The organism is Lysobacter yananisis (assembly GCF_031199375.1).
GTDB classification, from domain to species: domain Bacteria; phylum Pseudomonadota; class Gammaproteobacteria; order Xanthomonadales; family Xanthomonadaceae; genus Lysobacter; species Lysobacter yananisis.
Genome location: NZ_CP133568.1, coordinates 1,356,091 through 1,467,472, shown reverse-complemented (window position 1 = coordinate 1,467,472; position 111,382 = coordinate 1,356,091). Strand labels below are relative to the sequence as shown.

Annotated in this window: 96 protein-coding genes, 6 tRNA genes, 5 pseudogenes and 1 riboswitch (2 of these 108 running past the window's edge); of the genes and pseudogenes, 64 read left to right on the top strand and 43 right to left on the bottom strand. The window is 71.0% G+C overall.

Translation table 11 applies throughout. From position 1 onward, the window contains the following. Positions 1-318, bottom strand: the beginning of a protein-coding gene (locus RDV84_RS06235; protein WP_309152797.1) for an RHS repeat protein. Its footprint begins 2,475 nt before the window's first position; 318 of the gene's 2,793 nt are visible here — the first part of the coding sequence; its start codon is at positions 316-318; its stop codon lies beyond the left edge, outside the window. A 384-nt stretch (positions 319-702) separates the two neighbouring features. On the opposite strand from RDV84_RS06235, the gene RDV84_RS06230 reads away from it, so the two are divergent. Then, positions 703-1,359 carry a response regulator gene (locus RDV84_RS06230; protein WP_057945725.1) on the top strand — a complete coding sequence of 219 codons (657 nt, stop codon included), beginning with the start codon at positions 703-705 and terminating at the stop codon, positions 1,357-1,359. Positions 1,360-1,606: 247 nt separating this feature from the next. Here RDV84_RS06230 and RDV84_RS06225 read toward each other — a convergent pair. After that, positions 1,607-1,683: transfer RNA gene (locus RDV84_RS06225), tRNA-Arg, on the bottom strand. A gap of 223 nt (positions 1,684-1,906) precedes the next feature. On the opposite strand from RDV84_RS06225, the gene ubiA reads away from it, so the two are divergent. The 4 genes from ubiA (at position 1,907) to RDV84_RS06205 (ending at position 7,393) form a co-directional block, all read left to right on the top strand. Next, complete coding sequence (gene ubiA, locus RDV84_RS06220; protein WP_309152796.1) at positions 1,907-2,818, top strand: 4-hydroxybenzoate octaprenyltransferase; 912 nt, start codon at positions 1,907-1,909, stop codon at positions 2,816-2,818. A 178-nt stretch (positions 2,819-2,996) separates the two neighbouring features. Continuing rightward, positions 2,997-5,039, top strand: a complete 2,043-nt coding sequence (locus RDV84_RS06215) for a CshA/CshB family fibrillar adhesin-related protein (protein WP_309152795.1) — start codon at positions 2,997-2,999, stop codon at positions 5,037-5,039. 156 nt (positions 5,040-5,195) lie between these two features. Next, a complete protein-coding gene (locus tag RDV84_RS06210) occupies positions 5,196-5,699 on the top strand; it encodes a Rid family hydrolase (protein ID WP_309152794.1) in 504 nt (167 codons plus the stop codon). Positions 5,700-5,953: 254 nt separating this feature from the next. Next, complete coding sequence (locus RDV84_RS06205; RefSeq protein ID WP_309152793.1) at positions 5,954-7,393, top strand: short-chain fatty acid transporter; 1,440 nt, start codon at positions 5,954-5,956, stop codon at positions 7,391-7,393. Positions 7,394-8,349: 956 nt separating this feature from the next. On the opposite strand, the gene RDV84_RS25920 is transcribed toward RDV84_RS06205, so the two are convergent. From RDV84_RS25920 to RDV84_RS06190, 3 genes and pseudogenes are all read right to left on the bottom strand, one after another. Further along, a complete protein-coding gene (locus RDV84_RS25920) occupies positions 8,350-8,625 on the bottom strand; it encodes a DUF6053 domain-containing protein (protein ID WP_425606298.1) in 276 nt (91 codons plus the stop codon). Continuing rightward, a pseudogene (locus tag RDV84_RS25915) lies at positions 8,597-9,241 on the bottom strand (ComF family protein); the annotation flags it as partial. The gene RDV84_RS25920 and the pseudogene RDV84_RS25915, both read right to left, overlap by 29 nt. 201 nt (positions 9,242-9,442) lie before the next feature. After that, positions 9,443-9,622: pseudogene (locus tag RDV84_RS06190) on the bottom strand (hypothetical protein); the annotation flags it as partial. A gap of 725 nt (positions 9,623-10,347) precedes the next feature. Between RDV84_RS06190 and bioB the strand changes: the two are divergent. The 9 genes from bioB to RDV84_RS25910 all read left to right on the top strand — a co-directional run bounded on the left by bioB (position 10,348) and on the right by RDV84_RS25910 (position 19,270). Further along, on the top strand, positions 10,348-11,382 hold the full coding sequence (gene bioB / locus RDV84_RS06185; RefSeq protein ID WP_425606299.1) for a biotin synthase BioB: 1,035 nt from the start codon (positions 10,348-10,350) through the stop codon (positions 11,380-11,382). A gap of 18 nt (positions 11,383-11,400) precedes the next feature. After that, positions 11,401-12,633 (top strand): 8-amino-7-oxononanoate synthase, encoded by a 1,233-nt coding sequence (gene bioF / locus RDV84_RS06180; protein WP_309152792.1) that lies wholly within the window; start codon positions 11,401-11,403, stop codon positions 12,631-12,633. A gap of 314 nt (positions 12,634-12,947) precedes the next feature. Then, positions 12,948-13,745: a pimeloyl-ACP methyl ester esterase BioH gene (gene bioH, locus RDV84_RS06175; RefSeq protein ID WP_309152791.1), complete on the top strand. Its 798-nt coding sequence runs from the start codon at positions 12,948-12,950 to the stop codon at positions 13,743-13,745. 232 nt (positions 13,746-13,977) lie between these two features. Further along, entirely contained in the window at positions 13,978-14,889 is a 912-nt protein-coding gene (gene bioC, locus RDV84_RS06170) for a malonyl-ACP O-methyltransferase BioC (RefSeq protein WP_309152790.1), read from the top strand. Next, positions 14,886-15,878: a multidrug resistance efflux transporter family protein gene (locus RDV84_RS06165; protein WP_057945769.1), complete on the top strand. Its 993-nt coding sequence runs from the start codon at positions 14,886-14,888 to the stop codon at positions 15,876-15,878. The genes bioC and RDV84_RS06165 overlap by 4 nt, the downstream gene beginning before the upstream one ends. Before the next feature lie 197 nt (positions 15,879-16,075). Further along, positions 16,076-17,776 (top strand): sensor domain-containing diguanylate cyclase, encoded by a 1,701-nt coding sequence (locus RDV84_RS06160; RefSeq protein ID WP_057945770.1) that lies wholly within the window; start codon positions 16,076-16,078, stop codon positions 17,774-17,776. Between the two features lie 189 nt (positions 17,777-17,965). Further along, positions 17,966-18,310 carry a hypothetical protein gene (locus RDV84_RS06155; RefSeq protein ID WP_123645902.1) on the top strand — a complete coding sequence of 115 codons (345 nt, stop codon included), beginning with the start codon at positions 17,966-17,968 and terminating at the stop codon, positions 18,308-18,310. Between the two features lie 303 nt (positions 18,311-18,613). After that, complete coding sequence (folE, locus tag RDV84_RS06150) at positions 18,614-19,207, top strand: GTP cyclohydrolase I FolE (protein ID WP_057945772.1); 594 nt, start codon at positions 18,614-18,616, stop codon at positions 19,205-19,207. Between the two features lie 12 nt (positions 19,208-19,219). Beyond that, entirely contained in the window at positions 19,220-19,270 is a 51-nt protein-coding gene (locus tag RDV84_RS25910; protein WP_425606447.1) for a DUF6053 domain-containing protein, read from the top strand. Positions 19,271-19,312: 42 nt separating this feature from the next. Here the strand turns inward: RDV84_RS25910 and RDV84_RS06145 are convergent, their stop codons facing one another. Together RDV84_RS06145 and gltB are read right to left on the bottom strand one after the other, a co-directional pair. After that, a complete protein-coding gene (locus RDV84_RS06145; protein ID WP_309152789.1) occupies positions 19,313-20,845 on the bottom strand; it encodes an FAD-dependent oxidoreductase in 1,533 nt (510 codons plus the stop codon). A 211-nt stretch (positions 20,846-21,056) separates the two neighbouring features. Further along, the gene (gene gltB / locus RDV84_RS06140; RefSeq protein ID WP_309152788.1) at positions 21,057-25,550 is read right to left on the bottom strand and encodes a glutamate synthase large subunit; all 4,494 of its coding nucleotides are present in this window, start codon (positions 25,548-25,550) and stop codon (positions 21,057-21,059) included. Positions 25,551-26,093: 543 nt separating this feature from the next. Between gltB and RDV84_RS06135 the strand changes: the two genes are divergently transcribed. From RDV84_RS06135 to RDV84_RS25905, 3 genes and pseudogenes are all read left to right on the top strand, one after another. Further along, positions 26,094-27,371: a TCR/Tet family MFS transporter gene (locus RDV84_RS06135; protein ID WP_309152787.1), complete on the top strand. Its 1,278-nt coding sequence runs from the start codon at positions 26,094-26,096 to the stop codon at positions 27,369-27,371. Positions 27,372-27,460: 89 nt separating this feature from the next. After that, positions 27,461-27,697, top strand: coding sequence for a hypothetical protein (locus tag RDV84_RS06130; RefSeq protein ID WP_309152786.1), 237 nt, complete (start codon positions 27,461-27,463; stop codon positions 27,695-27,697). 15 nt (positions 27,698-27,712) lie between these two features. Then, positions 27,713-27,877: pseudogene (locus RDV84_RS25905) on the top strand (DUF6053 domain-containing protein); the annotation flags it as partial. On the opposite strand, the gene RDV84_RS06125 reads toward RDV84_RS25905, so the two are convergent. From RDV84_RS06125 to RDV84_RS06110, 4 genes are all read right to left on the bottom strand, one after another. Then, positions 27,874-28,311, bottom strand: coding sequence for a barstar family protein (locus tag RDV84_RS06125; RefSeq protein WP_078996216.1), 438 nt, complete (start codon positions 28,309-28,311; stop codon positions 27,874-27,876). The pseudogene RDV84_RS25905 and the gene RDV84_RS06125 sit on opposite strands and share 4 nt — an antisense overlap. Further along, positions 28,308-28,757 (bottom strand): guanyl-specific ribonuclease, encoded by a 450-nt coding sequence (locus RDV84_RS06120; RefSeq protein ID WP_309152785.1) that lies wholly within the window; start codon positions 28,755-28,757, stop codon positions 28,308-28,310. Before RDV84_RS06120 ends, RDV84_RS06125 begins: the two co-directional genes overlap by 4 nt. A gap of 119 nt (positions 28,758-28,876) precedes the next feature. After that, a complete protein-coding gene (locus RDV84_RS06115; RefSeq protein ID WP_309152784.1) occupies positions 28,877-29,278 on the bottom strand; it encodes an I78 family peptidase inhibitor in 402 nt (133 codons plus the stop codon). 432 nt (positions 29,279-29,710) lie between these two features. After that, a complete protein-coding gene (locus tag RDV84_RS06110) occupies positions 29,711-30,013 on the bottom strand; it encodes an I78 family peptidase inhibitor (protein WP_057945781.1) in 303 nt (100 codons plus the stop codon). Positions 30,014-30,198: 185 nt separating this feature from the next. Here RDV84_RS06110 and RDV84_RS25900 point away from each other — a divergent pair, with 185 nt between their 5' ends. Next, positions 30,199-30,390, top strand: coding sequence for a DUF6053 domain-containing protein (locus RDV84_RS25900; RefSeq protein ID WP_425606300.1), 192 nt, complete (start codon positions 30,199-30,201; stop codon positions 30,388-30,390). Here the strand turns inward: RDV84_RS25900 and RDV84_RS06105 are convergent. Together RDV84_RS06105 and RDV84_RS06100 are read right to left on the bottom strand one after the other, a co-directional pair. Next, the gene (locus RDV84_RS06105) at positions 30,343-31,554 is read right to left on the bottom strand and encodes a ribonuclease H-like domain-containing protein (protein WP_309152783.1); all 1,212 of its coding nucleotides are present in this window, start codon (positions 31,552-31,554) and stop codon (positions 30,343-30,345) included. The genes RDV84_RS25900 and RDV84_RS06105 overlap by 48 nt on opposite strands. After that, positions 31,551-34,019, bottom strand: a complete 2,469-nt coding sequence (locus RDV84_RS06100) for a DEAD/DEAH box helicase (RefSeq protein ID WP_078996221.1) — start codon at positions 34,017-34,019, stop codon at positions 31,551-31,553. The genes RDV84_RS06105 and RDV84_RS06100 overlap by 4 nt, the downstream gene beginning before the upstream one ends. 278 nt (positions 34,020-34,297) lie before the next feature. Between RDV84_RS06100 and RDV84_RS06095 the strand changes: the two genes are divergently transcribed. From RDV84_RS06095 to RDV84_RS06085, 3 genes are all read left to right on the top strand, one after another. Beyond that, entirely contained in the window at positions 34,298-35,668 is a 1,371-nt protein-coding gene (locus RDV84_RS06095; protein ID WP_309152782.1) for an Hsp70 family protein, read from the top strand. 221 nt (positions 35,669-35,889) lie between these two features. Beyond that, positions 35,890-36,531, top strand: coding sequence for a DUF938 domain-containing protein (locus tag RDV84_RS06090; protein WP_309152781.1), 642 nt, complete (start codon positions 35,890-35,892; stop codon positions 36,529-36,531). A 105-nt stretch (positions 36,532-36,636) separates the two neighbouring features. Beyond that, positions 36,637-38,019 (top strand): sialidase family protein, encoded by a 1,383-nt coding sequence (locus RDV84_RS06085; protein WP_309152780.1) that lies wholly within the window; start codon positions 36,637-36,639, stop codon positions 38,017-38,019. On the opposite strand, the gene RDV84_RS06080 is transcribed toward RDV84_RS06085, so the two are convergent. After that, entirely contained in the window at positions 37,929-38,543 is a 615-nt protein-coding gene (locus RDV84_RS06080) for a YiiX family permuted papain-like enzyme (protein WP_250448261.1), read from the bottom strand. The two genes, RDV84_RS06085 and RDV84_RS06080, sit on opposite strands and share 91 nt — an antisense overlap. Beyond that, the gene (locus tag RDV84_RS06075; RefSeq protein WP_250448259.1) at positions 38,540-39,079 is read right to left on the bottom strand and encodes a GNAT family N-acetyltransferase; all 540 of its coding nucleotides are present in this window, start codon (positions 39,077-39,079) and stop codon (positions 38,540-38,542) included. Before RDV84_RS06075 ends, RDV84_RS06080 begins: the two co-directional genes overlap by 4 nt. A gap of 139 nt (positions 39,080-39,218) precedes the next feature. Here RDV84_RS06075 and RDV84_RS06070 point away from each other — a divergent pair, with 139 nt between their 5' ends. Then, the gene (locus tag RDV84_RS06070) at positions 39,219-40,034 is read left to right on the top strand and encodes a nucleotidyltransferase domain-containing protein (RefSeq protein WP_309153699.1); all 816 of its coding nucleotides are present in this window, start codon (positions 39,219-39,221) and stop codon (positions 40,032-40,034) included. 22 nt (positions 40,035-40,056) lie between these two features. On the opposite strand, the pseudogene RDV84_RS25895 reads toward RDV84_RS06070, so the two are convergent. Together RDV84_RS25895 and RDV84_RS06065 are read right to left on the bottom strand one after the other, a co-directional pair. Further along, positions 40,057-40,137, bottom strand: a pseudogene (locus RDV84_RS25895) (DUF6053 domain-containing protein); the annotation flags it as partial. 31 nt (positions 40,138-40,168) lie between these two features. Next, complete coding sequence (locus tag RDV84_RS06065; RefSeq protein WP_057945788.1) at positions 40,169-40,795, bottom strand: thymidine kinase; 627 nt, start codon at positions 40,793-40,795, stop codon at positions 40,169-40,171. A gap of 265 nt (positions 40,796-41,060) precedes the next feature. Here RDV84_RS06065 and RDV84_RS06060 point away from each other — a divergent pair, with 265 nt between their 5' ends. After that, on the top strand, positions 41,061-43,043 hold the full coding sequence (locus RDV84_RS06060) for a UvrD-helicase domain-containing protein (protein ID WP_250448257.1): 1,983 nt from the start codon (positions 41,061-41,063) through the stop codon (positions 43,041-43,043). A 1-nt stretch (position 43,044) separates the two neighbouring features. Here RDV84_RS06060 and RDV84_RS25890 read toward each other — a convergent pair whose 3' ends face one another. Beyond that, entirely contained in the window at positions 43,045-43,146 is a 102-nt protein-coding gene (locus RDV84_RS25890; protein WP_425606301.1) for a DUF6053 domain-containing protein, read from the bottom strand. A 65-nt stretch (positions 43,147-43,211) separates the two neighbouring features. Between RDV84_RS25890 and RDV84_RS06055 the strand changes: the two genes are divergently transcribed. The 11 genes from RDV84_RS06055 (at position 43,212) to RDV84_RS06005 (ending at position 48,766) form a co-directional block, all read left to right on the top strand. Continuing rightward, complete coding sequence (locus RDV84_RS06055) at positions 43,212-44,237, top strand: DUF4272 domain-containing protein (protein WP_309152779.1); 1,026 nt, start codon at positions 43,212-43,214, stop codon at positions 44,235-44,237. 53 nt (positions 44,238-44,290) lie between these two features. Next, positions 44,291-44,791 (top strand): GNAT family N-acetyltransferase, encoded by a 501-nt coding sequence (locus tag RDV84_RS06050; RefSeq protein WP_309152778.1) that lies wholly within the window; start codon positions 44,291-44,293, stop codon positions 44,789-44,791. A 357-nt stretch (positions 44,792-45,148) separates the two neighbouring features. Beyond that, positions 45,149-45,234 (top strand) — tRNA-Leu (locus tag RDV84_RS06045). An 18-nt stretch (positions 45,235-45,252) separates the two neighbouring features. Continuing rightward, positions 45,253-45,338: transfer RNA gene (locus tag RDV84_RS06040), tRNA-Leu, on the top strand. 23 nt (positions 45,339-45,361) lie between these two features. After that, a tRNA-Leu gene (locus RDV84_RS06035) sits at positions 45,362-45,448 on the top strand. 24 nt (positions 45,449-45,472) lie between these two features. Continuing rightward, a tRNA-Leu gene (locus RDV84_RS06030) sits at positions 45,473-45,557 on the top strand. Between the two features lie 23 nt (positions 45,558-45,580). Next, a tRNA-Leu gene (locus RDV84_RS06025) sits at positions 45,581-45,667 on the top strand. 124 nt (positions 45,668-45,791) lie between these two features. After that, the gene (locus RDV84_RS06020) at positions 45,792-46,307 is read left to right on the top strand and encodes a GNAT family N-acetyltransferase (protein WP_309152777.1); all 516 of its coding nucleotides are present in this window, start codon (positions 45,792-45,794) and stop codon (positions 46,305-46,307) included. Between the two features lie 116 nt (positions 46,308-46,423). Continuing rightward, positions 46,424-46,870, top strand: coding sequence for a RidA family protein (locus RDV84_RS06015; RefSeq protein WP_309152776.1), 447 nt, complete (start codon positions 46,424-46,426; stop codon positions 46,868-46,870). Continuing rightward, positions 46,867-47,460 (top strand): hypothetical protein, encoded by a 594-nt coding sequence (locus RDV84_RS06010; protein ID WP_309152775.1) that lies wholly within the window; start codon positions 46,867-46,869, stop codon positions 47,458-47,460. The genes RDV84_RS06015 and RDV84_RS06010 overlap by 4 nt, the downstream gene beginning before the upstream one ends. Positions 47,461-47,818: 358 nt before the next feature. Continuing rightward, a complete protein-coding gene (locus tag RDV84_RS06005) occupies positions 47,819-48,766 on the top strand; it encodes a 5'-nucleotidase, lipoprotein e(P4) family (RefSeq protein WP_309152774.1) in 948 nt (315 codons plus the stop codon). A gap of 429 nt (positions 48,767-49,195) precedes the next feature. Here RDV84_RS06005 and RDV84_RS06000 read toward each other — a convergent pair whose 3' ends face one another. The 4 genes from RDV84_RS06000 to RDV84_RS05985 are packed head-to-tail and all read right to left on the bottom strand — an operon-like array spanning position 49,196 to position 53,915. After that, positions 49,196-50,215, bottom strand: coding sequence for a Csu type fimbrial protein (locus RDV84_RS06000; protein WP_309152773.1), 1,020 nt, complete (start codon positions 50,213-50,215; stop codon positions 49,196-49,198). After that, on the bottom strand, positions 50,212-52,692 hold the full coding sequence (locus RDV84_RS05995) for a fimbria/pilus outer membrane usher protein (RefSeq protein WP_309152772.1): 2,481 nt from the start codon (positions 52,690-52,692) through the stop codon (positions 50,212-50,214). The genes RDV84_RS06000 and RDV84_RS05995 overlap by 4 nt, the downstream gene beginning before the upstream one ends. Further along, positions 52,643-53,401, bottom strand: a complete 759-nt coding sequence (locus tag RDV84_RS05990) for a fimbrial biogenesis chaperone (RefSeq protein ID WP_309152771.1) — start codon at positions 53,399-53,401, stop codon at positions 52,643-52,645. Before RDV84_RS05990 ends, RDV84_RS05995 begins: the two co-directional genes overlap by 50 nt. Before the next feature lie 10 nt (positions 53,402-53,411). Further along, a complete protein-coding gene (locus RDV84_RS05985; protein WP_078996236.1) occupies positions 53,412-53,915 on the bottom strand; it encodes a Csu type fimbrial protein in 504 nt (167 codons plus the stop codon). 379 nt (positions 53,916-54,294) lie between these two features. On the opposite strand from RDV84_RS05985, the gene RDV84_RS05980 reads away from it, so the two are divergent. Then, positions 54,295-55,584: a hypothetical protein gene (locus RDV84_RS05980; RefSeq protein ID WP_309152770.1), complete on the top strand. Its 1,290-nt coding sequence runs from the start codon at positions 54,295-54,297 to the stop codon at positions 55,582-55,584. 160 nt (positions 55,585-55,744) lie between these two features. Here RDV84_RS05980 and RDV84_RS25885 read toward each other — a convergent pair whose 3' ends face one another. Beyond that, positions 55,745-56,092, bottom strand: a complete 348-nt coding sequence (locus RDV84_RS25885; RefSeq protein ID WP_425608205.1) for a DUF6053 domain-containing protein — start codon at positions 56,090-56,092, stop codon at positions 55,745-55,747. Positions 56,093-56,255: 163 nt separating this feature from the next. Between RDV84_RS25885 and plsB the strand changes: the two genes are divergently transcribed. The 3 genes from plsB (at position 56,256) to RDV84_RS05965 (ending at position 61,779) form a co-directional block, all read left to right on the top strand. Then, on the top strand, positions 56,256-59,126 hold the full coding sequence (plsB, locus tag RDV84_RS05975) for a glycerol-3-phosphate 1-O-acyltransferase PlsB (protein ID WP_309152769.1): 2,871 nt from the start codon (positions 56,256-56,258) through the stop codon (positions 59,124-59,126). 116 nt (positions 59,127-59,242) lie between these two features. Beyond that, positions 59,243-60,361, top strand: a complete 1,119-nt coding sequence (locus RDV84_RS05970; RefSeq protein WP_309152768.1) for a hypothetical protein — start codon at positions 59,243-59,245, stop codon at positions 60,359-60,361. Positions 60,362-60,468: 107 nt separating this feature from the next. After that, positions 60,469-61,779: a hypothetical protein gene (locus tag RDV84_RS05965; protein ID WP_309152767.1), complete on the top strand. Its 1,311-nt coding sequence runs from the start codon at positions 60,469-60,471 to the stop codon at positions 61,777-61,779. Between the two features lie 208 nt (positions 61,780-61,987). Here RDV84_RS05965 and RDV84_RS05960 read toward each other — a convergent pair whose 3' ends face one another. The 4 genes from RDV84_RS05960 to RDV84_RS05945 form a co-directional block, all read right to left on the bottom strand. After that, positions 61,988-62,626: a hypothetical protein gene (locus tag RDV84_RS05960; RefSeq protein WP_078996240.1), complete on the bottom strand. Its 639-nt coding sequence runs from the start codon at positions 62,624-62,626 to the stop codon at positions 61,988-61,990. Between the two features lie 11 nt (positions 62,627-62,637). Beyond that, complete coding sequence (locus RDV84_RS05955; RefSeq protein WP_309152766.1) at positions 62,638-63,294, bottom strand: hypothetical protein; 657 nt, start codon at positions 63,292-63,294, stop codon at positions 62,638-62,640. After that, the gene (locus RDV84_RS05950; protein ID WP_309152765.1) at positions 63,291-63,905 is read right to left on the bottom strand and encodes a hypothetical protein; all 615 of its coding nucleotides are present in this window, start codon (positions 63,903-63,905) and stop codon (positions 63,291-63,293) included. Before RDV84_RS05950 ends, RDV84_RS05955 begins: the two co-directional genes overlap by 4 nt. 109 nt (positions 63,906-64,014) lie before the next feature. Next, complete coding sequence (locus tag RDV84_RS05945) at positions 64,015-64,224, bottom strand: YdcH family protein (RefSeq protein ID WP_057945805.1); 210 nt, start codon at positions 64,222-64,224, stop codon at positions 64,015-64,017. Between the two features lie 130 nt (positions 64,225-64,354). On the opposite strand from RDV84_RS05945, the gene ttcA reads away from it, so the two are divergent. The 3 genes from ttcA (at position 64,355) to RDV84_RS05930 (ending at position 67,364) form a co-directional block, all read left to right on the top strand. Continuing rightward, complete coding sequence (ttcA, locus tag RDV84_RS05940; protein ID WP_309152764.1) at positions 64,355-65,257, top strand: tRNA 2-thiocytidine(32) synthetase TtcA; 903 nt, start codon at positions 64,355-64,357, stop codon at positions 65,255-65,257. Positions 65,258-65,425: 168 nt separating this feature from the next. Next, complete coding sequence (locus RDV84_RS05935) at positions 65,426-66,337, top strand: recombination-associated protein RdgC (protein WP_309152763.1); 912 nt, start codon at positions 65,426-65,428, stop codon at positions 66,335-66,337. 232 nt (positions 66,338-66,569) lie between these two features. Further along, entirely contained in the window at positions 66,570-67,364 is a 795-nt protein-coding gene (locus RDV84_RS05930; protein WP_057945808.1) for a M48 family metallopeptidase, read from the top strand. A gap of 276 nt (positions 67,365-67,640) precedes the next feature. Here the strand turns inward: RDV84_RS05930 and RDV84_RS05925 are convergent, their stop codons facing one another. Beyond that, positions 67,641-68,507 carry an alpha/beta hydrolase gene (locus RDV84_RS05925; protein ID WP_057945809.1) on the bottom strand — a complete coding sequence of 289 codons (867 nt, stop codon included), beginning with the start codon at positions 68,505-68,507 and terminating at the stop codon, positions 67,641-67,643. A 496-nt stretch (positions 68,508-69,003) separates the two neighbouring features. After that, positions 69,004-69,996 (bottom strand): ferrochelatase, encoded by a 993-nt coding sequence (gene hemH / locus RDV84_RS05920; RefSeq protein ID WP_309152762.1) that lies wholly within the window; start codon positions 69,994-69,996, stop codon positions 69,004-69,006. Positions 69,997-70,396: 400 nt separating this feature from the next. Here hemH and RDV84_RS05915 point away from each other — a divergent pair, with 400 nt between their 5' ends. From RDV84_RS05915 to RDV84_RS05895, 5 genes are all read left to right on the top strand, one after another. Then, positions 70,397-71,326, top strand: a complete 930-nt coding sequence (locus RDV84_RS05915) for a lipid-binding SYLF domain-containing protein (protein WP_309152761.1) — start codon at positions 70,397-70,399, stop codon at positions 71,324-71,326. A gap of 229 nt (positions 71,327-71,555) precedes the next feature. Then, entirely contained in the window at positions 71,556-71,786 is a 231-nt protein-coding gene (gene tatA / locus RDV84_RS05910; protein ID WP_057945811.1) for a Sec-independent protein translocase subunit TatA, read from the top strand. Positions 71,787-71,825: 39 nt separating this feature from the next. After that, positions 71,826-72,368 carry a Sec-independent protein translocase protein TatB gene (gene tatB / locus RDV84_RS05905; protein WP_309152760.1) on the top strand — a complete coding sequence of 181 codons (543 nt, stop codon included), beginning with the start codon at positions 71,826-71,828 and terminating at the stop codon, positions 72,366-72,368. Next, on the top strand, positions 72,355-73,140 hold the full coding sequence (tatC, locus tag RDV84_RS05900) for a twin-arginine translocase subunit TatC (protein ID WP_309152759.1): 786 nt from the start codon (positions 72,355-72,357) through the stop codon (positions 73,138-73,140). Before tatB ends, tatC begins: the two co-directional genes overlap by 14 nt. Then, entirely contained in the window at positions 73,137-73,832 is a 696-nt protein-coding gene (locus RDV84_RS05895) for an RDD family protein (RefSeq protein ID WP_250448223.1), read from the top strand. Before tatC ends, RDV84_RS05895 begins: the two co-directional genes overlap by 4 nt. Positions 73,833-73,866: 34 nt before the next feature. Here RDV84_RS05895 and RDV84_RS05890 read toward each other — a convergent pair whose 3' ends face one another. Further along, complete coding sequence (locus RDV84_RS05890) at positions 73,867-74,799, bottom strand: hypothetical protein (RefSeq protein WP_250448221.1); 933 nt, start codon at positions 74,797-74,799, stop codon at positions 73,867-73,869. Positions 74,800-74,869: 70 nt separating this feature from the next. Then, a complete protein-coding gene (locus RDV84_RS05885) occupies positions 74,870-75,595 on the bottom strand; it encodes a glutamine amidotransferase (protein WP_309152758.1) in 726 nt (241 codons plus the stop codon). Between the two features lie 127 nt (positions 75,596-75,722). On the opposite strand from RDV84_RS05885, the gene glyQ reads away from it, so the two are divergent. After that, positions 75,723-76,658: a glycine--tRNA ligase subunit alpha gene (gene glyQ / locus RDV84_RS05880; protein ID WP_057945815.1), complete on the top strand. Its 936-nt coding sequence runs from the start codon at positions 75,723-75,725 to the stop codon at positions 76,656-76,658. A gap of 117 nt (positions 76,659-76,775) precedes the next feature. Continuing rightward, positions 76,776-78,959, top strand: coding sequence for a glycine--tRNA ligase subunit beta (gene glyS / locus RDV84_RS05875; protein ID WP_309152757.1), 2,184 nt, complete (start codon positions 76,776-76,778; stop codon positions 78,957-78,959). A 253-nt stretch (positions 78,960-79,212) separates the two neighbouring features. On the opposite strand, the gene RDV84_RS05870 is transcribed toward glyS, so the two are convergent. Continuing rightward, positions 79,213-81,945: a TonB-dependent receptor plug domain-containing protein gene (locus RDV84_RS05870; protein ID WP_309153698.1), complete on the bottom strand. Its 2,733-nt coding sequence runs from the start codon at positions 81,943-81,945 to the stop codon at positions 79,213-79,215. Between the two features lie 532 nt (positions 81,946-82,477). Between RDV84_RS05870 and RDV84_RS05865 the strand changes: the two genes are divergently transcribed. From RDV84_RS05865 to RDV84_RS05845, 5 genes are all read left to right on the top strand, one after another. After that, complete coding sequence (locus RDV84_RS05865) at positions 82,478-84,478, top strand: autotransporter assembly complex protein TamA (RefSeq protein WP_425606303.1); 2,001 nt, start codon at positions 82,478-82,480, stop codon at positions 84,476-84,478. A gap of 27 nt (positions 84,479-84,505) precedes the next feature. Next, entirely contained in the window at positions 84,506-88,402 is a 3,897-nt protein-coding gene (locus RDV84_RS05860; protein WP_309152756.1) for a translocation/assembly module TamB domain-containing protein, read from the top strand. A 135-nt stretch (positions 88,403-88,537) separates the two neighbouring features. Beyond that, positions 88,538-89,380, top strand: a complete 843-nt coding sequence (locus RDV84_RS05855) for an ADP-ribosylglycohydrolase family protein (protein ID WP_057945820.1) — start codon at positions 88,538-88,540, stop codon at positions 89,378-89,380. A 70-nt stretch (positions 89,381-89,450) separates the two neighbouring features. Beyond that, entirely contained in the window at positions 89,451-89,624 is a 174-nt protein-coding gene (locus RDV84_RS05850) for a hypothetical protein (protein ID WP_309152755.1), read from the top strand. 64 nt (positions 89,625-89,688) lie between these two features. Next, the gene (locus tag RDV84_RS05845; RefSeq protein ID WP_309152754.1) at positions 89,689-90,243 is read left to right on the top strand and encodes a DinB family protein; all 555 of its coding nucleotides are present in this window, start codon (positions 89,689-89,691) and stop codon (positions 90,241-90,243) included. Between the two features lie 3 nt (positions 90,244-90,246). Here RDV84_RS05845 and RDV84_RS05840 read toward each other — a convergent pair whose 3' ends face one another. The 4 genes from RDV84_RS05840 to RDV84_RS05825 form a co-directional block, all read right to left on the bottom strand. Then, positions 90,247-92,946, bottom strand: coding sequence for a serine/threonine-protein kinase (locus RDV84_RS05840; RefSeq protein ID WP_309152753.1), 2,700 nt, complete (start codon positions 92,944-92,946; stop codon positions 90,247-90,249). 249 nt (positions 92,947-93,195) lie between these two features. Then, a complete protein-coding gene (locus tag RDV84_RS05835) occupies positions 93,196-93,768 on the bottom strand; it encodes an ECF-type sigma factor (RefSeq protein ID WP_057945825.1) in 573 nt (190 codons plus the stop codon). 251 nt (positions 93,769-94,019) lie between these two features. Next, positions 94,020-94,832: a bifunctional DNA-formamidopyrimidine glycosylase/DNA-(apurinic or apyrimidinic site) lyase gene (gene mutM, locus RDV84_RS05830; protein WP_309152752.1), complete on the bottom strand. Its 813-nt coding sequence runs from the start codon at positions 94,830-94,832 to the stop codon at positions 94,020-94,022. A 55-nt stretch (positions 94,833-94,887) separates the two neighbouring features. Further along, positions 94,888-95,388 (bottom strand): hypothetical protein, encoded by a 501-nt coding sequence (locus tag RDV84_RS05825; protein ID WP_309152751.1) that lies wholly within the window; start codon positions 95,386-95,388, stop codon positions 94,888-94,890. On the opposite strand from RDV84_RS05825, the gene RDV84_RS05820 reads away from it, so the two are divergent. The 8 genes from RDV84_RS05820 (at position 95,381) to RDV84_RS05785 (ending at position 101,800) form a co-directional block, all read left to right on the top strand. Further along, the gene (locus RDV84_RS05820) at positions 95,381-95,959 is read left to right on the top strand and encodes a CHAD domain-containing protein (protein ID WP_309152750.1); all 579 of its coding nucleotides are present in this window, start codon (positions 95,381-95,383) and stop codon (positions 95,957-95,959) included. The genes RDV84_RS05825 and RDV84_RS05820 overlap by 8 nt on opposite strands. Positions 95,960-96,304: 345 nt before the next feature. Then, positions 96,305-97,501, top strand: coding sequence for a DesA family fatty acid desaturase (locus RDV84_RS05815; RefSeq protein WP_309152749.1), 1,197 nt, complete (start codon positions 96,305-96,307; stop codon positions 97,499-97,501). Between the two features lie 316 nt (positions 97,502-97,817). Then, a complete protein-coding gene (locus tag RDV84_RS05810) occupies positions 97,818-97,982 on the top strand; it encodes a hypothetical protein (RefSeq protein ID WP_157490315.1) in 165 nt (54 codons plus the stop codon). Positions 97,983-98,133: 151 nt separating this feature from the next. After that, on the top strand, positions 98,134-98,307 hold the full coding sequence (locus RDV84_RS05805) for a hypothetical protein (protein WP_158229958.1): 174 nt from the start codon (positions 98,134-98,136) through the stop codon (positions 98,305-98,307). A 100-nt stretch (positions 98,308-98,407) separates the two neighbouring features. Next, a complete protein-coding gene (locus RDV84_RS05800; protein WP_309152748.1) occupies positions 98,408-98,785 on the top strand; it encodes an EF-hand domain-containing protein in 378 nt (125 codons plus the stop codon). A 218-nt stretch (positions 98,786-99,003) separates the two neighbouring features. After that, positions 99,004-99,822 (top strand): kanamycin nucleotidyltransferase C-terminal domain-containing protein, encoded by an 819-nt coding sequence (locus RDV84_RS05795; RefSeq protein WP_309152747.1) that lies wholly within the window; start codon positions 99,004-99,006, stop codon positions 99,820-99,822. 263 nt (positions 99,823-100,085) lie between these two features. Beyond that, positions 100,086-101,072 carry a hypothetical protein gene (locus RDV84_RS05790; RefSeq protein ID WP_309152746.1) on the top strand — a complete coding sequence of 329 codons (987 nt, stop codon included), beginning with the start codon at positions 100,086-100,088 and terminating at the stop codon, positions 101,070-101,072. After that, positions 101,069-101,800, top strand: a complete 732-nt coding sequence (locus RDV84_RS05785; protein WP_309152745.1) for an ABC transporter ATP-binding protein — start codon at positions 101,069-101,071, stop codon at positions 101,798-101,800. Before RDV84_RS05790 ends, RDV84_RS05785 begins: the two co-directional genes overlap by 4 nt. 72 nt (positions 101,801-101,872) lie before the next feature. On the opposite strand, the gene RDV84_RS05780 is transcribed toward RDV84_RS05785, so the two are convergent. Then, on the bottom strand, positions 101,873-102,253 hold the full coding sequence (locus tag RDV84_RS05780; protein ID WP_057945832.1) for a hypothetical protein: 381 nt from the start codon (positions 102,251-102,253) through the stop codon (positions 101,873-101,875). A 285-nt stretch (positions 102,254-102,538) separates the two neighbouring features. Beyond that, positions 102,539-102,643: riboswitch (glycine riboswitch) on the top strand. A gap of 158 nt (positions 102,644-102,801) precedes the next feature. On the opposite strand from RDV84_RS05780, the gene RDV84_RS05775 reads away from it, so the two are divergent. After that, entirely contained in the window at positions 102,802-103,407 is a 606-nt protein-coding gene (locus tag RDV84_RS05775; protein ID WP_250448197.1) for a trimeric intracellular cation channel family protein, read from the top strand. 1 nt (position 103,408) lies between these two features. Here the strand turns inward: RDV84_RS05775 and RDV84_RS05770 are convergent, their stop codons facing one another. From RDV84_RS05770 to RDV84_RS05760, 3 genes are all read right to left on the bottom strand, one after another. Beyond that, on the bottom strand, positions 103,409-103,987 hold the full coding sequence (locus RDV84_RS05770; RefSeq protein ID WP_309152744.1) for a uracil-DNA glycosylase family protein: 579 nt from the start codon (positions 103,985-103,987) through the stop codon (positions 103,409-103,411). Between the two features lie 169 nt (positions 103,988-104,156). Continuing rightward, the gene (locus RDV84_RS05765) at positions 104,157-105,815 is read right to left on the bottom strand and encodes an MFS transporter (RefSeq protein WP_057945834.1); all 1,659 of its coding nucleotides are present in this window, start codon (positions 105,813-105,815) and stop codon (positions 104,157-104,159) included. Between the two features lie 231 nt (positions 105,816-106,046). After that, entirely contained in the window at positions 106,047-107,375 is a 1,329-nt protein-coding gene (locus tag RDV84_RS05760) for a DcaP family trimeric outer membrane transporter (RefSeq protein ID WP_309153696.1), read from the bottom strand. 382 nt (positions 107,376-107,757) lie between these two features. Here RDV84_RS05760 and acs point away from each other — a divergent pair, with 382 nt between their 5' ends. Together acs and RDV84_RS05750 are read left to right on the top strand one after the other, a co-directional pair. Next, positions 107,758-109,710 (top strand): acetate--CoA ligase, encoded by a 1,953-nt coding sequence (gene acs, locus RDV84_RS05755; protein ID WP_309152743.1) that lies wholly within the window; start codon positions 107,758-107,760, stop codon positions 109,708-109,710. A gap of 357 nt (positions 109,711-110,067) precedes the next feature. Next, entirely contained in the window at positions 110,068-110,736 is a 669-nt protein-coding gene (locus tag RDV84_RS05750; RefSeq protein WP_057945836.1) for a response regulator transcription factor, read from the top strand. Positions 110,737-110,775: 39 nt separating this feature from the next. On the opposite strand, the pseudogene RDV84_RS25880 reads toward RDV84_RS05750, so the two are convergent. The 3 genes and pseudogenes from RDV84_RS25880 to RDV84_RS05740 form a co-directional block, all read right to left on the bottom strand. Beyond that, positions 110,776-110,853, bottom strand: a pseudogene (locus RDV84_RS25880) (DUF6053 domain-containing protein); the annotation flags it as partial. 20 nt (positions 110,854-110,873) lie between these two features. Beyond that, positions 110,874-111,230, bottom strand: a complete 357-nt coding sequence (locus RDV84_RS05745; RefSeq protein ID WP_309152742.1) for a hypothetical protein — start codon at positions 111,228-111,230, stop codon at positions 110,874-110,876. A 9-nt stretch (positions 111,231-111,239) separates the two neighbouring features. Then, positions 111,240-111,382 carry the 3' portion of a hypothetical protein gene (locus RDV84_RS05740; RefSeq protein WP_309152741.1) on the bottom strand. The gene runs 349 nt beyond the window's last position, so 143 of the gene's 492 nt are visible here — the last part of the coding sequence; the start codon falls outside the window, past its right edge; the stop codon is at positions 111,240-111,242.

Below are 111,382 nucleotides of genomic sequence, written 5' to 3'. Positions count from 1 at the left end.
ATAGCCTTTGCGATTGCCGACCGAGAACGAACGCGACACGGCGACGCTGAGGCCGCCTTGATTGCCTGGAACGCTGGCGTCGGTTGCCGAGAAGCTCAGCGCGCCGCTGGCGAGATCGACCGAGTCGCCGAACAAGTCCGCGGTCAGGGCGACGACCTTGCCGCGTCCCTGGATGAGCTTGTCGTATTCCTCCCACGGCGCCTTGTTGCCCTGGCCCCACGCGAGCGTGGGCCACAACGCGACGCAAATCGCATAGCGCAGCCATTGAGAGGATGCGCGTCCAGCCCGGTGCTCCGGGTGGTTCAGGCTTTTAGTCATTGCTCGTCCTTGTTGGCCGTGTGGCCTGCCCGCTAGTAATCGGCAGCGCGTCCGTCGAGATCCAGTTTCATCAATTGCGATCTCACATTGCGATATGGCGCGCTCTTCGCCCGCCGCCTGCCTGAGTTTGCTGAACCGCCGCAGGGGCGATGCGTCATGGTGAAGTCGAGGGCTGCGCCAGCCTAGCCACGGGACGACCCAGTTTCTGTAGGAAAACTCTGATTTTCGTTGCGCGTTTGTCTACGCATTTACGGCGCTTGCTTGTCACATTTTGTTCGGTGCCGAGATTCGACTCAGCGAAAAGCAAATTTGAAATGATTGAGTTGATGGCGTCGCGGTCGTGTTGGTTAAGTCCGTCCCGGAAGTGTTATGCCGAGGACGAAAATGATTCGTGTGTTTGTGATCGACGATCATCCGCTGGTGCGTATCGGGATGACCTGGGTGCTGGAGACGCAGAAGGACTTTCGCGTCGTGGGCGAAGCCACGAACGGAAAGGACGCGCTGGCCGCCATCGCGCGTCGTCGGGTGGATGTGGTGCTGTGCGACTACCACCTGCCGGACATGGACGGCTTGGAGGTCACCCGCCGGTTGCTGGAGGCGCACCCGGACTTGAAGGTCCTGATCGTCTCGGTGCTGGAGGGCGGCCCTGTGCCGCGTCGGCTGCTGGCGGCCGGCGCGATGGGCTACGTGTCGAAGGCGCGCGACGGCAGCGCGGTCGTGCGCGCGGTACGCGAAGTCGCGGCCGGACACCGCTATCTGGACGACGCGTTGGGCGCGCGCGTGCTGTTCGAGACCACGCCGTTCGACCAACTCAGCCCGCGCCAGTTGGAGGTCGCGATGTTGATGGTGCAGGGCAAGCGCAACGCCGAGATTGCGCTGGAGCTGGACCTAACGGAGTCGACCATCCGCACGGTCAGGGCGAAGGTCATGGCCAAGCTGGGGGTACAGACGGACATCGCGCTGGCGCGGTTGGCCATGGACTGCGGGCTGATTCCGCCGGCTGGCGACGGCGGCGCGTTCCGATCGAATCGCTCCGGGTGATCAAAAGGCCGATCCAACCGCGAAAGTACCCCTTCTCAAATCCACCTTGTTTTTGGCGCTTTGCGCACACCAGCGTTTGGTCTCAGGACCAACCGACCGGAGAAAAGAGGGCGGGAGAGAGAGGAAAACGGTCAAATTCGGCCGCCAGCCGAAACCCCCAAAACCAAACGCCCCTCGCAAACACCCGCCAGTAACGGGGCTCGCAGAGGGGCGTGCGGACGGCTGAGAAAGTTTCCCGCCGGGAATATGGCGCGCCTGGAGGGATTCGAACCCCCGACCAACGGCTTCGGAAGCCGCTACTCTATCCGGCTGAGCTACAGGCGCTTTGAGATCGCGCACGGCCGGGTCGCGGCGTGCGGCCGTGCATCATAACGGAATCCGGCGATTTGGGTGAGGCCGCGGGTCAGCGACGTCCGGCCTGGGCCGGCGCGTTCGCGCCGCCGCGCCCGCCGCGCGACGGCCCGGTCGGGCCGGCCGCCTCATTGGGCAAGGGGCCCCGGCGGGCCGGGGTCGGGCCTGCGAGCCCGGCGCGTTACTCTATGGGCCTATGCAACGCGCCCATTCCCACCTGCCCGCGCCGGACTGGCGGCGGCGCCTGTCCCTGTATTGGAAGCTGACCCGCGGCGACCGGCCGATCGGCTGGCTGTTGTTGCTGTGGCCGACCTGGTGGGGGCTGTGGATCGCGGCCGGCGGGATGCCGTCGCTGTGGGTGCTGTTCGTGTTCTCGGCCGGGGTCTGGCTGACCCGGGCGGCGGGGTGCGTGATCAACGATTACGCCGACCGCTGGCTGGATCCGCACGTGGAGCGCACCAAGCACCGGCCGCTGGCCACCGGCGAGGTGCGCGGGCGCGAGGCGCTGGCGGTGTTCGCGACGCTGATGCTGGCGGCGTTCGCGCTGGTGCTGACCCTCAACCGGCTGACCGTGCTGATGAGCGCGGTCGGCGTGGTGTTGGCGGCCAGTTATCCCTATCTCAAGCGCTACACCCACTTGCCGCAGGTCTACCTGGGCATGGCCTTCGGCTGGGGCATCCCGATGGCGTTCGCGGCGGTGCGAGGCGAGGTGCCGGCGGTGGCGTGGCTGTTGTATGCGGCCAACATCCTGTGGTCGACCGCGTACGACACCTGGTACGCCATGGTCGATCGCGAGGACGATCTCAAGATGGGTTCGAAGTCGACCGCGATCCTGTTCGGCGAACTCGATCTGGTCGCCATCGGCGTGCTCTACGCGCTGATGTTCGCCGCCTTGTTCCTGGTCGGCCAGCGCGCCGGCCTGGGGCCGTGGTATTACGCCGGCCTCGCGGCGGCGGCGGCGTTGGTGGCGTACGAGTTCGTCATCGCGCGCGGGCGCGAGCGCGAGCGCTGTTTCCGCGCATTCCTGCACAACCACTGGGTCGGCCTGACGATCTTCGCCGGCCTGGCGCTGGACTATTTGCTGCGCAATACCAGCACGGTTGCCTGAACGTCGTTCAGGTTGGAAGGACGGTCGCGGGCTCAAGGACTGCGTATTTCAAGTGGTGTTGACAGCTCGATTGGCACACTCTCGGCACGCCTAAGCGGGGGACAGGGCGCCTGACCTGGTCTTGCGCGCGGCCCGTCCGCCCGGCGTCGTCCGTCCGCCGTTCGAACCGGAAGTCCGCATGACCCTCGTCCTCTCCGCGCGCCGCCCGCGCGCCCGCCTGGCCGCGCAGTTCGCGGCGATCGCCGCCATCGGCCTGGCCGCCCTGTTGTCGCCGCTGGTCGCGCAGGCGCAGTTCGCCACCGGCGGCGCCGGCCGGTTCAAGCAGAACATCTATTGGTTCGACTGGGGCACCACGCCGGACAACATCCCGCAGGCCGGCACCACCGTGACCAACACGATCCCGCTGTCGGGGCAGGAACTGCGCGTCACCTGTTCGTTGAGCAACATCAGCGGCGGCACCGGGCCGACCCTGCGCATCTACCGGCCGGGCAACTGGACCGGCGACGGCCTGGACGATTTGTACAACATCGGCGGCACCGGCAGCGCCAACACCATGGACATCGGCCTGCGCAACCGCGTGGACGGGGTCACCGCCAATTTCGATTTCGCCTGTTCGGCCACGCTCGGCGCGCCCGGCCAATCCAATCCGCCGGCCTACCAGCTCGACGGCCTGGTCGTGGCCGACGCCGAGCAGTCCTCCGGCGCCGAATACCTGCAGGCCACCATCAACAGCACCAACGGCGGACTGCCGACGGTGTGGCGCATCATCGACCGCTTCCGCTCCTCCAACTGCGCCGACGGCACCCCGACCACGCTGACCGAAAGCGGCGGCAGCAGTACGCTGCGGTTCGGCGCGGCGCCGTTCTGTTCTTCCGGCCCGATGGGCATCGCCTTCATGGAAAACGCCACCCGCGCCAGCGTGCAGTTCCGCGGCGGCGGCGGCTCGGCGGTGGCGCTGGGCGTGGTGGTGGTGGACTCCACCGACCACGGCGACGCGCCGGCCAGCTACGGCGATGCGATCCACCTGGCGCAGTTCACCTGGAGCGGCGGCACCCTGACCGCGGGCACCACCACCGACATCCACGCCAGTGGCTTCGCCCTGGCCAATCTGGTGCCGCCGAGCACCCGCCTGGGCACCGCGCTGGACTCCGAATCGCTCGCCCAGTTCTCGGCCAACGCCGACGGCGACGACCTGCTCGGCAGCGACGACGAGGACGCGTTCGCCGCGCCGCTGGGCACGATCGCGGCCCTGCCGGGCACGACCTACACCTCGCCGGCGATCGCCTGCACCGGGCCCGGCACGGTGCGCGGCTGGATCGACTTCAACCGCGACGGCGACTTCAACGACGCCGGCGAAACCTCCAACAACAGCCCGACCTGCACCGGCACGACCACGGTCAATCTCAACTGGACCGTGCCGGCCGGCGTGCAGACCGGACGCAGCTATATGCGCCTGCGCATCGCCAGCAACGCCGCGCAGATCGCCGCGCCGACCGGCAGCGCCAGCGACGGCGAAGTCGAGGACCACGTGCTGACCCTGGCCAACGCGCGAGTGACCTTGAACAAGCAGGTGGCCGCGCGCGCCAACGCCGCCGACCAGTTCACCGTGAGCCTGCTGCAGGGCGCCACCGTCGTCGCCAGCGCCGCCACCAGCGGTACCGGCACCAGCGCCGGCACCGGCGCGCAACTGCTGGCCTCGGCCACCGGCTACACCCTGCGCGATGCGCTCAGCGCCGGCAGCACGCCGTTCGCGCGTTATCAGAAGAGCATCGCCTGCGTCGCCAACGCCGGCAGCACCGGCGCGGTGCCGGTGCCCGGCGGGCCGACCGGCACCGGCCCGGTCGACTGGACGCTGACGCCGAACGCCGGCAACGACCTGACCTGCACCATCACCAACCGCGCGGTGGTGACGGCGTTGCGGATCAGCAAGAGCGACGACCAGGCCACCTACACGCCGGGCGACGCGCGCAACTACACGATCACCGTCAACAACGACGGCAGCGACGCGGCCACCGGCGCCCAGGTCAGCGACACCCTGCCGGCCGGCATGACCCTGACCGCGCAATGGCAATGCACCGCCAGCCCCGGCTCGACCTGCGGCGCCGCCAGCGGCGGCACGATCGGCGGCAACAGCGTGGCGTTGACGGTGAACCTGGCGCCGGGCGGCAGCGCGACGATCCAGGTGCCGGTGCGCTACAGCCCGAATCCGAGCGATTACTGATCGAACAGGATCGGGTCGGGCGCGCGGCGGCTGCGATTGCGACCGCGCCGCGCATTCACGCATGCGCGAGCGCCGCACAACGTAATCGCGATGCCGGGCAAAGACGGTGCCGCCGCGCTGGTGCGCAATGGCGGCACCCGTTGCCGGAGCGCCGTCATGCCGAAATCGCTGCTGCTGTTGCTGTTCGTCCCTTGCGCCGCGCTCGCCGCGCCGGCCGGGCCGCACGCCGCGACCCCGACCCGCGAACACTTCGCGCCGCCGGGCTGGGAAGGCTCGTATCGCGACCTGCACTACTCGCCGGTGGTGCGCATCGGCGACCGGGTCATCGTGTCCGGCATTCCCACCCCGGACGGCGTAGACGATGAAGCCAAGGCGCGCGCATTGTTCGTCGAACTGCGCAAGCACCTGCGCAGCGCCGGCGCCGACCTGGACGACGTGGTCGAACTGCAGAGCTTCCACGTCGCCCGCGACCAGGCCGAATTCCGCGAGCGGATCGCGCCGGTGCTGAAGGCGCATCGCGAGTTCTTCAAGGACCATTACCCCGCCTGGACGGCGGTGGCGGTAAGCGGGCTGTATTCGAAGGACGCGACGTTCGAACTGCGCGCCGAAGCGGTGATCGGCTCCGGCAAGGCGCCGCGGGCGACCATCGGCAAGCCCTGACGCGTCTCGCACGGCCGAGTTGTAGCAGCGGCGGGAGCCGCGATCCACCGTTGCGATGCACGCCAGCGCCGCGGCCGAAGCCCGGTCGGCCGGTGGTTCGCGCGAACCCGCGCCGCATCGTCGCGGCGGACGACAACCTCGTCGCCGCATCGCCCGGCGGCGCCGCGCCGGCGCGCGATTCCGACTAAAGTCCAAGTGGCCCGGGCCTTCCGCGCTCGGACAATGCCCCAGCCATCGCAGGACTCCGCACCGCCATGAACGCAGCCGCCCCCGTCGCCGACGGTCCGCTCGCCCGCTTCGCCCTGCGCAGCGCCGCCTGGGCCGAACGCTGGTTTCCCGATGCCTATGTGTTCGCCGCGCTCGGCGTGGTCGTGGTCGCGGTCGCCGCGTTGGCCTTCGGCGCCACGCCGACCGCCACCGCGGCCGCGTTCGGCGACGGCTACTGGAGCCTCATCCCGTTCACCATGCAGATGGCGTTCGTGGTGATCGGCGGCTATGTCGTCGCCACCGCGCCGGCGGTGGCGCGGCTGATCGACGCGCTGGCGCGTTTCCCGCGCAGCGGCCGTGGCGCGGTCTGCTACGTCGCCCTGGTCAGCATGCTGACCTCGCTGCTGAGCTGGGGCTTCTCGCTGGTGTTCGGCGGCCTGCTGGTGCGCGCGCTGGCGCGGCGCGAGGATCTGGACATGGATTACCGCGCCGCCGGCGCCGCGGCCTACCTCGGCCTGGGCGCGGTGTGGGCGATGGGCCTGAGCTCCTCAGCCGCGCAGCTCCAGGCCAATCCGGCGAGCATGCCGCCCGGCCTGCTCGCGATCACCGGCGTGCTGCCTTTCAGCGAAACCATCTTCCTGTGGCAGTCGATCGCGCTGACCGCGGCGTTGATCGCGGTCTCGCTGCTGGTGTGCTTCGTCACCGCGCCGCGCGGGGCCTCGGTCAAGCGCGCGAACGAGTTCGAAGGCGCCGACCGCCTCGCCGCCGACGAGCGCCACGCGGCGGCGCTGCCGCCGCGCACGCGTCCGGGCGAATGGCTCGAATACAGCCCGCTGATCACCGTGCTGCTGGCCGCGCTGAGCCTGGGCTGGCTGGCTTACGAATTCGGCCAGAAGCCGCTGGTCACCGCGATCGCCAGCCTCAACACCTACAACTTCCTGTTCCTCACCGTCGGCCTGCTGCTGCACTGGCGTCCGCGCAGTTTCCTCAACGCGGTCGCGCGCGCGGTGCCGAGCACCGGCGGCGTGCTGATCCAGTTCCCGCTCTACGGCGGCATCGCCAGCCTGCTGACCGCGGCCAAGGGCGCCGACGGCCAGACCCTGGCGCACCATCTGTCGAGCGTGTTCGTGCACATCGCCAGCACCGACACCTTCACCCTGGTGATGGGCGTGTACTCGGCCGTGCTCGGCTTCTTCGTGCCGTCCGGCGGCGGCAAGTGGATCATCGAGGCGCCGTACGTGATGCAGGCCGCCAACGACCTGCAGGTGCACCTGGGCTGGGCGGTGCAGGTGTACAACGCGGCCGAGGCGCTGCCGAACCTGATCAATCCGTTCTGGATGCTGCCGTTGCTGGGCGTGCTCGGCTTGAAGGCGCGCGACATCGTCGGCTTCACCTTCATCCAGCTGCTGGTGCACATCCCGCTGGTGCTGGGCTTGCTGTGGCTGCTCGGGCTGACCCTGACCTATCACCCGCCGGTCATGCCATAAGCGCAAAGCGCGCGTTCGCGCAAGCGGAAAAATCCTACCCGCGCGCGCGCCGACCGCCGACTGACGCGGTCGGCCGCGGCGCGCGATGCTGTGCGCCGTGGAGACGCCGCCGCGCTTGCGGCGGCGGGACCGGCAAGGAGGCCGCGTCCGCTTCCACGCGGCGTTCCGGTCGATGCAAGCCGTCGCTGCGCCTCCAGGTCTCAATGTAGGAGACCTGCATTGGCGACAATGGCGGCCTGCGGCAGGGAAGGGACATCCAGCCGGCAGCACACGCTCAAGGAGGGAGCGGACCGGGGGCCAGGGAATGCATCGCAAGCGACAAAGCATCCTCGTCGGTGGAGAACTTGCGATGCCGGGCTCCGGCCACGGCAGGGAACGTCGGCCAAGCGAACCCGCTCGATTCGATCAGGCGCGCCAGGAGGCGCGGCGCAGGGAGCACCGCCAGGGACGGCGGGCGATCGGAATCGGGGATGCGCCCGGGATGGCGCGCGTGACGGCAGGGACGCCGTCACCGGGGAGGCGCCACGGACGGCGAGGCTTGCGCCAGGCCACGGAAGGGCGTGAACGGCTATGGATGGCCATGGATGGCAAGGGGGCCGCGCGTCGCGCAGGAGGCGCGACGCGCGGAGCAGGGGGAGGCTCTTGAGTCCCGACGTTTTCGGCTCCGCGCGGGTCGAAGCCGCGCTGCGGTCGATTGAAGGCGTCGGGCCTGAAGGGCTTCGCTCAAGGATGAAGGCGGAGCCGGTTTGCCGATACGGATCGGCAAACGGGGCGCGATAGCGCGAGCGTGTCGCGGCGGATCGGCAAGCGTCGGGCCTGAAGGCACTCCCACACAAGCGATGGGAGGATCTTCGGGCCCTACTGTTTTCCAGGCAGGCGATTGCTTTCAGTCCCGATGCTTTCGGCGCAATGGGAGCGCCTTTCAGCCTCGGTGCTCTCAATGCGGCAGGGAGGCTTCATGCCTCGACGCTTTCCATATGCCGGGATGGCCTGGGCCTCCGATGCTTTCGACGCCCCGGAATGGCCTGAGACTCCGGTGCTTTCGATGCACCAGAATGGCCTGAGCTTCCAATGCTTTCGATGCATGGGAGGGCTTCATGCCTCGATGCTTTCGATGCAGTGGGAGGGCCTTCAGGCCCGACGCTTTTGTTCCAGGTCGCTGCGCGATACGCCCAAGCCCCGGACCTTTCCCGCCGGCCTTCTCTAGAGTGTGCGCGCGCAGACCCAGGCATCGACCCGTTGCGCTCCGGCGCGTCGCAGCGCCAGCGCGGCGGCGTGCAGCGTGGCGCCGGTGGTCATCACGTCGTCGATGAGGATCGCGTGCATCGGTGGCGCGGCGGCGCCGGTCCAGGCGAAGGCATCGCGCAGGTTGCGCCGGCGTTGGGCGGCGTCCAGGCGCGATTGCGCCGGGGTGGCGCGGAGGCGATGCAGGCCGGTGGCGCACAAGGCCAGGCCCAGGCGCCGCGACAGCGGGCGGGCCAGTTCCAACGCCTGGTCGTAGCCGCGTTCGCGCAGGCGGCCGCGGTGCAGTGGGATCGGCACCAAGGTCGGTGTGTCGCGCGCAGCGGTTGTCGCGGTCCGGCGGCCCGGTTCGCCAGTGGCGCGGCGCGCGTTCGGGCGTTCGCTGGCCTGCGCGGCGGACTGCCGTGGGGTTGCGGCCGCGCCGTTCGCGAGCAAGCTGGCCGCGCGCGGCGCGAATGCCGCCGCCATGGTCGATGCCAGCAAGCGGCCGGCGGCGAGGTCGCGATGGAATTTGAAGCGCGGCAGCAGGCGGTCGAGCGGTGCGCGATAGAACGCCGCGGCGCGCACTTCGTGCAAGGGCGATGCGCGATTGCGGCAGGCGCCGCAGCGGTCGCGGGGCATATCGGCGGCGCGCGGTGCGGAATCGGCTGGATGCCAGCGATCGGCTTCGAGGTCGGTATCGAGGTTCGCATCGAGCGCTATATTAGGACCCGCATCAAGAGCCGCCCCGCGGTCTGCGTCGCTCCCGCCGTCGTGGACTCTGGCGACCGCGACCTCGGTTTCGCCGGCCACGTCCACCGGCAGCGGCATCGCGCATCCCAGGCAACTGCGTCCGGTGCGCGGCCAATGCGTCCAGCAAGTCGCGCACAGGTCGCAGCCGGGCAGGCCGGGTTCGGCGCAGGCCAGGCAGCGCGCGGGCCACAGCGACCAGCCCAGGCGCGACCAGAAGCCGGCGGGGCAGGCGAGGGCGAACGTGTCTGGATTCATGGGCGCAGTGTTCGCGATGGCGCGCGCGCGGGTTATCGGCGCGGCAGCGGTGGCTGGGTCGGGGAAAGCCGGAGAGGCGGGCCGGGAAATGCCCCTGGGCTCCGCCGGCGCGGCGCCGGCTCGCGGGTCGGCGCCGTGTCCGGGCTCAAGGCGTCGGCACTGAAGTCCTTCCCGCTCAGGCGCGATGGCTGCCAAGCCGGCTGGGATGATCCGTCCCCGCGGGTGTCGCCGGCTTTGTTCGGCTCTCGGCCGAGGCCACGCCGCTACGCGGATCGTCGCCCTGCGCGGCGGCTTCATGGCCGCATTCGATCGCCGAGGCCAGGCTCAGCGCATCGCTGTAGTCGAGCCCCGCCTGTTTAAGCGGCCTCGTCGTCCGGCCGCGCGTACCCGGACCGCCTTGCCCAATCGGTCCGTCGTCGCGAAAACGGCGCCGCGAACGTCGTTCCGGGATGCTGGCGCCGGGGCCCGCCCGTCGTCCGTGTCCTGACGGTGGCCCCAACACATGCTATCGCGCATCGAACAAGCGCCGAACGGCCACAACCTGCAGACAATTGCCGACAAGATGCGCTCATCTGTCGCTTCGCGCACCGTCAACCGCGTGCGCGCCATATTGGTTGACAGCCTCCCGGCCACTTCCCAGACTGCCCGTTCCGGCCGCGCTGACGCGTCCGGTTCCCTTTCGCCCGCCGTCAGTGCAGTCCGCTGGAGCCAGCCCGGTGCCCAACATGTCCCCCGAATCGACCCCGCTGCGTCACGACTGGTCCCGCGCCGAGGTCCGCGCGCTGTTCGACCTGTCCTTCCCCGAGCTGCTGCACCGCGCCGCGAGCGTGCACAAGGCCCACTTCGATCCGGCCGAGGTCCAGGTCAGCACCCTGCTGTCGGTCAAGACCGGCGGTTGCCCGGAAGACTGCGCCTACTGCCCGCAGGCCCAGCGCTACCACACCGGCGTCGACGCGACCAAGCTGATGAGCACCGAGGCGGTGCTGGAGAAGGCCAGGCAGGCCAAGGCCGCCGGCGCCTCGCGCTTCTGCATGGGCGCGGCCTGGCGCTCGCCGAAGGACCGCGACATCCCCAAGGTCGCAGCGATGATCCGCGAGGTGAAGTCGCTCGGCCTGGAGACCTGCGCCACCCTGGGCATGCTCTCGGGCGAGCAGGCGCAAAAGCTCAAGGCCGCCGGCCTGGACTACTACAACCACAATCTCGACACCGCGCCGGAGTTCTACAACGAGATCATCCGCACCCGCGAGTTCCAGGACCGCCTGGACACGTTGGAGCACGTGCGCGACGCCGGCATGAAGACCTGCTGCGGCGGCATCGTCGGCATGGGCGAGTCGCGCGAGCAGCGCGCCGGCCTGCTGCAGACCCTGGCCAACCTGCCCGCGCACCCCGATTCGGTGCCGATCAACCGCCTGGTCCAGGTCGAGGGCACGCCGCTGGCCGGAACCACCGAGCTGGATCCGTTCGAATTCGTGCGCACCATCGCGGTTGCGCGCCTGATGATGCCCAAGTCGATGGTCCGTCTCTCCGCCGGTCGAGAATCGATGAGCGACGAGCTGCAGGCGCTGTGCTTCCTGGCCGGCGCCAACTCGATCTTCTACGGCGAGAAGCTGCTGACCACCGGCAACCCGGACACCGAGCGCGACCTCGCCCTGTTCGCGCGCCTGGGCCTGCGGCCGATGCAGGTCGTGGAGACCGCGGGCACCGTCCATGCGAGTATTGAAGACCACGAGGCACTTCCCGCCGACACCTGCGCCGCCTGAGCGGCGGAGCCACCTGCCATGAGCAGCCAGCGAATCCTTTGGCGCGACCGCGTCCATGCCGCACAAGCCCAGCGCGTGGCGGCCGCGCGCAGCCGCACCCACCGCGCGGTGAGCCACCGCGACGGCGCGCGCTGCGAAGTCGAAGGGCGTTCGCTGGTCAATTTCTGCGGCAACGACTACCTCGGCCTGTCGCAGCACTTCGCGGTGATCAACGCGTTCCAGGACGCGGCCTCGCGCGAGGGCACCGGCGGCATCGCATCGCATCTGGTCTGCGGCCATCACGCCCAGCACGAGGCGCTGGAGCGCGAGCTGGCCGACTGGCTGGAATCGCCGCGGGCCTTGCTGATGGGCAGCGGCTTCATGGCCAACCTGGCGGCGGTGCAGGGCCTGCTCGGCGAGGAAGACGTGTGCGTGCAGGACCGGCTCAACCACGCCAGCCTGATCGACGCCGCGCGCCTGGCCGGCTGCCGTTTGCGCCGCTATCCGCACGCCGATCCCGAAGGCGCGATCCGCCAGCTGCGCAACGTCCCCGACGGCCTGGCGATGCTGGCCACCGACGGCGTCTTCAGCATGGATGGCGACATCGCCCCGCTGCGCGACCTGGCCCTGGTGGCGCGCGCGCAGAAGGCGGTGCTGTACGTCGACGACGCCCACGGCGTCGGCGTGACCGGCCCGGACGGGCGCGGCACGGTCGCCGCGGCGCGGTTGTCGGTGCAGGAAGTGCCGCTGCAGCTGGCGACGTTCGGCAAGGCGCTCGGCAGCTATGGCGCGGCGCTGCACGGCGACGCCGAACTGATCGGGCACCTGGCCGAAACCGCGCGCAGCCACCTGTACACCACCGCGTTGCCGCCGGCGCAGGCCGCGGCCACGCGCGCGGCGATCAAGCTGGCGCGCAACGACCATTGGCGGCGCGAGAAGCTGGCCGACCTGACCTCGCACTTCCGCGAACGCGCGATCCAGCTCGGCCTGGAACTGCTGCCCTCGGGCACGCCGATCCAGCCGGTGATGTGCGGCGACGACCGCCGCGCGCTGGCGATGGCGCAAGCGCTGGAGCAGCAGGGCTACTGGGTCGCGGCGATCCGTCCGCCGACCGTGCCGGAAGGGCGCGCGCGGCTGCGGGTGACGTTCTCGGCGCTGCACACGCGCGAACAGGTCGACGGCCTGATCGAAGCGCTGGCGCGCGCGGCCGAGCGGGTGGCGATCGAGCGCGCCGACGAAGCGGCGATGGCGGCGGTCGGGGCCGGGCGCTGAGGCGGCTCATGGCGGCGCCATCGCTAGCGATGTGGCGGTGAATCGCGAAGTTTTTTTCGGCGCTCCCGCGAAGGCGGGCTCCGCTTTACTTCGGCGGAGCCGAACATCCAGGGCTTCAACGAGGCATGACGCTGAAGTCTCTGGATCCCCGCGTTGGCGGGGATGACGAGCAATAGCAACTGCACTACAGGCAGTACCCACCCTCCGTCGTTCCCGCGGACGCGTGGACGACCAGCAGCACGACGGGCAACACCCGCTTTCGCGCCGCCCGGCCCAGCGCCGACGGCACCGCAACGCAGCAACACGGACTTTCCATGTACATCCAAACCGCCGGCGCCCCCGCCGGCAGCGGCCGCCCGGCGCTGGCGCTGATCCACGGCTGGGCCATGCACGCCGGCCTGTTCGCGCCGCTGGTCGAGCGCCTGGGCGAGGCCTTCACCCTGCACCTGGTCGATCTGCCGGGCCACGGCTACGCCCGCGAGGACGCCACGCCGCTGGATCCGAAGGCGCTCGCCGCCGACCTGGTGCAGCGCATTCCCGACGCCCACTGGCTGGGGTGGTCGCTCGGCGGCCAAGTCGCGCTGCGCGCCGGGCTCGACCATGCCGACCGCGTGCGCGGCTTGATCCTGATCGCGTCCTCGCCGCGCTTCGTGGTCGGCGACGACTGGCCGCACGGGGTGCAGCCGAGCCTGTTCCGCAATTTCGGCGAAGCGCTCGGGCGCGATTTCCGCGGCACCCTGGAAGGATTCCTCGCGCTGGAAGCGCTGGGCTCGGCCAAGGCCCAGGAGGAACTGCGCCACCTGCGCCAGCTCGCCTTCGAACGCGGCGATCCGGCACCGCGCGCGCTGCAGGAAGGGCTGGTGCTGCTGGACGAATTCGACGTGCGCGCCGAGCTGCCGCGACTGCGCGTGCCGAGCCTGTGGATCTCCGGACGCCGCGACCGGCTGGTGCCGGCCGGGGCGATGCCGGCCGCGGCCGCGCTCGCGCCGCAGGCGCGCAGCGAGGTCGTCGCCAACGCCGGCCACGCGCCGTTCCTCGGCGCCACCGACGAAGTCGCCGCGGCGATCGAGGCGTTCGTGGCGCAAGCGCCCGCGCCGGCCGTCGCCGTTTGAAACCGCCGCTCGAACCCACCCCTCGAACCCACCGCTTGAGCCCGTCACGTGAACCCGTCGTCGCGCCATCGCCCGTCCCAGCCTGTCGCCCCGGCCGCCGGCGCAGCGCGCCGTTCGCGCGAACGCGCCGGTTGCGCCGCCCGCGTTCGAACCCCGCGTCCGTGAACCACCCGCTCCGGGCCCGCCGCATTGCCGCGGCCCCCGTGAGCCCACTGCATTACCGAGTCCCGTCATGACCGATCTGTTCGACCACCGCCAAGTGCGCCGCTCGTTCTCGCGCGCCGCGCACGGCTACGACCAGGCCGCCGCGCTGCAGCGCGAAGTCGGCGCGCGCCTGAGCGAAACCCTGGATTACCTCGACGAGCGCGTGCCCGACGTGGTCGTCGACGTGGGCTGCGGCCCCGGCCACCTCAGCGCGGCGATGCAGCAGCGCTGGCCGCGCGCGCAGGTGATCGCGCTCGACCTCGCCCTGCCGATGCTGCGCGAGGCGCGCGGCCGCTTCGGCGAAGGCGGCTGGCGCCCGCGCCTGCTCGGCGGCGCGCGCCGGCCCGATCCGGTCTGCGCCGACGCGCGCGCGCTGCCGCTGCGCGACGCCAGCGTCGATGTGCTGTTTTCCAACCTGTGCCTGCAATGGGTCGAGGACCTGCCGGCGGTGTTCGCCGGTTTCCGTCGCGTGCTCAAGCCCGGCGGCCTGTTGCTGGTCTCGACTTTCGGCCCGGACACCCTGTTCGAACTGCGCGGCGCCTTCGCCGAAGCCGATGCGGCGCCGCACGTGAGCCCGTTCGCCTCGATCGCCCAGTTCGGCGACGCGCTGATCGCGGCCGGCTTCAAGAACCCGGTGCTGGACCGCGACGAATTCGTGCTCGGCCACGACGACCTCGGCCACCTGATGCGCGAGCTGCGCACGCTCGGCGCCACCAACGCCAGCGTCGACCGCCGCCGCAGCCTCACCGGCCGCGCCCGCTTCGCCCGCGCCGCCCAGGCCTACGAGCCGCTGCGCGGCGCCGACGGCAAGCTGCCGGCGACCTGGGAAGTGGTCTACGCCCACGCCTGGGGCCCGGAGCCGGGCACGCCGATCCGGGTCGGCGGGGTCGACGAAGTGCAGGTGCCGGCGTCGAGCATCCGCGTGCGCCAGCGGCCGTGAGCGCGCGCCGGCACGCGCTGTACGCGGTGCTGATCGCGCTGGCCTCGGCGCTGTTCTTCACCTGCACCTACGTACTCAACCGCGCCGCCGCCGACGGCGGCGGGCACTGGGCCTGGACCGCGTCGCTGCGTTACCTGTTCACCCTGCCGATGCTGTTGGCGGTGATGCCGCTGCAGGGCGGGATCGGGCCGGTGTGGCGCGCGATCCGCGCCCATCCGGGACCGTGGCTGGCCTGGAGCGCGGTCGGCTTCGGCCTGTTCTACCTGTGCCTGAGCTACGCCGCCGCCAGCGGCCCGTCGTGGCTGGTCGCCGCGACGTTCCAGCTGACCGTGATCGCCGGGATGCTGTGCGCGCCGCTGCTCTATCGCGACGAACGCGCGCGCGTGCCGTTGCCGGCGCTGCTGGTCGGCGCGGCCATCGTCGCCGGCGTGCTGTTGATGCAGCTCGGCCACGGCGGCGGCCGGCTCGACCGCGCCGGCTGGATCGCGCTGATCTGCGTGGCGGTGGCCGCGTTCGCTTATCCGCTCGGCAACCGCGGCCTGCTGCTGCACCTGGAGCGGGCCGGGATCGAACTCAACGCCACCCAGCGGGTGTTCGGCATGACCCTGGCGAGCCAGCCGCTGTGGTGGGCGAGCGCGCTCTACGCCGGCGTCGAGGCCGGCGCGCCGACGGCCGCGCAGGCGTGGCTGGCCGCGGGCGTGGCGCTGGGCGCGGGGGTGATCGCCACGATCCTGTTCTTCCAGGCCACCGGCATGGTCCGCAACGATCCCACCGCGCTGGCCGCGACCGAGGCGATGCAGGCGGCGGAAATCGTCTTCGCCACCGCGATCGGCGCGCTGTGGCTGGGCGAGGCGTGGCCGCGCGGCCAGGCGCTGGCCGGGGCCGGGATCGTGGTGCTGGGCATCGTCGGCTTCAGCGCGGTGGCCGCGCGCGCCGCCGCCGGCAACGAGCGGCGGCTGCGGCGGTTGCGCAGCGATCGCGGCGGCTGAGGCGCCGATCCGCCAACGTTGATCGCGCCAGGCGGCACGTTCGCGGACGTTCGCCGCCGCTGGTACCGCCGCGCCGGGCCGGTGAGCAGGGCGCCGCGCGCTCGCGCGGCACGCGCCGGGCACGCGAGCGCCGCCCCGCACGCGCGCGCAGCGGCTAGACTTCGACGTTCTCTTCGCAGGCGGGAGCGGGCCGGGACATGCGCAAGGCGGTGTGGGCGCTGACGATCGCGTTGCTGTGCGCGCTGCTGGCGGGCATGCCGGCGGCCGCGCAATCGCTCAAGGTCGACGTACTGCTCACCGAGACCGACCTGCAGACCCCGCCGGTCGGCGCGCCGGTGCTGCGCAGTCTGGTCGCCGAACGCCCGACCGACGCCATCCGCTTCAGCCTGCCGCGGCGCGAGGAAGGCTATTGGCTGCGCCTGACCAGCCAGCGCACGATCAAGCCCGGCGACGGCCAGATCCTGGTGGTGCGCGGGCTGCGCGCGTCCGGGCCGCTGCTGTACTACCCGCCCGGGGTCAGCAGCGCGCGCGAGATCGAGGACGCCGAACACGGCGGCGTGCCGCTGATGCGGCGCGGCTGGGTGCTGCCGCTGCCGAACGGCTGGCCGACCTCGTCGGTGGCCTACGTGCGCATCCAGGGCCGCGCGGCGATGAGCGAGATGCGCCTGAGCTTCGCCACCATTCCCGAACTGGCGCGGCAGGAGCGCGGCGACGCGCGCTTCATGGCCGCCGCGTTCACCGCGATGATGCTGATGGCGGTGGCCATGGTCGGGGTGTGGGTGGCGTTCCGCGACTTCGTCTACCTCGGCTACGGCGCCTACCTGGCGTGCATGGCCACCTACCTGTTGCTGCGCTCGGGCGACGCCTCGGAAATGTGGGGCCTGGCCGGCATGGCCAACGAACCGGCGGTGGGTTGGGCGCTGGCGACCCTGGCGACGATCTTCCAGCTCGGCTTCAGCGTGCGCTTCCTCGACCTGCCGCGGCTGATGCCGCGCACCACCTGGGTGCTGCGGATCGTGCAGTGGGCCAACATCGTCTGGCTGCTGGTGTTGCTGCTGCTGCGCGAACACGTCTACGGCTGGTGGTACATCGGCGGCAACGCGCTGTTGCTGCTGGGCGTGCCGCTGATGCTGGTGATCGCGGTCGCGGCCTGGCGCAAGGGCGCGCCGTACGCGGGCTATTACCTGCTGGGCTGGACGCCGATGCTGGTGCTGGCGGCGGCGCTGGCGGCCAACATCCTCGGCCTGCAGGACGCCGAGTGGGCCGAGCGCGGGCTGGCGCTGACCGCGGTGCTGGAATCGGCGGTGCTGGCGCTGGCGTTGAGCCAGCACGCCGCCAACCGCCACCGCATCGTGCTGCTGGCGCGGCAGTCGGTCGAGCGCGATCCGCTGACCGGCGCGCTCAACGCCCAGGTGCTGGAGCAGATGCTGCAGGCCTGGTCGTCGCCGGGCAGCCTCAACGTCAACAACTACGCGCTGCTGCTGGTCGACCTGGACGGCTTCGGCGAGGTCAACGCGCGTTACGGCCGCGCGGTCGGCGACGCGCTGCTGCAACAGGCGCTCTCGCGCATGCGCGGGGTGCTGCGTCCGGACGACACCATCGCGCGCATGGACGGCGACTGCTTCGGCATCGTCAGCGAATGCGAGCGCGCCGAGAGCGAGATGCTGGCGCGACGCATCGGCGAGACCTTCGCCCAGCGCCCGTTCCGCATCGACAGCCACGAGATCGTGATGAGCGTGAGCATCGGCCTGGCGATGTCGCAACGCGGCGAGAGCGTGCCGGCGTTGTTCGAACGCGCGCGGCTGGCCCTGCGCCACGCCGCGGCGGCCGGGCGCAACGCGGTCAGCACCGCCCAGGGCGGCGGCCGCGACGTGGCGGTGGTGCTGCAAGCCGAATGAGCGCGGCGGTCGCGGCGGCTGCGACGGCCGCGCGCTATGTTCCTCACGCAGAACTAACGCAACGGCCACGTCCGATCGACGTTGGCCGCGTCCAGGCTGAACGTCTTAAGCCGCCTCGCCGATCTTCACCTGCATTGCATCGGCCAGGGCCTAGCTTGGTCCACGGAGATGAGCAAGTCGATGCGAGCCATGAGCAATCACGACGAAACGGAGGTCGGCGCGGCGGCGTTCGTGCAGGCGATAGATCCGGGCGAGTACCGCGAGCACTTCCATCGCGAGTTCCGCTTCGCCCCGTACTACAGCGCCGGCCGGGAATGGCCCGATTACGAACCGGCGTATCGCTACGGATACGACCGTTACCTGCATTGCGGCGGGCGGCGCTTCGAAGAGGTCGAAGAAGCGCTGGCCCGCGAATGGAACCACTGCCGCGCCGCCTCGCGGCTGCACTGGACCGAAGCGCGCGAGGCGGTGCGCGACGGTTGGCACCACATCGAACGCAACCTGCCCCACGCGCTCGATCGGCCCCTGCGCTGACATCACGCGCACCGGCCCACCGCTCCCCCGGCGCTCTCTCCCCCGGGGAGCCGACTGGTCGCCCGTAGTGGGGCGACCTTTTTTTTGGAATAAGCGGCGCGGGACGTGCACGGGTCGCCGGGACGGTGCGGCCGCGCGCGCGCCGGCCCCGCCGCTGCCCGCATTCCCTTCGCCCTCTCGTTCCCGCCTGCCGCCCGGGCTTGCCGATCCTGCCGAAGCCCGGATCGTCCGCGCCGCGCATCCTCCCGCCGCTTTGCCCGGCTTGATAGCATTCGTGTCCCCCAAGCACACAAGGCCCATCCCATGGCCGACACCCCCGACAAGCCCAGCCGCGAGCAAGCCGAGGCCGCGGTCCGCACCCTGCTGGCCTGGGCCGGCGAGGACCCGAGCCGCGAAGGCCTGCTCGACACGCCCAAGCGCGTGGTCACCGCCTACGGCGACTGGTTCAGCGGCTACGACGACGACCCGCGCGAATACCTGGCGCGCACCTTCGAGGAAGTGGCCGGCTACGACGAGATGATCGTGCTGCGCGACATCGAGTTCGAAAGCCACTGCGAGCACCACATGGCGCCGATCATCGGCAAGGCGCACGTGGGTTACCTGCCCAGCGGCAAGGTCGTGGGCATCAGCAAGCTCGCGCGCGTGGTCGAGACCTACGCGCGCCGCTTCCAGGTGCAGGAGAAGATGACCGCGCAGATCGCCCAGTCGATCCAGGACGTGCTGCAGCCGCTCGGCGTCGGCGTGGTGGTCGAAGGCGCGCACGAGTGCATGACCACGCGCGGCGTGCACAAGCGCGGCGTCAGCATGATCACCTCGAAGATGCTCGGCATGTTCCGCGACGACGCGCGCACCCGCGCCGAGTTCCTGCGCTTCATCGACGTCGGCCCGGGGCGCTGAGTCCCGGCTGTAGTGGGAGGGCCTTCAGGCCCGATGCTCTTGTTCCAGATCGCTGCAGCCTGAAAGAACAGCATCGGGCCTGAAGGCCCTCCCACATCGCTTTGCTCAACCGGTCTTGGCCAATTTCTCGTTGCGCGCGGCCGCCAGCGGCGCGCGCTCGCGCAGCAGCGACACGATCCCCGCCGCCGCCTCGCGGCCTTCGAACGCCGCGGTGACCACCAGATCGGCGCCGCGCACCGCGTCGCCGCCGGCGAACACCTTCGGGTTGGCGGTCTGGTACGGCAGCCCGGCCGCGGTCTTGCGCCGGGTCGCGCAGCTTTCGCTGGTCGCCAGCACCTTGATCCGGCCGTTGTCGGCCAACTCGATGCCCTGCTGCGCCAGCCACGCCGGCGGGTCGGGCTGGAAGCCGAACGCGATCACCACCACGTCGGCGTCGAGCGTCTCCTCGCTGCCTTCGACGATCTCGGCGCGCTGCCGGCCGCGCGCGTCGGGCGCGCCGAGCCGGGTCTGGGCCACGCGCACGCCGCCGACCGCTTCGCCGTCGCCGATCAGCTCCAGCGGCTGGCGGTTGAACAGGAACTGCACGCCTTCCTCGCGCGCGTTGGCGACTTCGCGCGCCGAGCCGGGCATGTTGGCTTCGTCGCGGCGGTACACGCAGCTGACCTGGGCCGCGCCCAGCCGCACCGCGCTGCGCACGCAGTCCATGCCGGTGTCGCCGCCGCCGAGCACGATCACCCGCTTGCCGCGCAGGTCGGGCAGTTCGATATGGTCTTCCCAGCCGGCGATCGGCGCCGAACTCGCGTTCGCGCCCTCGCCGTGGACGATGCGCCCGTTCTGGACCAGGAACGGCAGCGCCGGCAGCACATTGCGCAGGTCCTGGCCCGGCAGGCCGCCGTCGGTGTAGCGATAGGTGCCCAGGCCGAGGAACACCGCGTCGAACTCGGCGACCAGCGCGTCGAAGGCGATGTCGCGGCCGATCTCGACGCCGAGGCGGAACTGCACGCCCATGCCTTCGAGCACCTCGCGACGGGTGGCCATCACCGACTTCTCCAGCTTGAAGCTGGGGATGCCGAAGTGCAGCAACCCGCCGATGTGTTCGTAGCGATCGAACACCACCGCCTGGATGCCGGCCCGGGCGAGGCGGTCGGCGCAGGACAGCCCGGCTGGGCCGGCGCCGACGATGGCGACGCGATGGCCGCTGGCGGTCACCGCGGACAGGTCGGGGCGCCAGCCGTCGGCGAGCGCGTTGTCGACGATGTACTTCTCGACCGCGCCGATGGTGACCGCGCCGAAGCCGTCGTTGAGCGTGCAGCTGCCTTCGCACAAGCGGTCTTGCGGGCACACCCGGCCGCAGACTTCGGGCAGCGGATTGGTCTCGTGGCACAGCGAGGCGGCTTCGTGCAGGCGGCCTTCGCGCGCCAGCTCCAGCCAGTTGGGAATGTAGTTGTGCAGCGGGCAGGCCCAGCCGCAGTACGGGTTGCCGCAATCCAGGCAACGGCCGGCCTGTTTCTTGGCTTCGACTTCGGCGAAGCGGCCGTAGAGTTCGCCCCAGTCGCCGTCCAGGCGCAGTTGCAGCGGAATGCGCGAGGGCATCTCGCGCGGGGCGTCGCGGAATTGGAAGACCGGCTTCTTGCTCATGCTTGCTGGACTCGATGGCGTTGTCGACACACGGCGATGGAGGCGTTGCGCAGCGGCGATGCCAGCGGTTTTACCGGGGAAAGGCCGCGTTCGCTGGTAATTCGGATCATCGTCGTCGCCTCGGCAGGTGTCGTCGTCCGCGTCGCCGACGCGGCGCGGACGCAAACGGAACGGGTGAAAGCGGAATGGGCGAAAGCGGACGCGCGCGCCATCACGCCGCGCTCCGCAGGGTTTCGGCCAGCGATTCCAGGCTCGCGGCCTTGGGCTTGACCAGCCAGAACTTGCCCAGGTAATCGCGCATCTCGTCGAGGATGCGCCGCGCCCAGGCGCTGCCGGTCAGCGCCACGTGCGTTTCCAGCAGGTCGTGCAGGTGCGAGCGGTGGTGCTCGAAACCATCCGCGGAGATGCGCAGGATGTCGATCAGCTCGTGGTTGTAGCGGTCGACGAAATCGCGCTCGACATCGAGCACGTAGGCCATGCCGCCGGTGAAGCCGGCGCCGAAGTTCAGGCCGGTGCGGCCGAGCACCGCGACCACGCCGCCGGTCATGTACTCGCAGCAGTGATCGCCGGCGCCTTCCACCACCGCGGTGGCGCCGGAGTTGCGCACGCCGAAACGCTCGCCGGCGCGGCCGGCGGCGTAGAGCTCGCCGCCGGTGGCGCCGTACAGGCAGGTGTTGCCGAGGATCGGGGTCTCGTGCGCGGCGTAGCGCGCGCCGGCGGGCGGGCGCAGCACGATGCGGCCGCCGGCCATGCCCTTGCCGACGTAGTCGTTGGCCTCGCCGGTGAGCTCGAACTGCAGGCCGCCGGCCTGGAACGCGCCGAAGCTCTGGCCGGCGGTGCCCTGGAAACGCAGGGTCAGCGGCGCGTCGTTCATGCCGCGGTCGCCGTGGGCGCGGGCGATGCGCCCGGACAGGCGCGCGCCGATGCTGCGGTCGGTGTTGCGGATCTTGTAGCTGTACTCGCCGCCGGCCTTGTGCGCGATCGCCGCGGCCAGGTCGGTGTCGAGCTGCAGCGCCAGGCCTTCGGGCTCGGCCGGCGGCGCCGGCATGCCGCAATGGCCGCCGTGGGCCAGGCCCGAGCCGGCCAGCAGCGGCGACAGGTCCAGGCGCTGCTGGCGCACGCTGTCGCCGTCGCGCTGGCGCAGCAGGTCGGTGCGGCCGACGATTTCGCCGAGCGTGCGCACGCCCAGCGACGCCAGCCAATGGCGCACTTCCTCGGCCAGCAGGCGGAAGAAGTTCTCCACGCGTTCGGGCAGGCCGGTGAAATGGTCGCGGCGCAGCGCGTTGTCCTGCGTGGCCACGCCGGTGGCGCAGTTGTTGAGGTGGCAGATGCGCAGGTACTTGCAGCCCAGCGCGATCATCGGCGCGGTGCCGAAGCCGAAGCTCTCCGCGCCCAGCAGCGCCGCCTTGACCACGTCCAGGCCGCTCTTGAGCCCGCCGTCGGTCTGCAGGATCACCCGCTCGCGCAGGTCGTTGCCGATCAGCGCCTGGCGCGCCTCGGCCAAGCCCAGTTCCCACGGCGTGCCGGCGTAGCGGATCGACGACAGCGGGCTGGCGCCGGTGCCGCCGTCGTGGCCGGACACGGTGATCAGGTCGGCGCCGGCCTTGGCCACGCCGGTGGCGATGGTGCCCACGCCGGCGTGCGAGACCAGCTTCACCGAGATCAGCGCCTGCGGATTGACCTGGCGCAGGTCGTGGATCAGCTGGGCCAAGTCTTCGATCGAATAGATGTCGTGATGCGGCGGCGGCGAGATCAGGCCGATGCCCGGCATCGCGTAGCGCAGCCGCGCGATCAGCTCGTTGACCTTGTGCCCCGGCAGCTGGCCGCCTTCGCCGGGCTTGGCGCCCTGGGCGACCTTGATCTGCAGCACTTCGGCGTTGACCAGGTACTCCGGGGTGACGCCGAAGCGGCCCGACGCGATCTGCTTGATCTTCGAGACCTTGTCGCTGCGGTAGCGCGCCGGGTCTTCGCCGCCTTCGCCGGAATTCGAGCGCCCGCCGAGCCGGTTCATGGCGATCGCCAGCGCCTCGTGCGCTTCCGGCGACAGCGCGCCCAGGCTCATCGCGGCCGAGTCGAAGCGGCGCACGATGGCTTCGATGGGTTCGACTTCTTCCAGAGGAATCGCCCGCGCCGGGTCGGCTTCGAGTTCCAGCAGGTCGCGCAGCGCCGCGGTCGGGCGTTCGTTGACCGCTTCGGCGTAATGCTGCCAATCGCTCCACTCGCCGCTGCCGACCGCGCGCTGCAGGCGGGTGACCACGTCGGGGTTGAACAGGTGGTACTCGCCGCCGGGCGTGTACTTGAGCAGGCCGCCGATCTCCGGCAGCCGGTTCGGATTCCAGGCGATGTCGGCGAGGGTTTCGTCGTCGCCCTGCAGCAGCGCGAAGCCGGCGCCGCTGATGCGCGAGGGCGTGCCGGCGAAGCACAGGTCCACGACTTCACGGTCCAGGCCGATGATCTCGAACAGCTGCGCGCCGCGGTAGCTGCCGATGGTGGCGATGCCCATCTTGGAGATGATCTTGAGCAGGCCCTTCTTGATCGCGCGGCGGTAGCTGCGGCCGATCTGCGCGACCTCGCCGTGCTTGGTGCGCAGGATGCCGCGCGCGCCCAGGTCGTGCAGGGTCTGGTAGGCCAGGTACGGATACACCGCGGTCGCGCCGAAGCCGATCAGGCAGGCGAAGTGGTGCGGGTCGCGCGCGGTGCCGGTCTCGATGATGAGGTTGGCTTCGCAGCGCAGGCCGATCCGCACCAGGTGCTGGTGGATCGCGCCGGTGGCCAGCAGCGCGTGCATCATCAGCGCGTCGCGGCGCGGGCGGCGGTCGCTGACGATCAGCAGCACGATGCCTTCGCGGGTGGCGTCCTCGGCCTCGCGGCACAGCCGCCGCAGCGCCGCCTGCAGCCCTTCCTCGGCGCTGTAGTTGAGGTCGATGTAGCGGTGCGACTGGTCGTAGGGCGCCATCGCCAGCAGCTGGCGCAGCTTGCGCTGGGCCAGCACCGGCGAGTTGAGGTGGATGTGGCCGACGTTGTTCGGCCCGTCGACGAAGATGTTGCCCTCGCGCCCGATCTGGGTCGCCAGCGACATCACGCAGTCCTCGCGCAGCGGGTCGATCGGCGGGTTGGTGACCTGGGCGAAGGCCTGGCGGAAGTGGTCGTACAGCGGCCGCACCTGTTGCGAGAGCACCGCCATCGGCACGTCGTCGCCCATCGAGCCGGTGGCTTCCTGTTCGATCTCGGCCAGCGGGCGCAGCACCTGCTCGCGCTCTTCGCGGGTCAGCTGGAACAGCTTCTGGAAGCCGGCGAGGGTTTCGTGGTCGAACGGTTCGGCGGCCAGGTTCGGATCGATCAGCTCGCTGTGCAGGTAGGTCATGCCCTGCTTGAGCCAGCGCTTGTACGGCGCGCGCGCGCGGTTGACCCGGTCGATGGCTTCCGAATCCAGCAGCTCGCCCTGGTACAGGTCGACGGCGATCATCTCGCCCGGGCCGAGCTTGCCCTTGGCTTCGATCTCCTCGGCCGGCAGTTCCCACACGCCGGCTTCGGAGGCGATCAGGAAGTGGCGGTCGCGCGAGCGCAGCCAGCGCGCCGGGCGCAGGCCGTTGCGGTCGAGCGTGCAGGCGGCGTAGCGGCCGTCGCAGGTGACGATGCCGGCCGGGCCGTCCCACGGCTCGGTGTTGAGCGCGTAGTACTCGTAGAACGCGGCGAGGTCGGCGTCCTTGTATTCGAGCGATTGGGTCGCCGGCGGAATCAGGATGCGCATCGCCTTGAGCAGGTCCATGCCGCCGGCCTGCAGCACTTCCAGCATGTTGTCGAGGCTTTGCGAGTCCGAGCCGTCGACGCTGACGATGTGCTCGAATTCGCGCAGGTCCAGGTTCGGCGTGCGCCAGGCGTGCGCGCGCGCCTGCGCCCAGGCGCGGTTGCCGGCGATGGTGTTGATCTCGCCGTTGTGGGCGAGCAGGCGGAACGGCTGCGCCAGCGGCCAGCGCGGCGTGGTGTTGGTGGAGAAGCGCTGGTGGAACACCACCGCGCTGGCGGCCAGTTCGGGTCGTTGCAGGTCCGGATACAGTTGCATCAGCCGGTCCGGCAGGACCATGCCCTTGTAGCCGATGCTGGCCGAGGACAGGCTCACCACATAGAAGTCGCGCTCGTCGCTCAGGCGCTGCTCGGCGCGGCGCCGGGCCAGGAACAGCGAGCGCTGGAACGCGGCCGGATCGAACGGCGCGGCGGCGTCGACGAACACCTGCTCGATCCGCGGCATGGTCTGGCGCGCGAGTTCGCCGCAGGCGTCCAGGTTGGTCGGCACCACGCGCCAGCCGGTCACCCGCATGCCTTCGCTGCGCAGGGTGTCGTTGAGGGTGTCGCGCGCGCGCGCGGCGGCGTCGGCGTCGTGCGGCAGGAACACCAGGCCGGCGGCGAAGTGCGCGCCCGGGCGGATGTTGGCTTCGCGCGCGATCAGGCGCAGGAACGCGTCGGGATGGCGGATCAGCAGGCCGCAGCCGTCGCCGCTGAGGCCGTCGGCGGCGACGCCGCCGCGATGGGTCATGCGCGACAGCGCTTCCAGGGCGCGGTCGACCAGGGCGCGGCTGGGACGATCGTCGAGCTGCGCGATCAGCCCGAAACCGCAGCTGTCCCGCTCGTCGCGGGGATCGTAGAGCCCCTGCGACTCCGCGCGCGCGCGGTTCGGGAGGCTCGGACATTCTTGCCTGGCTTGCATCGCATCTCCGGGACGAAAGGTGTTCCGTGGATCGCTAGCTCGCTACCGCAGCGCGTTGTGTCGGCTCGTCCTGCCTCGGTCGGGACGCTGCCGCGTGGCGCGCGGCATGGCGTCGGGTTCCGGCGTTCGGCTGTGTCCTGGAGTTCGCTTCCTGTGGGGTCCGCAACGCGCGTCGCGTTGGCGACGTCGCTAAGTCTGGTGGCTTTGGCGCGGAGACCGTCCACCGCTGGCGCGGACTTTCGTCCGCACCGCAGCGTTGGAAACCGAGCGTGTCCCGACTAAAGCACAAATTGTGCGATGCGGCAATTCGCCCGCGGGCGCGGAAATAGCAAGTTTTGAGCGGCGTCGCGCTTGTGAGCGCACGCGCTCACAAGCGATTTCGTAAGTGATTCATCGCGAAGGAAAAATCGTCGATTCGTCGCGGCATTAGTAACGTCAGAAACCATCCTGCCATGACATTCGTCCCTGCCCGCGCCGAGGCCGCGCGCTAAACTGCGCGGCGAGCACCCTCGCACTGTCTCCCAGGCCGGCCGCCGACTCCGCATGACTTCCGCTTCCGCTCCCGCATCGGGCGCGCGCCGCGCTGCGCTCGTCTTCATCTTCATCACGGTGTTGATCGACGTGCTGTCGTTCGGCCTGATCATTCCGGTGCTGCCGCACCTGATCGAGAAGTTCGTCGACGGCGACACCGCGATCGCCGCGTATTGGGTCGGCGTGTTCGGCACCGTGTTCGCGCTGGTGCAGTTCCTGTTCTCGCCGATCCAGGGCAGCCTGTCGGACCGTTACGGCCGGCGTCCGGTGATCCTGCTGTCGTGCCTGGGGCTGGGCCTGGATTTCCTGCTGATGGCGGTGGCCGACAGCCTGCCGCTGCTGTTGATCGGGCGGATCGTCTCGGGCATCACCGCGGCCAGCTTCACCACCGCCAACGCCTACATCGCCGACATCACCGCGCCGGAACAGCGCGCCAAGAGCTTCGGCATGATCGGCGCGGCGTTCGGCGTGGGCTTCGTGATCGGGCCGCTGATCGGCGCGTACCTGGGCGAGGTCGACCTGCGCCTGCCGTTCTGGTTCGCCGCCGGCCTGGCGCTGCTGAATTTCCTCTACGGCCTGTTCGTGCTGCCCGAATCGCTGCCGCCGCAGCGGCGCAGCGCGCGCTTCGACTGGGCGCACGCCAATCCGTTCGGCGCGCTGCTGCTGCTCAAGCGCTATCCGCAGGTGTTCGGGCTGGCCGCGGTGGTGTTCGTCGCCAACGTCGCCCATTACGTCTATCCGAGCATCTTCGTGCTGTTCGCCGATTACCAGTACCACTGGGGCCTGCGCGAGGTCGGCTGGGCGTTGCTGGTGGTGGGCGTGTTCAACGTCGTCGTCAACGTCGCCCTGATCGGACGCGCGGTGGCGCGCCTGGGCGAGCGCCGCACGCTGCTGCTGGGCCTGGCCTGCGGCGTGGCCGGTTTCGTGATCTACGGGCTGGCCGGCCACGGCTGGCTGTTCCTGCTCGGCCTGCCGATCAGCGCGTTGTGGGCGATGGCCACGCCGGCGACCCAGGCGCTGCTGACCCGCCAGGTCGACGCCGATGCGCAGGGCCGCATCCAGGGCGCGCTGATGAGCCTGATCGCGCTGGCCGGCGTGGTCGGGCCGGGGCTGTACGCAGGCAGCTTCGGCTATTTCATCGGCCCGCACGCGCCGGTGCATCTGCCGGGCGTGCCGTGGTTCATCGCCGCCGCGTTGCTGGCGCTGGGCTGGTTGATCGCCTGGCGCTATGCGCGGGTGCCGCCGGCCCCGGCGCCGCCCGCGGCCGGCGCCGCCGAAGCGCTCGCCTGAACCGCGCCGCTCCCTACCTGACCGATGGCACAGGTCGGGCGGCGGCGCGCGGCGGCATCGTCGCGTTCGGACCTCCAGGAGAAACCCCGATGCAGATCGCGCCCGCTCTGGCCGTTGCCGTCCTCGCCGCCGCGCTGAGCGCCTGCGGCGGGGTGTCGTATCGCGACACCAACGCCGCGGTCGACGCGCGGCCCGAATGCGCCAGCGGCCCGCAGCGTCCTGGCGAGACGCCGCCGACGTGGTGCGAGCGCAAGGTGCAGACGGAGTGGAAGTCCGATGGCGGCGGCGAGAAGGTCGACTTCAAGAAGAAGGACGACGAGCGCTGAGCGTTCGTTGGGGGCGCGGCGATCTGCGACGAGAGCGTCGGGCCTGAAGGCCCTCCCACAAGAGCGTGGTCCCTCAAGAGCGTGGCGTCGGTGCGTTCCGACGCCGAGGCGCTTTCGGCTGCCGTGGGAGGGGCTTCAGCCCCGATGCCCTCCGCTCCGCTCGCCGCGCCTTTCGCCTAAGGCGCCATCTGCGCCAGTTCCGCTTCCGGCAGCGGCAGCAGCGCCCAGAACGGCACCCGCGTCTTGGCCCAGTCCTGCGCGGCGTCGCCGAGGATCTCGACCAACGTCGCCGCATCGTCGGCATGGGCGGCCTGCCACGCGCCGGCGCGTTCGATCAGCAGCAGGTAGCCCGGCGCGGGCCACCACGACAGGTCGTTGACGCTGTCGTCGAGCGCGTCCCAGTTGCCGCCGAACCACTCGGGAAAGCGCAGTCCCGCGGCGATGCGGGCGAGGGCGTCGTCCTTGTCGCGGCAGCCGGCGAAGTCCACCCGCGCCAGCGCGAATCCGAGCTCGGTCGCGGCATCCGCCAGCGCCTGGCTGTCGCGCGCATCGATGAAGTAGGCGCCGGCCTGGGCCGGATCGGCGAGCAGTTCGCGCGGGTCGGTGGCGCTCATCGCGCGGCTCCTTGGGCGGGCGGATCGAAGCGGCGGAAGCTGCGATAGTGATCGTCGGTGTAGTAGTACTCCGACGGCGGATCGCCGCCGGTGACGATGCGGCGCGCGCCGCGGTCGCCGGAGCCCGGGGTCTCCACGGTGTACTCGCGGTAATAGCCGCGCGCTTGCGCGGGCAGGCGGCGCTCGCGGTTCTGGAAGGTGCTGCCGTCCTGGCGGTGCTCGAACGGGCCGCCGGCGGCGATGCGGCGCAGCACGTCGCGGGCCTCGGCCGGCAGGAAGGCGGGATAGGCGGTTTCGCCGCGCGCGGCCGGTGTCGGTGCCGCGCGCGCGCCGTCGGCTACGGCGACCGGGCCGGACACGCTCGCGGTGGGACGATGGCCGAATTGGCTCCAGGCCCACAGGCCGATCAGTACGACGGCGGCGATCGGCCAGAGATTGCGGCGCATGGCGAGGCTCCCGGGAAAGCCGCGAGTTTAGGCGAGCGACGCGCGATCCGACATGAGCGGGCGCGGCGCCGCGTCCGTCGTGGCGGCGCGGATGCGTCGCGCACCGATGGCGCGGCCGCTCAGCCGCAGCCTACATCGACGACGACGTTGTTTGCGTCCACGCGCACGTTGACGCGGCCGTCGAGGTATTCCTTGGTGATCGCCTGTCCGGGCTTGAGCACGCGCACGGTGCGGCCGCCGGCGGCGGCGCGGGCGCGTTCGACCGTGGCGGCGTCGGCGGTCTTGCCGATCGCGCCGGCCTTGGCGGCTTCGGCGTTGCAGCTCGGACGCGGCGGCGGGGGCGTGGGTTGAGCGGGCGTGGCGGGTTCGACGGGCGTCTGGCCGGCGGCGGATTGCTCGGCGGAGCTGGGCATCTCGGCGGCCGGACGCGGGCCGGCGCAGGCGCTCATCGCCAGCGGCAGCGCGGCGGCGAGGCACAGGGCGGGCAGGATGCGGCGGGCGGCGACGGTCGGTGCGGGCATGGCGGGCTCTCCTTCGCGATGCGCGCCGGGCGCGCGATCAGCCGAGCCTGCGCCGCCCTGGCTGTGTCGCGAGTTAATGCATCGGATCGCGATGACCGATCCGCGACCGCGCGCACAACGCGTGAATGGGCGAGGGAGGTCCTAGGGACCCGCGGCGTTTCGTCTCGCTCTAATCGAAACGCCGCGGGTCCCTAGGACCTCCCGTCCGCGGATCCGAGACACCGGACGCGACCGCGGCTTGCAGGGCGATGCCTTGGATTGCGAGAGCCGGTTTATGATCGGGTACACGGCTTGCAGCGCCGTCGCGGGAGGGCCTCAGGGCCCGCTGCGTTTCGATTAGAGCGACACGAAACGCAGCGGGCCCTGAGGCCCTCCCACCGTGGGTTCGAAGTCTTGGGCGACGAGCCGCAGTCTATGTGGCCGCGATGCGGCTCAGCCGCAGCGCAGGCCGGTGATCGCGCCGCGGTCGTTGACGTCGACGTTGATGCGGTCTTCGCGGTAATCCATGGTCGCGGCCGAACCCGGGGTCAGCACGCGCACGTCGCGGCTGCGGGTTTCGCTGCGGATGCGGTCGACCGTGGCGGCGTCGGGCGCGCGGCCGATGGCCCAGCGCGCGGCCTCGGCGTTGCAGGTCGGGCTGACGTTGGTCGGCGGGATCGGGGTGGCGCAGGCGGACAGGATCAGGCCCAGCGCGGCGACCGGCAGCGCGAGGCGGAGAGAGATCGGAGAGGACATGGCGAGGCTCCTGCGTGAAGCATGGACGGGAGTGCCGCGAGACTGGGCCCGGCGGCGTGTGCGGCGCATGAAGGCCGGCATCGCGGCAACGGCGCGGCGGCGAAGGCCATGTCTGGCGCGTTGCCGCGTTGCGTCGCGACCGTGCCGTCGCTGCGAGGCAGGGCGAGTCTATACAAGCGCGATGAATGTTCTTGTATCGATTGTTTACGGTGCCGCCAACGTCTCGTTCGGAGCGTGTGGGAGGGACTTCAGTCCCGACGCCTTTCGATCGGATCGGAAACGAAAACGTCGGGACTGACGTCCCTCCCACAACAGCGGAATGCGTGGGCTCAGGATTCCTGCAGCGCCGCTTCGGCCTGCGCCTGCGCATACGCTAGCACCAGCCGCTGCATCAGCTCGGCCAGGGTGACCACGTCCTGGTGGTTGTGCGCGGCGACCCGCCGCAGCAGCGCGGACGAACCGCCGCGCAGGAACTGCAGCCACGCCGCCGGCGCTTGCGAACCGGGCAGGTCGTCCTCGCGCAGGATCCGCAGCAGTTCGCGCTCCAGCGTCGCGAGCCTGCAGTTCTCCCACACTCCGCGGTACAGCCGTCGCGCCGGGAACAGCAGGTCGACGTGATCGAGCCCGCTCAGCGGATTGGCGATGCGCGCCAGCCGGTAACGGGTGTTCAGCAGCGGCGCGTCGTAGCAGCGGCCGTTGTAGCTCGACAGCACCGTGTCCGGCGCCAGCCAGCGCGCGAACTCGCGCAGCATCGCGGCTTCGGCCGAGAGCGTGGAGATCATCAGCTGGCGGATGCGCAGGCCGTCGCCGAGCGCGGGATCGTCGTGCCAGTCGGCCGCGCCGATCATGAAGGCTCGGGTGCCGGTGCCGCCGGCCAGGCCGGTGGTCTCGGTGTCGAAGAACAGCAGCCGGCGCGGGTCGAGGCATTCGTCGGGACGCTTGGCGAAGGCCAGCGACAGCGCTTCGCGCGGGCCGGGCAGCGGCAGGTGGGCCTGGATCAGGTGCAGGCCCGGGGCGATTTCCTCGCCGGGCAGGGAGCGGTCGATCGGTCGATCGCGCAGCGCGGGTGCGTGCACGGGCGTAGCGGTGTGGGCCAGCGCGCGCGCGGTCGGCGCTCGGTCGCGCGCGCCGGCGCTCGGCGCCCGCGGCGCGGGCGTCGCCGCGCCCGCGGGTTTGCGTTCGCGCAACGCGATCAGGCGGCGCAGCGCGTCGAGGTCGGTGCGTTGCGGGCGGCTCGGCGCAAGACCGTCGGGGCCGAAGATGGCGTCGGCGCCGCTGGCATCGGCGACTGCGGCTACACGGTGCGTAGCGCTCGCTGCCGCCGCGTTCGCGGTCGGCGCGGCGGTGTCCGGCACGGCCGCAAGCGATGCGGCGGCCGTGGCCGCGTCGAGCATGGGCGCCGCCGGCAGCGCGCGGCGCGGGCCCGCGAACGCCGTCGCACTAGCCGCGTCGCGTTCCCGCGCGGGTCGTTCCGTCGCCATCGCGTCGCTGCGACCCGCCTGCTTCTGCAGCGCGCGCAGCTTGGCCAGGTCCAGGCTCATGCGTCGGCGTCCTCGAGCAGGCGCAACACCTGCAAGGCCAGCGTGCGCGGCGTGGCGCCGGCGCCTTCCTCGTCGCTGGCCAGGATCGGGCCGACGCAGGCCGGGCAGCCGGCGCGGCAGTCGCAGCCTTGCACCAGCTCGCGCGCCCGCGTCACCAGCTCGGCCTGGCGCAGCCACAGCGGCTCGCTCAGGCCGACGCCGCCGGGGAAATTGTCGTACAGGTACACGGTCGGCACGAACTGCTGCACTTCGCCGACCAGCGCCAGCGCCGCGTCGCCTTCGCCGTCGCCGGGACGGATCTGCCCGCGCCCGTCCTTGTCCTGGGTCGCGAACCAGGCGCCGTCGCCGTTGCCGACCGACTTCTGCAGATCGCGCGCATCGGCCATCACCGCCACCGTGGCGACGATGTGCAGCGCGTGCGCGGCGCCGAGAAAACCGTCGAGCGCGTCCTGGCGCGAAGCGAAGCGCGACAGCAGCACGCCCTGCGGCAACTGCCACCACAGCGCGGTGGTGTGCAGCTCCTGGTCGGGCAGGTTGACCGGCCCGTAGCCGATGCTTTCGTGGGTGTAGTAGCGGATCTTCTTGTAGCCGGCCACGCGCCGCACCACGTGCACTTCGCCATGGTGGCTGTCGCCGCGGCCGGCATCGCCGCCGTCGAAGCGTTCCAGCACCTTGAGCTTGGTGTAGTCGATCGAGTCGGTGTAGTAATCGACGTGGGTGCGGGTGACATAGGCCTTGCGGCCTTCCCAGTCCAGCCGTTCGACCTGGTACGGCACCGACTGGATCATGTGGATCGCGCCTTCGTACAAGGTCAGCGCCGCGGCCGAGTAATCGACTTCGGCGATGATGGTCTGGCGGCCGTCGCTGCGGTCGACCACGACGAAGTTGCCGTCGGCGACCGAACGCAGGCTGACCGCATTGGCCGGATAGCTGTCGGCGATCCACTCCCAGCGCTCGCCCTCGCGATGGACCACGCCGGTTTCGGCCAGCGCTTCCAGGAACACCTCCGGATCGACCGGGCCGAACGGCTCGCCCTGCTGGAACGGCAGCTCGAACGCGGCGCAGCGGATGTGGTCGAACAGGATCAGCGGCTGATCGGGGGCGATGCGCGCGTGTTCGGGCGACGCGTCGGCGAAGAAGTCCGGGTGCCGCACGACGTATTGGTCGAGCGGCTGCGAGCTGGCGACCATCACCCCGAGCGAGGGCTGCTGGCGCCGGCCGGCGCGGCCGAAGCGCTGCCACGTGGCCGCGACCGAGCCCGGATAGCCGTTGAGCACGACCACGTCGAGGCTGCCGATGTCCACGCCGAGCTCCAGTGCCGAAGTCGCGACGATGCCGTCGATACGGCCGTCGCGCATCGCCCGTTCGGCCTCGCGCCGCTCGCTCGGCAGATAACCGCCGCGGTAGGCGCGGATGCGCGCGGGCTTGCGCGGGTCGGAATCGAACACGTCCTTGAGGTACTTGGTCAGCACCTCGACCATCAAGCGCGTCTGCGCGAACACCAGGGTCTTGAGCCCGGCCTTGATCGCGATGCGGGCGATGCGGTTGCTCTGCGAACGCGCCGAGGCGCGCAGGCCGAGGTCGGCGTTGATCACCGGCGGGTTCCACAGCAGCACATGCTTGTCGCCGGTCGGCGCGCCGGAGTCTAGGATCGCGCGCACCGGCTGCTCGATCAGCGCCTCGGCGTGCGCCTGCGGATTGCCGATGGTGGCCGAGCACAGGATGAACTGCGGACGCACGCCGTAGAACGCGCAGATGCGCTTGAGCCGGCGCAGCACCCCGGCGACGTGGCTGCCGAACACGCCGCGGTAGGTGTGGACCTCGTCGATCACCACGTAGCGCAGGTTCTCGAAGAACTGCGCCCACTTGGTGTGATGCGGCAGGATCGCCTGGTGCAGCATGTCCGGGTTTGAGACGACGATGTCGCCGTGCAGGCGGATCGCCTGGCGCGCGTCGCCGGGGGTGTCGCCATCGAAGGTGAAGGCCTTGACTCCGAGATCGCCGGCGCGGTTGAGTTCCAGCAACTCGGCGACCTGATCCTGGGCCAGCGCCTTGGTCGGGAACAGGTACAGCGCTTTCGCGCCCGAGGTCATCGCCGCGCTAACCACTGGCAGGGTGTAGCACAGCGATTTGCCGGAGGCGGTCGGCGTGACCACGGCGACGTGCTCGCCGGCCTGCGCCGCCTGCCAGGCTTCGGCCTGATGGCTGTAGAGCCGGTCGATGCCGCGCGCGCGCAGCGCGGCTTTCAGCGGCTCGGGCAGGTCCTCGGGCAACGGCGCGTAACGGCCCTCGCGGCCCGGCAGGGTGAAGTGCCCGGTGATGCGGGCGCCGTAGCGGCGTTGCAGGCGCTGGGCCAGGGCGGCGCCGTGGCGCGCCGGCAGCGGCGCATCCTCGCCCTCGGGCTTGCGCGCGTTGGGGTGGGCGGGGACGAGGTCGTGGTGCGCGGGATCGATGAGGGCGGACATGAAGGGGCTCGGGCGAAGGCTCGGGCGGAAGCGTGAGCGCGGACAGGTGCAGTCTCGTTGTACGCGACCGGGGTCTCAGCGTGTGAGACGGCGGCGTGGCGGACGGCGCCGACTTTGCCGCTTGTGGCGGCGGCTGTTCTTGTGGGAGGGCCTTCAGGCCCGAAGCTCTCGTTTCAGTTCGCCGCGACCTGAGCCGAAGGCATCGGGCCTGAAGGCCCTGCCACAACAGCCCGCGGCAAAGCCTGTATCCTTGCGCGCCGCGAATTCCAGGCCCGCCCATGAAGATCGGCATCGACTTCGGCACCAGCTACTCGGCCGCCGCCGCCGTCATCGACGGCGAAGTCCGTACCGTGCGCTTCGGCCAGGAGCGCCAGTTCCGCACCACGGTGTACTTCCCCGAAGCCGTGCCCGACCTCGACAAGTTCGAGCTCGACGACGCGATGGAGGCCGAGGTCGAGGCGCTGGTGCGCAGCGCCCGCGCCGAGCAGAACCGCAACCCCGCGCAGGCCCGGCGCAGCGACCTCGAACTGCGCCGCGACGCGGTGCGCGCGGTGCGCCGGCAATGGCTGGAGCGGCAGGTGCGCGAGGCGCGCGCTTCGGCCGCGTCGCTGCAGAACGCGGTGTACGGCGAGGAGGCGGTCGAGGCCTACCTGATCGAAGGCTTCGGCAATCTGGTGCAGTCGCCCAAGTCGATGCTCGGCTATCAGCTGGCGCCGCACGTGCGCCAGACCATCGTCGGCATCGCCGGCTACATCCTCGAACACATCCGCCTCAACGCCAGCCAGCAGTTCGGCGCCAACGTGCGCGCGGCGGTGCTCGGCCGGCCGGTGCAGTTCCGCAGCTCGATGGGCGCGGCCGGCGGCGACCAGGCGCTGGAGATCCTGCGCGAAGCCGCGGCCGGCGCCGGTTTCGACGAAGTCGACTTTCTCGAAGAACCGGTGGCCGCGGCGCTCGGCCACCACGCACAGAGCGCCCAGCGCCACCGCGCGCTGGTGGTCGACATCGGCGGCGGCACCAGCGACATCACCCTGGCCGAAGTCGGCGGCGCGCAGCCGCCGCGGGTGCTGGGCTCGTGGGGCATCGCCCGCGGCGGCGTCGACGTCGATCTCGCGCTGAGCCTGTCGCGGTTCATGCCGCTGTTCGGCAAGGGCGCCACGCGCGTGCCGGCGCACCATTTCGTCGAAGCCGCGACCGTGCACGACGTGATCCGCCAGCGCGACTTCCAGCGCCGCGACGCCTACCGCGACGTGCCCGCTCCGTTCGGCCCGCGCTTGATCGCGCTGCAGGACACCGGCAACACCACCCGCCTAAGCCGCGCGGTGGAGGCGGCCAAGGTCGAGTTGAGCTCGCGCGAACGCAACCGCGCCGCGTTGGACTACATCGAGACCGGGCTGTTCCAGGAGGTGTTGGCGCCGGATCTGACCGCGGCGGCCGAAGGCTTCCTCGGTTTCCTGACCGAACTGCTCGGCGAGGTCTCGGCGCAGATCGACGCGCCGCCGCAGGTGGTGTTCCTCACCGGCGGCATGTCGCGCGCGCCGTACGTGCGCGCCGCGGTGCAGCGGTGCTTTCCGGATGCGCAGCTGGTCGCGGGGGATCCGTCGCTGGGGGTGGTGTCGGGGTTGGCGTTCGCGGCGTTGGCTGGGCGCTGAGTGCGTGGCGGCCCTGCGGGTATCGAAAGGTGCGCAGCGGCGTGGGTCGCGGAGCGGGCGCGCCGCGATCTGACCGGAAGGCGTCGGGCCTGAAGGCCCTCCCACAAAAGCTTGCGCGACCCGCTCTTGTGGGAGGGCTTTCAGGCCCGACGCTCTGCGCTCAGATCGCCGCGATCCGCCCTCCTGCTAGCGTGTACGCATCCGCCGCCGCACGCACGCCGATGACCGACCGCCCCTACTCGCCCTCCTGCGACCGCAACCGCGACCCCATCCTCGCGGTCCTGCGCGACCAGTTCGCCGACCGCCGCGAGGCGCTGGAAATCGGCAGCGGCACCGGCCAGCACGCGGTGCATTTCGCCGCGGCGATGCCGTGGCTGCGCTGGCAGTGCTCCGACGCCGCCGCGTATCTGCCCGGCATCCGCGCCTGGCTCGACGAGGCGGCCTTGCCGAACACGCCGCCGCCGCTGGAATTGCAGGCGGTCGTCGAGCCCGCGCCGGGCTTCGCGCCCGCGCCGCCGCTGCCGCGCGGCCCGGCGGGCGACGCGCGCGGTTTCGACGCGGTATTCAGCGCCAACACCCTGCACATCATGGGCTGGCCGCAGGTCGAGGCGTTCTTCGCCGGGTTGGCGACGGTACTGGCCGCGCAGGCGAGCGTGGTCGTGTACGGGCCGTTCAACTACCGCGGCCGCTACACCAGCGACAGCAACCGCGATTTCGACGGTTGGCTGAAGGCGCGCGATCCGGTCTCGGGCATCCGCGATTTCGAAGCGGTCGATGCGCTCGCGGCCGCCATCGGCGTGCGCTTGCGCGAGGACATCGCGATGCCGGCCAACAACCGCTGCCTGGTCTGGCGTCGCGACTGAACTGCGACGCAACTAGCACGGCGCCGCGGCTGCGACGCTGCGGCGCTTGACCGCGGCGGTGGCGCGATCCGCACAATGGCAGCGGTTCCAAACCGGTCCTCGCTCATGCATTCCTCGCTTTGGTCCGCGCTGTCGTGCGCGCTCGTCCTGGCGGTCGCGGCTTGCCGGCCGGCCCCGCCGCCGCCCGCCGCGGTGGCGCAGAGCGAGACCGCGGCCGCCCAGGCTGCGCCGACGCCGCAATGGCGCGTATCCGACTGGCCGCTGCCGGCCACCGGCGCGGCGGCGCAGCCCGACCTGATCGCCGCGCCCGACGGCGGCTGGCTGCTGTCGTGGATCGAGCCCGGCGCGCGTGGCGGGCATGCGCTCAAGTTCGCCCGCGCCGGCCGCGACGGCGCCTGGGGCCCGATCCGCACCATCGCCCAGGGCCGCGACTGGTTCGTCAACTGGGCCGACACGCCGCATATCGCGCTGGCTGCCGACGGCGCGCTGTGGGCGCACTGGCTGCGCAAGTCGGCGCCGGCGACCTATGCCTACGACGTGGTGCTGAGCCGTTCCGGCGATGGCGGCACGACCTGGTCGGAACCGGCGAAGGTCAACGACGACGGCACCGCGACCGAGCACGGCTTCGTCTCGCTGTGGCCCGACGGCGCCGACGGCATCGGCGTGGCCTGGCTCGACGGCCGCCGCACGGGCGGCGGCGAAGGCCACGAAGGCGGCGCTCACGCCGGCCACCGCGGCGCGATGACCCTGCGCGCCGCGCGTTTCGACGCGCGCTCGCAACGTTCGCTCGACAGCGAGCTCGACCCGATGACCTGCGATTGCTGCCAGACCGATGCCGCGCCGACCGCGCGCGGCCCGCTGCTGGTCTATCGCGACCGCGACGCGCAGGAAATCCGCGACATCGCCGCGACCCGCCGCGAGCCCGGCGGCTGGACCGCGCCGCGGCACGTGCACGCCGACCGCTGGACCATGCCGGCCTGCCCGGTCAACGGCCCGTCGGCGGCGGCGCGCGGCGACGACGCGATCGTCGCCTGGTACACCGCCGCCGGCGGCGAATCCAAGGTGCAGGCCGCGCGCAGCGGCGACGCGGGCACGACCTTCGGCGCGCCGGTCGTGCTCGACCGCGGCGAGCCGGTGCAGGGCCGGGTCGAAGCCGCGCTCGGCGCGGACGCGGCCTGGGTGTTGTGGCTGCGCGAGGACCGGCAAGACGGCCAGACCCTGTGGCTGGCGCGGCTGGCGCCGGACCTGTCGCGCGAACTGCAGCGGGTGCAGGTGGCGCGGTTGCAGGGCCGCGGCCGCGGCACCGGGTTCCCGCAGCTGGCGGCCGGCGACGGCGCGGTCTACATCGCCTGGACCGAACTGGCCGACGGCGCCGCGCGCCTGCGCGGGGCCAGGCTTCAGCCCGAAGCGACCGTCTCCAGCAGCGGCGAATCGAACATCGAGGCCGGCGAGACCACCGGCTCGTCCAGCGGCACGCGCGCGCCGTAGCGTTCGCGCAGCTTGGCCTTCACCGCCGGGTCGTCGAGCTCGAACTCGCGCAGGCGTTGCAGGCGGCCGATGCGCACGCCCATGGCGCGGTCGTAGAGCTTGTAGACCAGTTCGCTGCAGTAGATGCGCTGGTCCGACCAACCGAAGGCGAGGTCGTAATGCTTGCCGCGCAGCCGCTCGGCCTGCGCGCGCAGGCGCCGCACCTGCGCGGCGTCCGGCGGCGCGCGCAGGCGCTTGGCGACGTAGCGCCCGCCCTGGCCGCGCGCGATCCAGTCGGCGAGCGGGGTGTAGCGCACCGGTTCCACCGCCTCGAACACATAGGGCCGGCCGCCGCGATGCAGGACCACGCCCATGTGGCTGTAACGCGAGCCGGTCGCGCGCTGGATCGCCAGGCTTTGGGCCGAGCGCGACGCGTGGAAGACCAGGTCGCCGTCGCGCAGCGCCGGCGGTGCGGCGCGCGCGCAGGCCGCGCATGCGGCCAGCGCGGCGGACAAGGCCAGGCCGCGGGCGAAGGCGCCGATCATGCCGGCGCGGCGTCGGCGCCCGCGTCGGCCTCGGCGGTCGCGTACAGGCGCACGTCCCGGTTCTCGGTGCCGTGCCGGATCGTGCCCTGCGCGCGCATGCCCAGGCGTTCGAGCACCTTGATCGAGGACGCGTTGTCGGGATTGACGATCGCCAGCACCCGCGGCAGCGCCAGCGTGGCGCCGGCGTAGCGCAGCACCGCTTCGCCGGCCTCGACCGCGTAGCCGCGCTGCCAATGGCGCTGCAGGAAGGCGTAGCCCAGGTCGGGGTCGGGCAGGGTATCGCGGCGCAGCAGCCCGCACAGGCCGATGGGCTCGCCGCCCTCGCGCAGTTCCACCCGCCACAGGCCGAAGCCGTGGCGCGCGTAACTGGCGGCGGGGCCGTCGTGGATGTAGCGCAGCGCGCCGTCGAGATCGCGCACGCCGCGGTCGCCGATGCCGCCGAGGAAGCCGGGTTCGTTGAGCAGTTCGAGGATGAAGCCGGCATCGCCGGCGGCGAGCTCGCGCAGGGTCAGGCGGTCGGTGTGGATCGTCGGCATGGGCGGCGGCGCGCGCGGGAGGGTGGGGCAACGATACGACAGTGGCGGCGCCGGGTGAGGCGAGGATGAAGCCGCGCCGCGGCTACACTGGCCGGCCGTTCCCGCTGCCGTTCGCGCCGCCATGACCGAACCCGACCGCCTGCACGAGATCCACCCCATCGCCGAGGACAAGCGCCGCGCCGTGCTCGACGCGCTGGCCGCGATCGAGCGCGAGCAAGACGTGCGGGTGATCTACGCCTGCGAATCGGGCAGCCGCGGCTGGGGCTTTTCCTCGCCCGACAGCGATTACGACGCGCGCTTCGTCTACGTGCACCGGCAGCCGTGGTACCTGACCGTCAACGAGCGCACCGGCCCGGGCGAGCCGCAGCGCGACGTGATCGAACTGCCGATCGAGGCCGATCTGGACGTCGCCGGCTGGGACTTGCGCAAGGCGCTGCGGCTGGTGTCCAAGTCCAACCCGACGCTGCTGGAGTGGCTGCGCTCGCCGATCGTGTATCGCCGCGACGACGCCCTGGCCGCGGGCCTGCACGGCCTGGCCGAGCGGTTCTACTCGCCGGTCGCGGCGTGGCACCACTATCTGAGCCTGGCCCGCGGCACCTTCAACGCGCACCTGGGCGGCGACAGCATCCGCACCAAGAAATATCTGTACGTGCTGCGTCCGGTGCTGGCCTGCCAATGGATCGAGCGCGAGGACGCCGCGCCGCCGATGGCGTTCGAGTCGTTGCTGGAGCGTTTGTTGCCCGACGGCCCGGTGCGCGCGGCGATCGAGGACCTGCTCGCGCGCAAGCGGCGCAGCGCCGAGGTCGAGGCCGGGCCGCGGGTGCCGGCGCTGAGCGATTTTCTCGCCGCCGAACTCGAGCGCATGCAGACGCAGCCGCCGCAACTGGCGCCGGGTCGCGGCCGCGGCGAGGAGCTCGACGAGTTCCTGCGCGCCGCGCTGGCGCAACCGTGGTGACGCTTCCGGGCGCGGCGGTCGTGGGAGGGCCTTCAGGCCCGATGCTCTTGCCGCAAATCGCGATGACCTGACCGAACGGCATCGGGCCTGAAGGCCCTCCCATAGAAGGCCTTGCCGCAACCGCGCGACCGGGATCAGTTCGACAGCGGCAACGGCTGCTGCAACGGCTCGATCGTGCCTTCCCCGCGCATCACCTTCTTGTATTCCTTGCGCGAGACCGAGATGTAGCGGTCGTTGCCGCCGATCTCCACCTGCGGGCCGTCGAGCACGGCGCGGCCGGCCGCGTCCACGCGCACGTTCATGGTCGCCTTCTTGCCGCTGTGGCAGATGGTCTTGATCTCGCTGAGTTCGTCCGCCCAGGCCAGCAGGTACTGGCTGCCCTCGAACAGTTCGCCGCGGAAATCGGTGCGCAGGCCGTAGCACAGCACCGGGATGCGCAGCGCGTCGACCACCTCGCTGAGCTGCCAGACCTGGGCCCGGCTGAGGAACTGCGACTCGTCGACCAGCACGCAGTGCAGCGCGCCGTGCGCGGCGATGTCGGCGCGGATCAGCGCCTCCAGGTCCTGGTCGCGCTCGAACGCCACGCCTTCGGCGCGCAGGCCGATGCGCGAGGCGACCACGCCGGCGCCGGCGCGATCGTCCAGGTGCGGGGTCAGGATCGCGGTGCGCATGCCGCGCTCGCGGTAGTTGTGCGCCGACTGCAGCAGCGTCGTGGTCTTGCCGGCGTTCATCGCCGAATAATAGAAATAGAGCTTGGCCATGCGCGCAGTGTAGGGCGCGCGGCGGCGCGGCTACAGACTTGACGCGGTGCGTTGCCGCGCCCCGGGCCGCCTGGGGCGCGGCCGCCGCGGCGCTCGCGCGCTTTTGTCGCGATGATGCGGCGGGCCGTGGCCGCGCGGCCCGGAGTGCGCCCCGTGGCGCCTGCGGCGTCTCAACAAGACGCGCGCCCGACGCGCCCCCGCGCCCCCAGGCGCCGCCGGGTAGACTATCCGGCCAGCCCGGCCCCCGCCGGCGATCCGGCGTCCCATGCACGGTCTCAATCCTCCCCAGCGCGCCGCCGTCCTGAACACCGACGGCCCCCTGCTCGTGCTCGCCGGCGCGGGCAGCGGCAAGACCCGCGTGATCGTGGAGAAGATCGCCCATCTGATCGCTTCCGGCCGGATGCCGGCCAAGCGCATCGCCGCGATCACCTTCACCAACAAGTCGGCCAAGGAAATGCGCGAGCGCGTGGCCAAGCGCATCCGCGGCGACGCGGCCGACGGACTGACCATCTGCACCTTCCACGCGCTGGGCCTGAAATTCCTGCAGATCGAGCACGCCAAGCTCGGCCTGCGCCGCGGCTTCAGCGTGTTCGACAGCGACGACAGCAACGCCCAGATCAAGGACCTGCTGCCGGCCGGGACCAAGCCGGACGTGCTCGACGACATGCGCAACTTGATCTCGCGGGCCAAGAACGCGGGCCTGTCGCCGGAGCAGGCGATGGCCGAATCGCGCAGCCCGCGCGAGATCGAGGCGGCGACCGTGTACGAGCTGTACCAAAAGCGCCTGACCACCTTCAACGCGGTCGATTTCGACGACCTGATCCGGCTGCCGGTGCAACTGCTGGAAGCCGACCGCGACGCGCAGCTGGCCTGGCGCGAGCGCATCGGCTACCTGCTGGTGGACGAGTGCCAGGACACCAACGATGCCCAGTACCGCCTGCTCAAGGCGCTGGCCGGGCCGGCCGGGCTGTTCACCTGCGTAGGCGACGACGATCAGTCGATCTACGCCTGGCGCGGCGCCAATCCGGACAACCTGCTGGAGCTGGGCAAGGACTATCCCACCCTGGAGATCGTCAAGCTCGAACAGAACTACCGCTGCAGCAACCGCGTGCTGCGCGCGGCCAACGCGCTGATCGCGCACAACCCGCACGAGCACCCCAAGACCTTGTGGAGCGACCAGGCCGACGGTGAGCGCATCCGGGTGTGGGAATGCCGCGACAGCGCGCACGAGGCCGAGAAGGTCGCCGCCGAGATCCACTTCCAGCAGCAGAAGCACAACGCGCCGTGGAGCGACTTCTGCATCCTGTTCCGCGGCAACCACCAGAGCCGCGCGCTGGAAAAGGCGCTGCAGTTGTTGCGGGTGCCGTACCACTTGAGCGGCGGCACCGCGTTCCTGGAGCGCGGCGAAGTCAAGGACGCGCTGGCGTGGCTGCGGCTGGTGGCCAATCCCGACGACGACGCGGCGTTCCTGCGCGCGGTCACCGCGCCCAAGCGCGAGGTCGGCGCGACCTCGCTGGCCAAGCTAGCGGAGATGGCGCGCCATGCGCAGCTGCCGATGTCGCGCATGGCCGAGTCGATCCACGCGATCAAGCAACTCACCCCGCGCGCCGGCAACGCGCTCGACGGCTTCGTCAACATCGTGCGCTTCCTGCGCGAGGAGGCCCAGCGCATCAGTCCCGGCGAACTGGTCGGGGTGCTGGCCGAGCGCAGCGGCCTGCTCGCCTCGATCCGCGCCCAGTGCAAGGACGAAGCCAGCTACCAGCGGCGCAAGGAAAACCTGGCCGAACTGTCGGGCTGGTTCGACGGCGGCCGCGGCTCCGGCCCCGGCGAACTGGCCGCGCAGCTGGCGCTGCTGTCGCACGCCGACAAGGGCGAGGCCGGCAACCAGGTGCGGCTGATGAGCCTGCACGCGGCCAAGGGCCTGGAGTTCCGCTTCGTCTTCATCGTCGGCGTCGAGGACGGCAACCTGCCGCACGACGCCAGTCTCGACGAAGGCCGTCTCGACGAAGAGCGGCGGCTGATGTACGTCGGCATCACCCGCGCCAAGGAGCAGCTGTACCTGTCGCACTCGCGCGAAACCCAGCGCTGGGGCGAACGCATCCGGCTCAAGCCGAGCCGCTTCATCGACGAACTGCCGCCCGGCGAGCTGCAGCGCGACGGCGCCGACCCGGTCGCCGACGCCGAGCGCAAGCGCGAGCGCTCGCTGGCCGGCTTCGCCGCGATCAAGGCGCTGCTGGAAGAAGGCTGAGTCATGCCGGACGCGGCCCGGCTGTTGTGGGAGGGCCTTCAGGCCCGATGCCTTCCGCTCCGATCACGGCGCATCCCGCCTTCCCCTTCCCCGGAAGGCGCAACCGCGCACGCGACCGCGCCGCACGAACACGCTAGGCTGGCGCCACTTCCCCCGAAGGCCGCGCCCATGCCCCTGCTGATCAACGCCTATTCCACGCTCGCCTCGCCGCCGGCGCCTGCGTTCCTGGCCCAGCCGCCCGCGCGCCGCGACCGCAGCGATCCGGAACTGGTGCCGCACCTGCAGGGCTTCGTCGGTTACGTGATGAGCACGGTCGAGGACGGCATGGACGCGCGCACCTTCGGCGTGCTGCGCCATCTGCAGCGGGTCCAGACCCAGTTCTCGTTCGAGGTGGACGAACGCGACTTCGACGCGCTCGCCGCGTGGGGCGAGGCCGCCAACGTGCTGTGCTTCCTGCCCGACGGCAGCGTGCGCGACGCCGCCGGCAACGTCCTGGCCAGCCGCGGCGAACCGCCGGTGGAGGCCGACGCCGCGCTGCCGTATCCGTCCGACGCGCGCGAACGCAAGCGCCGCAGCGAGGCCGAACTGCAGCAACTCGGCGCGGCGCCGCCCGCGCACCTGCCGCCGGTGCTCGGCGCCGGCGAAGTGCGCCTGCGCGAGGCCGACGAGACGATGCGCCGCATGCTGGCCTTGTGCGCGGTGGCGGTGCGCGCCGAATCGCTGAGCTCGCAGCCGCTGTCGGTCGAGGAAATCCGCGCCAAGCTCGGCCCCGGCGTGGCCGAGTTGAGCCCGGCCGAACGCGCGTTCATCGCCGCCGACAAGCCCGACGAGGAAACCTGGGCCAACCAGGGCTGGCGCTACGAAAGCGCCGCGCTGCTGCAATGGGCGCTGGGCCTGAGCGACACCCTGCCGGCGCCAACCGCGATCTGCGATGCGGGCCGGGTCGCGCGCGTCGCCATCGACCACGCCGACGAAGCCGCCATCGCCGGCGCGCGCCTGCGTCCGTTGCCGGAACTGCTGGACGCGCTCGACGCGATCTACCGCCGCCACTGGCTGGTGCGCCAGGCGCGGCTGGACGACAAGCCCGCGCCGATCGGCCTGCATCCCAGCGTCGTCTACGAGCGCCACTACGCGCTGAACTGGCTGCTGCGTTTCGACGAGCAGGATTGGGACGAAGTCGGTACGCCGACCTGAAGCCGGCCTCGCGGTCTTCCGCGTTTTTTTGCGTCACCCGGACATCCCGCCGCATGAACCTCGTCGTCCGTCCCGCCACGCCCGCCGATCGCGCCGACGTGCTCGCGCTGAACCTGGAAGCCGAAGCGCTGATGAGCCCGATGGACCACGCGCGCCTGCTCGCGCTGGAAGCGCAATCGGTCTACCACCGCATCGTCCACGACGGCCAGTCCGCGATCGCGTTCCTGCTCGCGTTCGACGAGCGCGCCGACTACGACAGCCCGAACTACCTGTGGTATCGCCAGCGCTATCCGCGCTTTGTCTACATCGACCGCATCGCGGTGGCCGCGAGCCACCGCAACCGCCGGATCGGCGGCCTGCTCTACGACGACGTGTTCGCGTTCGCGCGCGAACATGGCGTCGGCACGGTCGCGGCGGAGTTCTACATCGAGCCGTTCAACGAAGCGTCGAGCCGGTTCCACGCGCGCTACGGATTCGGCGAGGTCGGAACGCAATGGGTCGCGCAGGGACGCAAGCGCGTGTCGCTGCAGATCGCGGCGGTGCCGCGCGACTGATGCAGTCGCGATGTTGCGCGCGCATCGCGAAAAAAACGCGCCGGCACTTGCCTGCACGATTTGCGTTTTGCTATGTTGCGCGCATGGACATCATCTTCCACCGCCGACTACGCCTGAGCGCGCGACTGCATCGTCGCGACGCCGGCGTGCGTTCGAGCGGAATCCGACTAGGTTGACCCCATCGCTCCGATCCCTTGCGGATTGGAGCAGCCGGGGTCGCTAGCGGTACGACTCGAAGGCGCCGAAAGGCGCCTTCGTCGTTTTCGCCTTTCGGCATTGCACCCGCCACCGACTTCGCTGCGCCTTCGCCGGTGCGGCGCGGGACCCCGCGCGCCTGCATCCGCATCGCCCTTCCACGCCCGAATGACGTAATGGAAAACGTGCAGCCCTGAGATGGCTGTGGCCGCAAGGCCGTGCGGGTTCGAGTCCCGCTTCGGGCACCACCTCGCATAACTCCATCCGCCCGGATGGCGAAACGGAAAACGCGCCGGTCTCAGAAGCCGGTGGCCGCAAGGCCGTGTGGGTTCGAATCCCACTCCGGGCACCACCATCGACATCGATACACGCTGCGCCCAAGTGACGTAACTGGCAACCGTGCCGGCCTCAGATGCCGGTGGCCGCGAGGCCGTGCGGGTTCGACTCCCGCCTTGGGCACCAACCGAATCCAAACGCGATCCATCCGCCCGGATGGCGAAACGGCAAACGCAACGGTCTTAAACACCGTGGCCGAAAGGCGGTGCGGGTTCGAGTCCCGCTCCGGGCACCACCATCGATATCGATACACGCTGCGCCCAAGTGACGTAACTGGCAACCGTGCCGGCCTCAGACGCCGGTGGCCGCGAGGCCGTGCGGGTTCGACTCCCGCCTTGGGCACCACCGCATCGGCCGCCGTGCGCGGCAATGCCGCGCGTAGGCAAAACTGCGATGATCGCAGCCGGTCCCGGTGCATCGGTTCGCGCATGATCGTGCGGCATCCTTCTTCGTCCATCGTCCCGCCGCGATGATGCCGGCCCTGGCCCGCGTCGGCCTGCACCTGCGCCCGATGGCCATGGCCGACGCGCCGGCGTGGTTCGCCTATCTGTCGCTGCCCGATGCGGTCGAGCACACCAGTTGGCGCCTGGACGGGATCGAGACGCTGTATCCGCAGATCGCCGCGTCCAATCCGTTCCGCGCCGACGCGCCGGCCTTGTTCGCCATCGTCGACGACCTCGACGAGTTGGTCGGAACGGTCGGCTTCCACACCGTGCTCGACGCGCCGCGCGGCGGCGAGATCGCCTACAACCTGCATCCGGCGCATTGGGGCCGAGGCATCGCCAGCGAGGCGTGCGCGGCGCTGGCGCAGTGGGGGTTGGAACAGCGCGGCTACCGGCGGGTGGAGGCGTATGCGCTGGACAGCAACGCGGCCAGCCAGCGCGTGCTCGACAAATGCGGGTTCCGGCGCGTGCGCCTGGAGCCGGGCCTGCGCGCGGTGCGCGGGCAGCCGCGCGATTTCTGGCTGTACCGGCGCGAGGCCTGAGCCCGCCGTTGCCTTCGGCGCCGCGCGGCTTGCCAGCGGCGCGGCGGCGGACGATGATCCGGCCACTTCAACGGACGAGGTCGACGATCATGCGGTGGTGCGTTTCCGCGATTGGCTTGAGCCTGTGTTTCCTCGCCGCCGCCGCGTGCGCCGGCGAGCGCCCCGAGTTCCTCGCCTCGCCCGATCCGGCGGCGGCCGCGCTGCCGTTCTCCGAGGCGGTGCGCAGCGGCGATCTGCTGTTCCTGTCGGGCCAGATCGGCACCGTGCCGGGCGCCGACAACGCGTTGGCGAAGGGCGGGATCGGGCCGGAGGCCGAGCAGACGTTGGGCAACGTCCGCGCCGTGCTCGAACGCCACGGCGCGTCGATGCGCGATGTGGTCAAGTGCACGGTGTTCCTGGCCGACATCGGCGACTGGCCGGCGTTCAACGCGGTCTATCGCCGGCATTTCAGTGCGCCGTTCCCGGCGCGCAGCGCCTTGGCGGCCTCGGGCCTGGCGATGGGCGCCAAGGTCGAGGTCGAATGCATCGCGCAGGCGCCGCGCAAGGCGGGCAAGCGGCGATGACGGCCTGGTTCGGTGAAGGTGCGCGCCGCGGGACCCGCATCGCGCGGCCGCGCGGCGCGTGGCTGCGCGTGGCTGCGCTGGCGTTGTGTCTGGCGGCGGCGCCGGTCGCGTTGGCCGACGAGGCGGAGCGCTACGCGCTGCCCGGCGCCGTGCTGTCGGAGCCGCGCGCGCATCCGGATTGGCCGTGCCTGGCCTCGTTGCTGCAGCAGATCGTCGACGACCAGGGCGCGCGCGGTGTCAACGCCCTGCATATCGGCCGGGTGGTGCGCGAGGACGACGACGGCAACGACTTCGTGCGCGTGTACTGGCCGCGGCGGCGCGCGATCTTGCTGGTGTCGCTGAACCGCAACGGCTGCGCCGATCCGGACTATCGCTACGGTTCGCTCGGACTGGGCTGGTACCGGACCAAGGCGCGCATCGATCTGGATCATCACGTGCGCGCGACCGAAGCCGAGATCAGCGGAAGCAGCTTCCTGGTCACGCGCGCCTGGGCCGACGCGGTGATCGCCGAATGCACGACGCACGGCACCGAACTCGAGCTGCGGCGCGCGCGCCGGCGGCGCAAGGACGCGGACGCCGACGCGCTGTAGCCGGCGCGGGTCGCGGCCGAGGCGTCGTCGGTTGCGACCCGCGCGAAGGCGCCCGTTGGGGCGTCCGCTGATCGGCTAAGGCGGGCCGCGGCAGGCGCAGAGCCGCCCGCCGCCGGGACCTGCGCGTGCGCCGTTTGCCGAAGCCGGCCATTGGCTTGATCGACGCCGTTGCCAACGCTGCGGGGATCGGCCTTTCGCCGGGTCCCCGACCCGCCACGCGGCGCGCCGCCGGTGCCGGCAGCGCCGCCGCGCCCGGGGCGGCTGGCCCCGACCGGAGCCTCCGCGCCGGCGCCGGCGCATTCGACACCCTTTCGCGCCGCGGCCTACACTCCCCGCCTTTCCCAGGGGATTCCAGCGCATGCAGATCCGCGCCTCTCTCGCCCGCGTTCCCGTCGCCGCGCTCGCCTGCGCGCTGGCGCTGGCCGCGTGCAAGCCGCAGCCGGGCCAGCCGGCCGATGCCGCCGCGCCCGCGGCGCCCGCCGCCAAGCCCGACGCTGCCGCCGCGGCACCGGCCGCCGCGGCCAAGCCCACCGGCGCCGACGACAACCTCAACGCGGTGCTGTGGATGCAGCGTTCGGTCGAGTACCGCGCCAGCGCCGAGACGATCTACCGCGCCGCCGCCGACAAGCTCGACGTCGCGCTCAAGCAGCCCAACTGGGACGCGCTGGTGCCGGACGAGCGCGGCAACGCCGCCAAGGGCCTCAAGCCCGCGGTGGTGATGGACGTGGACGAGACCGTGCTCGACAACTCGCCGTACCAGGCGCGGTTGGTGCGCGACGGCAAGGAATACGACGAAGTCACCTGGGACGCATGGGTGGCGGAGAAAAAAGCCAAGCCGGTCCCCGGCGTGGTCGAGTTCGCCAAGGCCGCGCAGGCCAAGGGCGTGACCATCCTGTACCTGTCCAACCGCGCGGTGCATTTGAAGGAGGCCACGCTCGCCAACCTGCGCAGCGTCGGCCTGCCGGTCGCCGACGATTCGGTGTTCCTCGGCCTGGGCACGGTGGTGGACGGTTGCGAGCAGAACGGCAGCGAGAAGAACTGCCGCCGCCTGCTGGCCGGCAAGCAGTACCGCGTGCTGATGCAGTTCGGCGACCAGATCGGCGACTTCGTGCAGGTGGTGGCGAACACGCCCGAAGGCCGCGACGGCCTGCTGGAGCAGTACCACGACTGGTTCGGCGAACGCTGGTGGATGCTGCCGAACCCGAGCTACGGCTCGTGGGAGGCGATGACCTTCAACAACGACTACAGCCAGTCGCGCGAGGCGCGGCGCGAGGCCAAGCGCAAGGCGCTGGACGTGGCGCCGTAAGGCGTCTCAGCTCTCTATGTGATTATATATTCATATAAATCAGTAGCTTACATCGATATACTTCAGGTATTGCATTAACTTGGCCGCAGCGTTAGTCTGCCCGCATCCCGGCTGCGGCCGGGGCCATGCCACAACTCGTACTCTCCGGCGCAAGCCGGATTTGAAGGAGGCCTCGCGCCTCCTTTTTCTTTTCTGCGCAGCCGTCGTCGCCCCTTGTAGGAGCGGCGCGAGCCGCGTCCGCGATACCGCGCTTGCGGCGGACCTTGGATAAAAATTCGCCACGCGCACGCGCACGCGCACGCACGCGTGCGTGTTGTGTCGGCCGGTTCGCGCAGCGTTTTCCGGTGAGTTTCGCCGCGACGGATTTGGCGCGGTCGCGGCGTGCGCCGCTCCTACAGGCAGGCCATGCGGGTTTGCGATGCGGCGGCGTCAGTAGGTGACGGTGACGACGACGGTGTCGGTGTAGCTACCCGGCGTCGCGGTCTGCGGCGCCACGCGTCCGTACACCGTTTGCGATTGCGCCGCGCCGGTGCCGGTGCCGCTGACCGTATCGGTGCCCAGCGTCGTGCCCCAGCGCTGGCTGCGGCCGCTGTCGCGGTAGAGTTCGTAGGGCACGAACTGACCGCCGGCGCTGCGCATGCGGCGGATGTTGCCGCTGGCGTTGAGGCCGTTGCCGATGCCCAGTTGCCAGGCGGTGCGGCCGGTGCAGGTCAGGCCGATCGCGGTGGTGCGGTCGACGTTGGCGGTGACGTAACCGGGGACGCTGCCGAAGGCCAGGTCGGGTACCGGCTTGGGGCTCAGCGCGCAGGTGTTGGGCACCGAGCCGTTGACGGTGAAGGGAAAGCTCGACGGCGTGCCGGTGCTGCCGCCGCTGACGCAGGAGGCCGGCATCGGCGGGGTGCCGAGCAGCGCTTCGGCGTATTGGAATTCGATGCGGGTGTCGGCGGCGGCGGTGAAGCGGTTGCGGTAGGTGCCGGCGTTGAGCGCGGTCTGCGCGGGGATGCGGCCGTACAAGGTCGCGGTCAGGGTTTGGCTGCCGCCGATCGCGATCACTTCGTAGTCGAACTGCAGCGGCAGGAAGTTCGGCACGGTCGCGTTGCCGCGCGCGCCCCAGATCTGGCTGCGCGCGCTGTCGGTGTAGAGCTGCATCTGCATCGCGTCGCCCGGGGTGTTGGTCATGCGCCGCGGCGCCAGGGTGCCGCCGCCGTCGGTGCCGCTGAAGATGCTCACGCACATGTTGACCCGGGCCCGCGCCAGCAGCGACAGCGCGCCGGTCGAGCAGGTGACGGTGAGGGTGGCGGTGGCGTCGACGGCGGCGCCGGTGGTCGCGGCGAAGTTGAGGTTGGTCATGCTCCCCGTGCACGAGGTCGCCGCGTGCGCGGGCGCGGCCAAGGCCAGCGCGGCGAACAAGGCCAGCGCGCAGCGCAGGATCGCGGCGCGCGCGCTCATCGCCCGTCCTCGCGCAGGCACGGCAGCGGGCCGAGCCGGGCGATGCCGTGCGCGTCGGCCGGATAGTCGAAGCGCACCGTGCAGGCGCCGGCGGGCGTGTCCACGCGCAGTTCGTTGCGCGGCTGCAATTGTTCCAGGTAGGTCTCGCCGTCGTAGCCGACCACCGCCTGTTCGCCGTTGCCGGCGCGCACCGCGCTGCCCAGTGGCAGCGGCGCGCCGGCTTCGTCGCGCAGCGCCAGCACCGCGGCGCGGATCGCGTCGATCGAGAATCGCACTACGGTGCCGGAGCGGTCGCGCGGGGTGGCGTCGGCCTCGACCCGGTCCAGGCGGGTGTCGGCCGGCAGTTCCATCGGATCGATGCCGATGCGGTTGCGCTGCCAGGCGTTGAGCGGCGTCACCAGCAGCATGCCGTCGGCGTCGGTGCGGCCGAACGGGCGGTTCTCCAGCAGCACCGGCACCCCGGGCACGCCGGTGGAGACCACCGCGAACGCGTCGCTGACGCTGCGCGCGGCGAAGGCGTGGCCGCCCATCCACACGAGCGCGCCGCTGGCGCTGGCGTAACCGTAGTCGCGCGAACCCTGGCGCGCGTAGCCGAGGTTGAAGCGGCCGGTTTCGGTCAGCCATGCGGCTTCGGCCAGCGCGCCTTCCTCGCTGTCGCCGCCGCGCGCCTGCAGGCGCCAGCCGAAGCCGCCGTCGCCCGGCACCGGCCGGCTCAGATCTATCACGCCCTGGTCGAGCCCGCCCTGGTCGAGCCCGCCGACGCGCTGCGCCGAGACGCTGAGTTGGGTGCCGAGGCGTCCCGGGTCGGGTTGCAGGTTGAGGGTGAAGCCGAGGTAGACCGTGCGGTCCGCGCCGCGGTCCAGGTTCTGGTTGTAGGACAGGCTCAGCGAGGCGCGGCTGCGCAGGTTGCGGCTCCAGGTGGCGCCGGCGTAGCGCGCCGGCGGTTCGCCGCGGTAGAGCAGGCGCACGTAGCTCAGGCCCAGGCTGCCCAGGCGCGCGTCGCTCCAGCCGATCACCGCGCGTTCGCTGACCCGCGGCGCGCCCAGGCCGTAGCGCGAGGCGAGGTCGCGGTAATCGCCGTGGGTGCGCTGGGTGTCGGCGGCGAAGTTGAAGCGGCCGTTGCTCCAGTTGTAGGCGGCGGTGTATTGCCAGCCCGCGTCGCCGCCGTCGCGGCCGTGGCTCAGCGATGCGCCGAACACGCCGGCGCGGCCGAGCAGCCAGGCCGCGCCGAGGCCGGCGTTGGCGACGCCGTCGCCGCCTTCGCCGTGCGCCTGGAAGGTCAGCCGGTCGCTGAGGCCGTAGCGCAGGTCGGCGCTGAGCAACGGCGCGCTGCCGTATTCGAACGAACGCAGCGCGTAGTCCTCGCGCGCCACGCCCAGGCTCACCGACCAGTCCGACAGGCCCTTGGCCAGCAGTTGCTGCGCGGCGTAGAACGGGAAGTCGAGGGTGCGGACGCGGCCGAACGCGTCGGTGACCACCAGCTGCGCGCTGCCGGCGCCGGTGATGCCGGGAACGGTGGTGAGCTGGAACGGCCCGGGCTGCACCTCGCCGCTGTACTGGCGGATGCCGTTGACGTACAGGTCCACCGCCGACGGCACCGCGACTTCGCCGGCCAGGGTCGGCAGCGGCGTGGTGATGCGGTAGGGCTGCAGGCCGAAGTCGCGGCCGAAGCGCACGCCGCCCAGGCGCAGCGGGCGGGTCCAGTCGAGCTGGCCGCTGATCACGTCGCCGACGGTGACGGCGAACATCGATTCCGGCCGCGACCAGCGCCAGCTGGTGTCGAGCCGGATCGAATCGGTGCGCCGCGGCGCGCCGTCGTCGCGGTAGTGGCGGATCACCCCGGTCTGGCTCAGCACGCTGTCGGCGAACGCGCCGCGGCCCAGGCCGAACGCGCGCGCTTCGACGAACGCCGTGGCGTTGTCGCTGCGGTCGTCGCGGCTGGCGTAGAGGTCGTAGTTGAGCAGCAGGCCGGGCGAGGCGGTGGCGCGCGGCGCGTCGGCGCCGGGTGCGTTGAGGCGCTGGGTGCGCAGGTCCAGCAGCGACAGCGGCGCGTCGATGGCGACGCGCTGCTGGGCGGCGTCGAAGCGCACCGTGGTGCCGGCCAGTTCGTCCGGCGCCAGCGTTTCGCCGCCGTCGCGGCCGGGCAGGGCGAAGCCGATCGCGCGCAGGGTGGCGACGCGGGCGTAGAGCCGGCCCGCGCGCAGTTCGAACGGCTGCGGCGGGCCGAACGCGGTCTGGTTGAGGCTGACTTCCAGGTACAGGCTCAGGTTCGCCGCCTGTGCCGCGGCTTCGGCGATGCCGTCCCGGTGCGTGCCGGCATGGATCGCGCCGGCCTGCATCGCGCCGGCCTGGGCCGGCGGCGGCAACGCCGGCGGCTCGGCCGCATGGCCCGGCGGCGACGCCAGGAGCAGGCCGGCCGGCATGGCTTCAGCGAGCCGGCGGGTCCAGCGCCAGCGCCTGGGCGTCGGGTTCGCCATTGATCCTCGCTTCCAGGGTGCCCGGTCCGCGCAACAGCGCGGCCGGCGCCTGCAGCGCCCAGCGCATGCGCTGGCCGGCGTGGGCGTAGCCGAGCAGGCCGGCGGCGATGGCATGGCGCCGGCCTTGCGCGTCGACGAAGGTGAGGTCGGCCAGTTGGGCGTGCTGGTCGCCGCGGTTGTCCACCGCCAGGAACGGCCGCTCGTCCTCGAACTGCAGTTGCGCGCGCAGCCGCGGCGCGATCGGCCCGGCCGCGGCGGGGGCGAGGAACACCGGCACCGAATAGCGCAGCACGAACTGCAGGCCGGGGCCTTGGGCGGCTTCGGCCGGCGGCAGTTCGTCGACGATCAGACGGTAGGCGGCTTCCTGCGCCGGCGGCGCGCCCAGCCGGATCACCCGCACCAGCTGGCGCGCGCCGGGCGCCAGTTCCAGCATCGGCGGGCTCACCGCCAGGCCGGGATCGGGTTCCAGCCGCTCCTGGCTGTCTTGCTGCAGCCAGCGGAACACCCGCACCTGCGCGCGCAGCGTGGCCGGTCCGGTGTTGTTGAGCCACAGCGCGTCGGCCGGACGGTCGCGGGCGAGGGTGAGCTGGGTCGGGGTGACCTGCAGGCCGGCGGCGAGCGCCGGACAGGCCGGCGCGGCCAGCGCCGCGCCCAGCGCCAGCCGGATCGCGTGAGTGCGGACCGCCTGCCGGAACCGGCCGCCGCCCATGCCGCGGCGGTCAGTAGGTGATCGTGGCGATCACCACGTCATTGTAAGTACCAGCGGGAAAGTTGGCGCTGGGCGTGCGCCCGTACACCGGGACGTTGACCGCCGCGCCGGTGCCGCTGCCGGCCAGCACGTTGCCGCCGGCGCCGACCGTGCTGCCCCACACGTCGCCGGGGCCGCGCGCGGCGGCGCGGTAGAGCTGGTAGGGCACCAGGTTGGCGCCGTTGGCCATCTTGCGGCTGTTCACATCGGTGCCGTTCTGGCCGTTGTCCAGGCCGATGGTGTAGGCCGTGCCCGGCGTGCAGTTGACGGTCAGCTGGCCCTGCTGGTCGACGTTGGTGGCGCTGGAGGACACGCTGCCGAAGTTGACCGGCAACGGCGCGGTGGTGTGGATGTCGCAGACGCTGGTGATGGTGATGGTGACGTTGAGGTTGGCGGTGTCGGACGCCGCGAACGCGGGGCCGGCGGCGGCCAGGGCCAGGGCAGCGAAGACGCTACGGCTCGATACGGAACGCATGGTTCGTTCTCCTGCGCGCGGGGCGCGATGGTCGGGCGAGCTTGTTTGCCGGTTTTGCCCGTTTAGAACGCATAAAACATGCCAGCGCGGGCACCTTAGCCATGCGGCCCAGGGCTGCGGGTGACCCCCTTCACAAGACGCGGGGCCGCACCTGTTCAGCCGCATTTCTGCACCGAGGCGCACGAAAACGCAGTGACGCACTGGGTCTTAACGCTTCGACCCATGCCGTCGCCAACTGTGCGTTCGGGTCGCAAGCGTGAGCCAGCGTGAGCCCGCGGCTTGTGCCCCGCCGGGGCCGGGGCCAAGATGCCGGTCCGCGGATGCGCTCCGCGCCAGAGCCTCCGCCCGTATGTCTCTCGTTCGACGCGCCGGCGCCGCCGTGCTGACGACCGCCGTCCTGTTGGCGGCGGCCGGCTGCGGCCCGGATCCGGCCCCGGCCGAGACGGTGCCGACCCTGCCGGCGCAGGCGGTGACCCAACTGGTGTCCGACCTGCGCCGCAACGACTTGGCCGGCTACGCCCGCCACGCGGTGCCGCCGGAGCTGCACCAGCGCCTGGAGCAGGCCTGGAGCCAGGGCCGCACGGTCTGGCCGCTGACCGAGCTGCCGCTGGACGACCGCTTCGCGTCGTTCATCGCGGCCCTGGCCGAGCAGGACGCCGAGCGCAAGCTGGTGGCGACCTACCGCCGCCAGTTCGCCGGCGCCGATACCGAACTGCAGTCCGCGGCCAAGACCCTGGGCCTGTTCGCCAGCCAGTACGTGCGCAGCGAGCCGGGCTACAGCGAGACCGAGCGCGACCACCACGCCCAGTTGATCGAGGCGCTCAGCGGCTGGGCCCAGACCGCGCCGCTGGGCGATTCGCAGCGCGCGCGCGAGGCGATTCCGCAACTCGTCTCGGCCGCGCGCGCGACCGGGTTGGCCGGCCCGGACGGGTTCGCCAAGGCCGGCATGGACCGCAGCCTGCGCCGGCTCGGCCCGTTCGCGGAACGGCTCAAGCAGGTGCTCGGCCAGTACGGCCTGGGCCTGGACGCGGCGCTGGACAGCGTCGACGCCAGCCTGGCCGAACAGACCGGCGACACCGCGCGGGTGCGGGTGCGCTATCAACTGGCCGGGCAGCCGGTGGACGCCTATGTGCTGGTCGAGCGCATCGACGGCCGCTGGTACCTCAGCGACGTGCTGCGCCATGCCCGCGCCGAAGCCGAGGCGACGAGCAAGCCGGCGCCGTCGGCGACGATGGCGCAGCGGTTGGCGGCGCTGGCCAAGGTCCAGGCGCGGGCGCCTTCGGCGGTGCCGGCCAAGCCGGCGGCGGCGCCTGCGCCAGCCGCGCCGGCCGAGGCTCCGGCCAGAGCGGCGCCCGGGATCGCGCCGGGCGCGGCGACCGAAGAACTCAAGCCGGTGGGCGCTGCCTCGCCGGCGGCGGCCGAAGTGCGGCCCGAAGCCGCCAGCAAGGCCGCCGGCGCCCGCCCCGCCGAGCGCGCGCTACCCGAAGGCAAGCCCGCCGAAGCCCGCCCGAGCGCGGTGGATGGCCGGATCGGCGCCGGCGCGAAACCCGCCGCGGGCGAAGCAAAATCTGCCGCCGCGGGCAAATCCTTCCCGGCCGAAGCCAAGCCGGCGAGCCGACCCGCGGCCAAACCGACCGCGGCCACGGGCGAGCCGCCGAAGCCGCGCTGAGCGGCCGGCGCAGGCGGTGCCGCGGTGTGGGCGGCCCCAACTGTCGCGGGTGCTCAGCGGTTGTGAGAGCCATTCGATTGTTATGAGGGCTCAGCTGTCATGGGAGCTCTTCAGCTGTCGTGGGGCTCAAGCTGTTGTTGGGCTCAAGCTGTTGTAGGGCTTAGTTGCTGTTGTGGGGCTTAGCTGCTGTGGGGGGCTTGGCTGTTGTGGGAGGGCCTTCAGGCCCGACGCTTTTGTTCCAGCTCGCGGCGACCCGACCGAACAGCGTCGGGCCTGAAGGCCCTCCCACAACAGAAAGGCTCTCCCAGCACAGCGGCCCCCCAGCACAGCGGATCCCAAGCACAGCGGGCCCCCAGCCCGGCGGGCCCCTCCCGCCACAGCCGTCCCCGCGCCGCGGCCACACAGAGCGGTGACGCCGGCGTCGCCGGCCAGGGCACACGAGCGTCCCATCGCCGTATGCCCCGCCCAGGGCCGCAGTCCCGGGCCCGGTCTGGGGCCGAATAGGCATAATGCCGGCAATGCCGAAACAGACGCCCCTGCCTTTCCCCGACGCCGCGCCGGCCGACGCCGCGCCCGCCTCGGGCGATGCCGTGCCGGCCGCGACGGATCGACCCGATCGCGCCGCCGACCCGGAGCAGGACCGCGCCAGCGCCACTTCAGTCTCATCGAACATGCCCCAAGCGTCCGACCCGAATCCTTCCGAGCAGCCCGGCCAGGCGGCCGCCGAACGCGACGACAGCGTCCGTCCCGCGGCCGACGGCAGTGCAACTGTCCGCACCGCGGCCGACGGCGCCGGCCCTGCCGCGCCCGCGGAAAATGGCGCCGACAGCGCCGACAGCGCCGACAGCGCCGACAGCGCCGACAGCGCCGACAGCGCCGCTGTGTCCGTGCCCGCCGGCACCGGCCATGCGCCGTCCGCCGCCGGCTCGTCCGGCCCCAGCGACCCGCCCGACGAGCACGACCCAGAACAGCCCGAACTGCCGATCGCGCCGCCCGCCGCTGCGGCCGCGCCCACCGCCGACACGGCCGCGGCCGCGCCGCGCCCGTGGTGGGCGCGCCTGCTCGGCCAGCTGATGGCGCCGTGGGTCTCGCTGACGGTCGAGCCGAAGAACCCGCAGCAGCACATCGCCGAGCAATGGCACGGCCGCCCGGTCTGTTACGTGCTCGAAGACTACGGCCTGTCCAATGCGCTGATCCTGGAGCGCGCCTGCCGCGAGAGCGGCCTGCCCTCGCCGTTGCAACCGCTGCCGGGCGATCCGCTCGGCCGCAAGCGTGCCTACGTGGCGCTGTCGCGGCGCAACGCCGGCACCCTGGCGCCGGCCGGCCCGCCCTCGGCCAAGACCCACTCGGGCTCGCTGGCGCGGCTGCTCGACGCGCACCGCGGCGACCGCCAGCTCGACGTGCAGCTGGTGCCGGTGTCGATCTTCGTCGGCCGCGCGCCGGACCGCACCAGCGGCTGGTTCTCGGTGCTGTTCTCGGAAAACTGGACCCTGGTCGGCCGCTTCCGCCGGCTGCTGGCGATCGCGCTCAACGGCCGCCACACCACGGTGCGCTTCTCGCCGCCGGTGTCGCTGCGCGGCATCGTCGACGAAGGGCTGGAGCCCGAACGCACGGTGCGCAAGCTCTCGCGCGTGCTGCGCACCCACTTCCGCCGCATCCGCGCGGCGGTGATCGGGCCGGACCTGTCGACCCGGCGCATGCTGATCGACCGCGTGCTCGCCAGCGATCCGGTCAAGGAAGCCATCGCCGACCAGGCCCGCCGCGACAGCACCGACGTCGCCGAAGCGTGGAAGAAAGCGCATGCGATGGCCTACGAGATCGCCGCCGACTATTCGCATCCGGTGGTGCGCTCGGCCAGCTTCCTGCTCACCCCGGTGTGGAACCGCATCTACCGCGGCGTGCTGGTCCATCACCTGGACAAGCTCAAGCAGGAAGCGCCCGGCTTCGAAGTGGTGTACGTGCCCTGCCACCGCAGCCATCTGGATTACCTGCTGCTGAGCTACCTGCTGTACACCAAGGGCATCGTGCCGCCGCACATCGCCGCCGGCGTGAACCTCAACCTGCCGGTGGTCGGCACGATCCTGCGCAAGGGCGGCGCGTTCTTCCTGCGCCGTAGCATCCGCGGCAGCGCGCTGTATTCGGCGGTGTTCTCCGAATACGTGGCGCAGTTGGTCGCCGGCGGCTACTCGATCGAATACTTCATCGAAGGCGGGCGCTCGCGTACCGGCCGGCTGTTGCCGCCCAAGGGCGGCATGATCGTGATGACCGTGCGCGGCTTCCTGCGCCAGCCGACCCGGCCGGTGCTGTTCCAGCCGGTCTACATCGGCTACGAGAAGCTGATGGAGGGCAACAGCTACCTCGACGAGCTGTCGGGCAAGCCGAAGGAAAAGGAATCGATCTGGCAGCTGCTGTGGGGCATCCCCAAGGTGCTGCGCTCCAACTACGGCCAGGTGGTGGTGAACTTCGGCGAGCCGATCAAGCTCGGCGACATGCTCGCCGAACACGCGCCGCAGTGGGACGGCCGCCCGCTGGAGGAAGACGACAAGCCGCAGTGGCTGTCCGACACCGTCGACGCGCTGGCGCAGCGAATCCAGGTCAACGTCAACCGCGCCGCCGACGTCAACCCGATCAACCTGCTGGCGCTGGCGCTGCTGTCCACGCCCAAGCACGCGATGGGCGAGGCCGACCTGCTCGCGCAGATCGCGCTGAGCAAGACCCTGCTGGCGGAACTGCCGTACTCCGACCGCGTCACCGTGACTCCGCACACGCCGCAGGAAATCGTGGCGCACGGCGAAGAGATCAACGTGCTCGAACGCATCGCCCATCCGCTCGGCGACGTGCTCGGCGTGGACGAGGACAAGGCGGTGTTGCTGAGCTACTTCCGCAACAACGTGCTGCACCTGTTCACCGCGGCGTCGTGGATCGCCTGCTGCTTCCAGCACAACCGGCGCATGAGCCTGGCCGGCGTGCTGCGCCTGGGCCGCAGCGTGTATCCGTTCCTGCAGGCCGAGCTGTTCCTGCCGTGGAGCGAGGACGAATTCGCCGAGCGCCTGGCGCGCACGGTCGAGGTGTTCATCCGCGAAGGCCTGCTGGAGAAAGTCGCCGACGACGACGGCGGCATCCTCGCCCGCAACGCCGGCCAGACCGACGAGGTGTTCCGCCTGCGCGCGATCGGCCACTCGCTGCAGCAGGCGTTCGAGCGTTACTACATCGCCATTTCGGTGCTGGTGAAGAACGGCCCGGGCACCTTGTCGGCGGCGGAACTGGAAAGCCTGTGCCAGCTCGCCGCGCAGCGCCTGTCGCTGCTGTACGCGCCGGCCGCGCCGGAGTTCTTCGACAAGACCCTGTTCCGCGGCTTCATCCAGAAACTGCGCGAACTGCGCCTGGTGTGGCCCGACAGCGAGAACAAGCTGGCCTTCGACCAACGCCTGGACACCTGGGCCAAGGACGCCAAGGTCATCCTCGGCCGCGAACTGCGGCATACGATCGAGAAGATCAGTCCGGAGATGGCGGCGAAGCCGGCGGCGCCGACCGAGGGGTAAACGCTCGGCGAGCATGCCGGCGGCGCGTTGTCGCGGCGCATTGCCGGCTGTCGTCGGCCGATGGGATAATCGTTTCGCGCGATGGGGATCGCGCCAGGGGGGGGATATCCAATCGTATGACCAAGTTGACGCTGCTAGCCGGGTTGTTCGTGTGCGGGGTCTTGACGGCTCCCGATGCCGTCGCCGGTAAAGACGATATTGCGGGCTATAGCGCCGACCGAGCCGAACTGGCGGCTTCGTTGCCTGTACGCATCGTGGTTCGCAACAGCCGCGTGCGGCCGCAGATCGGCCTCGATCATCGGCCGATCGCTGGCGAGGTTCCCCGTCCATTTCAGGCGGGACTCTCCAACGCGGTGTTGATGGCAGGGGGCGGGTTGCTGCCTGTGTTGGCCGCGGTCGCCGCGGAGCGGAAATTGCTGCGGAATAGGGTCGAAGAGAATTTTGCCGTCATCCAGTCGGCGGGTTGCGACCTGCGTATCGACGAATCGCTGCCGGCAACGGTGTCCGCCGCGGTACGCAGGAGCCGCTGGGGCGCGACGACGCCGATCGACGCCGTCGTCGCCGAGGGTCGCTCTTTGGACAAAGTCGTCGCTGAGGACCGGTCCCGTCAGGTTCTAAGCATCAGCAGTTCGCTCGCGCCTGATATGGAGGCGTTGGTCACCACTCTCGAAATTCAGGCGTACGCGCCCACCGATGGCGCACCGCGCTGGCAGCGCGAGCCGGTCTGGCGCGACGAGTTGATTGTGGTGTCGGATGTGGTGGAGGTCGCGTCGAAGACCCAGGCCGATATCGATCGCCTGGTCGCGCAGGAGCAGGCGCGCTACAAAGCCACCGGCAATGCCGAGGCCATCGGCAAGCTCAACGCGCAGCGCGGCGGCGACCGCTTCGAGCGCAAGCGCGTGCTGGCTTTGCAACAGGAGCACGAACGCGCGATGACGGATGCGCAGTCGAGCAACTGGTCGGCGCAGGACGTCAAGCGCCAGCGTGCGACGAGTTGGAGCGAAAACAAGTGCGCGCGCATGCTGACTGCAGTCCAGCAGGCCGGGTCGGATCTGGAAAAGATGCTGGACGCCCTGTACGCGCAGCAGTTGCCGCAAAGGCTCGGCTCCAAGGACGCGCCGGTCTCCGACGACATCAACGGCCGTCACCCGCATCCTTTGCCCGGCGGCGCTTATGTGTACCGCGTCGATTACGATCCGGTGCCCTTGGGGTATCGCGAAGACTTGCTGGATTGAGCGGCTGCGGCAGGCGAGGCGAATCGATGGTAGAGACTGATACCCGTCACTTCTGACGTCGCCGGGGCTCGGCTACTATCCCCGTTGCCCCGTGTTGGTTCAGCTCAATGTCTGCAACCGCTCCGATATCCGCGCCGTCGCCTGACTCCGCCGCCGGCCCGCTGCAGCCGGCCGACAGCGATCGCCTCGGCCCCGGCGCCTGGCGCGAAATCCCCCTGCTGTCCGCACGCCTGCTGTGGCGGCACTGGCCGGCGCTGGCGTTCTGGTTCTTCGCCCAGCGGGTCTGCTACGACCTGTTGATGGACCTGGCGGTCAAGCTCGGCGAGCGCTCGCTGCTGCTGTCGTTCGCGGCGCTGTCGGTGCTGATCGTGACCCAGCTGGCCGGCACCATCTTCATGTTCCAGTCGTTGCGGCCGTCGCTGCCGATGCTGGCCGGCGGGGCGACCACGCCCGACACCCGGCCCGATCCGCGCGCGGTGCGCAAGCAGTGGATCACCGCGCTGGCGATCGCGCTGCTGCCGTTCTTCGCCTATTACGTCGGTTGGGGCTTGATGGAGAGCCTGCGCCGCTATTTCACCACCGCCTACATTTTCGGCGTGTGGGAGCGCGAGGACCTGCGCCACGTGCTCACCCTCAAGGGCCTGTGGATCGCGCTGGCGGTGGCCTGGGCGGTGCGCTGGTTCAGCAAGCGCCGCGCCGTTGCGTCCGGGCATGCGTCGTGGAGCGTGCTGGCGACGGTTTGCGAAGCCTATTGGGTGTTCGTCGGCGTCGCCGCGATCGGCCAGATGGTCAAGGCCGGGCAGGAGTGGTGGCACCAGCGCGCGGTGTACGTGGCGGTGAGCGATTGGTGGGAAAGCCCGACCGCGCTGTTCAAGCTGCTGGCGCCGGCCAAGCGCGCGCTGGCGCCGGCGTGGGAGTCCGTCGCCACCGCCGCCGGCGCGGTGGCGTTGCCGCTGATCTGGCTGGCGATCACCGCGATCGTCTACGGCATCGATCTGCGCAAGGCTCAGCGCATCGACGCCGCCGACGCGCCGCTGGAGCGCGCGGTGGCGCGGTTCAAGGCCATGCACTTCACCCTGCGCATGCTCGCCGACAAGGCCAGCGCCGGCTGGACCAGCAAGGGCGTGCCGGTGGTCAACAGCCTGCGCCTGGTGCTGCGCGCGGGTCTGCCGGCGCTGCTGACGCTGTGCGTGTGCTGGCAGCTGCTGGCTTATCTGGATTCGTGGTCGTGGCGCTGGATGCAGCAGTGGGTCGGGCCGACGGACCCGGGTTGGCAGCGGGTGCAGGGGCAGATCTACGCGGTGTTCCTCAACACGCCGTTGTCGTTCCGCACGTCGTTGCTGACCGATGTGCTGCGCGTGGTGCTGCTGGCGGCGACGTTCGACCGGGCGATCGCGCGGCTGCCGCGGGTGGGGTGAGAGGGCGGCGCTGGTGCTTCGCGGCTTTGACGCGACGCGACTTCGACGTTTCTGGAAGGCTTCCGAGCGAGGGCGGCTTCGACGGTGGGGGGGGCTTCAGGCCCGACGCTTTTGTCCCAGGCCGCTTCGACGCGGCCGAGCGAAAAGCGTCGGGCCTGAAGGCCCTCCCACGAAGGCCTTCGGCGAGAGTCGTCGCGCGCCATTGCGGCTACAGCGCGAATTCCAGATAACGCCCGCCGACTGTCTCCGAGCGCTTCATCTCGATGCGCGCGCGCAGGTCCTCGAGGCGCTGCCCGCGCGGCAGCACGAAGGCGTGCTGGAACGCGAACGGCCGGCCCGGCACCGCCAGCACCTGCTTGAAGGCGTCGTCGTAGCCGCTGCCGCAGGTTTCCGGCAGGCGCGGGCCGGACAGGCGCGGCAGCGCGGCGCCGCCGGTGTCCCAGCGCCGGCCCTGGGCGTCGACGATCGCGCCGCGGCAGCCGTCGAGGTCGACGGTCTTGGTGCCCGAATCGGGGATCACTTCGTAGCGCAGCAGCACCACTTCGGCGTCCTTGCGCAGCGGGCCGCGCAGGCGCGGGTCGCGCGCGGGCACCGACTCGGCCGCGACCAGCTTCCAGCGCGCGCCGGCGAAGGCGGTCCAGTCGTGTTTGTTGGCGGCCACCGCGATGCTGGGGTTGAGCAGGCGGTACTGCCGCAGCGCATCGCGGTACGGCAGCCACAAGGCCAGCGCGCCGAGCACGGCGGTGCCGGCCAGCCAGCCGGCGTTGCGCCGCCACCAGCCGGCCGGCGGCGCGGCGGGCGAGGCGGCGGGTGCGGCGGATGCAGTGGTGTCGTCGGTCGTCGTCATCGGTGCGGCGCTCACATGCGCAGGTCCAGGACCGGCTTGGCGTCGGCGCGCAGCTTGTCGGCCGCGGCCTTGTCCAGTTTCAGGTCGACATCGACCAGGCTGTCGCCGCCTTCGGGCAGCAGCAGGCCCCAGTAGAGCTGCAGGTGCGCGCCTTCGAGCTTGTCCGGCGGCAGTTCGAAGAACCAGGCGCCGGTCTCGGCCAGCCCCGGCGCCAGCTCGCGCTCGCTGAGGTTGATGCCCTTGAGCTTCGGCCGCTCCTTGTTGGAGGCGACATACACCAGCCCGTCGCGGGTGCGGATCTGCGCGGTCAGGTAGCCCGGGCGTTCGAGCGCCTCGACCTTGGCCAGCACCGACAGCCACACGCCGGGACTGCGCAGCACGCGGTCCTCGGGATGGCTGAAGTCGCCCTTGAGCAGATAGGCCTGGGCGACCTTGAGCTTGCCGACTTCGACCGCGAAATTGCGCCCGGCCGCGCGCGCGGCCGGCGCCGGCTGCAGCAGCGGCGCGTCGCGCTGTTCGTAGCTGGACTGGCCGTTGCGCAGCGCCACCACCGCCGCCAGCGCCAGCGCGATCCACAGCGCGTCGCGCCAGCGCCAGCGCGGCAGCCGCCAGCGCGCGTGTGCCGGCGCGGGCGCGGGCTGCGCCGGAGTGGGCGAGGGCGCGCTCATGGCGCCACCAGCCGGTCGCGCAGGTCCTGCACGGGCAGTTCGAACTTGGCCTTGGGCGAGTCCTGGATCCAGCCGCTTTCGCCGTTGAGGTAGGCCTTGGCCTTGTAGTCGCGGCCGAACAGGCCGAACGTCTGCGACGGCGCGTAGACGTAGCCCGGCGGCAGCTTCCACACCAGGTCCACGCGCTGCTTCAGCCGCGGGTGCAGGTCGCCCAGGATCGTGTGGTCGTCCGCGGCCAGCGGCAGGTCGGCCTTCACCGCCTCGCGCTTGGGCCCGACCAGGATCAGGTCCTTGATCAGATAGTCGTAGCTGCCGAAGCTGCGCCCGGTGCGGTTCTCGATGTCGGCCTGCAGCACCAGGTAGAGCTGGTTCGGTTCGATCCGGCCGCCGGGGCGGTAGCGCGCCACCCAGGCGCGCAGCGGCGTCACCGCCATCGCCCCGGACTGCGCGCGCTGGCCGGCCGCATGGCTCGGCAGCGGCTTGGTCTTGCTCTGGGCCGGCTTGAAGCCGCCCAGGGCGACGGTGGCGACCAGCGCGATCGCGGCCACGGCCGCGGCGGCCTGCCACCACGGATTGCGCGCTGCGCCGATCAGTTCGTCCTTGTTGGCCATGCCCGGACCCGTTGCGAGTGCGCGCACCGTAGCACAGGGGCCGCGGTCGGCTGCAGCCAGCGGCGTCACCCGGCGCGCATGACAGCTGCCATGCGCGCGGCGCCGGCGCTCAGGCCGGTTCGTCGGGAATCAGCGCGCTTTCGAGCCGGGCGATGCAGTCCTTGAGCCACAGCTTGCGCTTCTTGAGCCGCTTGACGGTGAGTTCGTCGGCCTGCGGGTCCAGGCCGAGCCGGTCGATGGCCGCGTCGAGGTCGCGATGCTCCAGCCGCAGGTCGGCGAGCTGGCGGGCGATTTCGGCGGCATCGGCGCTGACGGTCATGGCTTGAGCTTAAACCGCCGCCGTGTCCGCCGTCATCGTCCGTCGCGCGTCGCGCTGAAACCCGCGCGGCGGCGGGCTGCGGGCGGTGCGGGGCGTGTTCACCGACCCTTGGCGTAGAATCGGCGGCCTGATGAGCACCGTCCTGCCCCTAGCCGAACCCGTCCGCCGCGCCCGCGACGCCGCCGCTCCCGTCGATCCCGAGCGTCTCGGCGCGCGCCTGCGCCACCAGGTCGGCCGCGCCATCGCCGATTTCGGCATGATCGAGGACGGCGACAAGGTCATGGTCTGCCTGTCCGGCGGCAAGGACAGCTACACCTTGCTGGACATCCTGCTGCAGCTGCAGAAGAAGGCGCCGGTGAAGTTCGAGCTGGTCGCGGTCAACCTCGACCAGAAGCAGCCGGACTTTCCCGAGCACGTGCTGCCGCAGTACCTCGAATCGATCGGCGTGGCGTACAAGATCCTCGAGCAGGACACCTACTCGGTGGTCACCCGGGTCGTGCCCGAGGGCAAGACCATGTGCTCGCTGTGTTCGCGCCTGCGCCGCGGCGCGCTGTACACCTACGCCGCCGAGCAGGGCTTCACCAAGATCGCGCTCGGCCACCATCGCGACGATTTGGTCGCCACGTTCTTCCTGAACCTGTTCTTCCACGCCAAGCTCAGCGGCATGCCGCCCAAGCTGCTGTCCGACGACGGCCGCCACGTGGTGATCCGGCCGCTGGCCTACGTGCGCGAGGACGACATCGTCGAGTACGCGGCGGCGAAGCAGTTCCCGATCATCCCGTGCAACCTGTGCGGCTCGCAGGAGAACCTGCAGCGCAAGCAGGTCAAGCGGATGATGGACGCCTGGGAACGCGACACGCCCGGGCGCCTGGAGATCATCTCGCGCGCGCTCGGCGACATCCGGCCGTCGCAGCTCAGCGATCCCAAGCTGTTCGATTTCCTCGGCCTGGGACAGGCCGGCGGCGCGGCGTCGAAGCCGCCGGTGTGGCTGGACGAGGCCGGGTCCGACGATCCGGTCGCGCAGATCGGATGATCCGTCGCTGCATCCTCCCGTCGTTCCCGCGCAGGCGGGAACCCAGGGCTTTTCGTGCGGGAACGCATGAAGTCCGCGGACGCCCGCTTTCGCGGGAATGACGAAACCCGGCAGGCGCGATCCCGCGACGCCGACTCCCCCTCCTCGATTTACTTTCCTGGTTCCCGAATGTTCTTCCGCAATCTCACGTTCTTCCGCTTCCCCACCACCCACGACCTGAGCGAACTCGACAAGGGCCTGGAAGAGTGCCGGCTCAAGCCGGTCGGCCCGCTGGAGCTGTCCTCGCGCGGTTTCATTTCGCCGTTCGGCCGCGCCGACGAGGAAGCGGCCATCAGCAACCGCATCGGCAGCGCGATCTGGCTGACGGTCGGCGGCGAAGACCGCCTGCTGCCCGGCGCGGTCATCAACGACATGCTGGCCAAGAAGCTCGCCGAGATCGAGCAGAAGGAAGGGCGCAAGCCCGGCGGCCGCACCCGCAAGCGGCTCAAGGACGAACTCATCACCGACCTGATGCCGCGCGCCTTCATCAAGCCCAGCCGCACCGACGCGATCATCGATCTCGAACACGGGCTGGTGATCGTCGACAGCTCCAGCCGCAAGACCGCCGAGAACGTGATCAGCGAGATCCGCCGCGCGGTCGGCAGCTTCCCGGCGCTGCCGCTCAACGCCGAAGTCGCGCCGCGTTCGATCCTGACCGGCTGGGTCGCCGGCGAACCGCTGCCGGACGGGATCATGCTCGGCGACGAATGCGAACTGCGCGACCCGGTCGACCAGGGCGCGGTGGTCAAGTGCCAGCGCCAGGAGCTGGAAAGCGACGAGATCGCCAAGCACCTGGAAACCGGCAAGCAGGTCACCCGCCTGGCGCTGAGCCTGGACGACCACGTCTCGTTCGTGATCGGCGAAGACCTGATCGTGCGCAAGTTCAAGCTGCTCGACGGCGCGGTGGACCAGCTCGAACACAGCGACGGCGACGGATTGCGCGCCGAGCTGGACGCGCGTTTCGCGCTGATGAGCGCGGAGGTCAAGCGCCTGTTCGTGGTGATGGAGAAGGCGCTGAAGCTGTCGAAGGTCGAGGCCTGATTTCGCGCGCGGGTCGCGGAGGCGGCGCGACCTGCCGCAACGCGGTCGCGGCTCGCGCCGCTCCTGCAGGGAGCGGCCGTAGCCGGCGTCTCGCCCTGTAGGAGCGGCGCAAGCCGCGACCGCGACACCGCGATTACGGCGAACCTCGCCCTCGCCCGCGTTGTGCCTGCCGCCGCAACGAAAAATCGCCGCCGCCTCGCGCTATGCTTCGCCCCATGGCGGTCCCCCACCCATGACGAGCCTCCTGCGCCTGCTGACCGGCCGGCCGCCGGCCGCGCCGCGCACGATCTCGCGCGAGACCGTCGCCATCGTCCTGGCCAACGGCCAGCGCGTCGAGGTGCTGCGCGTGCGCGATCCGCGCGCGCGCCGGATCAAGCTCAGCGTCGACGAGCGCGGCCCGCGCCTGACCCTGCCGTTGCGCGCCAGCGAGATCGCCGGGCAGCGCTTCGTGATCGAGCACGGCGACTGGCTGCTGGCGCAACTCGCGCGCGCCGGCACCGACGCGCCGGGGCTGCAGCCGCACCGCACCGAAACCCTGCCGCTGCGCGGCACGGAGGTGCCGTTGCGCTGGCAGCACGCGCGTTACCTGCGCATCCAGACCGGCGAGGACGCGATCGAGATCGCCGCGCCCGAAACCGTCGCGCTGAAGTCGCTGCAGCGCGCGCTGCGCGATTTCTACGAAGGCCAGGCCCGCGCCGACGTCGGCCGCTGGCTGCCGCGCTACCTGCCCGGGTTGCCGCGCGCGCCGGCGCGGTTGCGTTACCGGGTGATGTCCTCGCAATGGGGATCGCTGGCGCCGGACGGCGCGCTGTCGCTGGACCTGTCGCTGGTGCTGGCGCCGCCGGCCGCGTTCGAATACGTGCTGGTGCACGAGCTGTGCCACCTGATCCATGCCGACCACTCGCGCGCGTTCTGGCGCGAGGTCGAGCAGCGCTGCCCGCAGTGGCGGCTGCAGCGCGAGTACTTCCGCGACTCGGGACGCGCGCTCAAGGCGCGGCTGCGCAAGCTGATCGCCGCGGACGAGTGACGCCGGCGCGGCGCCTGGGCCGATGCCGGCGCAAGATTTGGATAGGGTCGCTTTCGGTCCGCCGATTCGTCCGGGCGCTTTGAGCCGCCCGGAATGCGTCGACCGCCCCGTCCGAGCCGGTTTGCCCGAGTCGGTCGATCCCAGTCGAGCGATCCCGTTTGAGCGATTCTGATCGAGCGTTCCCGATCAATCGATTCCCTTCGAGCGATCCGGCCAACCGGCGGCGACCCGCGCCGCCGACTTGCCCCGGCCGGCATCGCGAACGCAGCGCGCCGCTCAGCCGGCGAGGAAGCCGCGGAACAATTCGCCGACCACCGCCGGTTGTTCCATGTGCAGGTGATGCGTGCCCGCGCGCGTGTGCAACACGCCGTCGCGCAGCAGGCCCGCGCGCTCGCGCCGCAGCGCATCGGGCATGTAGCTCTGCGCCGGATCGGCCCAGATCATGCAGGTCGGGCTGTCGATCGCGCGGATCAGCGAACGCATCTGCCCTTCGCTCATGCGCTGGGCGCTGGTGAGGGTCAGGCGCGGGTCGCTGCGCCAGACGAAGCCGGCCGCGCCGGCGTCGCCGCGCACCGGGGCGATGCCGCGCTCGACCAGCAGCCGCGCCACCGGTTCGCTGAGGTCGTTGGCCATCATCCGCACCTTGATCGCGATGGCGATGTCGTCGAACACGCGCAACTGCTTGGCGCCGACCGCGGCCATGCCGGCGAAGGCCTCGCGCAGGCGGGTGCCGACCCGCTCCTCGGGTTCGGACAGCGAGCCCAGCGCTTCGATCAGCAGCAGTTTGTCCACGCGCTGCGGCACCGCCGCGGCGAGCATGCTGGCGGTGGCGCCGCCGAGCGAATGGCCGAGCAGGTGGAAGCGCTCCCAGCCCAGCGCGTCGGCCACCGCCAGCGCGGCGCGCGCGCCGGAGACCAGGGTGTATTCGGCCGCCGCCGGCAGGTGCGCGCTGGCGCCGTGGCCGGGCAGGTCCGGCGCGACCAGGTCGTAGCCGTCGAGCCACGGCGCCAGCGGCACGTAGCTGGCGGCATTGTCGAGCCAGCCGTGCAGCGCCAGCAGCTTGGGCGCGTGGCTGCGACCGTTGCGCAGGCCGGCGAGGCGGCCGAACACGGTATCGACGACGAATTCCTGCATTGCGGCCATCGCGGCATCCTGTAGCGAAACGGCGCCCGCGCGCGGGCGTTCCAACGGGTGGTGGGGACGGGCGCCGGCCCGGTCGGGCTCGCCCGACGCGGCGCGGACGATCCGCAGCGGTCGGCCCGCAACGCTTGGATTAGAGCAGCCCGGGTTAGAGCAGGCTCACCAGCCGGCGTCGAACGGCGCCCATGAGAGCACGCGCCGGTGACAACGCGCATCGGCCGCGGCCATGGAACGTGCCGGCGCGCTCACTCGCGGGCGACGCGTTTCGCGCGGCGGGTGCGGCGGGTGCGGCGGCCGATGTCGAATCGACGCGTTCGCAGCCGGGCACGCTTCGCATCGATGGGTTTCGCATCGACAGCGTTCGCATCGACAGCCTTCGGATCGGTCGGACTTCGAATCGGCACGACTTCGGCAGGCCGTGGATCGCCGGGCTGACTCGCATCGGCCCGGCTCGCCCGGGACCGAGCGCTCGCGCAGCGTTCGAGCTGCAGCCGTCCGGTTACGGATCGGCCGGCAGCCACCCGGCCAGCTCGCGCCGCACGATCCCGGCCAGTGCCTGCGCATGCGCCGGCGATTCGTTGAGGCAGGGCACGTAGCGCAGCTTGCCGCCGCGCGCGGCGAAATCCTCGGCCAGCATCATCGCCACTTCTTCCAGCGTCTCCAAGCAGTCCACGGCGAAGCCCGGCGCGACCACGTCGACCTGGCGCACGCCGCGCGCGGCCAGCGCGGTCAGGGTGTCGGCGGTGGCCGGCTCCAGCCATGGCTCGCGGCCGAAGCGCGATTGGTAGCTCAGCGTCCAGGCGTCCTCGGCCAGGCCCAGCGCCTGCGCGATCGCGCGCGCGCTGGCCTCGCACTGGCGCGGATACGGGTCGCCGGCGGCGGCCAGCCGCTGCGGCAGGCCGTGGAAGGAGAACAGCAGATGTTCGCCGGGACCGTGGGCGGCGCGGTGGCGGCGGATCGATTCGGCCACCGCGGCGACCCAGTCCGGATCGGCGTGGTAGTCGTGGACCAGGCGCTTGTCCAGGCCCTGCGCCGCATCGAGCACATCGCCGACCGAAGCGGTGGTGGTGGTCGAATACTGCGGATACAGCGGCAGCGCCAGCACCCGCTTGATCCCCTGCTCGCGCAATCGCTGCAGGGTCGCGCGCCACGACGGTTGGCCGTAGCGCATCGCGTAGATCACCCGCAGTTGCGGCAGTTCGCGCTGCAGCGCTTCGGCCAGGCGGCGGGTGTGCACCGCCAGCGGCGAGCCTTCCGGCAGCCACACGCTGGCGTACTTGTGCGCGACCTTGCCGCTGCGCAGCGGCAGGATCGCGAAATGCAGCAGCGGGCACCACAGCCAGCGGCTCATGTCGACGACGCGACGGTCGTGCAGGAATTCGGCCAGATAGCGGCGCACGGCCGCGGTGTTGGCGGCGTCGGGCGTGCCGAGGTTGACCAGCACCACGGCGGTGTCGGCGGCGGGAGCGTCGTTGCTTGCGGTCGCGGGCATGCGCATAGGATGACATCCGCGCGCGGGCGAGGGGCATCGTTTGTTCGGATCGCCGGCATCGACGGCGCCGATGGATGGCCCGGCGGACGGCCCGGCGGACGGCCCGCCGGTCGGCCGCCGGCGCGGTTCGGCCCGCGCCGAAACCCCGGCGCCGCTCGCGCAGCGCGACGCCCGCGGATCGCGCTCGCGCGGCGGACGGATCGGCGCGGCCGCGCCGGCGCGGCCTACAATGCGGCCGTCTCGCGCTCGCGCGCGGCCGCCCGTACAGCGTCAGTTCGGTGGCGATTCATCGCTTTCGCACTAGCTTGAACCGATCGCCGCCGTCGCGGTCTGTACGTCCGGTCGCCCGCGCAGGCGTCCTTATCCGCGAATCGCTCGCACCACACCGCCGGAGCCGTCCATGTCCCGTCCGCAGTCCCGCCTCCTGAGTCTGAGCCTGGCCCTGAGCCTGGGCCTGTCCGCCACCGCCGCCGTGGCCGGTCCCGATGAGGACCAGCGCGCCCGCGATGCGATGCGCGTGCTCGGCGACATCCAGCAGATTCCCGAATCGGCGATTCCCGACAAGCTGTTCGACGAGGCCCGCGCGATCGTGGTCGTGCCCGACACGCTCAAGGTCGGCCTGGTGTTCGGCGGCCGCCGCGGCCACGGCCTGGTGTCGGTGAAGAATCCCGACGGCACCTGGTCCAATCCCAGTTTCATCAAGCTCACCGGCGGCAGTGTCGGTTTCCAGGCCGGCGTGCAGTCCTCCGACATCGTGCTGGTGTTCCGCGGCGCGCGCGGCCTGGACTCGATCGTCAACGGCAAGCTGACCCTCGGCGGCGACGCCAGCGTCGCCGCCGGCCCGGTCGGGCGCACCGCCGCGGCGGCGACCGACGGCCAGCTCAAGGCCGAGATCTGGTCGTGGTCGCGCGCGCGCGGCCTGTTCGCCGGCATCGCCCTCGACGGCGCGGTGCTGTCGATCGACGATGCCGCCAACCAGGCGGTGTACGGCAGCGGCAACACCCCGCGCATGATTTTCGAGGGCCGCGCCAGCGGCCAGCCGTCCAACGCCGTGGTCGATTTCCGCGACCGCCTGGAAGAGGCCAGCGCGGCCGCGCGCGCCAAGCGCGTGGCCGAGGACCAGCGCCCGGAACTGGGCACCACGGTGTATCCCGCGCCCGGCGTGACCGTGGCCCCGCCGGCCGGCGCCGCGCCGGCGCAGGCCGCGCCCGCCCACCAGCGCCTGGCGCCGGCCCAGCCGGCGCAACCGCAGCCGGTGCAGGGCCAGCCGGCGCCGTTCGAGAACGTTCCCGCCCAGCCCAACCCGGCCAAGGTCGAGCCGCTGCCCTGAGCGCGGCCCGCGGCGCGGCTGTTTCCCGATTCAGGCGGGACGCTGCCGCCGCACGGGCGTGCGGGCCGCGCCGCTGCGCCCGCCGCGTCGGTACACCGGCGTTCGCCGCGCCTGCGCGAGCGCCGCACCTTGCCGGTTCCGGCCGGTGGCGCAGCAGGACTTATGCCACATCGGCTTAAGGACGGTTGCGGTATCCTTGCCCCTTCATCATCGAGTAGCGAGCATCGTCATGGGCGCCTGGGGCATCGGTCATTGGATCATCGTCCTTGTGATTGTTCTGCTGGTGTTCGGGACCAAGCGCCTGGGCAGCGTGGGCAAGGATCTCGGCGATGCGGTGAAGGGTTTCAAGAAGGGCATGGCCGACGACGAGGACAAGCAGCCCGGCCAGCTCAAGGACGAGACGCGCAACAGCAGCGACAGCAATACGTCCGCGCGCAACGACGAGCGCAACCAGCGCTGATCCGGCGCCGCCCCGTCTCTTCCGCATAGCCACGCACGCATGTTCGACATCGGCTTCTCGGAAGTCTTCGTGATCGCGATCGTGGCCCTGATCGTGCTCGGGCCCGAGCGCCTGCCCAAGGCGGCGCGCTTCGCCGGGCTGTGGGTGCGGCGCGCGCGCGCGCAGTGGTATTCGGTCAAGTCCGAGCTCGAGCGCGAGCTGGCCGACGATGAGCTCAAGCGCAGCCTGCGCCAGGCCCAGGACGATTTGCGTTCGGCGCAGCAGCAATTGCGCGACGGCGACCGCGCCCTGCGCGAAGGCGTGGACGATCTCAACCGCCGCGTCGCCGGCACCGGCGCCGTCGCTGCGGCCGCCGACGATGCCGCCGCCGCGCCGCGCGATCCGGCGGCGCTGGAAGATGAAGCCTTGGGCGACGGCGCCTCGAACGGCGCGGCTTCGGACCGCGCGACCGCGTACGCCGCGCCCGCGCACGCCGCGGCCGACACCGCGCACGCCGAGCCGTCGCACCTGGACTACTCCGGCGCCAGCCAGCCCGACTACCGCCCCTCCACCGCACAGACGCCGAACGATGAGCGACGCTGATTCCCGCTCCGGCGATCCCAACGACTACACGCCCGAACCGCGCTTGCTCGATCACCTGATCGAACTGCGCGCGCGCCTGCTGCGCGGCGTGGCCGGCCTGATGGTCGTGTTCCTGGGCCTGCTGCCGTTCGCCAACAAGCTCTATCACTACCTGGCCACGCCGCTGCTGGCCAAGCTGCCGGCCGGCAGCCAGCTGATCGCGGTCGAAGTGGCCTCGCCGTTCGCCGCGCCGTTGAAGCTGGCGTTCTTCGCCGCGCTGATGATCTCGATGCCGTGGCTGCTGTACCAGGCCTGGGCCTTCGTCGCTCCGGGCCTGTACAAGCGCGAGAAACGCCTGGCCCTGCCGCTGCTGGTCTCGGCGCTGGCGCTGTTCTACATCGGCTGCGCGTTCGCGTTCTTCCTGGTGCTGCCGTCGGTGTTCGGCTTCCTGGTCAAGGTGACCCCGGCGGGGGTGTCGATGATGACCGACATCAACGCCTACCTCGACTTCGTGCTGATCCTGTTCCTGGCCTTCGGCCTCAGCTTCGAGGTGCCGGTGGCGCTGGTGATCCTGGCGCTGCTGGGCTGGGTTACGCCGGCCCAACTCAAGGAGGCGCGCGGCTACGCCATCGTCGGCATCTTCATCGTCGCGGCGGTGATCACCCCGCCCGACGTGATCTCGCAGCTGATGCTGGCGATCCCGATGTGCGTGCTGTACGAGCTGGGCATCATCGCCGCCAAGTGGGTCGCCTCCGAGCGCGCGCGGCCGGCCGACGACGCGTCCGAGCCGTGAACGCGCCCGGCGCGCCCGCCGGGTTCTGGCCGCGTTACCTGGCCTGGTCGCTGGACGCGGCCCTGGTCGCCCTCGCCACCTGCCTGCTCGGCGCAAACCACTGGCGGCTGCTGATCGCCGCCGCCGCGCGGGCCTGGGATGCGCTGAACCAGCGCGTGGCCGATGCGATGGCCGCCTCGGCGCTCGACGACCTGGCCTTCGGCGGCTTCCTCGGCCGCCTCGGCGCCGATCCGCAGGTGCATGCCGCGGCCGCCGCGGCGACCGCCGCGCTGCTGTCGCTGGTGCTGGGCTGGCTGATGGTCTACGCCGTGCTCGGCTTCGCGCTCGAAGTCGCCTGCATCGCCTTCACTTCCTGGCGCGCGACCCCGGGCAAGCGCGCGCTGGGCCTGTACGTGGCCGCGCGCGACGGCGGCGAACTCGGCGCCGGACGCGCGGCGCTGCGCTACCTGGGCGGGTCGCTGTCGTGGCTGAGCTTCAACATCGGCCACCTGGTGGCGATGGCCAAGCCCGAGCACCTGGCCCTGCACGATCGCCTCGCCGGCGCCAGCGTGCGCCGCCGCGGCGGCGCCGGACTGCCGCCGTGGGGCTGGGCATGGCTGCTGCTGCAGCTCGCCGCGGCGCTGGCCGCGTGCGTGTGGCTGGCATGGACGATGCAGGCGAGCCTGGACGAAGCGTTGTACGCCGCGCTGTGAGCCGCGCGGCAAAGCGCGCGACAAGCAGCCGCGCTCAGGCCTCGAAGCGGTCCTGCCGCGCCGGCGGTTGCGGCGTCGCGCCGCCGGCCGCCGCGCCGTCGCCGTCCTGGGCGAACACATCGCGCCAGGCGTAGTAGCAGGTGCCGCACATCACCACCAGGAACGCCATGCCGTAGGCGGTGAACAGCACCCAGGCGAGCAGGTGGCCGAGCATCGGCGTCACCGAGGCGCCGAGCACCATCACCACCAGCGCGGCGACGCTGACCAGCAGGCCGGCGAGCATCGCGCCGAGCATGAACAGCATGGTCGCGAACAGGTACGAGCCCAGGTTCCACAGCGAAGCGCCGAAGCTGCGCTTGACCGCGTCCGACAGGCCCAGCCCGGAGAACATGATCTGCGGCACCGATACCAGCACCACCGCGGTGCTGAAGTAATAGAACAGCAGCTGCGCCAGCGCGACCAGCGCCGGCTGCTCGGCGGTCGGCACGGTGCTGATGCGGCCGGTGATCGCGCCGCGCACCATCTCCTGGTACTGCGCCCAGAAGTCCTCGCCGGTGGCCCACAGCAGCAGCGAGCCGCAGATCAGCGCCAGCGCGATCTGGATCAGGCCCAGCAGCGCCAGCGGCAGGGTGCGGTGCAGGCGCAGCGGCGCGAACAGGTCGCGCGCGCGCACCGGGCGGCCGTTCTCGGCCTCGCGGATCACGTGCATCAGCCCGCCCAGCAGCACCGGCAGGACCAGCGCCGCGGCCAGCATCGCGATCGCCAGGATCCGGAACAGGCCTTCCAGGTCGGGCTCGCCGCCGAGCCGCAGCGGCATCGTGAACACGTACATCACCAGGTACAGCACCGCGATCAGCAGCAGCGCGGCGCCGAAGATCGCGCGCGGATTGCGCGTGCCCAGGTTGATCGCGCGCAGCAGCCATTGCGCGCCGTGGGTCAGCGGCACCTTGCGTATCGACGGGGTCATCGGATCGGTTCCGGGCATGGCGAAGCGGGCGGGCGTGGCGAAAGCGGCGGCGCCGGCGCGGCGGGCACGGTCAGCGGCCGTGCAGCGCGCGGGCGTGGCCGACGAAGCGGCGCAGCACCCGGCGCGCATGCGGCGCCGCGCTGATCTCGCGCGCGACCGTGCGCGGGCACAGGCCTTCGTTGCGCAGCGCGTCCTGGCGCGCGCGCACGTAGCCGCGCATGTGGCCGGCGCTGAATTCGGGATGGAACTGCACGCCCCAGGCGCGCTCGCCCCAGCGGAAGGCGTGGCAGGCGTCGTGGCTCGAGCGCGCCAGCACGGCCGCGCCTTCGGGCGCGCGCAGCACCGTCTGCAGGTGGGTGGCCTGGGCCGGGAACCGCGCCGGCAGGCCGGCGAACAACGGGTCGGCCGCGGCGGTGGGGTGCAGTTCCAGGTGCACCGTGCCCATCTCGCGCCCGTCCGGGTGGTTGCCGACTTCGCCGCCGAGCGCGTGCGCCAGCAACTGGTGGCCGTAGCAGATGCCGAACAGCGGCAGCCCGGCGTGGGCGGCCTCGCGCAGCCACTGCGCGCTGCGCTCGCTCCATGGCGCGCGGTCGGTGACCATCGCGCCCGAGCCGGTGACGATGGCGCCGGCGAACCCCTCGCGCCCGGGCGGGTCCTCGCCGGCCTCGACGTTGACCACCACCGCCTCGTCCCGGCCCAGGCCGGCGGCGACGCGGATCCAATGCGGGAAGCCGCGATGGCGGCGCATGGAGGGGACCGGCTGGCCGGTCTCGAGGATCAGGAAGGGCGGCTTCACGGGGCGCTGGCGGGTACGGCCGGGTCCGGCGGGGGAGGGCCAATGATGGCCCGACTCGGGGGAAAAGTCCTGAAATTTCAGGGCTCGCCGCTATACTAACCCGCTTTGCCGCAGCGCAGACGAGACCATGAGCGCGACCGACGCACCGACCACCGCGATCACCTTCCAAAGCATGATCCAGCGCTTGAACGCCTACTGGGCGGAGCGCGGCTGCGTGCTGATCCAGCCGCTGGACCTGGAAGTCGGCGCCGGCACCTTCCACCCGGCCACCTTCCTGCGCGCGCTCGGCCCGGAGCCGTGGAACGCCGCCTACGTCCAGCCCAGCCGCCGCCCCACCGACGGCCGCTACGGCGAGAACCCCAACCGCCTGCAGCGCTACTACCAGTACCAGGTGGCGATGAAGCCCAGCCCCGACAACATCGTCGAGCTGTACTTCGACTCGCTCAAGGCGCTCGGCGTGGACCCGCGCGTGCACGACTTGCGCCTGGTCGAGGACAACTGGGAATCGCCGACCCTCGGCGCCTGGGGCCTGGGCTGGGAAGTCTGGCTCAACGGCATGGAAGTGACCCAGTTCACCTACTTCCAGCAGGCCGGCGGCATCGAGTGCAAGCCGGTGCTCGGCGAGATCACCTACGGTCTCGAGCGCCTGTGCATGTACCTGCAGAACGTCGACAACGTCTACGACCTGGTCTGGACCTACGGCCCGGACGGCACGCCGGTGACCTACGGCGACGTCTACCACCAGAACGAAGTCGAGCAGAGCGCGTACAACTTCGAACACGCCGACGTCGACGAACTGTTCCACCGCTTCGACGCGTGCGAGAAAGAAGCGCAGAAGCTGATCGACCTCGGCCTGCCGCTGCCGGCCTACGACCAGGTGTGCAAGGCCAGCCACAGCTTCAACCTGCTCGACGCGCGCCGCGCGATCAGCGTGACCGAGCGCCAGCGCTACATCCTGCGCGTGCGCCGCATCGCCCAGGGCGTGGCCGAGGCCTACTTCGCCCAGCGCGAGAAGCTCGGTTTCCCGGGCCTCAAGCAGGCGCCGAAGGCCGAAGCCGCCTGACCCCGTGAAGCCCCTCTCCCGCTCGCGGGAGAGGGTTTGGGGTGAGGGCACTCCGCATCACCGAAACATTCCCGGCGCCGTCCGCAGGACGCGCGGCGACACCGCAAAGGCCACCGCATGAGCACGACCCAACCCCTCCTGATCGAACTGGGCACCGAAGAACTGCCGGTCAAGGCGCTGCCGGGCCTGGCCCAGGCCTTCTTCGACGGCGTGCTCGACGGCCTGCACAAGCGCGGCGTCGGCTTCGACCGCAACGGCGCCAAGCCGCTGTACACCCCGCGCCGCCTGGCCGTGCTGTTGAACGCGGTCGACACCCAACAGCCCGAACAGCGCAGCGAGGTGCTCGGCCCCTACCTCAACATCGCGTTGGACGCCGACGGCCAGCCGACCAAGGCGCTGCAGGGCTTCGCGGCCAAGGCCGGGGTCGAGTGGACCGCGCTGGAGAAGACCAGCGACAACAAGGGCGAGCGTTTCGTCCACCGCGCGGTCAAGCCCGGCGCCGACACCGCCAGCCTGCTCGGCGAGATCGTGCGCGAGGCGCTCGCGGCGATGCCGATTCCCAAGCCGATGCGCTGGGGCGACCACGACTACGGCTTCGCCCGTCCGGTGCACTGGCTGGTGGCGCTGCTGGGCAAGGACGTGGTGCCGGCGCAGGCGCTGGGCGTGAGCAGCGACCGCATGAGTCGCGGCCACCGCTTCATGCACGACAAGCCGGTGTGGTTCAGCGCGCCGCAGGACTACGTCGAATCGCTGCGTGCCGCGTTCGTGCTGGTCGATCCGGACGAGCGCCGCGAGCGCATCGTGCGCGAAGTCGAGGCCGCCGCGAGCGCCGACGGCGGCCGCGCGCGCATCGACGAGGGCATCCTGGAAGAGGTCAACGGCCTGACCGAATGGCCGGTGGCGGTGGCCTGCGGCTTCGAGCGCGAATTCCTCGCGGTGCCGCAGGAAGCGCTGATCGCGACGATGGAAGCGAACCAGAAGTTCTTCCCGGTGCTCGACGCCGATGGGCAGCTCACCGAGCGTTTTGTCGGCGTGGCGAATATCGAGAGCCGCGACGTCGCCGAGGTGCGCAAGGGTTACGAGCGCGTCATTCGCCCGCGATTCGCCGATGCGAAGTTCTTCTTCGATGAGGACCTGAAGCAAGGGCTGGCGTCGATGGGCGAGGGGCTGAAGACGGTCAAGTATCAGGACAAGCTGGGGAGCGTGGCCGATAAGGTGGCGCGGGTGGCTTGGTTGTCTGAACAAGTTGCGAAAGAATGCGGCGCCGATCCAGTGCAGGCGAAGCGTGCTGCAGTACTTTCCAAAAATGACCTCCAGTCTCGAATGGTTAATGAATTTCCCGAGCTGCAAGGTATCGCTGGGCGCTATTACGCCAGGGCAGAAAAAGAAGATGCGGCGGTCGCTGATGCTATTGATTACGCGTACATGCCGAGATTTTCCAGCGATTCGATCGCGCCATCTAAGCTTGGTCAGGTTGTTGCCATTGCAGAGCGACTTTACACCTTGGCTGGTGGATTTAAGGTGGGTTTAAAGCCAACTGGGAACAAGGATCCCTTTTCTCTGCGGCGCAATGCTCTCGGTTTGGCGAGAACGCTGATCGAAGGCGATGTGGATATCGACTTCGTTAGTTCGATTCGTAAGGCTCAACTTTGCATCATTGTTGCCGAGCTCGATTCCGAGCAGAAGCGCAAGCAAATGGCTGCCGAATTGGCGCGGCTTGCAGGTATTGACGTTAGTGCCGAGCAAAGCGCGCAGATCGTGTTGAATCGCGAAGATTTTTTGGCTGAAACCAGCGAAATTTATGATTTTGTTATTGATCGTCTGAAGAGCTATTACGCAGATCGTGGAGTTCCTGCGCAGCAATTTGAAACCGTAGCTGCGTTGCGTGTATCCAACTTGGCGGACTTCGACCGCCGCCTCACCGCCATCGCCGAATTCGCCAAGCTCCCCGAAGCCGAAGCCCTCGCCGCGGCCAACAAGCGCAGCCGCAACATCCTCAAGAAGGTCGAAGGCGAAGTGCCCGACGCCATCGACCCGGCGTTGTTCGCCGAGCCGGCCGAGCGCGAGCTGGCCGAGGCGGTGGACGCCGCGGTCGCCGACACCGATCCGCTGCTGGCCCGGCGCGATTACGTCGCCGTGCTCGGCCGCCTGGCGCGGCTGCGGCCGCAGGTGGACGCGTTCTTCGACAAGGTCATGGTCAACGTCGACGACGCGGCGGTGCGCAACAACCGGCTGGCCTTGCTCAAGCGGTTGTCCGACCGCCTGGGCAGCGTGGCGGCGATCGAGCATTTGTCGATCTGACCGCTCGCCGCGCGTGCGCGGCGGCCACCTGTAGGAGCGGCGCGAGCCGCGACCGCGGGAGTCGGTTTGCGGCGGAAGATCGAAGTGTGGCGTGGCGTGGTGACCTGAGCGAAAAGCATCGGGCCTGAAGGCCCTCCCACAGGTAAAGCAAGACCTCCCACAGGTGAGGCGGGACCCTCCGTAACAAGGACGGTTTCCGCGCAAACAAAAAGCCGGCTTTCGCCGGCTTTTCGTTTTTCCGCGACGCGCCCGCTTACTGCGAGCTGGCGCCGAACTTCCAGTTCACCTCGACCATGTACGAACGGCCGTAGATGTTGTAGTTCAGCGAGTTGTAGTACGGGTAGACGTCGAAGGTCTTGTCGCGCTGCGGCATCTTGTTGAACAGGTTGTTGACGGTGAAGCTCAGCGACAGGTCGTCGCCGAACTCGTAGCTGGCGCTGCCGTTGAAGCTCAGGTGCGCGCGCATGCGGCCGGCGTTCTCGGCCGAGTAGCCGGCCGGGTCGACCTGGGCGGCGTAGTTCGGGGTGCTGCCGTAGCGCACGCCGTACAGGGTCGTGGTCCACGGGCCCTTGTTCCAGCTCAGCGAGGCGCTGCCGATGCTCTTGAACTCGGACGAGTAGAACGGCTCGCGCAAGTAGTCGATGGTCGGGTCGCCCGGGTACTGCTGGTTCTCGTGCTTCAGGGTCACGTTGTAGTTGGCGCCCAGCGCGAACGAGCCCCAGCTGTCGGTCTCCCAGCGGTAGTTGAGCTTGGCGGTGAGGCCGCGAACTTCTTCCTTCGACACGTTGATCGGGTTGGTGCGCACGCTGTCGAGCTGCAGCGGCACCGGCGCGTCCGCGGGCAGGCGGGTGATGCGCGCGAGCGCGTCGGCGCAGGTCGGCGAGTTCGCGTCGAGCTGGCCCAGGCGGCAGGCCGATTCGTTGCGCAGCACCGCGTCGATGTTGAGGTCGTTGACCTCGTCGTCGATCTTGATGTTGTAGTAGTCCACGCTGACGTCGAAATTGCCGCTCGGCGCCCACAGAATGCCGGCGCCCCACGACTTGGCGGTGATCGACTTGAGGTCCTTGGCGCCGCTGCGGCGGCCGGACACCGATTCGGCGTTGTAGGTGCAGTTGCCGATGCTTTCGTCGGGTTCCTCGGTCGCGCAGCGGTAGTAGTCGACCACGCTGGTGTAGTAGCCGCTGTCGCCGGCGAACACGTAGGCCATGTCCGGCGCCTTGAACGCGGTGGCGTAGTTGGCGCGCAGCAGCAGCGACTGGATCGGGCGGTACTCCAGGCCGATCTTGTAGGTGCCGTCGGAGTCGGAGCTGGCGCCGACGTTCTTGTACTTGTCGTAGCGGCCCGACAGGCTGGCGGTGAGCTGGCTGAAGATCGGCACGCGGAACTCGACGCCGAGGGCCTGGTTGCGGCGCTTGCCCTGGCCCTGGGTGCCGGTGAGGCTGAAGAAGTCGCCGGCGACCACGCGCGGATCGGTCGGGTTCTTCCACGACTGCTCGCCGGCCTGCAGCACGGTGGCGAAGCCGACCGCGCCGGCCGGCAGGTGGAACAGCTCGGTGTTGGTCAGCTGCAGGTTGAAGTTCTGGGTCCAGGTCTCGGACTTGGTGCGGATGATGTCGGTGATGCTGTTGAACTCGGCCGGGGTCAGCGCGCGGTAGAAGCCGCTGTCGTCGGTCGGCGCGTACACCGGGTAGGGGCCGACGTGGTCGATCACCGGGCCGAGGAAGCGGCGCTCGAAGAAGTCGTCGGCGGCCGCGCTCAGCAGCCAGCGCTGTTTGCTGTCGACCTTGTACTGCGAGCGGGCGAAGTAGGCGTCGTAGTTCCAGTTCGATTCGCCCAGGCTGCCGCGGCCGCCGAAGGCGAGGTTGTAGGAGTCGCTGGTCTGGCGCTCGTTGGTGGCGTCGACGTCGCCGGTTTCCTCCGGCGCGAACACGCGCTGGTAGGTTTCGTAGCGGCCGCTGGTGTCGTTGTAGAAGATGCCGTTGGTGTCGACCGAGGTGGTCCAGAAGCGGGTGCCGGGGTTGGCCTCGGATTTGTTGTGGCCGACCAGCAGCGTGCCGTACAGCTCGGTGCGGTCGTTGAGCGCGTAAGAGGCGTTGAAGTAGCCGCTGAGGTCGCGCTTGCGGTTCATGATGGTGAGGTAGCCGACGTCCTCGCGGCTGCCGCAGTAATAGCCGCGGCCGGGGCGGAAGTCGCGGGTCAGGGTGCCGTTGAACAGGTTGCCGAGGGCGCCGCAGGCCGCGCCCGGATCGATGTATTCGTTCGGCAGCACGTCGGCGTTGATGCGCACGAAGTTGCGCGAGCCGTAGCGCGCGTCCGGATCGGGGTTGTCGTTGGTCGAATCGATGCGGCGGCGGTCGTAGCCGTAGATCGGGTCCTGCATGCTGTACTGCAGGCCGTAGGTCAGGCTGAAGGGGCCGACCTCCTTGCCGCCGATCAGCTGCAGGCGCGCGTTCTCGCCGCCGCCGCCGTCGTAGCCGCCGAAGCGGAAGTTCAGGTGGGTGCCGTCGACGCGCTTCTTGAGGATGATGTTGACCACGCCGGCGATGGCGCTGGAGCCGTAGATCGCCGACTGGTTGCCCGGCGCGATGTCGATGCGCTCGACCATCGCGGTGGGAATGCTGGCCAGGTCGGTGAAGTTGCTCTGGCCGTTGTAGAGCAGCGGATAGTCGGCCATCGGCCGGCCGTCGATCAGCACCAGGGTGAAGCCCGGGTCCAGGCCGAGCAGGCTGATCGGCTCGGCGTTGGTGGTGAAGCCGCCGGTGAACTGGCTGTCCTGCACCGCGCCGGTCGCCAGCGGCTGCGCGCGCAGCACGTCGTAGACGTCCTTGAAGCCCTGGCGCTTGATGTTCTCGGCGCTGATCGAAATCACCGGCGTGGCGGTCTCGATCTCGCTGCGCGGAATCAGCGAGCCGGTGACGGTGACCTTGTCGATCTCGGTCGGCGCCGAGGACGGCGCGGCGTCCTGGGCGCGGGCGGGGGCGGCGATCGCGGCGGCGGTGAGGGCCGCGCCGATGGCGGCGGTCAGCAGATGGCGGTGCACGGTGTCGGAGCTCCTGGGTTCTGGGCGGCGCCGCGGCAGCGGGCGCACCTGGGGGACGATTCCATGGCATGGGAGATCGCAGGGCCGACGCGGCGCAGGCATGGCGCAGCGGTGCCGAAAAAGCAGAATGAGCGAGTCCCCGACGCCGAAATTACGCGTTGCGAACGGTCGTACGCAATACGTCGGCGCGTAATGCGACCCGTGTCCGCAATCGATGCACAAAAGGTAGGGGGATGGCCTTTATTTGCGTTGTGCACCGGTGTCGGGCGAGGCGGGCGGACGCGAACGGCTTGCAGCGGATTCGCTCTCGGGCGTTCGCCGGACGGCGCGGTGCGCCGTCGTTGCGCGCATCGCCCGGCGCGCGTTGCGCGGAAGCGGCGCGGCGTGCCGTCGCGGCGGCATCACGCATTGTTGACGCGCCCTCGTGTTGTTAAAAATTCTTAAGCAATACAAGCCGTTACCGGTTATCCTCCGTGCCATGCGATCGATCCCCCGTCTTTTCCTCGCCGGCGCCCTGGGCCTCGGAGCCGTCGGCGCGGCCCAGGCGGCCAAGGTCGAAAAAGTCGACATCCACGGCCTGGACGAGGCGATGACCAACAACGTCCGGGTCTCGCTGTCGTTGGTGGACAGCATCGGCAAGGAAGTCTCCGGGCGTCGCCTGGGCTATCTGCTGCGCGAGGCCGAGAACGAGACCCGCGAGGCGCTGGAGCCGTTCGGCTATTACTCGCCGACGATCAAGGTCGAGGATTCGCGCGGCACCCGCCTGATCGCCACGCCGTCGACCGACACCGCGGCGCAGGCCCGCGACGACGATCGCGGCGCGCCGGGCGAACGCGACGGCGCGGCCGCGAACGCGAACGCGAACGCGAACGAAGCCGAGGCCAGCGCGAACGCCGCCGGCGGGGCCGGCGACGGCGCAAGCGATGCGCCCGCCGCGGCGCCGGCGCGCAGCGGTTCGTCCTCGCCGCCGATCCGGGTCACCATCACCGTCGACAAGGGCGAGCCGGTCAAGGTGCGGCGCTCGGACATCGCCATCCTCGGCGCCGGCAGCGACGACCGCTATCTCAACCAGGACCTGGCCGCGTTCCGGCCCGGCCCCGAGCAGGTGTTCGACCACGCGGCCTACGAGGCCAGCAAGACCAAGATCAGCCGGCGCCTGGCCGAGCGCGGCTATTTCGACGCGGATTTCTCTTCGCGGCGGGTGGAAGTCACGCGCGCGCAGCATGCGGCGGACATCGACCTGGTGTGGACCAGCGGCCAGCGCTACGACATGGGCGCGATCAGCTTCGAGCAGACGCCCAAGCGCATCATCCGCGACAGCCTGCTGCAGAAGCTGGTGTATTGGGAGCAGGGCAGCTACTACCACCAGGGCAAGCTCGACCGCTTCCGCGAATCGCTGGCGCGGCTGGATTATTTCTCCAGCATCGACATCGAACCGCTGCCGGACCAGGCGAGCGACGGGCAGGTGCCGGTCAAGGTGACCCTGACCCCGGCCAAGCGCAGCATCTACACCGCCGGCGTCAGCTACGGCACCGACAGCGGCGCCGGCGTGCGCCTGGGCGTGGAGCGGCGCTACGTCAACGACCGCGGCCACAAGGCGCTGGCGCAGGTCGACTTCGCCCAGCGGCGCAAGACCGCGACCCTGCAGTACCGCATCCCCGCATTCGCCTGGCTCGACGGCTGGTACACCTTCAGCCTGCAGGGCAGCGACGAACAGACCGACTACATCGATTCGCGCCGGATCGAACTGGTCGCCAGCCGCAGCGGCAAGATCAACCAGCACTGGACCGCGACCGCCTCGCTGCACGGCCTGCGCGAGCGCTGGGCCTACTACGACGAATTCGACGACGACCCGGAAACGCGCCAGAACTACCGCACCGCGACGTTCCTGTATCCCTCGCTGCGCGCCGAATACGTCGACGTCGACGACAAGCTGTATCCGCGCAAGGGCATCAGCGCGACCGGCCTGATCCGCGGCGGCCTGGAAGCGGTGGGTTCGGATGCGAACTTCATCCAGGCCCAACTGACCGGGCGCTGGTTCAAGGGCCTGGGCGAACGCAGCCGGTTGATCGCGCGCGGCGAGATCGGCCACACCTTCACCAACTCGCTGACCGACATGCCGCCGTCGCTGCGCTTCTACGCCGGCGGCGACCGCAGCATCCGCGGCTACGAGTGGCGCGAGGTCGGCCCGCGCATCCCGCCGGCGGAAGGCCGCAAGGCCTATGCGCTCGGCGCCAAGAACGTGGTCACCGCGAGCATGGAGTACGAGCACTACGTCAACGAAAGCTGGGGCGGCGCGGTGTTCGTCGACAGCGGCAGCGCGTTCGACGACCAGAAAGACCTGAAGATGCGCACCGGCGTCGGCGTCGGCGTGCGCTGGCGTTCGCCGGTGGGCCCGCTGCGCATCGACATCGCGCGCGGCCTCGACGACCCGGATTCGGGTTTCCAGATCTACCTCAATATCGGCGCCGACCTGTAAGGCGCGCACAGGACTTTTCCGCAGCTGATGAGCGACACGCCCCCGCCGCCGCCGACCCCCACCGCGCAGGAGCTGCTGCTCGAACGCCGCCGCCGTCGCCGCGCCGCGGCCCGACGCTGGGCCTGGCGCACCAGCATCGCCGCGGCGGTGTTGACCCTGCTGATCGCGTTCGCCGCGTACTGGCTGATCTCCACCATCGCCGGCCGCGACGTGCTGCTGGCGCAGATCGTCTCGCGCCTGCCGGCCGATTCCAGCTTCACCTGGAAGTCCGCCGAAGGCCCGCTGTCGGGCCCGCTGACGCTGCGCGATGTGCGCTTCGCCTACAAGAAGACGGTATTCACCGCGCAGCGCATCTACCTGGACCCGGCGCTGCGCCCGCTGCTGGGCCGCAAGCTGCGCCTGGACGCGATCCAGGTCGAGGGCGCCACGCTCGACATCGAGAAGAGCGACGAGCCGTTCGAGCTGCCGCGCTGGCCCGACGTGCTGCCGCAGATCGAACCGCCGCTGGCGCTGCAGGCCGACGACGTGCGCATCGACGGCTTCAAGATCGCCCAGGCCGGCGAGCACCTCATCGACGTGCGCCAGTTGCGCGCCGGGCTCGACGCGCAATCGGGCAAGCTGCACGTGGAGAGACTGGTCGCCGATACCGACCGCGGCCGCTTCACCGCGCACGGCGATTACCAGCCCAGCCGCGATTTCAAATCCGACCTCACCGTCACCGCGGTGTTGCCGAGCGCGCCGGGCCGCACGCCGCCGCGCCTGGGCCTGGTCGCGCGCGGCGACCTGTCGCGCATGGACGTGGCCGTGGCCGGCGCCGCGCCGGGGCCTGTGCGCATGACGCTGACCTTGCGCGGCAAGGAAGAGGCGCCGGACTGGCGCTTGCACGCGAAGGCCGACGCGCTCGACATCGGCCTGCTGACCGCGCCCGACGCCAAGCCCAGCGATACGCCGATGGCCTTGCGCTTCGACGCGCAGGGCAGCGGCGGCGTCGCCGCGCTGGAAGGCGAGTTCCGCCAGGGCGACATCGCGGTCGAGGTGCTGCCGTCGAAGGTCTCGCTGAAGGAGCAGGTGCTCGACGTGCAGCCGCTGGCGCTGCGCTTGTTCGACGGCACCGCCACGCTGCGCGGCCACGCCGATTTCACCGACGCCGACAACGGCCGGTTCAAGTTCTCGATCAACGCGCGCGGCCTGAGCTGGGGCGGCCAGGCGCCGCCGACCACGCTCACGTCGGTGGCCAAGCCTTCGCAGGCGCCGCAGACGCTGGCCACGCCGGCGGTGACGCTGGAAAGCGCCGACTTCGGCTTCGCCGGCACGGTCAAGGACTGGGCCGCGATCGGCGACGCGCGCTTGCTGCGCGACAAGCAGGCGGCGACGGTCGAGTTCGACGGCCGCGGCAACGATCGACGCATGACCTTGAAGTCGCTCAAGGCCAAGATGCCGACCGGCCTGCTCGACGCCAGCGGCGACGTGGCCTGGGCGCCGAAGCTCGGCTGGGACCTCAAGGCCACGTTGTCGGGCTTCGATCCCGGCTATTTCGCGCCGGAATTCAAGGGCGCGGTGGACGGCAAGCTGGCCAGCACCGGCGCCACCCGCGACGACGGCGGGCTGGAGATCCAGGCGAGCGCCGAACAGCTCGGCGGGCGCCTGCGCGAACGGCCGCTCGGCGGCCGCGGCCGCTTCCTGATGCACGGCGCCGCCACCGGTAAGACCGGCGACGCTTACGAGGGCGAGGTCGCGCTGAGCCTGGGCGGCAGCAAGCTCGAAGCCAAGGGCAAGTACGCGCAGAGCATCGACGTCGACGCGAAGTTCGCGCCGCTGCAGTTGAACGATCTGCTGCCCAGCGCGTCGGGCAGCCTCAACGGCACGCTCAAGCTCACCGGCGCCGCCGATGCGCCGAACGTCGATGCCGATCTCACCGGCAGCGCGCTCAAGTACGGCGATTACCGGGCCGCCAGCTTCAGCGCCAAGGGCAAGCTGCCCTGGCGCGGGCGCGGCGGCCAGCTGGCGCTGCGCGCCAGCGAACTCGATGCGGGCATCGCGCTGTCGTCGCTGAGCGTGGACGCGCAGGGCGCGGTGGAAGCGCTGCAGTTGCAGGCGCAGGCGCGCAGCGACGTCGCCAACCTGGATCTGTCCGGGCACGCCGACAAGCGCGGCAACGTCTGGTCCGGCGCGCTGGCCTCGCTGCAGCTGGCGCCGAGCAAGGGCGCCAGCTGGCGCCTGCAGCAGTCCACCGCGTTCCGCTGGGACGGCGACAGCGGCGGCTTCAACGACGCCTGCCTGGTGTCGAGCAGCGGCGGCTCGCTGTGCGCGGCCGCCGATTGGCCGCGCCGCGGCGTCGAGCTCAAGGGCCACGGCCTGCCGTTGCTGCTGGCCCAGCCCTACCTGCCCGAGCGCAGCGACAAGCGGCCGTGGATCCTGCGCGGCGAGATCGCGCTGGACGGCGAACTGCGCCCGGCCGGCAAGGGCTGGCGCGGCAACTTCAACCTCAGCTCCGCCGGCGGCGGCCTGAAGTTCAGCGAGCGCGCGCGGCGCGAACTGGTGCGCTACAACGCGCTCTCGCTCAAGGCCAGCTTCGACACCCAGAAGCTCAGCGCCGAGCTCAAGTCCGGCTTCAACGACGACGGCCGCATCGAAGCCACCGTCAACACCGGCTGGGACGCGTACGCGCCGCTGTCGGGCAATGTCGCGGTCGACACCGACGAGCTGACCTGGGTCGAGCTGTTCTCGCCCGACATCGTCGAGCCCAAGGGCAAGCTGGAAGGCCGCATCGGCCTGGCCGGCACGCGCAGCAAGCCGCTGCTGAGCGGGCAGGCGCGGCTGTCGCAGTTCACCACCGAGGTGCCGTCGCTGGGCATCGTGCTGCAGCAGGGCGACGTGCGCCTGGACGCGCAGCCCGACGGCAGCGCGCGCATCGCCGGCAGCGTGCGTTCGGGCGAGGGCACGCTCAACGTCGACGGCACGCTCGGCTGGCAGGGCGACGACACGCCGTTGGTGTTGAACATCCGCGGCACCAACGTGCTCGCTTCCGACACCCGCGACCTGCGCGCGGTGGCCAATCCCGAGCTGACCGTGCGCTACGCGGCCAAGCAGCCGCTCAACGTCACCGGCAAGGTCGACATTCCTTCCGCGCGCGTCGATCTGGAACGCCTGGACCAGGGCGTGTCGGTGTCCGAGGACGTGGTCGTGCTCGATCCGGTGAATCCGGAAGACACCGGCTCTTCGCCGCTGGAGCTCGACCTGACCTTGGCCGTCGGCGACGACGTCAAGCTCAAGGGCTTCGGCCTGGACGGCAAGCTCGGCGGGCAGATGCGGGTGCGCTCGCGGCCGGGCCGCGAGATGACCGCGAGCGGCGCGCTCAGCGTGGAAGGCCGCTACGAAGCGTACGGGCAGAAGCTGCAGATCACCCGCGGCAATCTGGCCTGGAACAACGGCCCGGTGTCCGATCCGATCCTGGACCTGCGCGCCGAGCGCGAAGTCGGCGCGGTCAAGGCCGGCGTCGATATCGGTGGGCGGGTCAGCGCGCCGCAGGTCAACGTCTGGTCGGATCCGGCCAGCTCGCAGTCCGAAGCGCTGGCTTACCTCACCCTGGGCCGTCCGCTGTCGAATTTGACCGGCGACGAGAGCAAGCAGCTCAACGCCGCCAGCGCCGCGCTGTCGGCCGGCGGCGGCCTGCTGGCCTCGCAGCTCGGCGCCAAGATCGGCCTCGACGACGCCGGCGTGATGGAAAGCCGCGCGCTCGGCGGGTCGGTGCTCGGCGTAGGCAAGTACCTGTCGCCGAAGCTCTACGTCGGCTACGGCGTATCGCTGCTCGGCACCGGCCAGGTGCTGACGCTGAAGTACCTGCTGCGCAAGGGCTTCGACGTCGAGATCGAATCGAGCACGCTGGAGAACCGCGCGTCGGTGAACTGGCGCAAGGAGAAGTGAGTCCGCGGCGGAGCGCATGCTTCGCTGACGGGTTCGATTCGATCTGAGCTTTTGTGCCGGCCGGGATCAGACCCGGCCGCGATTAGAATGCGTGCACCGCCCACGGACCCGGGCGCACTCACCAAGGACCGCTCCATGCTGCTGGAACTGGCCATCGGCGACGCCTACGGCGCCGGTTTCGAATACGCCGCCGACCGGATCGTGCGCGAGCGCAACGACGGCGCGCACTACGTCCGCCACCCGCGCCACGCGATCGAACCGGGCTGCTACACCGACGACACCCAGATGAGCCTGGCCATCGCCGAGGCCTTGGCCGAGGGCGATCCGTGGACTCGCGAATCGCTGGCCGAGCGTTTCGTCGCGGCGTTCAAGCGCGATCCGCGCGAGGGTTACGCCAGCCGCTTCCATGGCCTGCTGACCGAAGTGCGCGACGGCGCCGACCTGCTCGCGCGGATCGTGCCCGACAGCGCCAAGAGCGGCGCGGCGATGCGCGCGCCGCCGATCGGCGCGCTCGCCGACACCGCCGAGGTCGTGCGCCGCGCCGAACTGCAGGCGCGCATCACCCACGACACGCCCGACGGCGTCGCCGCCGCGGTCGCCGCGGCCCTGTGCACGCATTACTTCGTCCATCGCCGCGGCGCCAAGGACGGCTTGGCCGGGTATCTCGCCGCGCACGTGCCCGGTCCGTGGCGCGAGCCGTGGCGCGGCAAGGTCGGCGCGCTCGGCATGGACAGCGTGCACGCGGCGGTCGCCGCGGTGCTCGCCCATTCGCGCATGAGCGAACTGCTGCGCGCTTGCATCGCCTACACCGGCGACGTCGATACCGTCGCCACCATCGCGCTCGCCGCGGGTGCGTGCAGCGAAGAGATCGCGCAGGACTTGCCGGCTTCGCTGTACGACGGGCTCGAGAACGGACGCTACGGCCGCGAGTATCTGATTGCGTTGGATGCGCGGCTGATGGCGCTGGCGACGCGATAAGCCGGCGCCTGGCGGCGACAGGCGCCGCGCGGGGCCGACGGTCGTGGCCTGCGCCGCATCGGCAGCGGTCATGGCGTCCCTGGCGCGGGATCTGGCCGACCGGTGGGCGCTCGCAGACCCGCTGTTCGCCGCGGAAATCCGCTCGCTCATCGGACTCGCACTGGTGCCGTGCGTCGGCGTGTTCTGCGTGCGGCCTATATTCGCCGCTTATGCCGAGCCGCGCGCGGACAAGCCCCGGCGCTGATGCGACAATCGCCCGCGAGCGAGCGAGCGAGCGATCGGTCCGGCCGGCCGCACGGGAGCCACGCATGAACCTGCTAGCCCACGCCCGCCTGATGGCCGACTACAACCGCTGGATGAACCAGCGCGTCTACGCCGCCGCCGCGCGACTGCCGGCCGAGGCGGCCGCGCAGGACCGCGGCGCGTTCTTCGGCTCGATCCTGGGCACGCTCAACCATCTGCTGACGGCCGATCGGATCTGGCTGCGCCGCTTCGCCGAGCATCCCGCGCGCTACGCCGCGCTGGAACCGCTGCGCGCGCATCCGGCCCCGACCGACTTGCGCGCGATCGCGCACGACACGCTGCCGGCGCTGCGCGCTGCGCGCGAGGAACTCGACGCGCGGATCGAGGATTGGATCGGCGAAACCGCCGAAGCCGATCTCGACCAGGCATTGGTTTACGCCAACACCCGCGGCGTGGTCTCGCGCCGGCGCTTCGGTTTGTTGCTGCTGCATTTCTTCAATCACCAGACCCACCACCGCGGCCAGGTCACCACGCTGCTGACCCAGGCCGGCGAAGACGTCGGCGGCACCGACCTGCTGGAACTGATTCCGACGTTGGCGGCGGACGCGGACGGCGACTGAGACTCAACCGGCGCAGGTCTGGCGGATCGCCTGCACTTCCCGCAACACCTCGCTGCCGTCCGGCCGCGCCTCGCCGATGCTGCGCAACAGCCCGTCGAGGCGGGCGCGCGCCTGGCCGCGCTGCGGGCCGGCGCAGCGCAATTGCGCGGCGTAGGCCTGGGCGCGCCAGCCGAGCTTGCGCAGGGCTTCGTCGTTGATCGGCAGTTCCGCCAGCGCGTCCAGGTGCGCCAGCGCGGCGGCGTCGCCGGCGGCGGCCTGGGCGCGCGACAGCGACAGCTCGGCGGCGCGCGCGCGCGGGTCGCGCTCGCCGTAGGCCGCGCGGGTCAGTGCGTGCGCACGTTGCAGGCGCGGCAGCGCGGCCGCGCGCGCGTCGAGGGCGAGGTCGATCTCGCCGAGCAGGCGCTCGCTCTCGCCGACCGTGCCGGCCTGCGCGCCGTCCTGGCGGATGCGCAGGCGCCGCACCTGCTCCAGCAGTTCGCGCGCTTGCGCGTCGCGGCCGGCCTCGTGCAGCACCAGGGCCTGTTCGGTCATCAGCTCGGCCAGGCGGCCGGCCTGCGGATGGCGGCGCGCGATCTGCAGCGCGCGTTCGAGTTCGGCCAGCGCCCGCGCGAGGTCGCCGCGCTCCCACGCGACCACGCCGAGCGCGCCGTGCACGCCGATGAGGTCGGCGTGCTCCGGACCCAGGCGCTGGGCCAGCAGGTTGCGGATCAGCTCCAGGTCCTTCTGCGCCAGCACGAACTGGCCTTGGTCGATGTGCAGCGCCGCCAGTTGCCGGCGCACCTCCAGGGTCGCCGGGTGCTGCGCGCCGTTGACTTCCAGCGCGATCGCCAAGGCTTCGCTGGCGTCGCGCTCGGCATCGTCGAGCCGGCCCAGGCCACGCCGCAGCACCGCCAGGTTGCGGCCGATCTCGACCTGCAGCGGATGGCGGTCGCCGACGCTTTGCTGCAGCTTGCGCCGCGCCTGTTCGAAACCCAGCAGCGCCTCGCGGTCCTGGCCGGCATCGGCCTGCAGACCGGCTAGGTCCATCAGGTTCTCGACCTCGCCCACGTCGGTGTTCTCGCGCATCTCGCGGCGGATCGCCAGCGAGCGCTCGAACAACTGGCGCGCGCCCTGGCGTTCGCCATTGGCGCGGCGGCAGCGGCCGAGTTCGGAATAGAACTCGCTGGCCTGCAGCGGCAGCTGCGCCTGCTCGCGCCGAGCCAGGTCGAGCGCGGGCTGCATCAGCGCGGCGCAGTCGCGCGGCTGCGCCAGCAGGCGCAGCACCTTGCCGCGCTGGGTCAGCGATTCCAGTCGCAGACTGTCGGGAACGTCGTCGGTGGCGGCGATGATCTGCGACTGGCGTTGCAGCAGCCCGCGCGCCTCGTTGTAGTCGCCCAGGCTGATGCGCATGCGCGCGATCACCCCGAACAGTTCGGCGCGCGCGCGCGGCTGCCGCGCCAGTTCGCGGTTGCCGCGCGCGACCGAGGCGTCGAGCAGGCCGCGCAGGTCCAGCGCCTCGCCCTCCGGCGTGCCGCGCGCGCTTTCGAACAGGCCGACCATGAAGTCCTGCATCGCCTGCGCGCGCGCCGCCTCGACCACCGCCTCGCGCGCCTGCCACGCGACCACGCCGAGCGAGGCGCTGAGCACCACCGCCACCAGCGCCGCGGTCGCCAGCGCCCAGCGGTGGCGCGCCACGTACTTGTTGATCCGGTAGCGCACGCTCTGCGCGCGCGCCAGCACCGGCCGGCCGGACTCGAAGCGCTGCAGGTCCAGCGACAGCGCCTCCACCGAGGGATAGCGCTGCTCCGGGCGCTTGGCCAGGGTCTTGAGCACGATGTTGTCGAGATCGCCGGCGAGCTGCCGGCCGAGCCGGCGCAGCGAGCCCGGATCGAGGTCGGGATCGTTGGCGTCGGCGTAGCGCAGCACCGCCTGCGAGGGCCGCAACGGATCGGCGGCGAGGATCGCCTCTTCCCATTCCGCGTCGGTCTGGCGCTTGAGCTTGTACGGCTTGGAATCGGTGAGCAGTTCGTACAGCACCACGCCGAGCGAGTAGACGTCGGTCATGGTGGTGACCGGCTCGCCGCGCACCTGCTCGGGCGCGGCGTAGTGCAGGGTGAAGGCGCGCGCGCCGGTGCGGGTCTGCTCGGGCAGCGGCACGTCGTTGCTGTCGAGCAGCTTGGCGATGCCGAAGTCGAGCAGGCGCACGTCGCCGGCCGGCGTCACCAGGATGTTGGACGGCTTGAGGTCGCGGTGGACGATCAGGTTCGCGTGGGCGTGGCTGACCGCGTCGCAGATCTGCTGGAACATGCGCAGGCGCTTGTCCAGCGGCGTGCGCTGGTTGCGGCAGTAGTCGGTGATCGGCTCGCCTTCGACGTATTCCAGCGCCAGGTACGGCAGGCCGTCGCGGGTCACGCCGGCGTCGAGCAGGCGGGCGATGTAGGGATGCGCCAAACGCGCGAGGATCTGCCGCTCGCGGGTGAAGCGGGTGCGCAGGTTGGTGTCGGTCAGGCCCGGGCGCAGCAGCTTCAGCGCGACCCGGCGCTGGTACAGGCCGTCGGCGCGCGAGGCCAGCCAGACCTGGCCCATGCCGCCTTCGCCGAGCAGGCTTTCCAGGCGATAGCTGCCGACCTCCACACCCGGGCGCATGCCCGACTGCTGCGGCGTCACCAGCGGTTCGGACAGGAAGTCCTCGTGGCCGTCTTCCAGGCCGATGAGCTCAGTCAACTCCGCCGCCAGCGACGGATCGTCCGCGCCCAACTCGCGAAGACGTTCGGCGCGCGCATCCGGTTCTAACTCGAGCAATGCATCGAGCAGCGGCGAAAGTCGCAACCAGCGTTCGGCGTCCATCGAGTCAGCCGCGCACCCGCGCGCGCAGGGCGGCGAGCAAGAGCAGCGGAGCGACGGCGATGTCGATCATGGCGTTGCGCATTCCTTGCAGGCGCGCAGCGCGCGCGGACCGCGGCGCGGGCGCGCTCAGCGGCCGGGTTCGTCCTGCAGCGACGCCAGCAGGAACAGCCGCGCCTTCTGCCAGTCGCGGCGGATGCTGCGCTCGGAACGTTGCAGCAGCGCGGCGATCTCCAGTTCCGACAGGCCGGCGAAATAGCGCAGTTCCACCACCTGGGCCAGGCGCTGGTCGACCGCGGCGAGCTTGGTCAGGGCCGAATCCAGGCCGAGGGTGTCCTCGTCCAGGCGCAGGCCGCCTTCGACATCGTCGGGCAGTTCGGTGACGCGGTGCAGGTCGCCGCCGCGCTTCTGCGCCAGGCGCTGGCGCGCGTAGTCGACCACCACGCTGCGCATCGCGGAGGCGGCGTAGGCGAAGAAGTGCGCACGATCGTCGAACTGCGCTTCGCGCCGGCCGACCAGCTTGAGGTAGGCCTCGTGCACCAGCGCGGTGGCGTCCAGGGTCTGGCCGTGCTGGCCGGCGAGCTGGCGCCGCGCCATGGTGTGCAGTTCCTGGTACAGCGTGGCGAGCACGCGGTCGAGCGCGCCGCGATCGCCCTCGCGGGCGGCGTCCAGCAGGATCGTGATGTCAGCGCTTTCGGCCATGTCGCCCCCAATTCGGTCCAGACTATAGCGCGTTCAGCTTGGCTTGGAAGCGACACAGGTGGCAGCAAACCTGCGTTGGAACGCCGCAATCGATTGCCGCCAGACGACACTCGGAATGCACACGAATTACCCCGCCGCGCTAACGCACGAAGCGCCGTCGCGATGACACGCCGGCGCACCGCAGCGATCAACGGCAAGCGCGCGCCGATCCGGACACGCGACGCGGCGCGGCGAGCGCGCCAAAGCCGCATTCAGCGTTGGCAGTGGCCGCACCACACCGTGGTGCGCTGGCCGATGCTGGCTTGCTTCAGCGGCCGCCCGCAGCGCGGGCAGGGTTCGCCGCCGCGGCCATAGGCGGCCAGTTCCTGCTCGAAATAGCCCGGCGCACCGTCGGGGCTGATGAAGTCGCGCAAGGTGGTGCCGCCGCGCTGGATCGCGTAGCCCAGGATCGCCTTGATCGCCCCGGCCAGCTCGGCGTAGCGCTCGCGCGAGACCTTGCCGGCCGCGCGCAGCGGCGACACGCCCGCGGCGAACAGCGCTTCGGCGGCGTAGATGTTGCCGACGCCGACCACGACTTTCTGATCCATCAAAAACGTTTTCACCGGCGCCTTGCGCCCGCGGCTGAGCGCGAACAGGTAGTCGCCGTCGAAGTCGTCCGACAGCGGTTCCGGGCCGAGGCCGCGCAGCAATTCGTGGGTTTCGCCGGGCGGTTGCCACAGCAGGCAGCCGAACCGGCGCGGGTCGTTGAAGCGCAGCACGCGGTCGTCGTCGAGCAGCAGGTCGACGTGGTCGTGGTCGCGCACCGGGGTGTCGGCCGGCAGCACGCGCAGGCTGCCGGACATGCCCAGGTGCAGCAGGGCGCTGCCGGCGGCGGTGTCGACCAACAGGTACTTGGCGCGCCGGCGCACCGCGTCGATGCGCTGGCCGGGCAGGGTCTCCTCGATCGCCGCCGGGATCGGCCAGCGCAGGTCGGGCCGGCGCAGGATCGCGGTGACGACGTGACGGCCTTCCAGGTGCGGCGCGAGGCCGCGGCGGGTGGTTTCGACTTCAGGCAATTCAGGCATGGTCCCAGCGTACTATCCCGTCCGGGCCGGCGCGCGCAGCGTCGGCGCGAAACGCTTACGTATCCATGCGAAGCGGGAGTCCGCCATGCCGCAGGCCGAAGTCGAGGCAGTCGCCGAGGGAGTCGAATCCGCCGTGCCGCCCGGGACGCCACGCGCGCGGCGCCGGGCTTCGCGCGGCGCGGCGGCGCAGGACGGGCAGGACGCGCCGGTGCGGCGGGCCGGGGCGCGGACGCCGGCCGGATCCGGGCATGGCGCCACGTCGCGCACTTCCGACCCGCGGCCCGACCTGCGTTCCCACACCGACACGGGCAAGGCCGCGCGTCCGCCCGGCCAGCGCCTGCGCGCCCATGCCACGCGCGAGATCGACCAAGCCCTCGACGCGCTCGGCTGGGGCGGCAACCGCATCCACGCCGGCGTGCATCTGGCGCGCAAGAACCTGCGCCGCGCCCGCGCCACCCTGGCGTTGGGCGCTGACGGGCTGGGGCCCGGCGCGGCCCTGGTCGACCGCGAACTGCGCGACCTCAACCGCGATCTGTCGCTGCTGCGCGATGCGCACGCGCTGGTCGAGACCCTCGACCGCCTGCTGCGCGGCGAACTCGCGCCCGACGCGCGCCGCCTGTTGGCGCGCGCGCGTCGCGCCGCCGCCGCCGCGCGCCGCCGCGGCGCGCCGCGCGCGCGAGGACGATCCCGGCCTGCGCCGTCGCCGCGCGCTGCTGCAGGTGCTGCGCGCTGCGTTGCGGGCGATGCCGTGGGCGCAACTGCAGCCCGAGCATTGGCGCGCCGCCGTCGCCGCGAGCCTGCAGCGGGTGGCGCGCGCCGGCGAGCGCGCCCGCGCCAGCGGCGGCGACGAGGACTGGCACGACTGGCGCCGGCGCGCGCGGCGGCTGTCGCAGCAACAGCGCGCGCTCAAGAGCGCCGGGCTCGGCGCGGACGCGCCGACGTTCGACAAGCGCCAGATCGAGCGGCTCGGCGAGGCGCAGGACCTGAACCTGCTGCTGGACCATTGCGGCAAGGGCTCGCCGTTCGCCAAGGCCGAGCGCGGCGCGCTCAAGGCGTTCGCGCGCGGCGAACTGGCGGGTGCGCGCGAACGCATTCAAGCGGGGAGCGAGGGACGTTCTCCGGAGTGAGTGCGGTGCGTCGTGGCCGCGGTGTCGCGGTCGCGGCTCGCGCCGCTCCTACAAGGGGCGGCCGCGGCTTCGATTGCCGCCCATAGGAGCGGCGCGAGCCGCGACGGCCCCAATCCCCGCGATCCTGAACCGTACAGGCCTCCGTCGCCCGCCTGAACCGCCCGGTCCTGCCCGGTCCGCCGCGGCTTGCCCGTTGGAATTCACGACCCCATCACAGCCTTCGGCCGGCCGTACCGGCGCGAACGGTGGGCCCGGAGTGGCATCATCGGCTATATATACAACTGTCCTTTAATTGCCCCGCCACCCCAACGGCTGCCCAAAGCCATCGCTGCCCCGGAGTTCGCAATGCCCGCGTCCCTGATCGATTTCCTCGCCGGCGGCCTGGTCCAGGCCCGCTTCTGGGAATTGGCCGTGTATTTCCTGGTGGTGACCCAGCTCACCATCTTGTCGGTCACCTTGTACCTGCACCGCTCGATGGCGCACCGCTCGGTCGACTTCCACCCGGTGCTGGCGCACTTCTTCCGCTTCTGGACCTGGCTGACCACCTCGATGATCACCAAGGAGTGGGCGGCGATCCATCGCAAGCACCACGCCAAGTGCGAGACCGAGGAAGACCCGCACAGCCCGCAGTTCAAGGGCATCGACACGGTGATGTGGCGCGGCGTGGAGCTCTACCGCGAGGCCCGCACCGAGCGCGAGGACATCGAGAAGTACGGCAAGGGCTGCCCGGACGACTGGATCGAACGCAAGCTCTACACCCCGTGGGCGACGATGGGCCCGGTGCTGCTGCTGTTCGCCAGCTTCGCCCTGTTCGGTTTCGCCGGCGTGGCGATCTGGGCGCTGCAGATGGTGTGGATCCCGTTCTGGGCCGCCGGCGTGGTCAACGGCCTGGGCCACTGGTGGGGCTACCGCAATTTCGAAACCACCGACACCGCGACCAACCTGACCCCGTGGGGCTTCTGGATCGGCGGCGAGGAACTGCACAACAACCACCACGCGTTCCCGAGCTCGGCCAAGTTCGCCCTGCGCAAGTGGGAGTTCGACATCGGCTGGACCGCGATCCGCGGCCTCGCCGCGCTGCGCCTGGCCAAGGTGCTGCGGGTCGCGCCGACCCTGGACGTGCGTCCGAACATCGCCATGCCCGACGGCGAGACGCTCAAGGCGCTGCTGGCGATCCGCTTCCAGGCCATGACCGACTTCTATCGCAACGTCACCCTGCCGACCCTGCGCGAGGACGCCGGCGACCGCGTGCGCGCGTTGCCGCGGCGGCTGCGCAAGGGCCTGGCCGACGGCGGCCGCTGGCTCGACGACGGCGCCCGCGCGCGCCTGCAGACCTGGGTGGCCGAGCGTCCGCGCATGGCCCAGCTGGCCGATTTCCGCCAGCGCCTGGCGCAGGTGCTGGACGACCGCTCGCACGATGCCCAGGCCACCCTGCAGCGTCTGCACGCCTGGTGCGTGGAAGCCGAGGCCAGCGGCATCCACACCCTGCAGGCGTTCTCCGAACGGCTCAAGGGCTACGCGCTGGCGCCGGTGCGGCACTGACCGCCGCGCGCCGCCAAGCGACACCGACGAACCCGCGCTCCGGCGCGGGTTTGTTTTTGTGCGAACGAGACGCCGGTCCGTCCGCGCGGGCGCGGCGCGGATAGCGTCGTGCGCTTGGAATCCGGCGCCGCCGTCCGGCCGCGCCGCACACGGAGGTGGCGCATGTCCGCGGATCGACCGTCCAGGCCTCGCCGCCGATCCTGCGCCCGCGCGCGCCCCGCCTTCCGCTTGAGCCTCCAGGGACGAACCCACCATCCGTGACCGCGCCCGCGCCACGGACCGGCGCCCGCGATCGCACGCGCAAGGAGAGAGCACGATGAAACTGTTCCGCAGCAAGCGCTTCAAATTGCTGGCCCTGTCGGCGCTGTTCGCCGCCGGCCTGGGCTTCGGCGCGGCGCAGGCCGGCGCCACGCAGGAATGCTTCCCCTCCGACAACTGCCCGCACGGCGCCTGGGTCGGCGGCTGCTGCGATCCGGCCTGAACCGCCGGCGCACCGCCGCGGGCCGCTCGCCTCCGCCGCTGGCGAAGGCGAGCGCGCGACGGCCCGGATTCCGCGTCCGGGCCGTCGGCGCCGCTCGCGGCGGCGTTGCCGCGCGGTCCGTCCCGCCCACGCGCTTCTCCAGGAGAACGACATGAGTCACCTGCGTACCCGCCGCGCCAGAGCCTTGCTGCTGGCCGTGCTGTTCGCCACCGGCATCGGCTTCGGCGCCGTCCACGCCGATACCAAGTACGCCGAGGGCTGCGCGCCCAAGTCCGGCTGCCAGTTCGGCGGCACCCGCTTCGGCTGCTGCGTCGACGACAGCTGACGCGGCCGCGGCCGGCGCCGCGCGCGCCGGCCGCGCGCGGCGCTTGCCCGCCGCGCCCGCGCGCGGCAGGCTGCGCGCTGGTCCTTTCGCGGATGCGCGCATGCGCCTGCCCACGTTCCGTCCGCCCGCCTTCGCGCGGCTGTCGTCCGCGCTGCTCGCGCTCGCGCTGTGCGCCCTGCCGGCGTCGGCGCAGGAGGTGGCCTCCACCGGCGACTACCTCGCGCGCATGGATGCCGACCGCGACGGCCGGGTGTCGCTGCTGGAATACCAGGACTGGCTCAGTTACGCCTTCGACGCGATGGACGCCAACCGCGACGGCGTCCTCGACGCGTCCGAACAGCCGGCCAGCGGCCGCGGCGCGCGCGCGCCGCTGACCCGCGAGGCGCACCGCAAGACCCTGGCCGAACGCTTCGCCCGCCAGGACCGCAATCGCGACGGCTTCCTCGACGCGCGCGAGTTGGCCTCGCCGCCGCAATGACTGCGTGGGTGGCTATCCCCCTGTAGGCGCGGCGCGAGCCGCGACCGCGGGGTAGCCGTTTGCGTCGTATGCGCGGCGTCGCGGTCGCGGCTCGCGCCGCGCCTGCAGGCGTGAACCGCAGCGCGATGCGCGTGCCATCCCACCGCAAGCGCAAGCCGCGTCGCAACGCCCGCATTGCGCAATTGCCGCGCGCGCGATGCGCGTGGTACCTAGTCGCGATGGATTACGCACTGCCCCAGGGCGAACTCGACACCCTGTTCGCCGGACCGCAATCGGTCGGTTCCGAGCAACGCCGCGACCTCGTCGCCCTCATCCTCGAACGCCTGCGCCAGCGCTTCGGCGAACGCCTGCTCGCGGTCGCGCTGTACGGCTCCACCGCGCGCGACAGCGACGGGCCGTATTCGGACCTGGAGCTGTGGGCGGTGCTCGACGACGCCGCGTTCGGCGCCGACTTCGACGAATCGCTGGAGTGGGTGCACGGCCGCGGCAAGGCCGAGGTCAACCTGATGTCGCGCAGCGCGGTGGAAGCGTTCGCGCGCGAAGTCGACGAGGCCTGGCCGATCAGCCACGGCCAGTTCGTGCACGCGCGCGCGCTGTGGATCGCGCCGGACCACGGCGCGCTGTTCGAGACCTTGCGCTCGCTGGCCGCGCATCCCGACGACGCGGCGGTGGAGCGGGCCATGGCCGAGATCGTGGTCGGCGAGCTGTACGAACTGGTCGGCAAGCTGCGCAACCGCTACGCGCGCAAGCCGCTGGCGCTGCTGGCCGGCGAATTCGCCGTGCACCTGGCCTGCCTGGTCGGCCTGGCCGAGCGCCACGTCTACGCCAGCGCCGGCACGATGTTCGACGAAGCCGCCGACCTGCCGGGGCCGGACGGCGCGGTGGAGCTGTACCGGCTGGTCGCGCGCGGCGAACTCGGCGACGAGGCGGTGCTGGTCGCGGCGCTGGAGCGGGCCTGGACCGGGGTCGAAGCCTGGGCGCACGAGGTCGCGCTGGTCGATGCGCTGCAGCGGCGCTGCGTGGCGGGCGAGCGCTGAGGGGCTGGCGGGTGGATTCGTTGCGGCGGACAGGAAAGCGTCGGGCCTGAAGGCCCTCCCACGACAAGCCCCCGCAGCGAAGGTCCTCCCATAGCGAAGGTCCTCCCATAGCGAAGGTCCTGCTAGAACAACGTCCTGCTAGAACAAGACCAGAACAAGGCCGTCCCGCAGTGGCCGAGGCTTGGGCTGTTGTGGGAGGGCCTTTCAGGCCCGACGCTTTCGGCTCAGCTCGCCGCGCTCCCCATCCGCGCTACCCTCGCCGCATGCCGCCCCTGTTCCATCCCTGGCTGCGCGAAGCCCGCCTCGCCGCCCTGCGCGGCGGCGGCTGGCGGCGCTGGCGCGGCGGTCTGGCGATGCTGGCGGCGATCGCCGCGGCCGGCCCGCTGCTGCGCGCGTTCGGCGGCGAGTCCGCCGCCCTGCCGGCCGCCGTGCCGAGGCTGATCGCGCAGTTGCCGCTGCCGTTCGCCCTGCTCGCGCTGGCCTGCGCCTATGCCAGCGCACGCGCGCGCCTGGGCGCGCTCGACGACCGCCTGCGCCACGGCTGGTGGGCGGCCGCGCCGATCGCGCCGGCGCGCATCGCCCGCACCCTGGTCCTGCTCGCCGCGCTCGGCGTCGCGGCGGCGCTGTCGGCGACCGCCGCGTTGCTGCTCGCGCTCGGCGGCGACGGCGCGCGCCTGCGCACCGCGTTCGCGGTGCTCGCCGCCGGCCTCGTGCCCGGCGTCGCGCTCGGGCTGGCGGCGGCGCTGCACCAGCGCCGCCGGCCGGCGCAGCGGGTGCGCGAAGGCGCGCGCGAGCCGCTGTTCGGCCTGCGCTGGCTCGACGACGCGCGCCTGCCGCACCTGAGCGACTGGCAGCGGCGCGAGGCGCTGCTGCGTTGGCGCCGCGGCGGCCACGCCTGGATGATCGGCGCGGTGCTGATGGCGCTGCCGGGCTCGACCGCGCTGGCCAGCGGCGCCGGCGTGTTGCTGATCGCCACCGCGCTGGCCTGGTTCAGCCTGCTCGCGCAGGCCTGCGCCGCGGCGAGCGTCGCCGCCGCGCGCGCGCTGGCGGCCTTGCCGGTGCCGCGCCGCGGTTTCGCCCGCGCGGCCTGGCGCTATCCGGCCTTCGCGTTCGCCTGCGCCTGCGCGCTGGCGGCGCTGGGCGCGGGCCTGCTTGGGTTGGGCTGGCGCGCCGCGCCGGCGTGGCTGGTCGCCGTCGCGCTGCTGTGTCTGCCGGCATTGGCGGCCCTGCGCGCGGGGGCGCGCCGATGAGTCCAGCCCTGGAACTGCAAGGCCTGCACCACCGCTACGACCAGCACGCGGTGCTGCACGGCATCGACCTGGCCCTGGCGCCGGGCGATTTCGCCGCCCTGATCGGCCCCAACGGTTCGGGCAAGACCACCTTGCTGCACTGCCTGGCCGGCCTGTTGCGGGCGAGCGCGGGGCGGGTGCTGATCGGCGGCCACGACCTCGACCGCGACCCGCTCGCGGCCAAGCGCGCGCTCGGCTTCGCGGTCGATCCGGCGCGGCTGCCGCCGCTGCTGAGCGGCCGCGAATGCCTGCGCCTGTTCGCCGGCGCGCGCGGCCTGGACGCGATTCCCGAACCGACCCTGGCGCTGTGCGCGACGCTGTCGCTGCAGCCGATGCTCGACCGCCGCATCGGCCAGTACTCGCTGGGCACGCGGCAGAAACTGGCGATCGCGCTGGGCCTGCTCGGCGAACCGCCGCTGCTGGTGCTGGACGAACCGCTCAACGGCCTGGACCCGCTCAGCGCCTACGCGCTCAAGCGCCACCTGCAGGCGCTGGCGCGCGAACGCGGGGTGGCGGTGTTGCTGGCCACGCATTCGCTGGACGTGGCCGAGCGCTTCATCACCCGCGCCGCGTTGCTGGTGGACGGGCGTCTGCGGCGGCAGTGGGACGCCGGCGAACTGGATGCGATCCGCGCCGATCCGGCGCGCTCGCTGGAGCAGTCGATGATCGACGCGTTGGCGGGCGATTGACGCGGAGCGCCGCGGCGGATCATTGGCGCCGATGCCGCATCAGTTCCCCGGCGCGACAGCGCGGCGCGGCGATCAGCCCAACGGCGTGGCCATGCACAAGACCGCGACCGGCGCATTGGCGTCGAGGTACTCGCGCAGCGCGTCGCGGGCCTGCGCCGTCGCCCCGGTGAACAGATAGAAGTCCAGATCCTGGCGGAACGCGCCGGTTCGCTGCGGCGACCAGTCCGCGGCGGTGGTGTCGATGACAGCGAAATTCAGCGCGCTTGAGGGATCGGCCTGGACCAGCTCGCGTTCGAGTTCGGCGACGGACGCGGCCGCCAGTTCGAACAGTCCGTAGCGGTAGGCGCCGCGTTCGTCGAGGAAACGCGGCGCGACTTGCGCCCCGGCGACGAACACCCGTCGCCAACCCTGGAACGGCGACGACTCGGCGTCTGCGAACGGCAGTTGGGTCACGGCATCGGTCCGGCGGGGGCGTCGCGTGCGAAAGTAGGGCCGGCGATGGACGCAGTCAAATCCGCGGCGATCGGCTGCGGCGTCGCGCGCGCTGCGGCGACGCGGTTGGATTCCCGGTGCGCTTCGTGCCGTCGCGCCGGCTTGCTACCATGCCGCCGTTCGCAGAAGAGAGGCGCCGGCCCACGGCCGCCGCCCGCCGAAGGCGCAGGCTCCCATAATCGCTCAGGCCCGGTTCGCCGAACCCGATCCGCCGGATCGGATTCGCCGGACCGACCACTGCAACGACATCGCCGATCTGGAGAGAGGCCGCTTCGACGGCCCACCGAAGGGGCAAGCGGCCCGGCCATGCCGGCGCCGCGCAAACTCTCAGGTAAAAGGACAGCGGGAGCGGCGCCGCGGCCGAGGCTGCGGAAACCGATGCGCATCGCTGCGCGCGCTCCGGCGCGCGCGGTCCCGCCGTCCGCCTGCGTCCGCTCCGCGGCGCGGCGTCCGCGCGCATCCGTCTCCGTCGCCGCCGCGGTTTCCCGATCCTTGCCGGAGACCCGCACGTGTTGCTGCAGATCATCTACCTCATCGCCATCAGCGCCGAAGCCATGACCGGCGCGCTCGCCGCCGGCCGCCGGCGCATGGACTTGTTCGGCGTGGTCATCATCGCCTGCGTCACCGCGCTCGGCGGCGGCTCGCTGCGCGACATCGTGCTCGGCCACTATCCGCTGGGCTGGGTGCGCCATCCCGAGTACCTGGGCTACACCGTCGGCGCCGCGTTCGCGGCGACGTTCCTGGCGAAGAAATTGCACTATTTACGCCGTACCTTCCTGTGGCTGGACGCGCTGGGCCTGATCGCGTTCACCCTGATCGGCTGCGCGGTCGCGCGCGAAGCCGGCCACCAGCCGGCGATCGTGGTCGTCGCCGGCATGCTCACCGGCGCGTTCGGCGGCGTGTTGCGCGACGTGCTGTGCAACGAGATTCCGCTGGTGTTCCAGCGCGAACTGTACGCGGTGATCTCGCTGCTGACCGGCATGGCGTATCTGGGGTTGCTGCGCCTGGGCGTGGCCGAGAACGTCGCGGTGCTGGCCTGCCTCGGCGGCGGCTTCGCGGTGCGCCTGCTGGCGATCCGCTACGAATGGGAAATGCCGAAGTTCGTCTACCAGTGACTCATTCGGCCAGCGCCTGAGCGACGCGTTCGCGCAGCGCCGGCACCAGTTCGCGTTCGAACCACGGATTGCGCTTGAGCCACAGGTTGTTGCGCGGGCTCGGGTGCGGTAGCGCGAGCAGGCGCGGCCAACGCTCGCGCCAGGCCATGACCGCTTCGGTCAACGTAGCGGCGTCCGGCAGGTGCCAGGCTTGCGCGTACTGGCCGATGGCCAGGGTCAGCCGCACTTCGCGCAAGTGAGGCAGCAACTGCGCCTGCCACGCCGGCGCGCATTCGGGCCGCGGCGGCAGGTCGCCGGACTTGCCCTTGCCGGGATAGCAGAACCCCATCGGCACGATCGCCACGCGCGCGGCGTCGTAGAAGGTGGCGCGATCCAGCCCCAGCCAATCGCGCAGGCGCTCGCCGCTGGCGTCGTCGAACGGAATCCCGGATTCGTGCACCTTGCGCCCCGGTGCCTGCCCCGCGATCAACAGCCGCGAGGTGGCGCTGGCCTGCAACACCGGCCGCACGCCGTGCGGCAAGTGCGCGGCGCACAGGGTGCAGGCGCGGATGTCGCGCAGCAGGGTGGGGAGGGGCTGCATCGGCTTATGGTAGTTCGGGTTCGCGATTCGTTTCTTCGCGCTCTTCATCCCCGCCTTCGCGGGGGTGACGGTAGGTGGGGCGCGGTGGCTCGTAGCCGGTCCCGATTCCCGATTCCCCAAAAAACTGCGCCGGCCCGAAGGCCGGCGCAGTGATGCGAAGCGAAAACCATCACTCGGTGATATCGCGATCCTTCGTTTCCGGCAGGAACAGCGCGCCGATCACCACCGTGAACGCCGCCACCACCACCGGATACCACAGGCCGCTGTAGATGTTGCCGGTGGCCGCGACGATCGCGAACGCGGTGAACGGCAGGAAGCCGCCGAACCAGCCGTTGCCGATGTGGTACGGCAGCGACATCGAGGTGTAGCGGATGCGGGTCGGGAACAGTTCCACCAACCATGCCGCGATCGGGCCGTAGACCATGGTCACCAACAGCACCAGGAAGGTCAGCAGCGCGATCACCATCGGCTTGTTCATCTGCGCCGGGTCGGCCTTGGCCGGGTAGCTGGCGGCGGCCAGCGCGTCGGTCAACTGCTTGCCGAAGGCTTCGGACTGGCTCTTGAACGCGGCGCTGTCGAGCGCTTCGCCCTCGAAGCTGGTCAGGACGGTGCCGCCGATGCTGACCGTGGCGACGCTGCCGGCCGCGCCGGGCGCGTTCTGGTACGGAATGCCCTTCTTCGCCAGCGCCGACTTGATCACGTCGCAGGACTGCTTGAACGTGGCCTTGCCGACCGGGTCGAACTGGAACGCGCAGCGCGCCGGATCGGCGGTGACAGTGACCGGCGAGGCGGCGACCGCGGCTTCCAGCGCCGGATTGACGTTGTGGGTGAGCGCCTTGAACACCGGGAAATAGGTCACCACCGCGATCAGGCAGCCGCCGAGCACGATCACCTTGCGTCCGATCTTGTCCGACAGCCAGCCGAAGAAGATGAAGCCGCCGGTCGCCAGCGCCAGCGCGATGGCGATGAAGATGTCGGCCTGGTTGGGGTCCATGCCGAGCGTCTTGGTCAGGAAGAACAGCGAGTAGAACTGGCCGCCGTACCACACCACCGCCTGGCCGGCGGTCGCGCCGAGCAGGGCCAGCAACGCGATCTTGCCGTTCTTGGAGAAGAAGCTCTCGGTGATCGGCGCCTTGGAGGTCTTGCCTTCGGCCTTCATCTGCTGGAACAGCGGCGACTCGGCCAGCTGCATGCGGATCCACACCGACACGCCGAGCAGGATCACCGAGACCCAGAACGGAATGCGCCAGCCCCAGGCTTCGAACGCGTCCTTGCCCAGGTAGTTGCGGCAGCCCCAGATCACCAGCAGCGACAGGAACAGGCCGATGGTCGCGGTGGTCTGGATGAAGCTGGTGTACAGACCGCGCTTGCCGTTGGGCGCGTGCTCGGCCACGTAGGTCGCCGCGCCGCCGTACTCGCCGCCCAGGGCCAGGCCCTGCAGCAGGCGCAGCACGATCAGGATGATCGGCGCGAGGATGCCCAGCGTCGCGTAACTCGGCAGGATGCCGACCAGGAACGTCGACAGGCCCATCAGCACGATGGTGACCAGGAAGGTGTACTTGCGCCCGATCATGTCGCCCAGGCGCCCGAACACCAGCGCGCCGAACGGCCGCACCGCGAAGCCGGCGGCGAAGGCGAGCAGGGCGAAGATGAACTGGCTGGTCTCGTTGAGGCCGCCGAAGAACTGCTTGCCGATGATCACGGCGAGCGAGCCGTACAGATAGAAGTCGTACCACTCGAACACGGTGCCGAGGCTGGAGGCGAAGATCACCTTGCGGTGGTCCTTGGTGAGCGGCGCCGAATGCGCGCCTGCGGTGGTGCTGGACATGGGCTGTTCCCCCGAACAGTGGATGGAAGCGGGTTGTGGCCCGCCGGGGCGTTTTGTTTTCGTCTTGCCGCGCGGCGTCGTACCGACCGCGTCGAATCCTTCATCCCGTCATCCTCGCGAACGCGGGGATCCAGAGCATTTCGTGCGAGAACGCTGGAGGTTCCTGGACTCCCGCCTGCGCGGGGACGACGATTCCGGGGCGACGCGGTCGCCGCCCCGGCATGGCTTCGATCAGAAGCTGTACTTCACATGCGTCTGCAACCGATTGAGCTCGCCCTTCTCGCCGGTCTCGATCTCGCGCTGGCCCCAGATGTACTCCGCGCCGATGTCGAGCTTCGGGATCGGGGTGTAGATCAGGTTGACGTGCGCGGACTGCGCCGACTTGGTGATGCCCAATCCGGTCAGCGCGGTCTGATTGTCGTACTGCGCCCGCGAATAGAACAGGTTGCCGCGCAGCTTCGGGCTGAACACGTGGCGCCAGCCGACGAAGCCGGCGACCAGGTCGATGTTCTCCAGGTCGCCGGTGGCGTCGAGCACCGCGTCGTTGTTGAGCGCCAGGCCGACGTAGCGGCCGATGCCGCTGCCGGCGGTGACCATGTAGCGCAAGTCGTCGCTGGCGCCGACGTTCCACTTGCCCGACACGCTCAGGCCGTAGCCGGTGGTGCTGTCGTTGATCCGGCCGGACTGGTACTTGAGCTGCCGCGCCAGCGCGCCGACGCTGAAATGGCCCCAGTCGCCCTTGGCGGTGTAGCGCGCGGTCACGTCGGGCACCGCGCCGTCGTCGCCGGCGACCTGGGCCATGTTGCCGCGGAACGGCGTGTACACCGTCTCGGGATTCTCGACCGAGAACGACCACGGCCCGCTGGTGTAGCGCAACTGCGCCTGGCGCACGAACACCGTGCCCTCGGTCGGGCCGAGGAAGTCGACCGTGTCCGGCAGCGCGTTGGCGTCCTGGAAGTTCGACCAGGTCTGGCCGGCCAGCCACTTGTTCCAGGTCACGTAAGCGTGGCGCAGGGTCAGCGCGTAGGTGTTGGTGGCGACCTCGTTGCCGGTGAACGCGGTCGAGCCGCCGCCGAACAGATCGAATTCCAGATAACCCTTGAGCTTGTCGCCGCTGTCCAGGTCGGTGTCGGCGGCGAACCAGAAGCGCGAGAAGTTCGCGCCCATGTCGGTGTCGCTGCCGCCCTCGCGGGTGGCCTTGGCGCCGACCGGGATCGCCTTGGGCACGTAGAACAGGCGGCCGACCGAACCGTCGGCGATATCGCCGGCGTCGGTCGAGGTCACCGACGCGTCGAGCTTGATGAAGCCGCCGTAGCTGAAACGCGTGCCCGGATTGGCCGAGGGACTGATGGTGCTGGCCTGGATCGGATTCTTGACCGCCGGCGCCGGCGTTGCGGCGATTGCGGGCGCCGCGGCCTGTGCGGCCTTGACCTCGGTGACCTGGGTCTGCACTTGCTGCTGCTGCGAGACCAGTTGCTGGACCATGCGCTCCAGTTCGGCCACGCGCGCTTCGAGTTGCTGTTCCTTGGCGGTCTGGGCCAGGACGTGGCCCGGCAGCATCAGCGCCAGCAGCACGCAGGACGCCAGCAGCGAGCGCCCGCGCCCGGCGTGATTTGCGGCGCGCGCCCCCGCGCCGCATGTGAGCAGGCTAGACAACATCGTGATTCCCTCCCGAGGAATGCCGTCCGGAACGAACGGCCGCGGCCAGCCTGCGCGCCGCGGCGGCGGCGCCACCATTCGCCATTGGTCGAAAAAAGACGCCTGTCTGCGCGGCTTACGACCATCGTCTAAGAGCGCGGCGCTGCGTGGGATGTTGCGCTGCGGCACACTGAGGGCAGGTCGGGCGAGGCCGGAGGTAGCATCCGTCCGCTATCCTCTTCGGTCCCACGTTCCACCCCTCGCGTCGTCCCCACGCAGCCACGGCATCTCGCACGGAGCCCCCATGAGCAACCCCGCCAGCGTCCATCCCGTCGATCCGGCCTTCGCCGCGAACTCGCGCTACACGCGCGAGGAGTACGAGCGCCAGTACGCCGAGTCGGTGCGCGACCCGGACGCGTTCTGGGGCCGCGTCGCCGAGCGCCTGGACTGGTTCAAGCCGCCGACCAAGATCAAGAACGTCAGCTACGACCTCAGCGATTTCCGCATCAAGTGGTACGAGGACGGCGAGCTCAACGTCAGCGTCAACTGCCTCGACCGCCACCTCGCCGCGCGCGGCGACAAGACCGCGCTGTTGTTCGAGCGCGACGATCCCGATCAACCGGCCGAGCGCATCACCTATCGCGACCTGCACGCGCGCGTGTGCCGCCTGGCCAATGCGCTGCGCAACCTCGGCGTCGGCAAGGGCGACCGCGTCACCATCTACCTGCCGATGATTCCCGAGGCGGTGGTGGCGATGCTGGCCTGCGCGCGCATCGGCGCGATCCACACCGTGGTGTTCGGCGGCTTCGCCCCGAACTCCATCGCCGACCGCATCGCCGACAGCGCCAGCAAGTTGGTGATCACCTCCGACGAAGGCCTGCGCGGCGGCAAGAAGATCGCGCTCAAGGCCAACGTCGACGCCGCGTTGAAGCTGCCGGGCACCAATTCGGTCGAGACCGTGATCGTGGTGCGCCACACCGGCGCCGCGGTCGACATGCAGATGCCGCGCGACCGCTGGTACGACGCGGTGGTCGAAGGCCAGCCGGACGAGTGCGAGCCCGAGCGCATGAACGCGGAAGACCCGTTGTTCATCCTCTACACCTCCGGCAGCACCGGCAAGCCCAAGGGCGTGCTGCACACCAGCGCCGGCTATCTGGTCTATGCCGCCTTCACCCACGAAGCGGTGTTCGACCTGCGCGAGGACGACGTCTATTGGTGCACCGCCGACGTCGGCTGGGTCACCGGCCACAGCTACATCGTCTACGGCCCGCTCGCCAACGGCGCCACCGCGCTGGTGTTCGAGGGCGTGCCGAACTATCCGGACGTGTCGCGCTTCTGGAACGTCATCGACAAACACCAGGTCACGATCTTCTACACCGCGCCGACCGCGATCCGCGCGCTGATGCGCGACGGTGAGGAGCCGGTGAAGAAGACTTCGCGCCAGTCGCTGCGCCTGCTCGGCACGGTCGGCGAACCGATCAATCCCGAGGCCTGGCGCTGGTACTTTGATGTGGTCGGCGACGGCCGTTGCCCGATCGTCGACACGTGGTGGCAGACCGAGACCGGCGGCATCCTGATCACCCCGCTGGCCGGCGCCATCGACCTCAAGCCCGGCTCGGCGAGCAAGCCGTTCTTCGGCGTGCAGCCGGCGCTGGTCGACGCCAACGGCCAGGTGCTGGACGGCGAGGCCGAGGGCAACCTGGTGCTGACCGCGTCGTGGCCGGGGCAGATGCGCACGGTCTACGGCGACCACCAGCGCTTCATCGAAACCTATTTCAAGACCTATCCGGGCAACTACTTCACCGGCGACGGTTGCCGCCGCGACGCCGACGGCTATTACTGGATCACCGGCCGCGTCGACGACGTCATCAACGTCAGCGGCCACCGCATCGGCACGGCCGAAGTCGAGAGCGCGCTGGTGCTGCACCCGAAGGTGGCCGAAGCGGCCGTGGTCGGCTTCCCGCACGAACTCAAGGGCCAGGGCATCTACGCCTACGTGACCCTGATCGCCGGCGAGGCGCCGAGCGAGGAACTGCGCAAGGAATTGGTCGCGTGGGTGCGCAAGGAGATCGGCCCGATCGCCACGCCCGACCACCTGCAATGGGCGCCGGGCCTGCCGAAAACCCGCTCGGGCAAGATCATGCGCCGGATCCTGCGCAAGATCGCCGAGAACGCGCCGGACCAGTTGGGCGACACCTCGACCCTGGCCGATCCGTCGGTGGTGGAAAGCCTGGTCAACGAGCGGCTCGGCAAGTAAGCCGGCCGTGCGCGCGGTGGGGCGATCCCCGCCGCGCGTGCGCGTCGTGGCCGCAGCGGCGTCGCGACCTCGGATTTTCGATGCGAATCCGAAGTTCGCGGTCGCGGCTTGCGCCGCTCCTACAGGTAGCCCAGGTAAGAGCGGCGCGAGCCGCGACCGCGCCGCCACGCCAACCGCGCCACCTGAACACCGCCGCTGAACCCCACGCACCCACCCGCGTTCTGCGACGCGGTTCCGCCCCGCGCGCGCCCGGCGCCGCCCACCTTCACCCATCGTCCAATAGCCGGCGGCGCCCCGCCTGGACGTAAGATCGTCCCATCCCGTCGTCCGCAGCGGACCCACCCACGAGGCCGCCCCATGCCCACCTTGTTGATCGCCGACGACCATCCGCTGTTCCGCGAAGCCCTGCGCGGCGCGGTCGCGCGGGTGCTGCCGGATGCGGCCCTGCGCGAGGCCGACAGCGTCGACGCGCTGTACGCCCTGGTCGAGGCCGAATCCGACGCCGACCTGCTCCTGCTCGACCTGAACATGCCCGGCGCGCAGGGCTTCAGCGCGCTGGTGCACCTGCGCGCGCTGCACCCGCAGTTGCCGATCGTGGTGGTGTCCGCGCGCGAGGAGCCGTCGACGATGCGGCGCGCGCTCGACCACGGCGCGGTCGGCTTCATTCCCAAGTCCGCCGACGCGGCCACGCTCGGCGAGGCCATCACCACCGTGCTCGACGGCGACCGCTGGGCGCCGCCGGCCGCGGTCGCAGCGCCGGCCGCCAACGCCGACGAACACGAAGCCGCGCAGCGCCTGCGCGAGCTCACCCCGCAACAGTTCCGGGTGCTGCAGATGCTCGGCGCGGGTTTGCTCAACAAGCAGATCGGCTACGAACTGGGCGTCTCGGAAGCCACGGTCAAGGCCCACGTGACCGCGATCCTGCGCAAGCTCGGCGCCAACAACCGCACCCAGGCGGTGCTGATCGCCGGACGCCTGGCGCTGGACCCCGGCGCGATCGTGCCGCCGCCGGAAGAGGCGGAGTAAAACCGGCGATCCCGGCTGTTGTGGGAGTGCTGTTGTGGGAGGGCCTTCAGGCCCGATGCCTTCCGCTCGGATCTCCGCGACCTGAAACAAGAGCATCGGGCCTGAAGGCCCTCCCACAACGGCCGCCGCGGAGCGGCTCAATCCGAACGATCGCGGCCCAGCCCCAGCCCCAGCTCGCGCATCGCCGCTGCATATGCGCGATCGATCCGCATCAAGCGCCACTGCGCCTGCCGCCGCGCCCGCGCGCCGAGGCGGGCGACGCGCTCGGGCAGATGCGCCTCGCGCGTGGCCCGGTGCGCGGCCTCGATGCCGGCGCGGTCGGCGTCGGCAGTCACGCCCAGCACTTCGTGCCACGGCGGATCGGCCTCGAACGGCGACTCGCCGGGTGCGGCCGGTTCGCTGCCGCGGCGGCGGCGGCGCAGCCAGACAGCGGCGGCGACACCGCAGGCCAATGCGCCGCCGATGATGGCGATCAACACGTCGATGGATTGCATCGCGATCGCTCAGTCCTCGCCTTCGCGCGGGAGAACGCCCGACAGGTCTTCGTCCATGCGCAGGAACCCGCGCAGCCCGGGCTCGACCTGCGCGCCGTGGGCGAGCAGTTTCTCGCGCATCAGCAGATACAGGCGGTTCTTGTCCGCGCCTC

What these genes read in the sequence shown, in the direction of transcription:
- RDV84_RS06230 (WP_057945725.1), top strand. Translation starts at nt 703, where the DNA reads ATGATTCGTGTGTTTGTGATCGACGATCATCCGCTGGTGCGTATCGGG.
- ubiA (WP_309152796.1), top strand. Translation starts at nt 1,907, where the DNA reads ATGCAACGCGCCCATTCCCACCTGCCCGCGCCGGACTGGCGGCGGCGC.
- RDV84_RS06215 (WP_309152795.1), top strand. Translation starts at nt 2,997, where the DNA reads ATGACCCTCGTCCTCTCCGCGCGCCGCCCGCGCGCCCGCCTGGCCGCG.
- RDV84_RS06210 (WP_309152794.1), top strand. Translation starts at nt 5,196, where the DNA reads ATGCCGAAATCGCTGCTGCTGTTGCTGTTCGTCCCTTGCGCCGCGCTC.
- RDV84_RS06205 (WP_309152793.1), top strand. Translation starts at nt 5,954, where the DNA reads ATGAACGCAGCCGCCCCCGTCGCCGACGGTCCGCTCGCCCGCTTCGCC.
- RDV84_RS25920 (WP_425606298.1), bottom strand. Translation starts at nt 8,625, where the DNA reads ATGCCTGGGTCTGCGCGCGCACACTCTAGAGAAGGCCGGCGGGAAAGG.
- bioB (WP_425606299.1), top strand. Translation starts at nt 10,348, where the DNA reads ATGTCCCCCGAATCGACCCCGCTGCGTCACGACTGGTCCCGCGCCGAG.
- bioF (WP_309152792.1), top strand. Translation starts at nt 11,401, where the DNA reads ATGAGCAGCCAGCGAATCCTTTGGCGCGACCGCGTCCATGCCGCACAA.
- bioH (WP_309152791.1), top strand. Translation starts at nt 12,948, where the DNA reads ATGTACATCCAAACCGCCGGCGCCCCCGCCGGCAGCGGCCGCCCGGCG.
- bioC (WP_309152790.1), top strand. Translation starts at nt 13,978, where the DNA reads ATGACCGATCTGTTCGACCACCGCCAAGTGCGCCGCTCGTTCTCGCGC.
- RDV84_RS06160 (WP_057945770.1), top strand. Translation starts at nt 16,076, where the DNA reads ATGCGCAAGGCGGTGTGGGCGCTGACGATCGCGTTGCTGTGCGCGCTG.
- RDV84_RS06155 (WP_123645902.1), top strand. Translation starts at nt 17,966, where the DNA reads ATGAGCAATCACGACGAAACGGAGGTCGGCGCGGCGGCGTTCGTGCAG.
- folE (WP_057945772.1), top strand. Translation starts at nt 18,614, where the DNA reads ATGGCCGACACCCCCGACAAGCCCAGCCGCGAGCAAGCCGAGGCCGCG.
- RDV84_RS06145 (WP_309152789.1), bottom strand. Translation starts at nt 20,845, where the DNA reads ATGAGCAAGAAGCCGGTCTTCCAATTCCGCGACGCCCCGCGCGAGATG.
- gltB (WP_309152788.1), bottom strand. Translation starts at nt 25,550, where the DNA reads ATGCAAGCCAGGCAAGAATGTCCGAGCCTCCCGAACCGCGCGCGCGCG.
- RDV84_RS06135 (WP_309152787.1), top strand. Translation starts at nt 26,094, where the DNA reads ATGACTTCCGCTTCCGCTCCCGCATCGGGCGCGCGCCGCGCTGCGCTC.
- RDV84_RS06130 (WP_309152786.1), top strand. Translation starts at nt 27,461, where the DNA reads ATGCAGATCGCGCCCGCTCTGGCCGTTGCCGTCCTCGCCGCCGCGCTG.
- RDV84_RS06125 (WP_078996216.1), bottom strand. Translation starts at nt 28,311, where the DNA reads ATGAGCGCCACCGACCCGCGCGAACTGCTCGCCGATCCGGCCCAGGCC.
- RDV84_RS06120 (WP_309152785.1), bottom strand. Translation starts at nt 28,757, where the DNA reads ATGCGCCGCAATCTCTGGCCGATCGCCGCCGTCGTACTGATCGGCCTG.
- RDV84_RS06115 (WP_309152784.1), bottom strand. Translation starts at nt 29,278, where the DNA reads ATGCCCGCACCGACCGTCGCCGCCCGCCGCATCCTGCCCGCCCTGTGC.
- RDV84_RS06110 (WP_057945781.1), bottom strand. Translation starts at nt 30,013, where the DNA reads ATGTCCTCTCCGATCTCTCTCCGCCTCGCGCTGCCGGTCGCCGCGCTG.
- RDV84_RS25900 (WP_425606300.1), top strand. Translation starts at nt 30,199, where the DNA reads ATGTTCTTGTATCGATTGTTTACGGTGCCGCCAACGTCTCGTTCGGAG.
- RDV84_RS06105 (WP_309152783.1), bottom strand. Translation starts at nt 31,554, where the DNA reads ATGAGCCTGGACCTGGCCAAGCTGCGCGCGCTGCAGAAGCAGGCGGGT.
- RDV84_RS06100 (WP_078996221.1), bottom strand. Translation starts at nt 34,019, where the DNA reads ATGTCCGCCCTCATCGATCCCGCGCACCACGACCTCGTCCCCGCCCAC.
- RDV84_RS06095 (WP_309152782.1), top strand. Translation starts at nt 34,298, where the DNA reads ATGAAGATCGGCATCGACTTCGGCACCAGCTACTCGGCCGCCGCCGCC.
- RDV84_RS06090 (WP_309152781.1), top strand. Translation starts at nt 35,890, where the DNA reads ATGACCGACCGCCCCTACTCGCCCTCCTGCGACCGCAACCGCGACCCC.
- RDV84_RS06085 (WP_309152780.1), top strand. Translation starts at nt 36,637, where the DNA reads ATGCATTCCTCGCTTTGGTCCGCGCTGTCGTGCGCGCTCGTCCTGGCG.
- RDV84_RS06080 (WP_250448261.1), bottom strand. Translation starts at nt 38,543, where the DNA reads ATGATCGGCGCCTTCGCCCGCGGCCTGGCCTTGTCCGCCGCGCTGGCC.
- RDV84_RS06075 (WP_250448259.1), bottom strand. Translation starts at nt 39,079, where the DNA reads ATGCCGACGATCCACACCGACCGCCTGACCCTGCGCGAGCTCGCCGCC.
- RDV84_RS06065 (WP_057945788.1), bottom strand. Translation starts at nt 40,795, where the DNA reads ATGGCCAAGCTCTATTTCTATTATTCGGCGATGAACGCCGGCAAGACC.
- RDV84_RS06060 (WP_250448257.1), top strand. Translation starts at nt 41,061, where the DNA reads ATGCACGGTCTCAATCCTCCCCAGCGCGCCGCCGTCCTGAACACCGAC.
- RDV84_RS06055 (WP_309152779.1), top strand. Translation starts at nt 43,212, where the DNA reads ATGCCCCTGCTGATCAACGCCTATTCCACGCTCGCCTCGCCGCCGGCG.
- RDV84_RS06050 (WP_309152778.1), top strand. Translation starts at nt 44,291, where the DNA reads ATGAACCTCGTCGTCCGTCCCGCCACGCCCGCCGATCGCGCCGACGTG.
- RDV84_RS06020 (WP_309152777.1), top strand. Translation starts at nt 45,792, where the DNA reads ATGATGCCGGCCCTGGCCCGCGTCGGCCTGCACCTGCGCCCGATGGCC.
- RDV84_RS06010 (WP_309152775.1), top strand. Translation starts at nt 46,867, where the DNA reads ATGACGGCCTGGTTCGGTGAAGGTGCGCGCCGCGGGACCCGCATCGCG.
- RDV84_RS06005 (WP_309152774.1), top strand. Translation starts at nt 47,819, where the DNA reads ATGCAGATCCGCGCCTCTCTCGCCCGCGTTCCCGTCGCCGCGCTCGCC.
- RDV84_RS06000 (WP_309152773.1), bottom strand. Translation starts at nt 50,215, where the DNA reads ATGAGCGCGCGCGCCGCGATCCTGCGCTGCGCGCTGGCCTTGTTCGCC.
- RDV84_RS05995 (WP_309152772.1), bottom strand. Translation starts at nt 52,692, where the DNA reads ATGGCGAACCCGACGCCCAGGCGCTGGCGCTGGACCCGCCGGCTCGCT.
- RDV84_RS05990 (WP_309152771.1), bottom strand. Translation starts at nt 53,401, where the DNA reads ATGGGCGGCGGCCGGTTCCGGCAGGCGGTCCGCACTCACGCGATCCGG.
- RDV84_RS05985 (WP_078996236.1), bottom strand. Translation starts at nt 53,915, where the DNA reads ATGCGTTCCGTATCGAGCCGTAGCGTCTTCGCTGCCCTGGCCCTGGCC.
- RDV84_RS25885 (WP_425608205.1), bottom strand. Translation starts at nt 56,092, where the DNA reads ATGCCTATTCGGCCCCAGACCGGGCCCGGGACTGCGGCCCTGGGCGGG.
- plsB (WP_309152769.1), top strand. Translation starts at nt 56,256, where the DNA reads ATGCCCCAAGCGTCCGACCCGAATCCTTCCGAGCAGCCCGGCCAGGCG.
- RDV84_RS05970 (WP_309152768.1), top strand. Translation starts at nt 59,243, where the DNA reads ATGACCAAGTTGACGCTGCTAGCCGGGTTGTTCGTGTGCGGGGTCTTG.
- RDV84_RS05965 (WP_309152767.1), top strand. Translation starts at nt 60,469, where the DNA reads ATGTCTGCAACCGCTCCGATATCCGCGCCGTCGCCTGACTCCGCCGCC.
- RDV84_RS05960 (WP_078996240.1), bottom strand. Translation starts at nt 62,626, where the DNA reads ATGACGACGACCGACGACACCACTGCATCCGCCGCACCCGCCGCCTCG.
- RDV84_RS05955 (WP_309152766.1), bottom strand. Translation starts at nt 63,294, where the DNA reads ATGAGCGCGCCCTCGCCCACTCCGGCGCAGCCCGCGCCCGCGCCGGCA.
- RDV84_RS05950 (WP_309152765.1), bottom strand. Translation starts at nt 63,905, where the DNA reads ATGGCCAACAAGGACGAACTGATCGGCGCAGCGCGCAATCCGTGGTGG.
- RDV84_RS05945 (WP_057945805.1), bottom strand. Translation starts at nt 64,224, where the DNA reads ATGACCGTCAGCGCCGATGCCGCCGAAATCGCCCGCCAGCTCGCCGAC.
- ttcA (WP_309152764.1), top strand. Translation starts at nt 64,355, where the DNA reads ATGAGCACCGTCCTGCCCCTAGCCGAACCCGTCCGCCGCGCCCGCGAC.
- RDV84_RS05935 (WP_309152763.1), top strand. Translation starts at nt 65,426, where the DNA reads ATGTTCTTCCGCAATCTCACGTTCTTCCGCTTCCCCACCACCCACGAC.
- RDV84_RS05930 (WP_057945808.1), top strand. Translation starts at nt 66,570, where the DNA reads ATGACGAGCCTCCTGCGCCTGCTGACCGGCCGGCCGCCGGCCGCGCCG.
- RDV84_RS05925 (WP_057945809.1), bottom strand. Translation starts at nt 68,507, where the DNA reads ATGGCCGCAATGCAGGAATTCGTCGTCGATACCGTGTTCGGCCGCCTC.
- hemH (WP_309152762.1), bottom strand. Translation starts at nt 69,996, where the DNA reads ATGCCCGCGACCGCAAGCAACGACGCTCCCGCCGCCGACACCGCCGTG.
- RDV84_RS05915 (WP_309152761.1), top strand. Translation starts at nt 70,397, where the DNA reads ATGTCCCGTCCGCAGTCCCGCCTCCTGAGTCTGAGCCTGGCCCTGAGC.
- tatA (WP_057945811.1), top strand. Translation starts at nt 71,556, where the DNA reads ATGGGCGCCTGGGGCATCGGTCATTGGATCATCGTCCTTGTGATTGTT.
- tatB (WP_309152760.1), top strand. Translation starts at nt 71,826, where the DNA reads ATGTTCGACATCGGCTTCTCGGAAGTCTTCGTGATCGCGATCGTGGCC.
- tatC (WP_309152759.1), top strand. Translation starts at nt 72,355, where the DNA reads ATGAGCGACGCTGATTCCCGCTCCGGCGATCCCAACGACTACACGCCC.
- RDV84_RS05890 (WP_250448221.1), bottom strand. Translation starts at nt 74,799, where the DNA reads ATGACCCCGTCGATACGCAAGGTGCCGCTGACCCACGGCGCGCAATGG.
- glyQ (WP_057945815.1), top strand. Translation starts at nt 75,723, where the DNA reads ATGAGCGCGACCGACGCACCGACCACCGCGATCACCTTCCAAAGCATG.
- glyS (WP_309152757.1), top strand. Translation starts at nt 76,776, where the DNA reads ATGAGCACGACCCAACCCCTCCTGATCGAACTGGGCACCGAAGAACTG.
- RDV84_RS05865 (WP_425606303.1), top strand. Translation starts at nt 82,478, where the DNA reads ATGCGATCGATCCCCCGTCTTTTCCTCGCCGGCGCCCTGGGCCTCGGA.
- RDV84_RS05860 (WP_309152756.1), top strand. Translation starts at nt 84,506, where the DNA reads ATGAGCGACACGCCCCCGCCGCCGCCGACCCCCACCGCGCAGGAGCTG.
- RDV84_RS05855 (WP_057945820.1), top strand. Translation starts at nt 88,538, where the DNA reads ATGCTGCTGGAACTGGCCATCGGCGACGCCTACGGCGCCGGTTTCGAA.
- RDV84_RS05850 (WP_309152755.1), top strand. Translation starts at nt 89,451, where the DNA reads ATGGCGTCCCTGGCGCGGGATCTGGCCGACCGGTGGGCGCTCGCAGAC.
- RDV84_RS05845 (WP_309152754.1), top strand. Translation starts at nt 89,689, where the DNA reads ATGAACCTGCTAGCCCACGCCCGCCTGATGGCCGACTACAACCGCTGG.
- RDV84_RS05835 (WP_057945825.1), bottom strand. Translation starts at nt 93,768, where the DNA reads ATGGCCGAAAGCGCTGACATCACGATCCTGCTGGACGCCGCCCGCGAG.
- mutM (WP_309152752.1), bottom strand. Translation starts at nt 94,832, where the DNA reads ATGCCTGAATTGCCTGAAGTCGAAACCACCCGCCGCGGCCTCGCGCCG.
- RDV84_RS05820 (WP_309152750.1), top strand. Translation starts at nt 95,381, where the DNA reads ATGCGCACGCGCTGGTCGAGACCCTCGACCGCCTGCTGCGCGGCGAAC.
- RDV84_RS05815 (WP_309152749.1), top strand. Translation starts at nt 96,305, where the DNA reads ATGCCCGCGTCCCTGATCGATTTCCTCGCCGGCGGCCTGGTCCAGGCC.
- RDV84_RS05810 (WP_157490315.1), top strand. Translation starts at nt 97,818, where the DNA reads ATGAAACTGTTCCGCAGCAAGCGCTTCAAATTGCTGGCCCTGTCGGCG.
- RDV84_RS05805 (WP_158229958.1), top strand. Translation starts at nt 98,134, where the DNA reads ATGAGTCACCTGCGTACCCGCCGCGCCAGAGCCTTGCTGCTGGCCGTG.
- RDV84_RS05800 (WP_309152748.1), top strand. Translation starts at nt 98,408, where the DNA reads ATGCGCCTGCCCACGTTCCGTCCGCCCGCCTTCGCGCGGCTGTCGTCC.
- RDV84_RS05795 (WP_309152747.1), top strand. Translation starts at nt 99,004, where the DNA reads ATGGATTACGCACTGCCCCAGGGCGAACTCGACACCCTGTTCGCCGGA.
- RDV84_RS05790 (WP_309152746.1), top strand. Translation starts at nt 100,086, where the DNA reads ATGCCGCCCCTGTTCCATCCCTGGCTGCGCGAAGCCCGCCTCGCCGCC.
- RDV84_RS05785 (WP_309152745.1), top strand. Translation starts at nt 101,069, where the DNA reads ATGAGTCCAGCCCTGGAACTGCAAGGCCTGCACCACCGCTACGACCAG.
- RDV84_RS05770 (WP_309152744.1), bottom strand. Translation starts at nt 103,987, where the DNA reads ATGCAGCCCCTCCCCACCCTGCTGCGCGACATCCGCGCCTGCACCCTG.
- RDV84_RS05765 (WP_057945834.1), bottom strand. Translation starts at nt 105,815, where the DNA reads ATGTCCAGCACCACCGCAGGCGCGCATTCGGCGCCGCTCACCAAGGAC.
- RDV84_RS05760 (WP_309153696.1), bottom strand. Translation starts at nt 107,375, where the DNA reads ATGCTGCCGGGCCACGTCCTGGCCCAGACCGCCAAGGAACAGCAACTC.
- acs (WP_309152743.1), top strand. Translation starts at nt 107,758, where the DNA reads ATGAGCAACCCCGCCAGCGTCCATCCCGTCGATCCGGCCTTCGCCGCG.
- RDV84_RS05750 (WP_057945836.1), top strand. Translation starts at nt 110,068, where the DNA reads ATGCCCACCTTGTTGATCGCCGACGACCATCCGCTGTTCCGCGAAGCC.
- RDV84_RS05745 (WP_309152742.1), bottom strand. Translation starts at nt 111,230, where the DNA reads ATGCAATCCATCGACGTGTTGATCGCCATCATCGGCGGCGCATTGGCC.